The sequence below is a fragment of the Aureisphaera sp. genome (genome assembly GCF_059726885.1).
This window is the reverse complement of sequence record NZ_AP041051.1, coordinates 3091765-3207107: the sequence shown is the minus strand read 5'-3', so window position 1 is coordinate 3207107 and position 115343 is coordinate 3091765. Positions and strand designations below refer to the sequence as shown.

The window sequence follows — 115343 nt, the reverse complement described above, 5'->3', positions numbered from 1 at the left end:
AGGAGGTATACTGTTCTAGTTTAGATGAAATTAATTTCACATTTCCACCTACATGAAAGTTCGTGAAAGCGACATTCCGCGCATGACCAAATGAAAGTGCTACTTCCCCTCCACTAAAGCTACTCGTCGCATTTCCCTGTTCATCGTACCCATCGAATTTACCATAATTGACATAGGTCACCCCGCCATGCAATACCTGCGTACGTCGATCCCACAGATAGGCATAGGCTGCAGATCCATAATTAACGTCTCCGAGATAATTATTATAATTTAAGGACAATTGATTGTCCATTTCTGGGTTTATGCTCGCTGGATTAAAAAGTCCCTGGGTAGGGTCATAATCGTAATTGGTAACTGTTTTACCACCTAGTGCTGCTTGTCTGGGGGAATTAAGAAGGTTCAGGAATTGATAGGTAGCGCGACCTCCTACCTGGGCAATTACAGTAGGGGCAAGACATAGGGCAAATAAGAGAATCAGGTTTTTCTTCATTAATCTGAAAGCGCTTCCTTGACTTCTAAAACGAGTACAATGATAATTTATTTTTATAACCTATAAAATGATTAAGGCCTAATGTTTTGGTATCTATTCCTAACATCAGGCCTTAGTTCTGTCGTTACCCGTTACTTATAATTTCTTGGGATTTTTCACTTTTTGCTTGGTAATGGCCAAATCCAGCACATCACTCATTTCCTTCACATAGTGAAAGGTGAGCCCCTTAAGGTACTCTGGTTTAATTTCGGCTATATCCTTCCTGTTATCTTCACAAAGCAATATCTCCTTGATTCTAGCGCGTTTGGCAGCCAAAATCTTTTCCTTTATACCGCCAACAGGTAATACTTTCCCCCTTAGGGTGATCTCTCCTGTCATCGCCAAGCTCTTTTTCACCTTCCTCTGCGTGAATAGCGAAACAAGGGAGGTAAGCATTGTTATACCTGCGCTAGGGCCATCTTTAGGTGTGGCTCCTTCCGGTACGTGGATATGTATATTGTACTTTTCGAATACCTCAGGGTCTATACCTAATATATTGGCATTCGACTTTATATACTCGAGGGCTATAGTAGCACTCTCTTTCATTACCTTTCCAAGGTTTCCTGTCATGGTAAGTTGGCCTTTTCCTTTAGACAAAGCCGACTCAATGAACAAGATGTCTCCTCCTACCCTTGTCCAAGCCAATCCCGTAACTACTCCTGCCACATCATTATTTTCGTATTTGTCGCGTTCAAGTTTAGGTGCGCCAAGTACTTTTTCGATGATCTCATTGCTTACCGTTTTTTCATATTCCTCTTCCATCGCAATGTTCATCGCCGCATAGCGTACCATTTTGGCAATCTGCTTTTCTAAAGTACGCACCCCACTTTCCCTAGTGTATCCTTCAACAATTTTCTCTAATTGCTTCTTACCAATTTTTAGGTCTTTTGGTGTAAGCCCATGCCCCGTAAGCTGCTTTGGAAGTAAGTGTTGCTTTGCGATTTCAACTTTTTCTTCGATTGTATAACCAGATACATTAATAATCTCCATACGATCCCGCAATGCTGGCTGAATGGTCCCCAAACTGTTGGAAGTAGCAATAAACATGACTTTAGACAAGTCATAACCCAGCTCTAGGAAATTATCATAAAACTCATTGTTCTGTTCGGGATCCAATACCTCTAACATAGCCGATGATGGATCTCCTTGATGCCCTACAGAAAGCTTATCGATCTCATCTAAAACAAATACAGGGTTACTGGTTCCCGCTTTCTTAATACTCTGTACGATTCGACCAGGCATGGCACCTATATATGTTTTTCGATGCCCTCTTATTTCCGCCTCATCCCTTAAACCACCCAAGGACATACGCACATACTTTCTTCCTAATGCTTCGGCTACAGATTTACCCAAGGAGGTCTTTCCCACTCCCGGAGGTCCGTAAAGACATAAAATGGGTGATTTCATGTCATTGCGCAGTTTTAAGACCGCTAGGTATTCTATGATTCGCTTTTTAACATCTTCCAACCCATAATGATCCCTGTCAAGGATTTTACGTGCTCGTTTCAAATCGAATTTATCCTCACTGTACTCATTCCAAGGTAACTCCAGCAATAATTCCAAATAATTGCGCTGAATGCTGAATTCTGCCACTTGAGGGTTCATCCGCTGAATCTTGGCAATTTCCTTATTGAAGTGCTCCGCGATTTCCTTACTCCATTTCTTTGTCTTTGCCTTACTGCGCATTTCTTCGATCTCAGCTTCATGAGAAGTCCCACCCAACTCTTCCTGAATCGTTTTCATTTGCTGTTGAAGGAAATATTCACGTTGCTGCTTGTTGATATCGGTCTCCACCTTAGACTGTATGTCCATCTTCAATGAAAGCTTCTGAAGCTCAATATTCATGTATCGCAGAGTCTCTAATGCCCTATCTTTCAGGTCATTGATCTCCAACAGTTTCTGCTTCTCTCCTACTGAAATATTAAGATTGGAAGACACAAAATTTATAAGGAATGAATTACTTTCTATATTCTTAATTGCAAAGGCGGCATCCGAAGGAATGTTAGGGCTCTCATTAATTATTTGAAGAGCCAATTCCTTAATAGAATCGATAATAACACCGAATTCTTTATTATCGGGAGCAGGTCTTGCCTCGGACACCTCATTAATGGTAGCCGTTAAAAAAGGATCGCTGGTCACCATTTCTGAAACGGCAAACCGTTTTTTTCCTTGAATAATTACCGTCGTATTACCGTCGGGCATTTTCAATACCCTTAAGATACGGGCCACCGTTCCAATTCGATTTATATCATCTATGCCCGGATTCTCCTGCCCTTCCTCTTTTTGGGATACGACACCTATAACCTTACCGTTCTTATTGGTGTCGTTAATGAGTTTAATGGATTTATCCCTTCCGGCTGTAATGGGAATTACTACTCCTGGAAACAATACCGTATTTTTCAACGGAAGAATGGGTAAGGTCTCCGGGAGCTCTTCCCTCGCCATTGCGTCCTCATCTTCGGGGGTCATTAATGGGATTAATTCTGCATCTTCGTTCAACTCCTGAAATGACAAACTGTCTAGGGTTGTTAATTTTGATTTTGCCATACTATATCTTAGGACATTCTGTCATATATTTTCTATACCAGAATGCTATGTTTCTTAACTTATCTTACTATTTTTAAAACAAACCCTTAAATACCATGTGATTTCGAAGGATTTCTTTACTATATGGGCAATTGTTGTGCCATCCATTAGTAACGGCAATACAAAGGATTCCCAATTTTAGTCAAAAAAATGAACCTGAAGTGTAACAAATCGGAAAAAGGCATATCTATCCAATAAACCATACAATTTTTTGACGCTAACCAAACAAAATATTGAATCGTTACTCGTTCTTTGTCAAGATGGAAATAGGATGGCACAATTGGAAGTGTACAACCGTTACCAGAAAGCCATGTTTAATGCGGCACTCCGTATTGTAAAGGATACGGCCGAAGCTGAAGACATTATGCAGGAATCCTTTATAACGGCATTCAGTAAACTGGATACGTTTAAGGGAACTGCAACTTTCGGATCCTGGTTAAAGCGAATCGTTATTAACAACAGTATCGCGCAATACCGAAAATCACAACGATTTGTAACGGTTTCTGAAGAAACCATAGCCGAGGATTCGGAAATGCATTTCGACAGCGAACAAGAGGATTACAATGCCTTGCGTTCACAGGAAGTATTAAAATGTATGGATGGTTTACACGAAAATTACAAAAAGATCCTCTCCCTTCATTTTATAGAAGGCTATGATTACGAGGAGATCTGTGATATTTTACAAATTAGTTACGCCAATTGCAGGACCCTTATTTCCCGGGCCAAAGAAAGTTTACGAAACAAATTAATAGTAGCATGAAACAAAAAGACGATATAGATTTATTATTCGAAAGATTGGAAGGAAGCTTCGATCTTCAGGATACCCCAAGTGGGCACCAGAAGCGCTTCTTAGAAAGACTTGAGAATAACGATCGCACCACTGCCAAGACCTCAGAAAGAAAAGTAAGGTCATTATGGAAACCACTTTCCATAGCCGCTTCCATTCTTTTACTGGTCACTGCGGGAATCTTTTTCCAAAGGGAAGAAACCCCAGTAGATGGTTTGGCAAGTATTTCCCCAGAAATGGAAGAAACACAATCGTTCTTTGTTACTGTTATTAACGAAGAATTGGAAACCCTAAAAAGTTTTGAGAACGAGGACACCAAAACACTAATCGATGACACATTAGCCCGTTTGCAAACACTTGAGGTAGAATACGATTCTCTTAAAATCGATTTGGTGGAAAGCGGCCAGGACAAGCGAGTGATCTCCGCTATGATTGCCAATTTTCAAAATCGAATCGAACTATTACAACAGGTTATAGAGACCATAGAGGAAATTAAAACACTTAAAGCAAATCGAAATGAAACCACTATTTAAACTAGTATTCCTTGCCTTGTTACTGCCCATGGTAGTAATGGCAAATAATGACTCGAAATTTAAAGGGAAGTATACCAAAACCAAAACACTTAATAAAGAATATACTGTTAACGCAAATGCAGACCTACGTGTCGACAATAGCTATGGAAACATTGACATTGTGACTTGGGGAGAGAATAGAACCGTTATTGAAGTAGTTATTACCACCAACGGAAACAATGAAGAACGTGTTCAGGACAAGCTCGACAACATAGATGTAGATTTTAGTGGAAGTGCTTCACTGGTTACTGCAAAGACCATATTTAAAGGGCGTAAGAATAGCTCCTGGAGCTTCTGGAAAAAGAACAACAACGTTCGCATGGAAATAAACTACACCATTAAGCTTCCTGCAACCAATTCGGTAGACCTGGACAATGATTATGGTGCCATTAACATCAACAAACTGGAAGGAAGTTGCAAATTGAGTTGCGATTATGGACAAGTGAACATTGGGTCGCTCATGGCAAATGATAATTACCTAAGCTTCGACTATACCAATAACTCCACCATAGAATATATGAAAGGCGGAAAAATTAATGCAGACTATTCCGGATTTACATTGGAACGGGTCGAAGATCTAGAAATAAATGCCGATTACACTAAATCTGAAATCCTGAACGCCAAAAGTATAGACTACACCAATGACTATGGAAGAATTAGCGTGGGCGGCGTAGATAATATTACAGGTCGCGGGGATTATATCCCATTAAAGATTGAAGAGCTTCGCGGAGATCTTAATGTGAATTCGGATTACGGATCTGTTACCGTGAAGAACATTGCCGCCTCTGCGGGCGACATTACCATTCAATCTGACTACGCAGGGATTAAATTAGGCTTCGATAGTGGATATCACTTCGATTTCTTTATAGATTTATCATATGCGGGGCTTTCAGGAAAAGAGGATCTTGAAGTAATGAAATCCGCTAAAGATTACAGCAGCAAGTCGTACAGCGGCTATCACGGAAGCAAGAATTCTGGAAATACTATTACCATTAACTCCGATTATGGCGGAGTATCACTCACCAAAAACTAACACGAAAGAAAAATGAAAAAATTAATTAGACTTAGCTTGGTTGCCGGACTTCTCATAGCCGGAGCACAAGAAATGCAAGCTCAATGGGGCAAAAAGGTTGTAGGAAACGGAAACGTGACCACTCGAACCGTAACAACTGGTGATTACGATGGCGTAAAGGGCGTAGGATCCATGGACATTCATCTGGAAAAAGGTTCCGAAGGAACTATTACAGTAAAAACCGACGAGAACATTCAAGAGTTTATCATCGTTGAGGTTAAAAATGGCGCCTTGGTCATCCGTACCAAAAAGAACGTAAGTATCAGAACCAAAAAAGGGGTGCATGTATATGTTCCGTTTCAGGATATTTCTGAAGTAAGTCTTGTAGGTTCTGGAGATATTGACACTAAAGATGCTATCTCTGCCAATAATTTTGAAGTAAATGTAACTGGCTCCGGAGATGTGGTACTTGAGGTGAACAGCAAGATATTGGAAGCCTCTGTGACTGGATCTGGAGATATGGAATTGACAGGAAGTACGGAGGATCTGGAAGTACGGGTGAGCGGAAGCGGTGACTTTAAAGGATTCGATTTAAACGCTCAGAATACCGATGCCTCTGTTTCTGGATCTGGCGATGCCAAGATTGTAGCAAAAAGCAGCTTACGGGCACGTGTAAATGGTTCTGGAGATATTGTATACAAAGGAAATCCTGAAAAAAGTGATACAAAGACCTCAGGCTCTGGGGATATTTCTTCCTACTAAGAATACACATTCATCGATCAAATAAAAAAGCCGCGGTTCTTAGGAACCGCGGCTTTCTCTATAGATAAAACGCTATACTAAATTAGTTCATTGTCACTACAAAATTACCGTTGGTGATTTCATAGATTGTAGGATCGATTCCATCAATATCCTGTGCCGTAAAATTAAAGGAACCTTCAATTATACCACTGCTATACTCAATACTCGAAATAGTTAACGTACCGGGGTTGGAACGGAAAAGGATAGAATTCCCAATATCCGGATTCAATAGTCCTACTTTCTCGTCTCCTATCTCAAAAATTGGAGCCATATCGTAAGTACCTACGGTAATATCATCTGGGAACTGAATCGTAAGACTTCTGTTCTCATCTGAATTAATAGTGGTAATGGTAATCAATCTTACGTCATCACCGAAAGGTTCATCGGTTACTTCAATAGAAGTAGGTATGTACTCCAAAGCATCTATCTCAGCAGTAAACACAGTTTCAGCACCACTACTATCTGGAAGGAAGTCCACGTTGAACTCTCCATCCGTTACATTAATAACTACAGGCGATGGGTCTTGCAATGGATCGGAAGCCTCATAGCTAAAAGTGGCCGCCAGTTTACCCGTAATAGAGCTAAACTCAGTAATATTTATCGTTCCGGTGTAGGATGTTAAACTCTCTCCACCTCCACCATTATCAAAAATGGCTATTAAATCGGTACCATCAGAAATTGGCGTATTAAACTCGAACGTCCCTACTCCCAAGTCTCTTGGTATATCGATACGAATAGTACCTCCATTGGCACGAGTAGCGATTACATTCAACATATCAATACCTCCTACAATGGTCTCATTAACCACCAATTCAATATCTTCAAACTCCACACCATCTACATTAGCGAAGAAGCTGTCGGCTGGATCCGTAGGATCGTCTCCACCATCATCACCACCATCTCCTCCATCTCCGGTATCATTTATATCGAAAGGAATACTGTTAAAGGCACCATCAGAAATAGTTCTGGATTCATACAACGGATTACCAGAACTATCCAGTACAGGGTCTCCATTGGCGTCTAATTGCTGACGCACGCCTAAAAAGGCAAATGTTCCAGATACTGTTTGCAATTCCTGATCAAATGAACTGATATCCAATTGTCCTGTACCACCATTAAGTCCTTCTGTAAAATAGAAGTCACCATCTATTGGGAAGTACGTTCCGCTATTAGCTGTTGCTGCTGAGGATGTGAGGCTAAACGTACCTACATCTGGAGCTCCAATACTTAAAGTAATAACTTCACCATTGGCTTTTACACCATTAATTATTATTACATCTGAAGCCGTAAAATATGTAGCATTAACAATTTCGGCAACGAAGTTACTAACGCCTACTGTGGCAATAAATTCACCTTCTTCGGCTGAATTACCTTGTTCTTCTTGTACAAATTCCCCCTCCAGTGGTTCATTATCACACGCAGTGAAACCGAACGCTAAGAGGGCAACAAGCATCCAGTTGAGTAGTTGTATCCTTTTCATAAGTAAGTAAGTTTGCTTAGGTAATAAACGCAAACATAAAGAAAAATTGTTTAATCCGTAGGATTTCTAGGTACCTGATATAGCAAAATTACACCCATTATAAAGAAAATAATGAGAAAAAGAATGGAATAGCGCATGCTGCCCGTCAGTTCCCCGACCAAACCATACAAAAACATTCCTATAATGATCCCAATTTTCTCGGCCACATCATAAAAACTGAAATAAGAAGTGGTGTCTTCTGTTTTCGGCAAAAATTTGGAGTAAGTAGATCGAGAAAGGGCTTGTACCCCTCCCATAACCAAGCCTACAAGTGCTGCTGCAATATAGAATTGAAATGGCGTATAAATGAAAAACGCATACGCACAAAGTCCAATCCAGAATATGTTTATGTAAATAAGTGCTTTCACATTACCTATTTTGGCCGACAACCTGGACGTGAGTACAGCTCCCACAACTGCAATGAGCTGGATTAATAAAATGCTTACAATCAACCCCGTGGTTCTTTCATCATCACTGCCCCATTCCAATTCCTGTTCACCAAAATATGCGGCTGCTAGCATTACCGTTTGTACGGCCATGCTATATACAAAAAAGGCAATCAGGTATTTTTTCAGGCGTACTTGCCCGCTCAACTCTTTCCATATTTTCTTTAATTCCTGAAAACCATTGAACAATACATGCTTTGTTAATGGTCCGTCGGCCTTATTCCCTTTGGGAAGATATCTATAGGTATACTGACTAAATAATATCCACCATACACCTGTTAACACAAAAGACCACCTCATCATTTCGACTTTGCCTTCACCGGTTTCCTGACTCATTATCATTCCCAAGCAAACCACCAGTAGGATCACACTTCCAATATACCCCAAGGAAAAACCTTTTGCGCTTATACTATCGTGCTGTTCCTTATGTGCTATATCTGGTAAATAAGAGTTGTAAAAGACTAGACTGGCCCAGAAACCAACCAAAGCAAGTAAATAAAACAACAATCCTATATAGATGCGCTCTACACTGAATGTATATAATGCAATGGTGCTCAATGCTCCCAAATAGCAGAAAAACTTAAGAAACGTCTTCTTGTTTCCCACATAATCTGCTATTCCTGAAAGGATAGGTGAAATAATGGACACAATTAAGAAAGCAATTGCCGTAGTAAAGAAAATGACATTGCTTCCACCTATCATTGTTCCCAGGATTTCGATTTCCTCAATTCCTGCTATCCTAAACAACGCTCCATAAAAAAGTGGAAAAACGGCCGAAGCGATGACCAAACTGTATACCGAATTGGCCCAATCGTAGAAAGCCCATGCATTCAAAAGTTTCTTGCTTCCCTTAGGTAGTTGTGTTGCCATAATGAAATAAAAAAAGCTGCTGTACAGCAGCTTTATATTGAAAGGTTAAACTTATTTCTTGAAGGTGGTCACCCCAAATTTCCTGGCCTCGGCCTTCGCCTCAGGAGCCCACGCTGTTATATTGTTAATTCTTGTATCACTCGAAGGGTGCGTACTCAAAAACTCCGGGGGCGCCTGTCCATTCGCGTTGGCTTTCATACGTCTCCATAAGTCTGCCGCTTCAATAGGATCATATCCTGCAATAGCCATTAAAGTCAATCCAATACGATCGGCCTCGCTTTCGTGATTCCTACTAAAAGGAAGCATTACCCCTACGGTAGATCCAATGCCATACGCCTGATTAAAGATTTGCTGATTTTTAGGATCATTGCTCAAAGCAACATTTCCCGCTACCGCACCTAACGCTTGTAATTGTCCCGCACTCATTCGTTGTTGTCCGTGATTAGCCAAGGCATGTGCTACTTCGTGGCCCATAATGGCGGCAATCCCAGCTTCCCCGTCCGCTATGGGAAGAATGCCTGTGTAAAAAACAATCTTTCCACCTGGCATACACCATGCATTCACAGTTGGGTCATTTACCAAATTATACTCCCATTGGTAATCTTTTAAATAACCAGCATAGCCATTGGCCGTTAACCATCGTTCGGAAGCTACAGAAATTTTCTGGCCAATATTGGTGATCATTTGAGCTTCGGCTGTTCCTGTTACTACATTATTTTCAGCTAAGAACTGATCGTATTGCTGAAAAGCCATCGGGAATAATTGTGAATTGGGAACAAGAGCTAATGTCTTCTTACCTGTAAATGGATTGGTACTACAGCCTATCATAAAGGCAGTTACGGCTAGTAATGACACAATCTGTTTGTAATTTATCATAGTACGTTGATTTTTCTCCATAAATATAGCTATATAATTTAATTTTAAGTCTCTAAATTTTTCTAAGCAAATAGTAGGCCAATTAGTAAAATGGAACGACTTTTGATCATGTATTGCCATCTTAAAAATCACACTTATGAAAAAAATAGTATTCCTCCTCGCAATTGTTAGTACATTCGCTTTTACCGCCTGTGAAGGCGATCCAGGGCCTCCGGGGCCTCCAGGAGATCCAGGAATCAATATCTTGGGACAGGTTTTTGAAACCACCATTGATTTTACCGCTGGAAATGATTTCCGCCAACTCATTACCTATCCCGCAGGAATCGAGGTATTCGAAAGTGACGCGGTATTGGTATACTGGCTAGAAGATGTTGTTGCCGATGGAAACGGTGGATCCTTGGACGTCTGGAGTCCACTACCCCAAACCATTTATTTAGATACAGGAGGTTCATTTCAATACACCTTTAACCACACATTTTTAGATGTTTTGTTATTCCTTCAAGGTGATGTAGATTTAACAACGTTAGGAAATGGTTTTACCAACGACCAAACCTTCCGTATAGCAATCGTTCCTTCAGAATTTGGGGATGCTGGCCTTACCATGGATCAGTTAGAACGTGCTACCAATGTTGAATTTATAGGAAACTAAGAAACTCATGAAACAAATTGGCCTTCTTTTAGCATGTATGTTCTTGCTAAGTTGCAATTCGAAAGCACAGACAGAAAAACAAGATAAAGTCTTTCCGGTTACCAAAACCGAAGCCGAATGGAAAGCCCAACTCACTGAAATGCAATACTATATTTTACGTGAAGCGGGTACTGAACGCCCATTTACCAGTAATTTCAATTACTTTAAGGGTGAAGGTGTTTTTCATTGTGCAGCCTGCAACACCCCACTATTCGAAACCCAGTATAAATTCGATAGCGGAACTGGATGGCCTAGTTTTGACCGCGCCATAGAAGGCAATGTGGAGTATGACGTCGATTATAAATTGGGATACGCTCGTACAGAGGAGCATTGTGCTACCTGTGGGGGTCATTTAGGACATGTATTTAATGATGGGCCAAGAGCCACAACAGGTAAAAGGCATTGTATTAACGGAGCTGCTTTGGTCTTTGTGGGTGAAGTAGACGGAAATGAAGGCAAAAATGACTAAATATCCTATCCATAAATCAGAAGAAGAATGGTTGGCTGAACTTGGCCCTGATCGTTACCGAATTCTTCGTGAAAAAGGAACCGAACGCCCTTTTACAGGTGCTTATAACTTAAACTTCGAAAAGGGTAGTTATGCGTGTGGTGCTTGCCACACGCCCCTTTTTGAAAGCAACAGCAAATTTGAAAGTGGTTGCGGATGGCCTTCTTTTGATGAGTCGATTGAAGGCTCGGTAGAATATGTCCGCGATACTACCCATGGTATGATTCGTACCGAAATTCTTTGCGCAAATTGTGGAAGTCACTTAGGCCACGTATTTAACGATGGCCCTACTGAGACGGGGCAACGTTATTGTGTGAATTCCCTTTCCGTAGACTTCAACAAAGAATAGATTAAACCATTTTTAAATTTAGAAGTCATAAGGGTGTAACCATAAACAAGCACTCTTATGAAAAAATTGGTTTTTATACTCAGCATAGCACTTCTATCATTCTCTTCTTGTGCCACAAGGGTCGTTCAGACCACACCACGAAGCAATGTGGTAATTGTTCAAAAAGCTCCAAGAAATCATTCTGTTGTGGTGGTAAAGGGGAAACGTTATTATGAATGGAATGGCAAGCGTTACCGCAAGACACAAAGAGGATACGTTTTAATTGGCATGTAAAAGGAAAAATTCCCAAATCTTTTATGCCAGGTCTTTACATTGAGTGAACGACCTGGCATTTCTTTTTCATACTAGTTTACTCAATATATCAGAGTTCACAGGCGTTTGGTGTAAGCCTCACCTCCTGAAGCAGTTTCCAAATATCATTATCAAATCCTTTTGGTGAAAAACGGAAAACAACAATAGATTTATCTTGATTTTCGCATGGATGAACATCTGCTCGAATTTGCAAGGTGATCATTTCTTTGGTTCGAAAAGCATCGTATAACCTAACCTTTCCCAAATAATCAGCGCCATGGGAAATGCTATCCGCTTTTAAAATCAATACCGTACTAGGAGGAACCGTTAATTCCTTGTCATCATTAACCACCTTCATTAATCCATCAAAGTAATATGTGAGATTGGTCTCTAATTCCTGTTCAGAAAACTTGCCTGAATGATTGATGTTCCAAGCAAAAAGATATGACCAGAATTCAGGGCTTTCAGGTTTCCCCCAACCCTTGGGGAATTGTGCGTCTTCATACCCTTCAAAATTAATTTCAGGTGCAAAATGAATCGGGAAAGGAAAGATTTCTTTAAACCAAGTACTATCAGCCTCCAGGACCCGTGCATACTCCTTTTTTTGACCTATCATTATTGTTGAACAACAAATAACAAACAGCGTAATCATATTTTTCATGATGTTTTTATTTTTCCGTAAAGCTAAATGGGTATAAACACCGAAGTGTCAAAAATTTGCAAAAGAAGTGTCAAGGCTTGTAAAAATTCATGAAATTCCAATTTCTTTTATGTGATTATGCAGTGAGGACATTAGGAGTACTGTAGATTTCTATAGATCAAAAACACTTCTTCTGTTTTTACTATTTGCTTTTCGCAATGCCTAATTATTTCGTAAATTCGCTACTTCAAAAAACAAGTCAATACACCTACTCTTATGAGCAAATATGATATTATCGTTTTAGGAAGTGGCCCTGGTGGATATGTAGCCGCCATACGTGCCTCCCAATTAGGTTTTAAGACCGCCATAGTTGAAAAAGAAAGCCTTGGGGGCGTTTGCCTTAACTGGGGTTGTATTCCAACAAAAGCATTGTTGAAAAGTGCTCAGGTTTTCGAATATTTGAAGCATGCCGAGGACTATGGATTAACCGTTAAGGAATATGATAAGGATTTTGGTAAAGTTGTAGATCGTAGCCGTGGTGTTGCAGAAGGGATGAGCAAAGGAGTTCAGTTCTTGATGAAAAAGAACAAAATTGATGTAATTGAAGGCTTTGGTAAACTTAAACCAGGCAAAAAGATAGACGTAGATGGTACCGAATACAGTGCCGACCACATTATTATAGCAACAGGAGCACGTTCCAGACAACTACCAAGCTTGCCGCAAGACGGCAAGAAAGTAATTGGATATCGTGAAGCCATGACCCTTCCAAAGCAACCAAAAAGTATGATCGTTGTAGGAAGTGGAGCCATTGGGGTTGAATTCTCTAACTTCTATAAATCTATGGGAACGGACGTTACCATAGTAGAATACCTTCCAACCCTTGTGCCGCTGGAAGACGAAGAAGTCTCCAAGCAGTTTGAGCGCATCTTCAAAAAGTCAGGTATTAAGGTTATGACCAACTCTGAAGTATTGAGCGTGGATACCTCTGGAAAAGGAGTGAAAGCTACCGTTAAAACCAAAAAAGGAGAAGAGGTTTTGGAAGCCGATGTGCTTTTATCTGCAGTAGGAATACAAACGAATCTTGAAGGTATAGGATTAGAAGACGTTGGAATTGTACAGGATAGAGGCAAGATAATGGTGAACGACTGGTACCAAACCAATATTCCTGGCTACTATGCCATTGGTGATATTACACCGGGTCCTGCCCTAGCCCATGTTGCTTCTGCCGAGGGAATTACCTGTGTAGAGAAAATTGCGGGTATGCATGTTGAAGCCATAGACTATGGTAATATACCAGGATGTACTTACACGTCCCCAGAAATAGCAAGTGTTGGTTTGACCGAAAAACAGGCCAAGGAACAAGGATATGAGCTAAAAGTTGGAAAATTCCCTTTCTCCGCCAGTGGAAAAGCAAGTGCGGCAGGAACCAAGGACGGATTTGTAAAGGTAATTTTCGATGCTAAATACGGAGAGTGGCTTGGTTGCCATATGATTGGTGCTGGCGTAACCGATATGATCGCCGAAGCGGTGGTTGCCCGTAAATTGGAAACCACGGGCCATGAAGTTCTAAAAGCAATTCATCCACACCCTACAATGAGTGAGGCCGTAATGGAAGCTGTAGCCGATGCCTATGATGAAGTGATTCATTTATAATAAGAAATAAAAGAGGGCCAATTGGCCCTCTTTTATTTCTTGATAAGTTTCAACACTTCCGATTGGTTCTTCTTATTGGTCACTTGAACGAAATATATCCCAGCACTCAATTTGTCTACCGGTATTTGACCTGTGCCAACGTCTATATCCAATTCTATCTTCTTCCCTCCTATATCATACATGTTTATAGAAACTATTTCGGTAGGGCTTTTCAATGAAGTAATTTCCGATGCTGGGTTCGGAGATAGTACAAATGCAGGGTCATCATCCGAGGTCACATTGTTCAGGACAATGGTACCATTAAAATATTCCAGAGCCTTAGCGAAAACATCTTCACCTATTTCCTCTCCCAAGAACCGTCCCGGAATATCATCAATAGGCGGATGAATACCTCCCCATATTCTAGAAAGACTGGTCTGGTCGGAGGCATCCTTATAAGTTGCCCATTGTAGGGTGAAGTCTACAGAAGGTCCTTCCTCGAACACCAAAAACTCATTCTGTGCTACATCGAAAGTGCCCATTCCTCCTGGAAAAAATGGATCACCAGTGGCCATTTCCAATATTTCGGCAGCTGCACTCGAGAATGTAGAATGTCCAGATATATACCCAGCAAACGGTGGCGTGACAAATGTAGGCCGCTGATAGGGCCACCATCGCTCTGCGATTATCCAATCTACTCCAGCCACATCAATGTCTGGGTTATTTATATAATCCGGGCCTTTCCAGGCAAATACCTTGCATTTGCCCACAAACTCATTATTAATCCCTGCCAATGGATCGCCTATTTCTATAATCTCAATAAGGCCAGGAAGCAATGGCAAACCATGTGGGTCATAACTGTCTAAAGAATTATCAGAGCTTTGGCCCTTACTTGCCATATAACGAAGGGCCGAAATGGGCCTAATATAATCGTAGTATCCTTTAAGTCCCCATGTATTTACTGCGCTATCGTGCATAGCTGCTCCCAAAAGGATATACAGCTTAACATCCCATTCCAAATCATCCAAAATAGGACCTTCCCCTTGTAATTGCTTTACCAAATCCGGATGATCGTTCACATAATTAAGGATGGTAAACCAATGTCCGGGAGGTGTTTCCGAATCAGGTCCGTCTGCCCAAAATTCGGCAAGCACCCTTGCATAGTCCCCACGGGGGACCATTTGAGTTTCATAAGGCAGGCCTGTTGCAGGGTTCAAATCATGGCCCATACCACTGTCGCCTCCATCTTCGAAGTTGTAGAATTGCTGGTACTCAGAAAAATTCGTGGGATAACTCTGAATGTTACCTATACTAGCAGGGGAAATATCGATCATGACCCCATCTGCTGGATCTAAATGCTTGGACCAAGAAGCCACTAGTGAGAACCCCCATTTATAAGGATCATTCATAGGGTTGGTCGAATTGGATATGTAAGAAGGTGCCCCAGGATTATTGAACACATAATAATCGAATCCATCGATATTATAAATTTCCAAGGCATTATTGTCTAACGCAAAGTTGGTTACCTGCCCCCATTCAGGACTTAAAAAGTCAGGGACATCACCGGGAATGGTATTCCCAGACTGATCTATAAACACTTCAAAAGCCAAAGGTTGCCATCTATTTGGATCTATGGCACTATTATCTTCGTAGAGATCCAGAATTAATGGTTCATTTATAGGTTCGTAAAACTGATTTTCATAATCGTTCTGTTCATTGGAGTTGTCCTGAAAACCAAATGCAATCATTTGTTCGGCCAAATAGTTGCCCAAAGCGGCATAAGAGCCTCCAGAATAATCTGTACTTTCATTCGTAGGATCATAAGCATAGGAAAGAAATCTCGCCTCAAGTGCTGCCGTGGTTTCGGCGGCATTCGGTGAATTGGCAAATCTATGCGATAGTAACCGAAACAATGCATAACTAAGTACTTCATGCCTAGCAGCATCTACATCTGTTGGTTCTGCTATACCATCGAACGGAACATTGAAACCACCTAAATTTCTATCCAAGAATATTGTGTATGCGGTTTCATCGAATACGGCCCAAGCATCATACATTAAAATCGAGCTGTGAAAAAGGTTTCTTGCATGCACCGTTGGCCTTGCAAAGTCGTTTCTAATAGCCTCTAACAATTCCTCATTCCATTCCCTTGCCACAGTATGGTCCTGCGCTTTAATAGAACCCAATGAGATAAATAGTAGTAGAAATACGTAAAAGTGTCTCATACAAATCAGTATTACAATTATCCGAATAAACCTTCCTATAGAAAGCTCTGTATTGCCAATTCATAACTCTGTAATCCAAAACCGAGTATCACTCCTTTGGCTCCTGCCGAAATGTAGGAATGGTGCCGGTATTCTTCCCTGGCAAAGGTATTCGAGATATGAACTTCGACCACAGGTGCCTCTATGGCTTTTACCACATCCCCTATCCCTACCGAGGTGTGGGTATAGGCGGCGGCATTTAAAATGATCCCATCATACGAAAACCCCACCTCCTGTATTTTATTTATGAGTTCCCCTTCTACATTCGATTGAAAATAGAACAGCTCAATATTGGAATATTTATCGCTAAGCTGATTGAAAAAGGCTTCAAACGATATATTGCCATAGATATCCGTTTCCCTTTTTCCGAGAAGATTTAGGTTGGGTCCGTTGATGATTATAATTTTCATACCTCAAATATATAAATTAAAAAAGGTGGAAGTTTCCTTCCACCTTTAAATATATATTCTGTTCCTTTTTATTGATTACCCAAAATAAGTGGAAGTCCACCATCTCCAGAGCCAATAACAATAACCTTACTATTGGGAGACTCGGAAAGCTTTATAGTTGCTTCGATCCCCTTGTCTTGTAAAATCTTATCTGTTAAAGATGCACTTAAAATCCTATTAGCGTCCGCCTTACCCTGAGCTTCAATAATTACTTTCTCAGCTTCTTTAGCCGCAGTAACCAAACGGAATTCGTATTCTAACGACTCCTGCTCCTGCTTTAGTTTACGTTCAATAGCATCCTTAATGGTAGGTGGTAATGTTACATCCCTAATCAAGATTCCATTCAACTGAATGTGTTGATCTTCAACAATTTTCCTGGTTTCTTCAAAGATTTCATCCTGAATCGCATCACGCTTACTGGAATATAATTGCTCTGGGGTATAACGTCCTACTACACTACGTGCCGCACTTCGAATGGCAGGTTTTATAATCCGATCCAAATAATCGGTCCCCTTGGTATTGTGCAATTTCCCTAAATCGGAAACCACGGGTTCAAACCACGCTGTTGCATCAATTTGAATTTCCAATCCATTTGAGGAAAGCACTCGCATTTCTTCAAATAATTGTTGTTGCCTTGTTTCATAATCGATCACCCTATTCCAAGGTGCAATGATATGAAAACCTGGGCCCAAAGGTTGTTTGTCAGAATCTACACCATCTCCCAAAGTCTCGTAAAGAACTGCAGCATGTCCTGCATCGATAGTTACTGCTGATTTGGCCAGTACAATGATGGTAAGTACTACAATAATAATGATAGGTATCCCTAACTTAGGTAATTTGTCCATAATATGTTTCTTTTGGTTATTTAATTATATGAGTCCGTTGTATTTTCTAATGAACCATTCTAAGGAAAGTGTCAAAACCATGATCCCCAACAGATATTTCCAATCTATTAAAGGTACTACTTTTTGTTCGGTTTTCTGAATGGACCTAAAGCTATCGTCATTCAGAAGTTGGTCTGTCATCATTTCTAACTGATTCAAAAAGAATACATTTCCGTTTGTGTTAGTCGCCAAACGTGTAAGTTTTGTTACGTCCGCATTCAGGAATTGTTGTTCTACGTTGAAATCCAATATTGTAAAACTTCCACTACGGGCCACTCCTTCTCCCTCTACAGAAACCGTATAACTATAATCCCCAGCTTGTAAGCTGTTCAAGTCTACTTCGTAATAATTATTCTTCAGTAACATTGGGAACTGTGTGCCGTCCTCGGTATCCTGATTGGTTACCGATATAAGAAGTTGGGCTCTATTGTCGAACACAAAATTCTGATCGAAATATTGTGCGGAAATTAGCAAAGGGTTGTTATTGTAGTAAAAAGTTTCGGCTGTAACCTCCAATCGGCTTCTCCTTTTATTGGAGGCAAGATATTGTACCATCCTACCGATAAAATCATCGAAATCTTCAAAGCTTGAATTTCCCAAATAGGTTTGGGCACGCCATTTCCAGAGATCCTGTGCATCCCAGATAGCACTTCTCCTACCATTAATTTCCATTGAAGCAAATAAAGGTGAACCCGTACTAAAACCATTTATGGATTGCTGTAGAATCACCTCATTGGGCACTAAAACTGTAAGGTCTCCAAATTCGGTAGAGAGAGGTGGAAAATCCTCAAACCCTAAATCATCCAATGCAAAGGCCCCATAGTTTACATTTAACTCGCCAGACACATTTTCACTTTCCCCTGTAGTTTCCTTTTGAAAATCATTTTGAACTCGGTTCAAGAAACCCCAATCCGTTCCGGTGCCCGTAAATGTCCAAGTATTCTTTCTTAGTTTATCTATTTCGGTATACACCGAGGCAAATCTTCGATTGGGCTGAAAAAGTATGATGAGCTGATGATCGTTTAATAAAGAAACGGCTTCCGAAGGTTTGGCAAATGTAACTTTGCGCTGTTCATTACTCTCTATGGCTTTTCGCAAGGTCCCCATATCTGGGTGCAGCATATCGCTCACTATTAGCACATTTGTAGACTGATCGATCACTTCTACGGCAAAAGCCTTTCCATTATTCACCTTATTCTTTTCTTCTGCCAATGGTGCTATTTGAGCGTAATAGCGCTGTAATCCCACATTCGTAGCAGGTAGTGTTAGATTAACGGTCTGGGTATTGTTTTCTTTTGAAAATGACAGGTTCTGTGAAAATACCGAAGCTCCAGATTGCGTTATGGTAAAACGTGCACTTACAGGGTTTTCACCACTATAAACTAATACAGCTTCTACCGGAAACTGGTTCTTAAGAAAGGAATAGCGATTGGTATTTAGTTGTTCTAATTTAAGATCGACATAGGCCGTGGAATCGCCTATTACCACCGGAAATATCCTGTTTTTATAGGAATCGCCCAGAAATTCATAATCCCGCCCTAGCGTCTGGTTTCCATCAGTTATGAGTATAGTGGGAGCCAATTCATTTTTAAAAATCTCATTGCTGGATTTTAAAGCTTTTGCTATATGGGTTTTATTATCTGAAAAGGTCAGGGAATCTAATTCAGTAAGGTCTTCTCCAAATGAATAAAGTCCTAAATCAAATTTTTCTATGAGCTCTGGATTGGACCTTAAGTCCTCCACAAATTGATTGACTTCTTCTGCCTTTTCCAATTCAACCACAGAAGAGGAATTGTCGACCAAAACAGTGAGCTTGGGCTTCTGAATGGAATACGTATTATTCCTGAATTTCGGATTGATTAGAAGCAAGAACAGACTGAGAAGGGTACAAAAACGAAGTACACCAAAAAGCAATCTGAGCCTTTTGGTGTACTTGGTCCTATAACCATACATGAAAAGCACTAAAGCCAGTGCTACTATGACCGAAATCACTATGTATAGTAAGGTTTCTGCTATCAAGAGTTACACCATTGACAATGCACTGGTTAGCGTGCATCCATATTTTTAAGTTAACATTCCTCCGTCTACATTTAATACTTGACCTGTAATATAACCAGACAGGTCACTTCCTAAAAATACACAGGCATTGGCAATATCTTCTGGAGTTCCCCCTCTTTTTAAAGGAATGGCTTCTCTCCAGCCTTGTACAACATTTTCATCCAATTTCCCTGTCATTTCGGTTTCAATAAAACCAGGGGCAATGGCATTACAACGAATATCCCTTGATCCTAATTCTAATGCTACAGACTTCGTAAAGCCAAGAATTCCGGCTTTGGAAGCGGCATAATTGGTTTGTCCCGCATTTCCTTTAACACCCACTACAGAACTCATGTTTATAATGGAACCTTTACGTTGCTTTAGCATGGCCCTTTGCACCGCTTTGGTCATATTGAATACCGATTTAAGGTTTACTTCGATCACCTTGTCAAAATCCTCTTCAGAAATTCGCATTAAAAGGTTATCCTTAGTTATTCCGGCATTGTTTACAAGAATGTCTATGCTTCCAAATTCTTTCAGTACTTCGGCAGCCAATTCCTGAGATTCTTCAAAGTTGGCTGCATTGCTCTTATAAGCCTTTACGGTTACTCCATGTTTACTAGCTTCGGCTGCAATCTCTTCTGCAGCTGCTTGTGAAGAGTTGTACGTAAACGCAACGTTAGCGCCTTGCTTTGCAAAGGTCTCTACAATTCCTTTTCCAATACCCCTACTCCCTCCTGTAATTATGGCTGTTTTTCCTTCTAATAATTTCATAGTATAGGTTGATGTTAGTTTTATTGTGAATGCTTATTGTTCAAAGATAAAAAAGCCCTGTGATTATAAACAGGGCCTTGATGTTATTATTTACCTAAAGTTTATCCTAAAACCTCAGCTACTTTCTTTCCAATTTCAGCAGGTGAATCTACTACATGAATACCACATTCCCTCATAATCTTTTTCTTTGCCTGTGCAGTATCGTCGCTTCCTCCAACTATCGCTCCAGCATGCCCCATGGTTCTTCCGGCAGGTGCTGTTTCCCCTGCAATAAATCCAACCACTGGCTTATTACTACCACTGGCTTTATACCATTGTGCGGCATCAGCTTCCAGTTGTCCACCTATTTCCCCGATCATTACAACCGCTTCTGTTTCGGCATCGTTTATTAGTAACTCCACAGCTTCTTTTGTAGTGGTTCCTATAATTGGATCCCCGCCAATTCCGATGGCCGTAGTAATACCCAATCCTTGTTTTACAACTTGGTCTGCTGCTTCGTAGGTAAGGGTTCCAGATTTGGAAACAATCCCTACTTTTCCTTTTTTGAAAACAAAACCGGGCATAATACCAACTTTTGCCTCTTCAGGAGTAATTACACCTGGACAGTTAGGCCCCACCAAACGGCAGTCCCTATCTTTTATATAATCTGCAGCCTTAATCATATCGGCAACAGGAATTCCTTCAGTAATGGTAATAATCACCTTAATACCCGCATCGGCAGCCTCCATAATGGCATCGGCCGCAAATGCTGGTGGAACGAAGATAATTGTGGTATCGGCACCAACTTTTTCAACTGCTTCGGCCACTGTATTAAATACAGGCTTATCTAAGTGGGTTTGCCCACCTTTTCCTGGGGTTACCCCACCTACAACATTGGTTCCATACTCGATCATCTGTCCGGCATGAAAGGTTCCTTCACTACCTGTAAAACCCTGAACGATAATCTTCGATTCTTTATTTACTAATACACTCATTGGTGATTTTTTTAGAGTTGAAATTTAAGATGTGCAAAGGTAATTGTTTATCCTCTTTTTAAAAAGAATTTAGACCTTAACCTTATGATAGGATTCGGAGGTGTCGTCATTAATGCTCACTGGCTGACTCACAGTATGTCCTCGGTACAATTTTCCATCTTTTACCTCCCATATGGAAATAAAATGCGCAATGCCCAATTCTTCATCAGGATTTTCGATGGTCCTTATGTAATATTTATAGCGAACTGTCACGTGTGCTCCGTCTACCAAAAGATGGCTTACTTCCACCCTTAGGTCTTTGTAAGTACGTGAGATTTCACTGAAAAAATTTCGTAAATCTTCATAATGCAGTATAGACAGCCCATCCGAGCTGTTCCAAATTAGCACCACATCTTCATGAAAATAGGTTTCGAGTATATTTTTATCTGTAAGAACTTTGGATAGGAAGAAGTTTCTTACGACCTCCTTGGCTGACTTGCTCATTCTAATTTATCTAATTTTTCAATTATATCTGGGATCAATCGTATGGAAGCGATCTCCTTGTATTTTTTTCTGAATTCATCTGCAGGGGTTCCAAAATAAGACTTGCCCCCTTCTAGGGATTTACTCACTCCACTTTGTGCAGAGATTACCGCCTTGGCCCCAATTGTGATACCACTCGTAACCCCTACCTGACCCCAAATGGTGACTTGATCCTCAATGACCACACAGCCAGCAATACCTACCTGCGAGGCAATTAAACAACGCTTACCTATTCGGGTATCATGTCCAACATGTACTTGGTTATCCAACTTAGATCCTTCCCCAATAATAGTAGATCCAGTTACTCCACTATCTATAGTGCATAATGCTCCTATATCCACATTGTCTTCAATGACCACATTTCCTCCACTTTTCAGTTTATCGAAATGTTCAGGGCGGTTCTTATAATAAAATGCATCCGCGCCCAACACCGTGCCTGCATGAATGGTCACATTGTTTCCAATAATGGTATTGTCATAAATAGCTACATTGGCATGAATTACGCAATCATCACCAATTTTTACATTATTCCCTATAAAAACATTGGGTTGAATTATGGCATGAAGTCCTATCTCCGAGCTGTCCGCTATAACTGCGCGCGCTGGTTCAAAAGGATTGAAGTGATCCGTAAGTTTATTGAAATCACGAAAGGGATCGTCCGATATCAGTAAAGCCTTCCCTTTGGGGCAATCTACTTGCTTATTGATGAGAACCACCGTGGCTGCGGACTGAAGTGCCTTATCATAGTATTTCGGGTGATCTACAAATACAATGTCACCAGGTTCCACCACATGAATTTCATTCATCCCCAAAACCGGAAAGTTATCATCACCCACATAGGTACTTCCGATAATCTCGGCAATTCCTGAAAGGGTTTGTGCGGTAGAAAACTTCATTTACGATGATTAGAAACCAAATATAAAAAATCCCACCTCAAATATTCTTGGATGGGACTTTAAATTTAGTCTTATTCCTTGATGCGTTCCTGATAGGTTCCTTTTTCAGTTTCTATCTTGATCTTATCTCCTTCATTAATAAAAAGCGGAACATTTATTCGAGCTCCCGTTTCCACCGTAGCAGGTTTGGTAGCATTGGTGGCTGTATTTCCTTTAACACCCGGCTCTGTAGCTGTAACTTCCAATATTACCGATGATGGCATCTCAACCGATAATGGCATACTATCCTCTGTATTAATGACAACGGTTACGACCTCACCTTCTTTCATTAGATCTGGACGGTCCAAAGTATCTACCTGAAGTTGAATCTGTGAATAATCATCGGTATTCATGAAATGATACGTATCCCCTTCGTTGTACAAATACTGAAACTTATGTGTCTCTACCCGAACGTCTTCAATTTTGTGACCCGCTGAGAAAGTATTGTCAATTACCTTTCCTGTTGTTACACTTTTAAGCTTTGTTCTTACAAAAGCAGGTCCTTTACCTGGTTTAACATGTAAGAACTCTATAATTTTATAGATGTCGTTACTATATTTAATACAAAGTCCTTTTCTAATATCTGATGTATTCGCCATGGTCTAAATTGGTATTACTTTTTTTTCGTTTTTAATTTTGGAAGTACCCTTTCATGATTCCTCGTTTGGAATTCTTGATGAACTGAAGGATCTCATCCCTTTCGGAAGTCGCTTCCATTTCGGCTTCAATTATTTGCGCCGCCTGACTATTGTTATAGCTTTTCTGGTATAAAATTCGATAGATATTCTGAATCTCCTGAATTTTGGCTGTTTCGTACCCACGCCTTCTCAAACCGATAGAATTAATTCCTACATAAGAAAGTGGTTCACGTGCTGCTTTCACGTAGGGAGGTACATCTTTACGAACCAAAGACCCTCCAGTAACAAAGGCATGGTTACCTATCATACAAAATTGATGTACGGCAGTCATCCCAGCTAGGACAACATAATCCCCTACTGTTATATGCCCTGCTAACGTACTGTTATTGGAAAAAATACAGTTGTTCCCAACAATGCAATCATGTGCAATATGACAGTAGGCCATAATAAGGCAATTGTTCCCAATTACCGTTTTACCCCTATCAACGGTTCCCCTATTTACGGTTACATATTCTCGAATAGTGGTATTGTCACCTATTTCTGCTGTTGTTTCCTCATCCTGGAACTTTAAGTCCTGCGGAATAGCAGAAATAACGGCACCGGGAAAAATATTACAGTTTTTCCCAATACGGGCACCTTCCATGATGGTGACATTTGAACCAATCCAAGTTCCTTCACCGATGACCACATTATTATGAATGGTAGTAAAAGGTTCTATCACCACATTTTTGGCAATTTTAGCTCCTGGATGTACGTAGGCTAATGGCTGATTCATTTAGTTGTTTTTGGTTTTTACAATTTGCGCCATAAGCTCTGCTTCTGTTACCAATCTATCGTTGGCATAGGCATTCCCTTGCATGTGCACAATTCCTCTTCTAATAGGTGTTATTAATTCTAACTTAAACACCAACGTATCCCCGGGGTTTACCTGTTGCTTAAATTTCACATTATTGATCTTCATAAAGAAGGTCAGGTAGTTTTCAGGATCGGGTACCGTGCTCAAAGCAAGAATACCTCCTGTCTGTGCCATAGCCTCCACTATAAGTACTCCTGGCATTACGGGCGCTCCCGGAAAATGTCCCACAAAATAAGGTTCGTTCATGGTTACATTTTTCAAACCGACAACATGGGTATCGCTTAATTCAAGGATTTTATCGACCAATAAGAAAGGTGGTCTGTGCGGAAGCATAGCCATGATAGCATTTACATCCTTCACAGGCGTTTTCGATAAATCGTACTTAGGTACTTTGTTACGCTTCTCTATCTTAATGATTTTAGAAAGCTTCTTGGCAAACTGAGTATTAATGGAATGTCCTGGTTTATTGGCAATAACCTTACCACGAATTCTAGTACCTACCAAGGCTAAATCACCTATAACGTCAAGTAATTTATGCCTTGCGGCTTCGTTGGGATGGTGAAGGGTCAAGTTATCCAGGATTCCATTTGGTTTGACCGAAATTTTATCTTTTTTGAATGCATGGCGCAAACGCTCCATAGTTTCTTCGCCCAGTTCTTTGTCCACATACACAATGGCGTTGTTAAGATCCCCGCCTTTTATAAGCCCATGTTCCAAAAGCATTTCCAATTCATGAAGGAAACTGAAGGTTCGGGAATCGGCGATTTCCTTTTTGAAATCGGAAAGATGTTTCAATGACGCATTCTGTGTCCCTAATACCTTTGTTCCGAAATCTACCATAGTAGTTACCTGGTACTCATCGGAAGGAATAATCGTAATGTCGCTTCCGGTTTCTTCGTCAGTATATGAAATTACTTCGTTCACCACATATTCTTCCCTTGGTGCTTCCTGCTCTACAATCCCCGCCTTTTCTATAGCCTCCACAAAAAATTTGGAGGACCCATCCATAATGGGAGGTTCGGAAGCATTTAGCTCGATCATACAATTATCTACCTGCATACCCACTAGGGCAGCAAGCACATGCTCCGACGTTTGTATTTTCACTCCACGTTTTTCCAAATTGGTGCCGCGCTGAGTATTTACTACATAGTTGGCATCGGCTTCGATCACGGGATTTCCCTCTAAATCGACCCGAACAAAAGCATATCCATAATTTTCGGGTGCAGGTTTAAAGGTAATCGTTACCTCCTTACCTGTATGAAGCCCAACTCCAGTGAGCGATACTTCTTTTTGAATGGTGCGTTGCTTAGCATCGCAATTAGTCATCTCCATTATTTTTTTCTAGGTTGTTTAGTCGGCCTACTATTTTAGGCAAGTTTTTAAAGTAGACGTAACTCTTGTTGTAGTCTCCGTAGTTCAATGCTGGGGATCCTTGCAATACTTCATTGTCCTTTACATTCCTTCCAATGCCGCTTTGAGCCTGTATTCTCACATTGTTGCCAATGGTAATATGCCCAACAATTCCTACCTGACCGCCAATAAGGCAATTTTCACCGATCTTGGTGGAACCAGCAATTCCAGTTTGGGCAGCAATGGCGGTGTTCCTGCCAATTTCTACGTTATGAGCAATTTGTATTTGGTTGTCTAACTTAACACCCGTCCTTATTACCGTAGATCCAAGGGTCGCTCTATCTATCGTTGTTCCAGCACCCACATCTACGTAATCTTCAATTATCACATTACCCGTTTGAGGCACCTTTTGGAACTCCCCCTTTTCGTTAGGGGCGAATCCAAAACCATCGGCACCAATTATGGCACCGCTATGTATTACACAATTATCCCCAATAATAGTTTCTGAATAAATCTTAGAACCAGCAAATACAACCACATTATCTCCTATGGTCACATTATCTCCTATATATACATTAGGATAGATCTTTGCATTTTGCCCTATTGAAACATTTTCCCCTAGATAACTGAATGCTCCTATATATATATTCTCACCATACGAAGCAGATTCGGCAATGAACGACGGTTGTTCAACACCCGTTTTGTTCATTTTTACCTGATTGTAATATTCTAGTAATTGGGAGAATGCCTTGTAGGCGTCATCTACTCGAATAAGAGTCGTCTTAATGGGGTTTTCTACCACAAAGTCCTTGTCTACAATAGTAATGGAGGCATCTGTGGTATAGATATAAGGCTTGTATTTCGGGTTAGCCAAAAATGTAAGGCTTCCTTGGGTACCCTCTTCAATTTTAGCCAATTTCGAAACTTCCACGGTTTCATTTCCTTCTACTTCACCTTCAAGTATCCCTGCTATTTGGTTGGCTGTAAACTTCATTTTCGATTTTGAGTGTTGCAAATATAAAAAAAGCAATACTAATCCCTTTTAGGATAACAGATATAATATTTCACTACCCTCTTGGACAATGCTTCAATATTTAATTGATCACTGGCTTTGGCCACATCGGTTACCTTTCCGCTTTTCTTGATAAGGTTAATTGTGTCCTTATCCATATCGTAGGCCTGATTGCTTATGCTCCCCTGGAACACAAAATAAGATGCTTCATGTTCAGAAAGGTTGTGCAGTTGCATGATTTTATGCAGGTGTTTCTGTACTTTTTCTTCAGAAATAGGCTGATTTTTAAGCTTTATGCCAAGAAGTTTTCTCGATAACAGCATTTCGGAAATCTCAGAAAGCACAAAATCTTCATTGTTCTTCCAACTCTTCATGGCAGAAATAACGTCGTAATCATCCAATTCCGCGAAAGTTTCCAATACCGTGGTGGTAAAATCATCAAGGGAGATCTGTTTCTTGAGAAAAAAGGACAATGCTTCACTTGCAGGCACCTCATGACCCAAAAGCACCAGTTCCTTAGCTCGTTTCAGTAAATGCAACAGTAATTGCTCTGCAACCAAACTTGTTTTGTGCAAATATACTTGCCAATACATAAGACGGCGGGCAATGATAAATTTCTCCACCGAATAAATCCCCTTCTCCTCTACTACTAAACCATCGTCCTTTACATTAAGCATGGCGATAAGCCGCTGCGAATTCACATTTCCTTCGTGAACCCCTGTATAAAAACTATCCCTTCTAAGATAATCGAGACGGTCCATATCCAGCTGCCCCGATATTAATTGATGTAAAAACTTCCTTGGATATTCATTTTTGAAAATGGTAATTGCCATGTCCAGTTTCCCTCTGAATTGACGATTCAATTCCTTCATAAACAGTAAGGATATTTCCTCATGACCTACTCCGCTTACAATGCTATGCTCCATGGCATGGGAAAAAGGTCCATGCCCAATATCATGAAGAAGAATGGCTGCGTACAGCGCCTCTTCCTCCTCAAATGTAATTTCCACTTGCTTGGATCGCAGTACCTGTACCGCACGTTGCATCAGGAACATAGCCCCGAGCGCATGATGAAAGCGGGTATGTTGGGCTCCAGGATATACCAGATAGGACATCCCCATTTGGGTAATCCTGCGCAACCGCTGAAAGAAAGGATGCTCTATAAGTCCGTAAATGAGTGGAGTGGGAATGGTAATGAATCCATAAATAGGATCGTTTACAATCTTAAGCTTATTGTTGGACTTCAAACTTTAACTTTTAATTAATAATGCCTAATGACACTATAAAATACTATGGAAGTATTTTTGATGTTATAGTATTACTGCCTCTTGCAGCTTACCAATCTAAATTCAAAACAAATATACATATATGAGCGAGATAAAAGTACTTTGGGTAGACGATGAAATCGACCTATTGAAACCCCATATTCTGTTTCTTGAAAGCCGTAATTATAAAGTAACTACCGCGCAAAGTGGAACCGAGGCCCTACAGGAAATTGATAAGGATAATTTCGACATCGTTTTCCTTGACGAAAACATGCCCGGACTTACCGGTCTGGAAACACTCGCCGAAATAAAAGAAAAACAGGCCACAATCCCGGTGGTTATGATTACCAAAAGTGAGGAAGAGTACATTATGGAGGAGGCCATTGGCTCCAAAATAGCCGATTACCTTATTAAGCCGGTGAATCCCAACCAGATTTTATTGAGCTTGAAAAAAAATCTAGATCACTCGCGCCTGGTTTCAGAAAAAACCACTTCCAACTACCAACAGGAGTTTCGAAAGATTGCCATGGATATGTCCATGATCAATTCGCACGAAGAATGGGCAGAATTGTATCAGAAATTGGTATACTGGGAATTGGAGCTTGAAAATATTGAAGACACAGGAATGTTCGAAATTCTGGAATCCCAGAAAACGGAAGCCAATACTCAATTCTGTAAGTTCATAGATAAAAACTATCCCGACTGGTTTGGGAATAGTGAGGATGCACCTGTAATGTCGCATACCCTATTTAAGGATAAAGTAGTTCCTCGATTGGCCAACAGGCAAACCTTATTGGTAGTTGTCGACAATCTACGATACGACCAATGGAAAGCATTCGAGCCTTACCTTAATAATATCTACAAAAAGCAACAAGAAGAGCTGTTCTACAGTATATTACCTACTGCCACACAATATGCAAGAAATGCCATCTTTTCGGGTCTAATGCCTAGCGACATGCAGAAATTACATCCTAACTGGTGGTTGAATGATACGGATGAAGGCGGAAAGAACATGTATGAAAAGGACTTTCTGGGAGCACAGCTAAAGCGATTGGGACTTAATCTTGATTGGAGCTATCACAAGATTTCCAGTTTAAAACAAGGAAGAAGACTTTCTGAAAACTTTAAAAGCCACAAAAACGAAGATCTCACCGTTATCGTGTACAACTTTGTGGATATGTTATCACATGCCAAAACCGAAATGGAAGTGATTAAGGAATTGGCATCCAACGATAAATCCTATCGCTCGCTTACTGAAAGCTGGTTCAAGAATTCGCCTCTTATGGAAATTATACAGCAGGCATCACAGTTAGGGTTTCAATTAATTATCACAACGGATCATGGAACTATAAATGTGAAGAACCCTTCTAAAGTTATTGGGGACAAGAACACAAGCCTTAACCTTCGCTATAAGACCGGAAAGAGCTTGACTTATGAGGACAAGGATGTATTGGCAGCTAAAAACCCGAATACCATACACCTTCCCAGTATTAATATGAGTAGCTCCTTCATATTTGCGAAAGGTGACTTATTCTTTGCATACCCCAACAACTATAATCATTACGTGAGTTATTACAGGAACACCTATCAACATGGCGGAGTTTCCCTGGAAGAGATGATTATACCCTTTGCAGTATTGGCTCCAAAATAGATTATTTGTAGGATTTTACTGATTTTCATACATTTAATCGTCTATTTGGGCGGATAGTCGGAAATATTTATATATTTGTTACAGCCCTACGATCATGAGACGTACTTATACATTACATGAATTACCAGAGATTGCTGGAATGGTTTTAAGCAATGCCCCCACCAAAACCCTATTATTCTATGGGGAAATGGGAGTGGGTAAAACCACGTTGATCAAGGAGCTCGCCAAGAAATTGGGGGTTCAGGATACCATTAGTAGCCCAACCTTTTCTATAGTAAATGAATACCTCCTCGAGGAGGATAAGTTATATCACTTCGATTTTTACCGCTTGGAAGATGAAGAAGAAGCGCTAGATATTGGAATAGAAGACTATTTCGATTCTGGGCATTGGAACTTTATTGAGTGGCCAGAAAAAATTGGATCGTTGTTGCCCGATGGGTCTACGACCATAGAACTAACCAAAAACAATAACGGAAGTAGAACAGTAAACATTTTGCCGGTGAACTAGAACTGCAACGCTTACATACAAGAAAAAACGCCTACTTTATAATGTTTGTCCCCCCAAACCATACATTATTAGAGAAGGAGTATTTTGGCATAGGCCAAACTATACAAAATACGATGAACGTTTTTGATATACTTGTTTTTTTTCGTGATAGGTTTGTAATATAAACCTCACAAAAGAACTAGTATTATGAAACTCAAAAACTACCTTTTTCTCGTTGCAATTTTAGGAGCCTTCTTATTTGTATCCTGTACTCCTGAGAACGTCGAAGATGAACAAACAGAACAACAAATCGACCCAAGCACAGTATCAGTCCCAAACAGAGGGTAAGCCAAATTTATTTTTAGGAGGAATTGTTGTATTAATTATAGCCTTAACTCCTTTTTTATATTATGCATATGAAAGTTTCCCAAGCGGTCAAGTTTGGGAAACTTCATTATTTACAGTGGAAACAACATTCCCCTCTATGTATCAATATGCTTGGTTCATAGCAGGAAAAGTGGTTCCTCTTATCTTACTGCTATTATGGTTTTTTACCTGTAAACATTGGTGGCATTGGATCATAATTGTACCAATCGCCATGTATGCCTTTCAATTATGGGCCATTATCAAGCAAAGTTCAAGTGTTGATGAACTCGAATTATATTATTTGATTCCGTTAATGCTTGTAATTGTTCCTTCTGTATATTTAATTCGAGCAAAATTATTCGCTAAAATAAGAGGTAGTGATTTAAAATCTTTCGAAGAAGAATTGGGGCAGAAACGTTCCTTTTGGCAACAAATCAAGGATTTGTTCAATTAAGCCTCCTTTTTCTTTTCGAACTTTTTAATGTAATAAGAAGGATAAATGCCATACTTCTTATAAAACCCTCGCGAAAAAGACTCCGCATTCTTGAACCCACATTCTTGGGCAATGGCTTTTATAGTAAATTTGCGGTACAATTCCTGCGACAACAACTCTTTCATGGCGTATTCCAGGCGTAAGTCACTTACGTATTGTGAAAACCCCTTCCCTATTTTAAAGTTGACAACCCTTGACAAATAACTTGAGTTTGTATCCATTTTCTTTGCCAAGGTGTTTAAATTGACCTTAGCATTTAAAAAACCCTTATTTGATTCAAATTTTTTCAATCCTTTGGTAATCATATCTATTACCTCTGGAGAAATTTCAGGTGCAGGATTTACCGCCTCCAAAGGTTTCGGGGCCTTCTTGGCTTCGGTATTATTTACCAATGCTTCGAATCGCATTCTGAAAATACGCTGCCTGTTGTAATAATAAGCAACCAATCCCAAGGACAGCACCAAGAGCACACCAACTCCCCAAAATAATGCTTGATTTCTTTGCTCCCTTTTTTCGAGGGCATCTATTAAGGCCTGCTTTTCCTCTAACAATAGAGGCGTTTCAAATTCCCTAATATGTCTGGGCTGAAATGCCAAATAGTTCTTTTTTATAATGCTGTCCAAGCCAATTATTCTATCTAAATACTCAATTTGTTTTTCAGTATTCCCTTTGGCTTTATACGTTTCAAAAAGACCTTTATTTAGTAGCCTATCAGATTGTATTAAAGAAAGTACCTTCTCTCCGTGAAATAAGGAATCGGCAATTAATAAATGCGCCAAGGCCTTATCAAACTCCTTCATTTCATTGTACGCCAACCCTTTAAAAAGATTAGTGTTCTTGAGGTAATAATGGGATACATTGTATGACTTTTGATTAACTATGGAGTCCCCAAGAGCCAAAACTTTCCCATAGTTGCCAGAATAGTATTCAATTTCCATTTGGGCATCCAGACCCCAGGCGATATCCCTAAATTTATCATAGCCTTCATACTCTTTAACCTTTTCCTTGGATTTTTGGAGGTAAATACGGGCAGAATCCAGTTTTTTCAAATTCAAATAACAAAAGACAAAGCATTGAAAAGAAGTGATTTCATCCTTTAATTGGTAATTCTTAACATTGTCCCTTTTACTCTTTCTTGTGGACTTAATAACTTGGGCTAAGTGATCCTCCTGCATCAACTTATGGCGTTTCTTTTGGAGTTCAAGTGCTTTTTCGGAATCACCCCACTCTCCCTGAAGAAATACCAATCGATCCATCAAATAGGTTTGTTGTGGTACATTTCCCCTAGCCTTGGCTATTTCATACGCCGTTAAATAGTCCTTAAACGAAGAGTAAGGATCATATCGATCCCCATCCTTCAAAAAACCCCGTGTTAAATATCCTTGGGCAGGATAGGTTATATGCTCCAAATCCTTGGTTAATAGGATCACACTATCCGCCATTGCAATATTCCTTTCGGTATGAAAAATGAACGACATTCGATCATAAGCCCGTGCCATTTTAATGGTATCCCCTTCCCTTCTACCCCTTTCCAAATAGGTTCTGGCAATCGTTTCTTGTTTTAGGGTGTCGTTTTCAAAATCATCGAAAAGTGTTAGGAGTTCTTCATCCTGTAATTGATCCAAGTAAGATTGGTTAAAATCCTGACCGTAAGAATTGGAAAGGACGAATAAGAAAAATATTAGGCAAGAGTACTTCATATAAATGTGTTCTTGTAACGTTAAAACCAAGTCTTTCATATGTGGAGCTCCTTTGGAAACAAGAAATATTCAAAATATCATATAACATAATGAAAAACAAATACTTATAAATGGCAATTTCTAATTGAAATCAAGAATTGTTGTCCTAGAATTCAAGAATTCTCACTAACAATACTTGGAAAAACCAACCAACACAACGATTTTTGATATCGGCATACTGGAAAGATGTATTAGAATGATTAAAATGCCATTCCGAACGCATGCATTTACGCATTGACTTATGGAGGGAGAAGTCAAGTCCGGAATGGCATTACTAATATACGTACACGACCTTAAACATGTTTCCATTTTTTCAATTTTATTATGTAACTTGGTACGACTAATGCCAACCTTGTATGTCGCAACCTACCTCTCCCTTCACCAAAGCACAATTGCTGCCACAGGAAGAAACCCTAGAAATTGCCCATGAAAAAAGGGATCTGGTCATAGGCATCCCCAAGGAAATTCACTTTCAGGAACAACGTATTTGCCTAACACCGGATGCTGTAGCAGCCCTTGTAGCCAATGGACATCAGGTACTCATTGAGCGTGGCGCCGGTAAAGAAGCCGGGTATTCGAATAAAGACTATAGTGAAGCAGGTGCGCAAATTTCGGAAGACACTAAAAAAGTGTTGGGTTGTCCTATAATTCTTAAAGTGGAACCTCCAACCCTTTCCGAGCTGGAACACATTAACCCAAAAACGGTTTTGATCTCCGCCCTGCAATTAAAAGGACAAAAAAAGGAGTATTTCGAAGCATTGGCAAAAAAGAAAATAACAGCACTGGCATTCGAATTCATTAAAGATGAGGATGGTAGTTACCCCGCGGTAAAATCCCTTAGTGAAATTGCAGGAACAGCCTCTGTACTTATCGCTTCGGAATTAATGGTGAATGCTAAGACCGGAAATGGCTTGCTCTTCGGGAATATTAGTGGTGTACCGCCTGTAGAAGTGGTAGTGATTGGTGCTGGAACGGTAGGACAATATGCAGTGCGTTCGGCATTGGGACTGGGCGCCAATGTAAAAGTTTTTGACAACTCCATTACCAAACTACGAAGGATTCAGTCCAAGGTTGGGCAAGCTTTGTACACCTCTACCATACAACCCAAAAACCTCCTGAAGGCCCTTAGGCGTTGCGATGTAGCCATTGGCGCAGTACGCGGGAAGCACCGTTCTCCCGTTATAGTCACAGAAGCCATGGTAGAATGCATGAAAAAAGGGGCGGTTATCATAGATGTAAGTGTGGACATGGGTGGTTGCTTTGAAACTACCGAATTAACCTCGCATGACAGTCCTACTGTGACCAAACATGGTGTATTACATTATGGGGTTCCCAATATCCCTGCCCGCTATCCGAAATCTGCCTCAGTCTCCTTGAGTAATATCTTTACCCCTTACCTGCTGGAAATTGCCGAATGTGGCGGATTGGAAGAAGCCATAAGAATTGATGCGGGATTAAAAAATGGTTTGTACTTTTACCACGGAATTTTAACGAACAAAGCGGTCGCCGATTGGTTCGATTTACCGTACAGCGATCCCAACTTGCTCATTTTTTAAGAACTTATATTATCACTCTGATTTTCAATGCCTTTAATTAAAAGATTCGTCTACTACTTTGGTGGATTATTGCTAGGAATATGCTTTTTGTACTTCTTTATAGGCGGTAGCGGCGCCTCCTGTGAAATGGATTATCTACCCAATGCACGTGTACTTAAAAACATAAGGCTTAAGAAGCGTGCCTTTTCCGATAATGTATTACAAGAACTCACACGCCAACAATTGGATACCTCTGCAATCTCCAAGGTGCTGGAAGATGGAGACGTTCTCTTTTCCCAAAGTGATACCGAGCGGGATGATTGTAACCTATATGTGATTCGTGGCGAAGTATCTGAAAAATGGTTGAAAATTACCGTTGAAAATTGTGAAAACCTGGCGAAGGTAGAAGACATCACAATCACCAAAACCAAAAATTAAATATACCCTTACCCCCTACTGTTAGCAGGTCTTTAACATCCAAGCATTGCTTTGTTCTTTATCTTTAAGGTCATTTTATAACCAATCGTGAAATGACATTAAAAAAAATTGCGTGCCTCCTACTTTTCTGTACTTCCAGTTTAGTATTTACACAAGAAAAAGTAACCATAGCGTGGGATATTTCCCTTTCCATGCAAAACAGAAACATAGAAAAGGAGTTAGGATTCCTTGATAATTATTTTACCAAATACCCCAATACACGAACACGTGTAATTCTCTTCAATGGCATACAATCCAAGCACAATGATGTGGCCGTGAAGGATGGTGATTGGGGTCCCGTTAAAAAGGAATTGGAAGAAGCCATTTACGATGGTGCTACAGGATACCACACCCTAACCTCCATTTGGCAGGACGGAACGACATTCCTTTTTACGGATGGTTTGGAAAATATAGAGGAGGAACTTCCTCCTTTGGGCAAACAATTGTACGTCATCAATAGCCAAACCGATAAAAACCTAAAAAACCTTCAGTTTTTGGCACTTTCCAACAAGGGCCGGTTTGTAGATGTTACTCCCTTGGCAGTAAAAAGAGACGCAAATAAGGATCAGCTTTTTAATGGATTCATTCACGGGGTCGATGTTCCCATGGAAGCTGTAAGCATTCGGATAAAGGATACCAACAAAAAGGTTCGTCCAGATTTTGATGGCAATTTTGAAGTGCTTGCTCGGCCCGGAGATGTACTCGTGGTTGAGGTTGCTGGTATTGCCCCCATTGAAAAGGTCCTTTCTGAAAATGATGAGTTGAATATTTGGATGGAATATGATGGTATTGAATTGGATGAAGTTCTTTTAGAAAAGAAAAAGAAGGAAGAAGATACAGAAGAGGTCAACACGGGCAATGGCCGCCAGAAAAAACGAAATGTTGGCTATGGAATTACCACTTTGGAATCGGAGAACTTCAATTCGGCTTCCACAACCATAAGTGAAGCCCTACGTGGAAAACTTCCGGGTGTTAGGGGAAGCAATATTGAAACCTCCATTATTAGGGGACAAACAAGTATAGTAGGCAATAATTTTCCATTGATCATTTTGGACGGGGTCCCCTTGCCTATAGGACAGTCCACCGATTTTATTAGTCCAGGCTCTATAGATTCTGTAACGGTGTTAAAAGGTTTTGCTGCTACGGTAATTTACGGATCGCAAGCTTCTGGAGGGGCTATTCTTCTCAAAACCAAAATGATGGCCGAAAGGGAGCGTAGGGAATTACGGGAAGCAGAGGCAAGAAAAGTAGTAAATCAGTACAAGGGCAATATCCAGGACACCCCTGTATACTCTAAGACCTATTTGAAGGAGCTCGAACAACAATCTGATGTGTTTTCTGCCTACACCCTGTACCTAAAGCAACGTGTTGCCCATATGGACAATGCCACTTATTTTGTGGATCTCTTCGAGTTCTTTTCAACGAGAAACACCCGTATCGCTAAAACCATTGGCTATGGTGTATTAGAACAGCATAGTGGTGACTTTGGGGCTTTGCGCACCATGTTATTTAAATCAAGGGAGAAAAAGCTCTACGATATGGAACTGCATTTTGCCAAGGCTATGGTTGAATATTACCCAGATAGAATTCAATCTTACCTTGATCTAGCGATGGCTCAGAAAAACAACAATAAACTTCAGGTAGCCCTAGATATACTCGTAGGGATTACTAAAGGGACCATACGTCCTGACCTGGATTTTAACCCATTGCGCAAAACAGCTGATCAGGAAATAAGGAACCTCTTGGCGAACCACAAGGATGCCCTGGAAATTAGCAAAACGGAGGTTACCCATCTTAAGAAAGAACCTTTGGAAGCCAGAATTGTATTCGATTGGAGCCAGTGGGACTCTGATTTTGAACTTATTTTTATTAGCCCTGATGAAAACTACACCCGTTGGAAGCACACTTTGGATAACCCCGAGCGATTGAAAAAAGAACTAACCCTAGGATTCTCACAGGAAGAATTTGAAATTGCCGGAGGGGAAAAAGGTGTTTGGAATGTGATCGTAAAATACCTGGGAAATCGAAGTCAGAAAAAATCGCCCGAATACATTCGTTGCTTTGTACAATACAATTTTGGAAATGGAAACGAGCGGACCGAGGAATACATTATCCATCTGTTTGAAGAAGGCAGTGAACAGCTTGCTTTTAGTCTGAACACACATTCTGGGTAAAGAAGACGTCGTCATTTGTAAACCTTAGGAACCTTAACAAATCAACAACACAATTTGTTGACAATCTTTAGTACATTTAGTAGAAATACTCTAGATCATGGCTCGTAAGATATTATTTGGCTTGTTATTTTTAAGCACTTTTCTGGCCTTCGCCCAGGAAAAAGTAACCATCGCATGGGATGTATCACTATCTATGCAGGAACGCAACCTAGATAAGGAATTGGAATTCCTCGACACCTATTTCTCCAAATACCCAAACTGTACTGCAAGGGTAATTCTCTTTAATGGCATTCAAGCCAAGTCCAAGGACTTTGCAATTACGGATGGGAAATGGGAACCGGCAAAAAAACTACTTCAGAATGCGCAATACGATGGTGCCTCGGGATACCATACACTGACCAAAACCTTTACCGATGGGACCACTCTACTTTTTACTGACGGGGTTGAAAACATTGAAAAGGATGTCCCTTCTTTAGGCAACGCATTGTATGTTATAAACAGTAAATATGATCATGACTTAAAAAACCTTCAGTTTCTGGCCTTATCCAACAAAGGGAGGTTTATCGACTTGGCTCCCAAAGAGAAGCCATTCTATAATGCAACTCCAATGATCTATACCGGAAATGTATACGGTGAGGACGTAATGCCGCAAATGGTCTCCATTGCAGTGAAAAACACGGGAATCAAAATAGCACCTGCCAGCGATGGCTCCTTTCAAATAAAGGCGAAACCTGGAGATATTATTGTGGTTGAAGCCCCAGGCCTTCCCAAAGTGGAAGAAACCATGACGGAAAACAGCAATCTCAATATCTGGGTTCGTAACGCAGGGATTGAACTGTCTCAAGTATTCCTCCAAAAAGAAAGGGATAAAGAAGAAAAGCTAGTAACCACAGGGTATGGCAGGGTCGATAAAAAGTCCTTGGGTTATGCCGTTCAGAGCGTTTCAGCAGAAGATATGAATACAGGTTTTGGAACCGTATCTGGTGCGCTAAGTGGAAAAATCTCCGGGGTTGGCGATGGATCTAATTCCGATATTAGCGTTGCAACAATTAGACAGGCTAATTCTGTTTTGTGGGCACGACACCCACTTATCTTAATCGATGGCGTCCCGATACCTAAATCCATTACAAGGCCTTCTTCGGGTACAAGGGCCCAGGTTTCAAACTTTATCGATCCGAACAATATAGCCGATATTACAATATTAAAGGGGTTCGCAGCCACCAACAGATATGGATCTGAAGGCAGTGGCGGTGTAATTCTTATTAAGACCAAAGGTAAGGCCGACATGGAGGAGGCTGAGGATCGTTTAAAAAGTGAGAAAACACAGAAAAAAACGACAGGCTATAAAGGGAATGTTGCTCCTCCCCCACAATATACACAGTTGTACCTTACATCTTTATCGAAATATTCTGACACAGAGGAGGCTTATGCCAATTACTTGACACAAAGGGATTCTGAAATGGATAATCCCAATTATTTTGTGGACCTATTCGATTTCTTCACCACAAAAAATCAAGTACTCGCAAAGACAGTTGGATCCAATATCCTAGAATTACACTCAAAGGATTTTAGTGCGCTTCGCTCTTTGCTCTTTAAGGCCAAAGAGAAGAAGTATTATGATATGGAACTAGATATTGCCAAAGCTACGCTTAATGCTCACCCCAATAGAATACAAGCCTATATGGATCTAGCTAAAGCACAAAAGAATAACGGTAATTACCAAGCGGCTTTGGATTTACTGCTTTCAATTGCCAAGGGATCTGCCAATCCCAATGTGGACTTCACACCTATTCAAAAAACTGCGAACCAAGAAATAAGAAACTTGGTGGCTGAACACAAAAACAACTTGGAATTGAGTAAAATTGAAGTTTCACATCTTAAAAAAGAACCTTTGGATGCGCGTATTGTATTCGATTGGAGTGATTGGGATGCTGATTTCGAGTTAACTTTTATCAATCCCCAACGGGATTTTGTAACATGGAAACATACCGCCGAAAACCAAACAAGGTTAATGGATGAACAAATTAAGGGATACTTGCAAGAGGAATTCGAAATAGCAGGTGGAGATAAAGGGGTATGGCAGATTAACGTAAAATATTTAGGAAATAGAACGGAAGGAAACGAAAAACCAGTATTCCTTCGCTGTTTGGTGCAATATGGTTACGGTTCTTCCAATGAGCGCACAGAAGAATATGTACTCCGATTGTTTAAAAAAGGTAGCGAACAATTGGCAGTAAGGGTGGCAACACAGTAAGAAACTACAGTCCCCGACGTTGTTTTTCGCGTTTCAGCAAATCCAGCTCTCGGCTTGTTTGACCGGCTACGGAGGTATTTTCCTCTGCCCTACGAATTAAATAAGGCATTACATCTTTTACCGGACCGAAAGGAATATACTTTGCTACATTATAACCGGCAGCGGCCAAATTATAACTGATATGATCGCTCATTCCGTACAATTGCCCAAACCATACCCTGGTATCATTACGCAGTAGACCCTTGGCATTCATCACTTCCATTGCCAAATAGGTGCTTTGTTCGTTGTGAGACCCTAAGAAAAGGGAAATATCACTTAAATGGTCCAAGATATAATTCACGGTACTATTAAAATGATCGTCCGTAGCTACTTTGCTAGCACAAATGGGGGTAGGATATCCCTTTGCTTCTGCTCGGTCATTTTCCTTTTCCATATAAGCCCCTCGTACGACCTTAAAACCAAGCTTATAGCCTTTTGCCCTAGCTCTTTCGTGTATGGCCTTTAAATAATCCAACCGATCCCAACGATAGCATTGTAGCGTATTAAAGACAATTGGCTTATCCTTGTTATATTTCTCCATCATACGCTCACAGAGTTCATCTGCAGCGTCCTGCATCCAAGTTTCCTCACCATCGATCAGTAAAGCTATGTCGCAATCGTATGCAATCTGGCATATCTTTTCGTATCTCGCTACGATGCGTTCCCACTCTTCCTTTTCACTTTCTGATAAAGGCTGCTTTTCTGTAATTTTTTGCCAGATTTCAAACCTTCCAAGTCCAGTGGGTTTAAACACTGAAAATGGCATAGCTTTCTTTTCCTTTGCAAAACGGGTTAGCTCGATCACCTTTTCCATGGTAGCGTCAAACTGCGCCTCTTCCTCCTTCCCTTCCACAGAATAGTCCAGTACCGAATGAACATCGGCTTCTTTCAAGCTATCTACCACAGGCATACAATCCTCTTCGTTCACGCCCCCGCAAAAATGATCGAATACCGTAGATCGAATAAGTCCTTCTACCGGTAAGTTAATGTTAAGCGCAAATTTTGTAGCCGCGGTTCCTATGCGCACCAATGGTTCTTTAGAAATCATTTTAAACAAAAAATAGGCCCTTTCTAATTGAGAGTCATTCTTTAACTTAAACGCGATTTCCGTATTGTCGAAAAGATGTTTTGTTGTCATTTCAATACTAATATCGTCACAAATATACTTAGATTTGATATCTCAAACAGCCCAAAATTAAAGGATGCAGAAAAAAATTGTAAAGGACAGAGGATCTGTATATTTAGGACAGTATGGATGGGAAGTTGTTTCCAATACCATACAAGAGCTGAACCCTTCCAAAGTATTTGTACTTACCGATACCAATACCGCTAAACACTGCCTTCCCTATTTTGAGGCTTGTATTGATTTGGATGTTGCCTATGAACACATCAGCATTCCTGTGGGCGAGATTCATAAAAACATTAGTACATGTACCCAATTGTGGGAACAGTTGTCTGGGCTGGGTGCTGACCGAAAAAGTTTACTTATAAACCTAGGTGGTGGAGTTGTAACCGATTTGGGCGGGTTTGTGGCCTGTACGTACCAAAGGGGAATTGAGTTCATTAATATCCCTACGTCCTTATTGGCAATGGTAGATGCCGCCGTTGGAGGAAAAAATGGTGTGGATCTTGGTAGCCTTAAAAATCAAGTGGGCATCATTAAGAACCCTCACAGCGTAATTGTTGACATTCAATTTTTAGAAACCCTATCCGATGAGGAATTCAGAAGCGGCATGGCCGAAATGATCAAGCATGGATTGATCCATTCTGAAAGCTACCTAAAAAAGGTAATGAACATGACTCGGAACCAAAAAGTAGATTTAGAGGAGGTTATCTGGGAATCTGTTTTAATTAAAAACGAAGTCATTACCCAAGATCCCCTCGAGCAAGGGCTTCGCAAAACCCTGAATTATGGTCATACACTTGGTCATGCCATAGAATCCTTTTGTTTGCAATCTTCGGAAAGACAAACCTTGTTGCACGGAGAAGCCATTGCTATTGGAATGGTTTTAGCCAATTATATTTCACACAAATTGTTCCAGTTTCCCGAAGGTAAACTTCTAGAAGTTGCAGTCTTTATAAGGCAACGTTATGAAAAGGTATCGTTTTCGAGCACAGAAATCGATGAGATTATTAAATTGTTAATCTTCGATAAGAAGAACTCCCATGGAAGTATTCAATTTGTACTTTTGGAAGACATCGGGATCCATAAATTGAATTGTAAAGTTCCAAATGCCATCATTCACGAGGCATTTAAATTTTTCAACGATTTTTAATTTTTTGAAAATTCTGCTGTATATTTAAAGTACCATTTACAACCATCATATTCCCCAAAATGAAAAGAGTAATCGTTGATTATAAAAAGTTGACGCCTGAGATCCTCTCGTTACTTGTTGACAAATATCCAGATGGATATGACGATAAGCATATTATTGTTTTCAAAAATGCCAGGAATGAGACTGTTGAAGCGGTCGAAGTAGATACTGAAGACACCAAATACCTTGTTAAAGTGAGTTCACGTTTGGTAAACTCCATGGCCAACTTCGACTTGGACGACTACGACCAATCCGATTACAATGAGCCCATTAGTGAGTTACCGGATAAGAATACGGGTGACGACGATTAAAAATCTATAAATAACGCTCACTTATAATATGCGCATGATGTATTTCATGACCACTTATAATGGAAAGAGCTGCTAGTACGGATAATGGCGAACCGCTCGCTTCTCCCCTTCTTTTTAGTGTATCCCCAGAAAAGCTTTTGGTCATGGCTATGGTCGCGTTCCTTACTGCAGCATATTCGTGCAGTAACTCTTCCATAGTTCGTTTTACGGGACGTGCTGTCATAGCGAATTCGTCTTGGTCAAACCCTTTAATCACTACATTTTCTGCCCGCGCAAATTGAAGCGCCCTATACGCAAATACACGTTCAGTGTCAATGATATGCAATAATACCTCCCTAGGCGTCCATTTTCCATCGGCATATTGGTAATCGTGCTTATCTAATGGAATATCATCGAAAAAGGCTTTGGTGGCCGAAAGACCGTGTTCCAAGCTTTCCAGAATAGGTTTATTCCCAGTTAAATCGATGTATTGTTTGTAATATGTATTATAGTCAATTCCAGGTGTCATAGCCTAGGTTTTAGATACGTTTCAAATATAAAAAACCCCTCGTTGGAGAACGAGGGGTTTACTATATATTTAACACAAGCTATTTTATTTCGTGGAAAATAGAATGCATTAATCGTTTCTTGTCATTAATACTCTCTTCCAAAGAGATCATTGTCTCTGTACGGGTAACCCCTTCAATATCATCTACCTGATAAATAATTTCCTTTGCATGGCTTGTATCCTTTGCGCGTATTTTGCAGAAAATATTGAACTTCCCTGTAGTCACATGGGCTACAGTAACAAAAGGAATTTCATTGATACGCTCCAAAACAAATTGTGTTTGCGATGTCTTTTGTAAAAACACACCTACATACGCAATGAATGAATATCCTAGTTTTTTGTAATCTACTGTTAGGGAAGAACCAATAATAATTCCTGCCTCTTCCATCTTTTTAACCCTTACATGTACGGTACCTGCAGAAATTTGAAGTTTTTTAGCAATATCCGTAAATGGTGTCCTTGTATTTTCAATCAACATATCCAAGATATGATGGTCGGTTTCGTCTAGTTTAAATTTTGCCATAAGTGTTTACGTTGTCATGGCAAAAATATATCTTTTCCTAAAAAACGTCGAAGGAATCTTTGAAAAATACACGATTAGTTGCGTATTTATCAACAATCATTGACACTTTCTCATTTTCGAAAACGTTTTCGTGAATATTCATCAAAATTTCAGCTCCTTCCCCATCTATTTCCTTGTGTCCCAAATAATTCGATAAATTTCCGATTTCGTCAATTTTTGGCACCAATAAAATGCCCTTTTCTGTCAATTGTTCTTCATACTGAATGGCAACGTCTTGAATTTCATCCGAACCGTCCATACGGACATTACGCAGTAAGATATCACGGTATAATTTTTCGTTCTCCGGAATAGAACGATACGATAGCGGTTTTAATTCAATGCCATCATCGGGGTACAGGCCAAAAAGCTTCAAATAAGCATAAAATATATACTTTCTGGTAACATCCCGACTATAATCATTAGGGAAATGGCCCGCTTCAAACAAAATGGTAGGAATCCCTTTAGATTGAAAGGTATCGCCTACGCAGTTATCGTTAAATGTATCGTCATATCTTCCAATCTGCCTAGGTAGTTGCCGGTTAAGCATCGTTGCCATCCTAGCAATGCTATCCATTGCCATTTTACGGGCTTTGGTCGTGGATCTTTTAGGGTTTGCAGCAGGCGCCAAGAATGAAACCGTAGCACTTTTTCCTCCGGGTAGGCTATACAATGTCCTCTGATCGTGTAAATTGAGGCATAAATCAGGCGAAAACGCATCAAACACTTTCCTTAACACTTTGCTTTCGGGTTGGGAAAGTTCCTTGGCATCACGATTTAAATCAATACTATTTGCATTCTCCCGGGTATATAGCTCGGCTCCATCGGGATTAAGCATTGGCAAAACCTTAAAGGTGTAATTGTTAAGGAACTCCTGTATTGCGTCTTGGAAGTACTCTTTTTGGGTTAGGAATTTAAAAAAATCGAATAAAGCTTTGGTCGTGGTAGATTCGTTCCCGTGCATTTGAGACCAAGCCAGCACTTTTTTTGATCCCGAACCAATGGTAAGCGAAACAATTTTTTGACCATTTACCGATCGCCCAACTGTTTCCAAATTGAACTTTTCGGAATAGGATTCCAATATGGGGTCGAGGTGATGAAAGGCGATATAACGGCCTTTTAATTTCGATTCAAAATACGTCTGATACCAAGCTTCAATTTTCATGCAGAAAAATAACGTTTACAAAAGTAAACATCTATAAGTTTACAATTGTAACCAATTAATTTGATGAATTCTGTTAATTCCTGTAAACAATAGAGTGGTAAAGTTTACAACAATACCGCAAATTTTAACATCTATATGTAAATATAAATTTAATTTATTTATTTTCAGAATATTAGGTGTCTTAATGTAAACTAATTATTCAATGATTAATTCCTGTGTTTACAAATTTAACTTGTTCTATCCATTCACCTTGATTACATTTGTAACTAAGTTGGGTATAACTTAAAGTTACAATGGTAAACACACTAGAGTTTTCGAAAAGGCTTCAAAAAATCCTTGAATTTTATGGATTATCTGCTACTGCCTTTTCTGAAAAAGTTGCGTTTAACCGGTCCACTATTTCGCATTTACTTTCGGGTAGAAACAAGCCAAGTTTAGAATTCGTAATGAAGGTGCTGGAGGAATTCCCGGAAGTAGAATTGTATTGGTTATTAAATGGAAAAGGTTCCTTCCCTCCCACTTCAAAAATTGAAATTGCCGAGAAACCGGTTGAAGCATCCGAGGATGTTTTTGACACTTCAAAAACCATCATCGAAAAAAAGGACAGGGAAATTAAGAATGTCCCGGTTCCAACTTCTGAAGAATCCGTTACCAGTGTTTCCAATAAGGACTCTGAAATCGATCAAATTGTAATTTTTTATAAAGACGGAAGTTTTAAGGCCTTCAAATAAGGATCATCTTCGTAAATTTGTACAAAATCCCAATATGCGCCCAATTATTGCGATGGTACCCCTTTTATTGCTTTCAAGCTGCTTTTCTCCACCAAAAAGAGATTGTTCCGAATTTAAAACCGGAACATTTACATTCGAAGCCCTGATAGGAACTGAAATTGAGACGACTACATTCGTGAGAAATGATTCTCTGGAAATTGATTATTTTCGGGGAAAAGCGGATACCTCTTCCATACGATGGATTAATGACTGTGAGTATATCGTTAAGAAAGTACACCCTAAGAATATGGCTGAGAAGAAGGCTATCCATATGCGCATATTGTCTACAGACAAGAACAGCTATACCTTTGAATACGGCATTGTAGGCGAGGCGAACAAACAGAAGGGAACTGCTGTAAAAGTTAAATAGTTTAAAAGATTGCAATGAAAAAATCCTTGGAGTTATTTCAAAGAATTGTACATAATTTATTGGAAGATGAGGCGACAAATCCGGTAGCTGAATTTGTATCCTCCGAAGAACTATTCGATCAAATGGATCTGGGCCTGGAAGAAAAGCCCATTTCTGAAGACGATTTTGCTTCCATTCTACAGGATTTGGTATTTAAAACCCCGAGAACGGCTACCAATGCCTTTTTCAATCAATTATTTGGCGGACGTAATGACAAGGCGATATTAGGGGATCTATTGGCTGTAATGCTCAATAATAGCATGTACACCTATAAAGCTGCCGGCCCTATGATCGGTGTAGAAAAGGCCGTGTTGCGCAAAGTTTGTGATATCATTGGTTGGGATGGAGATTCGGATGGTACTTTTGCCTCTGGAGGATCCATGACCAACTTCATGGGAATGCTAATGGCCCGCGATTTCAAGCAACGGAAAGCTCGCTATGAAGGCGTGCAAAACAACTTAACTGTTTATACTTCATGCGAATCACATTATAGCACCCCCAAAAATGCTGCTTTTAGTGGCATAGGCAGGGATAATGTGAGATCTGTGGCAGTGGATGGAATGGGCCGTATGAAGGTGGATGCTCTAGAAACTGCTATCGTTAAGGATCTTGAAGCCGGATATGTTCCTACTTTGGTGAATGCCACAGCGGGAACCACTGTATTAGGAGCCTTTGACCCCATAGATGGTATTGCGGATATCTGTAAGAAATACGGGGTTTGGTTGCATGTGGATGGAGCGTACTGCGGGTCTGTTATTTTTAGTGGGAAATACACGCATTTGCTCAAAGGTCTTTCGAAAGTAGACTCCTTTAGCCTAAACGCCCATAAAATGATGGGTACTCCCCTTACCTGTTCTTTACTTATGGTGAAGGATAAAAAATACCTTTATGATAGCTTCTCCAACGATGCTAGTTACCTATATCAAACTGATCACGATGATTTTAACTTAGGAAAAACGTCATTGCAATGTGGTCGTCGTAATGACGCCCTAAAGTTCTGGACCTTATGGAAAAGCGTGGGGACCCAAGGATTGGAAGAAATGGTTAACAAACAATTTGAATTGGCTGACTTTGCGCGCGATTATGTTCGAAATCATCCAGACTATCAGGATTACAGTATAGATGAATCTATCTCTGTTTGTTTCAATTATAAGGGAATTCCGGCTAGGGATCTTTGCACCTTACTATATGAGCATTCTCAATTGCTCGTAGGTTATGGCACTTTCAATGAAGATGAATTTGTGCGATTGGTAACCATAAATGTGAATAATGATACAGGGGTCATAAAGGATTTCTTTACCACTTTAGAGCGTTTTGTGGAGGAAAATGCGGCAAACTTTTTATTAGAAAAGAATATTTAACTAAAAAAAGCCCCAGTCGGGGCTTTTTTTAAATTTAATTACCGTGTTTAGTTCGATCCAAAATTATATTTCTTCTCATCTAGGATGTTTCCATCTTTATCCAGGGTTCTTATTTGTCTACCAAACGAATCGTAAGTGTAGTTTATTTCTTGCTTTCTAGAGTCAATTTCTGTAACCAAGTGCCCCTCAGAATCGAAAAGGCTAATATGGGTCATTGTTTCAAGAGGTAGCCCTGAGTATAGTGGCAACAAAGCTGATTTTAGTCCGCTTTCTAAATTCTGCAGTTCTGAATAGCTGTAATCCAATTCAGCTATAACCTCACTAAACCTAGCATTGTTTACTGTGGCCACAGCATATTTATGGTCATATCCATAAAGTGTGGTTAAATACACTCCGTTGCCATCATGCACCTCTAAAATATTGCCATTGTCGTCTATGTTTGTTATTTCTGAAATTAATCTGAAATCAGAGGTGTTGGCTTTAGATAATATTTTCTTTGGGTATACTTTTCCAGAAGCCGTCGTGGCCATTTCTGTGCGCCCAATGGAAATTATTTCTCCATTTAGTCTTTCAGTAATCTCGTATGGAAGATTGAGCATATTCTTATCGTCAACAAATGAGTAGTACTGGTAAGCATAACTTATGTCTTGTCTTTCGGAAAGCCCTAAACTATTGGTTGTGGTCTGGCTCGTTTTTAGGCCTAAATTGTTATAGGTGAAGTCCGTAGTTGTTTCAATTTGTGAAGTACCTTCAAACTTTTGTCTTTCATAAGTATCCATTAATTTTACACTGAATGCGGTAGAAATATGGTACTGTCCGTTGTAGTAAGAGTTAGTGAGCACTACCGACCAATTGTTTATAGTTTCACTTTCTAAATTTCCTGATGCATCTCTAATTTCCTGCTTTTCCATAAGCCCGGCCATTCTTGCATCGGTCTCTCCCGTATTGAAGTATTGCTTTGTATATCCAATGTTACCTGAACCAATTCCACTACCATTATTCTTAATGGTAACTTCTCCATAAAAAGTATTGGTTTGAGAAGCATTCGTGTAATCTGCTGTATAAGAATAATCTATTTCCCGCGGTAAACCTGTCTGAGAGTCTAAGATGATCTTATCTACAACAACATCATAGATGTTGTCATTTGTTTGTTTATCCTCAATCAAGCGATGAAGATACACCGTAAAACCACCAGAGCTCGAGGATTGCCCTCTTAAGAACATATTGGAATTGGACATATATGCATGATCCAATACCGGTGTACTATGCAAATAAAATGGTTCAAAGAAATTGTTGGGAAAATCTTCATATTGAATTTGATTAGTCTCCTTGTTTCTACTTATAAGCTTTGTAAGTTTCTCGCTTGGGTTTTGGCCTAACTCAACCAAAATATGATCATTGTGGTTCGTTTTTACAATACTAGTGTTTTTTGTGGGATGCAGTAAACTCGCTCCACCTAATGTTCCCCCACTTGCCCAGTTTCTTGTGTATAAATGATTACCTGCCACGGCAAAGTTCCTTGTTATTGCAGCGTGATAGCTCACATGGTTGGTGAAAGGTTGAAGAAAATGATTTGACCAAGTGTTGGTGTTGGGATTGTATCGTTTGTAAAAGAAACGCTTGGGGTTGTATTCTTCCCTAGACAATATCATGTCCTCACCAATATACGTATTGTACGTTTGTCCAGAAGTAATACCATCTCCAATATTTTTAACGTTCCATGCGCTACCATTGAATCTAGAAGACTTACTCGGTTCTTTGGCCCAAAACCAAGAAATGGTATTCATATTATTAAAGGAAGAATAAATGAGGTTCCTATCATCATCATAGGCACCAATGACGTCGTCTACAGCATTGACATTATAATTGGTGTCCCAACGTAAAAAGAACTCAGGATTGTCATGTGCAATATAACCCGTCATAGTCCTTCCAGGAAAGAAATGGCTCGGAAGTTCCACTGTGGCCACACGTGCAAGCATATAATCCGTCCACGATTTGCTAACCCATTTTTTCTCACTATCTAAATAATGGATATAATAATTATCCAAACGCGCTTGACCGGTAATAAAATCATATCCTCCATCTTCATTCAGAGCAATTATAAAATTGTGCCCAGCACCATAATAATACTGTCCATTTCCCTGGCTTATAGATTTAAAGCGCCAATCATCCCCAGCCCAAAAGTAATTCTTAAGACTTCCTTGATGGTGTGTGCCAACACTAACATACTCATCCCCTGCCATAAGTTTAGGGTCTCCAGCCCCTACGTAAAGGTTTATTTGCTTATACGTATCCCAGCTTCTTCCATCCCAATTTAAATGAAAAAGGAAAAGATCTGCACTATCCGTGGAGTACCTGTGATTCAGAATTCCATAAAAATCTCCTTTAAAAACAAATTCAACTTGTTGTAATCTCTGAATAGGACTACCCCCTACCTCGAACAATTTATTATCAAAATCATAAATTTCATCTTGCACGAATTGATCACCACTCCAAACGTAGCGCATAGCTCTTAATCTATGCAAATCGGTACCATATTCTTGATTCGAAATATAGAATTTCAAGGCGTAAGACTCTCCTGCATGCACGCCGAGCAAGGTATAATCGCTTATAGCGCTTGTGTTTTTACGAGAATTAGAAAATAAGAGCTTATTTTCATAATCATAGGTTACAGTACCACCGGAGGGATATGTGATTTTTTCAATTCCTCCTTGAAAAGCTCCAACGGCAGTATGGTACTCGAATTCCTGAGATGGAAGGGATTGTGAAAGACCATCCCCTTTGGTAATAGAAGTTAGGTATCTTTTCTTGGTTGAAGCCGCTTGTGTGTCTACAACCAAATATTTTAAATCATATGTAAACTTTATATTGTTGTTCGAATTGTATATGCTGACGTTGGTAAGATATTTTTTTTCAAACCTTTCTTGGTACGCATCAGGTTCTGCAGTCTGGGTGTAAGGTTCGAAGTATTCATGACTATGTTTATTCGAATAGTTAAAAACAACTTTTCCTCCTTGCGACGATATTATTTCAGAAACATACGAAGCTTCTGTATGTTTGTTTGTGGTTTGAGAGCTATTGTTCCGTCCCTCAACAACGTCATACATGAACGTTAAATAGTTAACGTCCCACTGATCCTTAATTGTTTTTATACGCCACTCAAAGGACATCCTTCCTGTAGGTGTTTGTCTAGTACTACCAATCCAATTGCCCCAAGTAGATAAATATGAACGATCTGAATAAATAAATATTCTTCCGTTCTCATCTACAACTTTCCACTCATCTTGTGTCGTATTAAATGTAACTTCGATGGGGGCGTAGGATTGAGGTCTATATGACCAAATACCACCGCTTTGCCCAATGGGCAACAACTCTATTGTTGAACCCCCATCTACCATATAGAAGGTGTCATCTTCACGAGTCCCCGTATTTTTGTGGTCTGCTATTATTTTGGGAATAGTAAAGGACCACCCAACTCCCAATGTGCTGGTTGGAGCATACTCATTGGTTTTTCTTCCCTGTTGAAAAGCTGATTGTCCATTATAACTGAATGAAACCGGAAAAGAAACACTTTTAGCTGCTATAGTAGCGATAGGGACGTTAAAAGCGACCTTTCCATTGGCAGCATTTACCGAATTTTCAATAAGACCTTCAATAGATTTTCCTAAAGAGAAAGGTGAATCTGAAGGAACTGAAACAGGGGTTTGAGATTCTGTTAGAGAAGCATTTTTACTCTCTTGCTTTGGCAACAACATATCCTCCCCTTCCTGAGAAAACGAAATTTGACAGAGGAGTAAAGTGAATAGGGTTACTAATTTGTACTTTTTCATAATATTTGAGAATAACATTCTTTTAACTTTTAATTACTGGTCGCTTTTTTGTCTGGACTACCGGAGTCCCCATGAAGAATGAACCAAAACGATTCCTGATCCCGCAACAAATGAATCGTATCATTATGTGCTTTGGTAATAAGCCGATCTCCTTTTTGTAAAATATCATGCAGGAATTTTCTTTTGGGTTCACTATTGTCATAAGCTACATCTATTATGTACTCATTATTGATACACAAAAAGCCCTTTACTTTCTTCACATTATATACTTCAATATCATAGTCTTCGTCGTAAGATATGTCTGAGCCACCTTTGCAAAAGGTTGAGCAACTTGAAACCGTAAATAATAATAGAATCAAAAACTTTTTCATATTTATCTTATCTGTTTTTAATAAAATCAATTAATTCTTCTGTTTTAAATGTATAACCGTAGTTGCCATTTGCACTCACTAAAAATCCTGGCACACCTACGCCTACAGTTGCACTTACACCAATCACAGCATTTTCAAATGTACCGTCGTTCGGATCCGGAGAAGGGGCAAAAGTAGCTCCGACCCCTAGGTCCAATCCATACACATTTACAGCAAAGTCGAGACCAAACCGTGCTCCTAAAAAGGTATCCACTTTTATGTCGCTAGCATGTCCTGTAAAATACAGTTCTCCAAAATTCACCCCTATAGAAATATCTAGACCGAATGCAACTGCTAGATCAGTCACCGGAACTGCTGTTCCAGCTGCTGGCCCCCTAAGGATCAACAAAACACCAGTAGATACATCGGCGCCTCCAGTTGGTCCGGCAATATCTCCATTAATTCCGAGCACCACTGCATCGGGACCCATTAAATGTCTTAATCTTCCGAAATACTTACCCGGGAAAGGCCAGATTGTTGCTTGCGCTCCTCTATGCAGTCCATGGTTCAAACCACTAACAATGATTCCGGTTGTAAATCCTTTAGCGAAACTTCCGCCCTGTATTTCACTTGTAATACCACTACTTATCCCCCCAGATGCAATTTGAGCACCCAAACCTAAAGGAGCCGTAATGGATGCTATTCCAGATGAAACCGCTCCATTAAGAGCTCCTTCACCAAAACTTCCTCCACCAATAGTGGAAGAAATCGTTCCTTGGAGAAAAGCATGCGAACCTGCCTGTAAAAATGCCTGGGTTGTAGCGCTTAAGGGGACTTGGTACGATATGGTCGCCCCAAAAATCGTTGCTGTAGCTGTGGTTGTAGCGCCACTTATAGCACTACCGATTCCTGCTGTAACAACACCCGTTATTCCTCCAATTGCAGCCCCGGTCAAAATATCTCCGAAATCAGCATTTGGGTTTGCAATTGCTGTAGAGACCCCTCCAACAATGGCTCCAATGGCAAATCCTGCGAGTATAGCAAACTCACCGTCAGGATCTACACTGGAAATAGGATTGTTATAAGCATATAGATAGGGACTGGCGAATTGATTTTTGGGATCTGGGTTAAACCAACGTCCCAAAGAGGCATCGTAATTTCGAGCTCCGAAATCATACCAATCCAAATCTAATTCTTCCTGCAATTGTGTGTCTGCAAACTTCCATTGCTGAGCTATCGCATTTCCACTTGAAGAAATATCTGTATTGTATCCTTTTTGTTTTAGACCGAAGGGATAATAGTTCGACTCCTCAATAATTTCTGAAGTAGTTACATTACCATCATTGTTCAAGTCTGCATATGACAATCGTACATTATTTACATGATCTTTATATTGGAATACGTATTGGTAGTCATTACCACTCGTTTTGTTTTTACCTCCATCTAGCGTAAAATCTGCTATAGGGTCGATATAACCTTCGGGTTGAGTGATAAACTGCAGCTGGTTGTTGTAATAGAGAATATTACCAGCATAGTGCGTAAGCGACAGTATACCGGATCCATCTACAACATTCTTCGCAATTTTATTACCTAACGCATCATATGTGTAGTAAATGGCAATGGTTTTACTTGTAGACCCAGAGGTGTTAAAATGTATACTCTTGGGCAAATTAAGATGATTGTAGTTTATATTTAATATACCTTTATTAGCATCGCTTTTAAGGTTGCCATTATCATCATATGTGTAATCTGGAGATCCAGTATTTTCATCGTTAAAGCCCAAATAATTATAGGGGTTTGAGGCGTTGTCTGCTACTTGTGTTAGACGGTTGCCATCGTAGGTATATACTAGGTTATCCCACTCAAAAGGATTGTTGGAGTCGTTATAGCCGTTTCTATTCATGGTTTTTATATTACCATTCAGATCATAGGTGACATTCCATAGATTTTGATATTCCACTTGATCAAGCAAGAGTCCCTTTCTACAGTGTGCTTTCGTAATACGTGATAGCTCATCATAGACATATCCATAACCACGCTTGTTGGTATCTGTATTCTTTGAACGCCAGATACTCTGAGCGATATCACCATTATACAAGGGCACTACCCCTGCTGTTCCTACATTACCTTCAACCTTATTGTAGTTGAGTCTAAACTTGAATAAGTCACTGGACGCCCAACCATCCATTTGTTCATTTACATCATTTATATTCGTAAGCCAACCTCGGATGTTATATTGGTAATCGACTTTTTGCAATGAAGTCTCGGTGTCCTCTGTCGCATATAAATAGAAATCCTGAACAGAGGCCCCTGGAGTTTTAAATGAAAGATCGCCTATTAAGGAATTGGGAGCCGCAAAGGGAAGTGTTTCATTATAAATGACTATGCCATTTTGAATATACTTCATAACCCCATCGCTCCATTCGATCGCAAATACATCATTGGCCTCATATGTTCCAGAATGCAATACTTGTAATTCATTTGTCAAGTAATTCCTAGATTTGATTTGAAATACAGACTCCTGTCCTAAGAATGTGTAATAATTGAAAAAATAGTCTAATTCATCAGCACCTGCCGAATTGCTTTGATCGTTCAATCCAACCTGGCTCCAACTATCAGCATTAGGGGTTTTCCAAGTGATTCCTCCATTTGCCTCCAATTGCCCCACAGTTATGAGTCCAGCATCAAAATTGTTGGACGTACCACTTTTGTATATAAGCGAAGTAGTGGGATTCACTACAACATTTACCAAATCATCATAACCATCTTCAAAAGGCTGTCCTCCTACCCTTTTAGTAACTAATTGACCTAATGCATTGTATTCGTTATTGGTAATGAGTTGAAGGTTATCTGTGCCTATTCTTTGCTGGTGTACCAATAGTCTATCCATATGATCATAGGAATAATAGTCCTTTGTAATTAGTGGCGAGCCCAGGCCTTTAGAATGGCTTGATTCTGTTTCCAATGTATTTCCGAAATAGTCCAGTCTATTCTTGATGATATCTGTTGTATTCAGGTATTGATTCTTTGATGAATTATAAATTACACGACCTTCTTCATCATAACCACTTAATGTGACAATCCAATCATTTGTATCCAATACCCTTACCCTGCTCACTACCGGCAGTCCTTTTGTTTCGACATTAGTAGAGACTCCAAAAACCGTTGGTGGCAATGATAAGCCAGCATGATCCACATAATCATCATAATAGTCTACTGTATGGATTGCTGTAATGTTTAATAAGAAAGTAGTATTATAGGTGTCGTTTGTATAGTAGATTGGTGTTCCAGCAACTGTTAGGGGTAACTCTCGTCGCTTTTCAAAAGGAACCCCAGAATAAGTATCTACCAAATTCTGTAAGCTTTCTCGCCCTGGGCTATAATCCACTATTCCAGTATAAGCTTTTCTTCCAAAAGCGTCATACTTTGTGAACATCCATTGTCCATTATTCCTAAGATTCAAGTCCTGGGTAAATACCGGTTGATCTAGACTATTGTAAACTACATACTCCCATTCTTTACCCGGGCTTTTCTTCTCAATTAGACGGTTTTGCTCATCATATCTATATTGAAATCCTAGTTTATCAATCCCGTTTTGGTCATAAGAAGTTGTTAGATCAATAGAAATCTCAACCGCAAAATTATCATATAAGTCACTAGATATGCGGTCTAAAACCAAGTCCCCATTTACTATGTTTAGGTCTCCGGCATGTATTTCGTCTCCCGACGATGTAACACCATATACTTTACCTAAGTAACGGTCTTCCAAGACGGGTGTAACTCCCAAGCTTTTTACAGTTTGTAATTTTAGTCTACTAGGGACTACTTGTGGAGGAGGTATTGCCTGTAATCGATTAATGCTCAACACGTCATCCTGGATTGAAAAAATCAATAAACCATTTACATATCCAAAGGATTCTATGAAGTCATTCATAGCCCAACTAGTTGTATAATCTGCGTATCCTGGTCCCGAGATATGGGCAAATTGTTCTGGCGTTAATTTATAGATCAATCTCCCCTGATCATCATGAACAAAATATGTAGAAACCTTAACTGCGCCAAAGCCACCCCCATCTACCCAAATATTTGACAGTACGGTGCGACCACTCTTATCAATAAAGTCTTCAGTAGTATTCAATAACCCATTGGTCCAGTTTTCATTCTTAACCACATTCTTGATTAGAACATTTTCCGGATAAAATCCATCCTCCTCTAGGGAAGGCTCTCCACCAGAGTCATAGACAACACGAAATAACCTCACCTCATCCTTTCCATTAGTGTCGTATTCGCTAATAATAGTGTGGTCACCAGACGCCTTCCAATCAGATCCAGGGTGGGCTGTTTTAATTACCTTATTTAGAGGCGAATCATCAAAAATCACCTCATTAAATGGGTTGGCATTGATTTCTGAATCAAAATCTTCTCCAAACATCCCGTAATAAAAAGAATTTAGGTCGGAGGTAATAATGCTTCCTGAATAATAATCTCCATTGTTTCCAGCAACTGAAAGAGGGAGATATTCCCTGGATTTCCTACCGAATTCGTCGTATTCAATATGGGTTACGAGATCTTCCCTGTTTCCACCAGCACGTAATCCAACATTTTGTTTAGGTCTATTAAGCCCATCAAAATAAGTGACACTCTCAATCTTATAATCATCCTCAACAATCCCATCTTGAGTTGCTACTTTGTACTTTGTTGTTTTTGTATAGTTTTCTGTATCGGTCTGGCCATACATTATGAATCCAAATACAAAAAAGTTTATTAGTAAGATACCGAATCTTTTCATATAAATAATGGTTTTTGCAAATTCGAAAAGGCTTTATCAATTCATCGGTAAACTTAGAATCAATGACTGAAATATTTGATGAAGAATAGGCTCTGTGTAACCAGATTGATGAAAGGAGGTGTCTGTTTTAATGAAAGTCGATCGAAGTGTTTATTCAACCAATTCAGTGACCATTTGAACTGCCACTATTAAAACAAAAGAAGAAATTAAATTGGTGATTGATATACCAATCTTGGAAAGAAAATGAATGTATTTAATCAAAAAAGAGAAATAGGGTACGTCTAATCATCTCCTTTTTTAAGCAACGTATTTTGCTCTTCTAACAGGCGCTCTATACTGGACAGGAGCTCAATGTCCTTGGGAGTTTCGACCGTTTTGTTCTTCGGATCTTCTGCCTTGGCCTTGAAGCGGTTCATCATCTTGACGACAACGAAAATGGTAAAGGCTATGATCACAAAATCGATAAGGACCTCTATAAGTTCTCCGTAGGCAATAGCCACTTCTTCCACTCCTTCCGTTGCTTCTCGCAATACGTATTTCTTGTTTCTGAAATTGACGCTGTCCGTTAAAAGTGACAAGGGAGGAAGAGCCACTTTCTTCACTATCACGGTCACGACATTATTAAAAGCAGTACCGATAATGATCCCAATGGCCATATCGATCATATTGCCCTTTACAGCAAAATTCTTGAACTCGTTAATGAAGTTTTTCATAACTAAAACAATGTAGTCTGCCCTTCGTCATCGTTGGCAGCTGGTGTGCTATCGTCGGAATTCGGACTTTCTTTGGGTTCGGTGGTAGGTGATACATCCGGCGTAACGGCTTCCTCTTCTATCACTTCCATTTCCTCAGCGGGTACTGGCGGAGCTTCTTCAAAGGGCAATGGGTCCAATTCGTTAATTTCCAACACCTTCCCTTTTGTTAGTTGATTCCCCATGGCGGATATTCCTTTGACCGAAATGAATTCTTCCAAATTTAACTCTAGATTCTCCTTACGGTCCTTACCCCGCTCTTTAACAAACACTACTTCTGCCATTGGACGATGTACAGTAAAAATGTGCTCTAAATACGATTTAGGATGATCTGTTATTATGCTATCTTCCCTATCTGGGTTGTCTATGAGAAAGCGTTTCACATAAAACAGTTCTTTTTCCCCTTCCCAATAAATGGCCGAAAGCGGCTTGTTGGGTATCCACTTTTCCAGTACAATCATATCATCATCAAAGTGCATGGTAACTTCGGGAATAGCCGTTTTTATCGCACCATTTTGTTTCACGATCAGCAACCTATCCTCACTTCGGAATTCGCCAAGCAATTCGCCCCTTCCATCCAAATTTAGGCGCTGAACCGTATCATCGAACCAAATTTTTCGTGGTTTAAGCGTAGATAGTCCCTTCTCTTTCAGCTCAATACGCTTTACGGGGTACTTAGTAACGATATTCCCTTTAGACGCACGTCCTTTCACCATAAGGTCTGCAAAATCCAGATCCCATTTCAGTTTTTTGATACTTCCACTCTGTCTGAGCAAGACCGTTACAATCTCTGCCTCACCATTAGGGTTGGCGGTAAAGTATAAAAGCTTGCTTCCTTTATTTCCTTGGGTAAGGTCGTATTCCTTATCCCTTGTTATGGAAGTGACGTTAAAACGCTTCACATAGGTGGCACCACGCGTCCCATCTTTATAGATCATATTATAGGTCGTGCGCTTATCCTTCTTTTTGAAAACAGCCGCATGAATAATACCCTTACCAATAAAGGTCTTTGTATCCACTTTGGTCACCATCATCTTCCCTTCTTGGGTAAAGACTATGATATCGTCTATATCGCTACAGTCCGTAACATACTCATCGCGACGCATGCTTGTTCCTATGAACCCTTCTTCGCGGTTCACATAGAGTTTGGTATTGCGAATGACTACTTTGGTTTTTTGAATATCATCGAACACACGGATTTCACTCTTACGTTCTTTTCCTTCGCCATAATCCTTCTTTAATCGCTTAAAATAATCTATGGAGTATTCTATAAGATGATCTAAATGGTGTTTTACTTTAGCTATACTGTCTTCTAAGGCGTCAATTTTTTGCTGTGCCTTATCGATGTCGAATTTGGAAATACGCTTGATTCGAATTTCTGTCAAACGAACAATATCTTCTTCAGTAACTGCACGTTTCAAATGCTTGACATGTGGCTTCAGGCCTTTGTCAATGGCCGAGATAACCCCTTCCCATGTTTCCTCTTCTTCAATATCCCGATAGATTCTGTTTTCAATGAAAATTCGTTCTAAAGAGGCAAAGTGCCATTGCTCTTCGAGTTCGTTCAGTTGAATTTCCAATTCGCTTTTCAGCAATTGCACCGTACGATCGGTAGAACGCCGTAACATCTCCGTTACTCCAATAAACAGGGGTTTATTGTCTTCAATAACACAACCCAAAGGTGAAATGGAAGTTTCGCAATTCGTAAAAGCATATAGCGCATCGATGGTCTTGTCCGGAGAAATCCCACTAGGTAAGTGTACCAATATTTCTACATCGGCAGCGGTATTATCCTCAATTTTCTTGACCTTAATCTTGCCTTTGTCATTGGCCTTCAAAATAGAATCGATCAAACTGGAAGTAGTGGTTCCAAATGGTATTTCGGTAATGACCAGTGTGGATTTATCCTGCTGATTCATTCGTGCCCTACTCCTTATCTTGCCACCGCGTAAGCCATCGTTATAGTTGGTTACATCTACTATACCACCGGTAGGAAAGTCAGGAACCAACGTAAAACGCTTTCCTTGTAAATGTTTGATGGACGCATCAATTAATTCAATAAAATTATGTGGCAGCACCTTTGTTGAAAGTCCAACGGCTATTCCCTCGGCACCCTGTGCCAATAGCAATGGGAACATTACGGGCAGGTTAATGGGCTCTTTCTTACGACCATCGTATGAGGCCTGCCATTCGGTGATTTTCGGATTATAGACCACATCCAAAGCAAACTTGGAAAGGCGGGCTTCAATATAACGTGAAGCAGCAGCACGGTCACCGGTTAATATGTTCCCCCAGTTTCCCTGGGTATCGATAAGCAAGTCTTTTTGACCAATTTGAACCATGGCATCCCCAATACTGGCATCTCCGTGAGGGTGGTACTGCATGGTATGCCCTACAATGTTGGCTACTTTGTTGTAACGACCATCATCCAAATCCTTCATGGAATGCATGATACGGCGCTGTACGGGTTTGAATCCATCTTCTATAGCGGGTACCGCACGCTCCAGGATTACATAACTGGCATAGTCCAAGAACCAGTCACGGTACATGCCGGTAACACGTGTTATGGTTTCACCGGATTCACCTTCGGTCATCCCAACATCCTCTCCATTTTCAGAAGCTAATTCTTCTGGGGTCAATTCTTCTTCGTTATGTTCGTTTTCGTCGTTCATAAAAAGACCGCCTCAAGGGCAGACTATATTATTGTATAGTTTAATTTTTTATTCTTCCACTTTATCAAGTTCGACCTTCAGGTTATCGATAATGAATTCCTGACGCTCTGGAGTATTCTTGCCCATGTAGAATTTCAATAATTCTTCAATGCTCATGGCCTTATCTAACATGACAGGATCCAGTCTGATATCTTCACCAATAAAATACTGAAACTCGTCTGGCGAAATCTCACCCAATCCCTTGAATCGAGTGATCTCTGGCTTCGGTTTTAGTTTCTCTATAGCATTAATCCGTTCCTGGTCGGTATAGCAGTAAATGGTTTCTTTTTTGTTCCGAACCCTAAATAAAGGGGTTTGAAGTATATACAGGTGTCCTTCCTTTATCAATTCAGGGAAAAACTGAAGGAAAAACGTAATGAGCAGCAAACGTATGTGCATTCCATCTACATCCGCATCGGTAGCTATTACGATATTATTATATCTTAAATCTTCTAGAGAGTCTTCAATATTGAGTGCCGCCTGTAATAAATTGAACTCCTCGTTCTCGTATACAATCTTCTTACTGAGGCCATAACTGTTAAGGGGCTTTCCTTTTAAACTGAACACCGCTTGGGTATTTACATCCCTACTCTTGGTAATACTTCCACTTGCAGAATCCCCCTCCGTAATAAACAAAGTGGTTTCTAGGCTCCTTTGGTTCTTTGTATCCCCTAAATGCACACGGCAGTCGCGTAGTTTCTTATTGTGCAGATTTGCTTTTTTGGCTCGCTCACGGGCTAATTTCCTAATCCCACTAAGTTCTTTGCGCTCCTTCTCCGCCTGTACTATCTTTTTCTGGATCTTTTCTGCTATCTCTGGATTCTTATGGAGATAGTTATCCAGTTGGGTTTTAATGAAGTCGTTTATATGCGTCCGCACTGTTGGTAGATCACCTCCCATTTCGGTAGATCCCAATTTGGTTTTGGTTTGACTTTCGAATACGGGCTCCATTACCTTGATGCTTATAGCTGCCACAATGGATTTCCGAACATCACTGGCATCGTAATTCCTACCGTAAAACTCACGAATGGTTTTTACAATGCTTTCGCGGAAGGCCGCTTGGTGCGTTCCTCCTTGCGTCGTATTCTGTCCATTTACAAAACTATGGTACTCTTCACTATACTGGGTACGACTGTGGGTAAGCGCAATCTCAATATCATTTCCGCGAAGGTGAATAACGGGATATAGCATATCCTCTTGGGACATATTATCCTCTAGCAGGTCTTTCAGTCCATTTTCGCTAAAGAATTTTTCCCCATTGAAATCTATTGTAAGTCCAGGGTTTAAGTACACATAATTCTTCAGCATCTTGCCTACATATTCCATACGGAATTTGTAGTTCTTGAAAATACTTTCGTCCGGGATAAAGGTAACCTTGGTTCCTTTTCTTTTCGAGGATTCCTCAAGGGAACCATCGTTGGTAAGTTCCCCCAGCTCGAATTCGGCACATTTCAACTTTCCATCACGTACCGATTCTACCTTGAAATAAGTAGACAGGGCATTTACAGCCTTGGTACCTACCCCATTAAGCCCTACCGATTTTTTAAAAGCTCGTGTATCGTACTTTCCCCCTGTATTCATTTTGGACACCACATCTACCACCTTGCCCAAGGGGATTCCACGACCATAATCCCGAACACGGACCTCTTTGTCCTTAATTCTAATCTCGATCGTCTTCCCTGCTCCCATCACGAATTCATCGATGGAATTATCCAATACCTCTTTCAATAAAATATAGATACCATCGTCCGGAGAAGAGCCATCCCCTAACTTCCCAATGTACATTCCAGGTCGCATACGGATGTGTTCCTTCCAATCTAAGGAACGAATATTATCTTCTGTATACTGGGTTTGCGACATATTGTAGGTTGAATAGAGGCTAATATAAAATTATGATGTAAAAACTGAAACCTAAACGAGGTAAAGTAATTAACAAAAATTGCATCAAATTGTTAAGAAAATGAGGCTCTGGCAATTGCAATCTTATGAAAATTGGCTACCTTGGTTCGACAACTTCTGAACTGATAAAAAATGAAAAAAATCATCGCTCTTTCAACTGTACTTTCCTTGTTTTTATTGTTCACTTCCTGTAACATGGGCAACAAGGGAGCTGAAGATTTGGACACATCGGATTTCAAGGTGGAATCGGCGTTGGAAATGTACCAAATTTCTATTCCCAAGTACATGAAGAAGTCCAACGATCTGAATTACGATGCATCCCTTCAATTTCAGAATATTTTCAAGGAAACCTATATCGCAATAATTGATGAGCCGAAAAATGATTTCGTAGAGGCCTTTAGGGATATTGAGGAATACAATGAAGAACAATCTGTCTCTGGGAACTACCGAAGTGCCCAGATGGATTATTTCACAGAGGGAATGACCATGGTAGAAAGAGGCACTCCCAAAAAGGTGAGCATTAATGGCATGGATGCAGAACAAGTGGAATTTACTGCCAGTGTACCTGAAGTGGATTATGATATTTACTACCTACTCACCTTTGTGGAAGGACGCGAAAATATCTATATGGTCATGCAATGGACCTTGGCTGAGTATAAGGAAACCTACAAGGGTACTTTTTATCAAATGATAGATACGTTTAAAGAGATCTAATTCTTTCTGAATTCTATTTTAATAGGCTGAATTCTTTTTAAAATATATATTCCAATACTTTAAGAGCGCTTAGGGCCACGAAATAATACAGTAGGTTCCTGTAATCGTTCTTGGTAACTTCATAGCGATCTTTAATGGCTTTTCGGTTTAGAAAGAAAACAATATATCCGAATGCAGCCAATAGCACTACTAGCCAAGCGTTTAACACAGAAGGGAAATTCCAGGTCTGTGAATACACATAGATAAGATTGATAACCGCCCAAAATGTGAATAAACCTGCCGCCAAGGTTGCCAACACCCAACCCCATTTTTTGTTGAGCAACAGAAGAATCCCCGAAAAAGCGAACAACAGTATCTGTACAGTTGTAAAGCCAAAGTTTAGCACGAATTGCTTTGCCTTGTCAAAGGCGCTGCTGCCATAGAAATCATTTTCCAAAATCATATCTATACTGGAGATCACAACTATGCTCATCGCGAAGGCAATAAATACAAATACAACCGCTATAATCTTTTCTATCACAACAATCCAACGAGGGGTTTGTGGTTTTTCCGGGACTATTTGCGAAAAAGGACTTTCTTCCAATGGGTGTTGCTTTAGCTGCTAAAATACATTAATATATTTGACCCAGCGTAAGGTAGCGCAGCGCGTAAAAGAGCAGAAAAAGACCTGCAGGGAAATAGTAATCCCTTTTGGTCAATAAATAGCGTATTTGTGCTTGTTTCCTTGTCATGACTAAGACGATTAGCGCCAATAACAATAGCACCAGAACTGAAATAAGGATGTCTGATGTGCCATTTTCGATATCCAACATATTAAATCGTAAAAACGATAATCCGAGGGCGGCACCCATATGCGTTAGTATGGCCATGGTACCTATCCACCCTTCCTTGCGCTTTAGGAATAGAAAAACTCCAGAAAACAGGGAAATAACAGTCATGGTCAGGACATATCCATTATCCCGAAGGAATAGTTTTATCCCCTCGAAAAAGCCATAAGTTTCCTCATAAAAACCCCAATTTCCTCCGGAATCAGTAAACAATGCATAGAACATGGCTGAGCCCAACAAAAAGAGAAGGATCGCTACGATCTTTTCTACAATAATAAACCAGAGTTTGGTTTTGGGGGTAGACTGTTCTAACTCTGCAAAAGGGTTTTCTTCGGACACGTTCAGAAATAAATATGACTAGACGTTGAAACGGAAATGCATAACATCTCCATCCTTCACCACATATTCCTTTCCTTCCACACCTAATTTTCCAGCTTCGCGCACCTTGGCCTCGCTACCGTATTGTTCGAAATCTTGATATTTAATGACCTCGGCACGAATGAATCCTTTTTCGAAATCGGTATGAATTACACCTGCGGCCTGAGGGGCCGTGGCTCCTACGGGAATGGTCCAGGCACGGACCTCTTTCTCCCCTGCGGTGAAATAGGTTTGTAGGTTCAATAATTTATAGGCGCCCCGAATTAGCTTTGCAGACCCAGGTTCTTCCAATCCCAAGTCCTCAAGGAACATCTGTCGTTCCTCAAAAGTATCAAGTTCCGTAATGTCGGCTTCGGTGCCCACAGCAAGAATCAAAACTTCCGCATCTTCATTGGCTACCGCTTCTTTTACTTTTTCAACATAGGCATTTCCTGAAGCCGCTGCAGATTCATCAACATTGCACACGTACATTACAGGTTTATCCGTAATAAATTGCAACTGATCGATATACTCTTCCCTTTCCTTTTCGGTAAGGTCTATGGCGCGAACGGAAATTCCACTTTCCAATCCCTTTTTTACTTTTTCAAGGGCATCCAGCTCTTTCTGGGCTTCCTTATTTCCTGTTCGGGCAGCACGAAACACCTTTTCTATGCGTTTTTCAACCGTCTCCAAGTCTTTCAATTGCAGCTCTATGTCTATGGTTTCCTTATCACGCACAGGATCTACGCTTCCATCTACATGGACAATATTGTCATTGTCGAAACAACGAAGTACATGAAGAATGGCATCTGTTTCACGAATGTTTCCCAAGAATTGATTTCCCAGTCCTTCGCCCTTACTTGCTCCTTTCACCAAACCAGCGATATCAACGATTTCGACCGTTGCCGGCATTACCCGTTCTGGATTTACCAGTTCCTCCAATTTCACCAATCTATTGTCTGGTACATTTACTACTCCAATATTAGGCTCTATCGTACAAAAAGGAAAGTTGGCACTTTGTGCTTTTGCGTTCGACAAACAATTAAAAAGGGTAGATTTCCCTACGTTGGGAAGGCCTACAATTCCTGCTTTCATTCTATTTAGATTTTTAAGAGTGCAAATATACGTTTTCGACCAAAGAATCGCTCAAATTCTAAGGTCTTTGTAGGAGAATTGCCAATAATCCTTATTTTTACCCAACCCCAATTCATTAAAAGCTATTATTATGAAGAACTTTATCCTATTAGTATTTCTTTCTTTTTTGATGGTAGGTACTATAACCGCACAGGAAAACAAGACCATTACCGAAGTAAAAACGGTAAAAAGGGTCGTGAAAAAAGAAGGCAGCAATGTGACCGTTCAGGAAGTTGAAACCATTGAAGGTGAAAAAGGTGCCGTGGTGGTGGCCGGAAATGAAGAGGAGAATCAGGAGTTTTCTGAAGAATCCAAGGCTGTGAACCAGGAGAATGTACTTGTCGATGAAACGAAAGTTGACGAAAATAACGAAGCCCTTATAGCTGAGAAGAAAAGGCAACAAGAGGAGGAGCTTAAAAAGTCTAAAGAGGAGGCCAAAGCAAAAGCCGAAGCCCAACGAAAACAATTGGAACAGCAGGAAAAAGAACGCCAAGAGGCTTTAAAAGCCAATCGTAAACGCCTAGAACGTAGAGGGAAAGGTGTAGGCAAGTTGAAACGCAACAAAGGAAATTAGTTTTTCTCCATAAAAAAAGTATCTTTGAGAGAATACTAATTACAATAATTACTTAAAATATCATTTCATGAAAAAAGTACTTTTAACGGCATGCGCATTTGCTTTTGCCATTACATTACAGGCACAGGACAAGGCAGTTGAGAAAGCGGATAAGAAAGTCGATAAGGTAGAGCAGAAAGCTGAGGCTAAAGCCGAGAAAAGCAGCAAGCCTGCTTCACTAAAGGCTGCCACTTTAAAAGGTGAAAGCGCCGAAGGTAAAGCCAAAAGCACAGAGAAGAAGGTTAAAGCCGTGGATAAGAAAAGAGCCATCGAAAGAAAAGAAGCCCTAAAAAAGGCCAAAGAAAACAAGGATAACTAATCCGACAGCAATTCTTTGCGAATTGCTTCATGATAGCCCGAAAAGGCAATCAGATTATTATGGGACCCTCCCGATATGGTCACCAAGTTAGCTTGGTCCTTTGGGAGGGTTTCGTATAATTGCTCGCCACTGTGGTAGGGCACCACATTATCTTCGGTTCCATGGATTATCGTGATAGGACATGCTACCTCCTGAGCATATTTCCATGTTGGAAAATCGTAACGTAAAAAGGTGGAGACGGGCAAGAACCAATAACGTTCCTTTGCCAATTCCCTTAATCCGTAAAAAGGAGTTTCCAACACTAGTTTTTTTGGTTGGTTTACAGAGGCTATATAAGTAGCAAACGTTGTTCCCAGCGACCTGCCGTATACGATTATTTCTTCCTCATTATAAAGCTCCTTGGCTTTTTCATAAAACAAATGGGCATCCTTATACAAAGCATACTCCGATAACTCCCCAGTACTCTTTCCATACGTTCTATAATCCATTACCAATACGTCGTAATCCATCTCGGTGAAATAAGTGACAATGGTTCCCCATCTGGACAAATCTCCAGCGTTTCCATGAAAATAAAGGATTAATCCCTTGGATTGTTGCGCTTTAAAATAAAGGGCATTAAGGCGTGCGCCATCTGAGGCTTCTATAAAAAACTCTTCAAAATCCTCCTCAAAAGTATACCTGTAATTTTGGGGCAAAGTAGTTGGTAAAAAAATGAGCTTTTCCTGAAACAGTATCATAAGCGTGGCTGTTAGTAGGTATAAAACCAGTAAGGTCCCAAAAAACCGTTTCAATCGTTTCATCGAGTCTTTTTGGCGGAATGAATCACCCTATGGCTTGTGGTTTCCAGATTTATTTCTTTCTTCTCAAAATTGATGATCTCCCCAAGCATTCTATGGTATTCTTCAAAATTATTCAGGTTCTTGTGCCCTCCTCCAATAACTGGCCAAAGACGTGTCAATTCTGGTTTAATCTTCGAAAGCTTCACACTGCTTTTAAAAGGAATTAATTTATCATTGGTTCCATGGATAATATGTACGGGGCAATTCACGTATTTCAACCATTTGAACGTAGGCATAGGAAATCGTAGAATTAGTGATAGTGGCATGAATGGGATATAGCGCTTGGTTACTTTCGTCAAGCTATAATAAGGTGCATCTAAAATGAGCATCTTTGGGTTATTGGTAGAGGCCAACTTAGTGGCAAAACCGGAACCCAATGACCGACCGTATAAAATGATGTAATCCTCACTTACACGCTCTCTAATCTTATTGTAAATGTACTGTAAGTCATGCTTTATGGCTTTTTGGGTACGCCGTCCAGTACTTTTACCGAAACCCCGGTAATCCACCATTATTACATCATAGTGATGCCGTGTAAAATCGACCGCAAACTTTCCCCATCCCTTTATACTCTTCGAGTTGCCCTTAAGGTAGAGCACTACGCCCTTTGGGTTATGGGTCTTAAAATGCAGTCCGTTAATAATCGCCCCATCCCTTGTCTCCATATTGTATTCTTCTACGATCTGATTTTCATAGGCAAACTGAAATTCCTTTGGCAGTTTTTCCGGTTTAAACAGAAAATACTCCTGAAGGTAATACAGGAGAACACTAACGACAACATAGATCGCCACAATCCATAATACGGTATGTAACCAAATGGGCATGGTCTAAGGTACAAAAAATGGATTTCCATCGTTATACTAAGCACTAGCAATTCAATCACCATTCTAAATTCACTCTTATGAACCCGTTCAAATATATCTTGATCCTACTACTCTCCCCTTGCCTACTTATTGCTCAAACCAAGGAAATTAAGACACAAACGCTTCCCAATGGACATCCAGGCTCGCTTATTACAATTACCCAGGAATATGGCACCGGAACTATAGATGGCTATAATTTATACGTGCCCAATTCATGTGAGCCTAACTCTCAAAAATATCCCGTCATTGTCTTTTTGCAGGGCGGTTTAGGGGTTGGAGGCGATGTGGATAAGCTATTACGATGGGCATTACCACAAATGATTATGGAAGAAAGTTCCCTTGATACTGAACTGGACAACTATTTACGTGACACTTTTGTAGTGGTCATGCCCCATATTAGTGGCGGTGAATTTTTTAACAACGAAACCACCATGCGTCAAATTTTGAAGGAAGTCATAGCAACCTGTAATGTAGATCCCGATAGAATATACTTAACGGGTTTAAGTCGTGGTGGTTTTGGGGCTTGGGGATTGGGAAGCACTATGGAAGATATTTTTGCAGCTGTTGCCCCTATTTGTGGCGGTGACCGTGGTGTGGATAGTTATGAGGCCCTGGCAAAATTACCCATCTGGGTTTCCCACAATACTGAAGACAATGTGGTAGGATATAGAATGAGTGAGCGAGGGGTAACCAGATTGGAAACCCTTTCGAAAGTAAAGTTCCACCATTCGGGAACCATAGCCAGTGCGGATTTCGCAAACGAAAACTACATATTTACCTCTAGGATAAGTGATAGTCACAATGCCTGGACAGAAATGTACGGGGAGCCAAATTTTTATAAATGGTTGTTGCGATTTTCGAAATAAATCAACACCATCCCAATTTGAAGCTTACTTAAAGTGCATAAAAGACTGTTTCCCTAGCAAGGTCTCCTCGCTTTCCACATTGTCCTCATCGGGTACACAACAGTCCACGGGGCATACAGCAGCACATTGAGGCTCTTCATGGAAGCCTTTGCATTCCGTGCATTTATCTGGCACGATATAGTAAATTTCATCGCTTATTGGCTCCTGGGTCTCATCTGCATCAACAGATTTCCCATTGGGTAATACCAAATTGCCCTCAAGGTCGGTACCGTCGGCATAACGCCAATCATCCGCTCCTTCATAAATGGCAGTATTAGGGCATTCTGGTTCGCAAGCCCCGCAATTGATACATTCGTCTGTAATGATAATGGCCATAGCGATTTCTTTTTCTAACTTTGCCGCAAATTTAACACCGAAAAAGGGCATCTCCAAACACTGTATGCAATTACAACAAAGAATTAACGCATTTGCTCAATTGAGCAGTTTTCTTTCAGAATGGTCACAGAACTTAGATCATCCCGTGCTACAGCAAGCGAAAGCACATAATAGCTGGTTTACGGAGAGCAACTTAAAGTTTGCCCTCCAAAACTGGAGTGAGGCCCTCACCTTAACCCAGTTGGAAGCGTGGAGCAAGGACTATCATTTTCCAGAAAACAACACTCCCAAAACCATCGCAATTGTAATGGCTGGAAATATTCCCTTGGTTGGGTTTCACGATTTCATTGCAGTACTCATGAGCGGTCATAAGGTTTTGGCCAAGCTATCCTCTAATGACAAGGTGCTCTTGCCGTATCTTGCCAAAGAATTAATTGACCTAGAACCGGAATTTGCCAACTACGTTCAATTTACTGAAGAAAAACTGGAAGGATTTGATGCCGTTATTGCCACGGGAAGCAATAACACAGCGCGTTACTTCGACTATTATTTTGGCAAGTACCCACATATTATCCGTAAGAACAGGAACTCTGTGGCTGTTTTAAACGGCCAAGAATCCAAAGAGCAGATGGAAGCCCTAGCTACGGATGTATTTCAATATTTTGGATTAGGGTGTCGTAATGTTTCTAAAATATATATCCCAGAGGGGTATAACTTCGATTCCTTTTTCAATGGCATGTATTCTTGGAAGGAGATCATAAACAACAATAAGTATATAAATAACTACGACTACAACAAAGCCGTATATCTTATGAGCGATATCGCTTTATTGGACAATGAGTTTATGCTGTTAAAGGAAGACCTTCAGTTTTCCTCTCCCATTTCGGTGGTTTTTTATGAAAGGTATCAGGATTTAGCAACCTTGAAAACACGTATTTCTGAAAGCCAGGAAAACATTCAATGTGTGGTTTCTAATTGTGGTCTGGAAGGGGAAATAGCCTTCGGCGAGGCCCAAACCCCAAAACTATGGGACTATGCAGATGGTGTGGATACCCTAAAATTCTTGTTGGAATTGTAACGATAATTCCGAATTTCGCAAAATTATAGCAGAAATATTCAGAAGCTTTCAAATGCCCGCTTTTGTTGACATTGTATTGATAATTTGTTGATTTTTTAACTACTATTCTTTCCATATTTCTCATCTTTGTAGCTGCAAAATTTTTAAATAAAGTAACTCCATAAATTATCCAGTTGTGAAGAAACATAATTTTAGTGCCGGCCCATGTATATTGCCACAGGAAGTAATGGAAAAAGCCTCAAAGGCTGTTGTCGATTTGGACGGCCTAGGACTTTCCCTAATTGAAATTTCGCACCGCAGCAAGGAATTTGTAGCCATCATGGAGACAGCCCAGGATTTGGCATTAGAACACTTGGGGTTAAAGGACAAAGGATATAAGGCATTGTTTCTTCAGGGAGGAGCAAGTATGGAATTCCTAATGGTCGCTTACAATTTATTACAAAAAAAGGCGGCTTACCTCAATAGTGGTACCTGGTCTACCAAAGCCATTAAAGAAGCAAAAATGTTTGGAGAATTGGTTGAAGTAGCGTCATCTAAAGATCAAAATTTCAGTTACATACCAAAAGGATATAAAATACCTTCAGATGCAGATTATTTTCATTGCACCAGCAATAATACCATTTTTGGAACCCAATTAAAAGAGTTTCCGAAAACCCATGTTCCTTTGGTATGCGATATGAGTAGCGACATTTTTTCACGTCAATTAGATTTCTCAAAATTCGATATAATTTATGCAGGTGCCCAAAAGAATATGGGGCCGGCTGGTACTACCTTGGTTGTTATCAAGGAAGATGTGCTCGGTAAAGTAGATCGTACGATTCCCTCTATGCTAGACTATAAGGTGCATATAGGCAAAGACAGTATGTTCAACACACCTCCGGTGTTTGCCGTGTATACATCCATGCTCACGATGCAATGGTTGAAGGATCTAGGTGGCATTCCAGCTATTGAAAAAGTAAATGATGCGAAGGCCGGGCTACTGTACGACGAAATAGACAGAAACCCGCTTTTCCAAGGATTCGCAGCAAAAGAAGATAGGTCGAACATGAACGCTACGTTCAATCTTACCGAAGGGGCCAATGGCGACCTGTTTGATTCACTATGGAAAGAAGCAGGTATTAATGGAATCAATGGGCACCGCAGTGTTGGCGGTTATAGAGCCTCTATGTACAATGCGCTCCCCTTGGAAAGTGTTCAGGTATTGGTAGATACCATGCAGGAATTCGAAAGGAAATCGTAATAAGAACAAAAACTGAAAATTCAGAATTTATAATGAAAATATTAGCAAACGACGGAATCTCACAAAGTGGAGTTGATGCCTTAACGAACGGCGGTTTCGAAGTAATCACCACAAAAGTGGCCCAAGAGCAACTAATTAATTATATCAATGATCAACAAATTGATGGAATTCTAGTAAGAAGTGCCACAAAGGTTAGAAAAGATATTATAGATAGCTGTCCAAGCTTAAAACTCATTGGCCGAGGTGGTGTTGGTATGGACAATATTGACGTGGACTATGCCCGTGGGAAAGGATTGCATGTTATAAATACACCCGCTGCCTCATCTGCTTCTGTTGCCGAATTAGTGTTTGCCCACTTGTACGGTGGCGTTCGCTTTTTATACGATGCCAATAGAAATATGCCTTTAGAAGGCGACACCAAGTTTAAGGATTTGAAGAAAAGCTATGCCAGTGGAATGGAGCTACGTGGGAAGACCATGGGAATCATTGGTTTTGGGCGTATAGGTCAAGAAGTAGCGAAAATAGCCCTTGGCGTTGGAATGAAAGTCGTGTACAGCGATAGCTATGTTGAAACAGCAACCATAGATGTTAGTTTCTTCGACGGACAAAAAGTTTCCTTCTCTTTCGAACATACAGGGCTTTCTGAAGTATTGAAGCAAAGTGATTTTGTAACCCTTCACGTCCCTGCCCAAAAAGAATATGTGATCGGAAAGGCTGAATTAGAACAAATGAAGCCCGGCGCTGCACTTATCAATGCAGCACGCGGTGGTGTAATTGATGAAGTTGCCTTATTGGATGCCCTAGAGGATGGCAAGCTTTCCTTCGCTGGATTAGATGTGTTCGAAGCAGAACCCACACCAGCTATTAAGGTACTTATGAACGGAAAAGTTTCACTTAGCCCGCATATAGGTGCAGCTACCAGAGAAGCACAGGACAGAATCGGGACCGAGTTGGCTACCCAAATTATTTCCTTACTGGGCTAATTAATTAACAACTTTTCCTACCTTTAGGAAATAACCAAAAACGTATATAATGTCTGGAATACTTGATTTATTGAACAGTGACATGGGACGCCAAATTATTAGTGGCGTAAGTAATGAAACCAACCAACCCACAGATAAAACTGCATCCGTATTGCAAATGGGGCTCCCTATCTTAATGGGCGCCATGAAAAGGAATGCTTCAACACCACAAGGAGCCGATGGTTTAATGGGTGCGCTGAATGGAAAGCACGATGGAAGCATTTTAGATAATCTTGGTGGCCTTTTTGGAGGCGGAGTAGATCAGAACGTGAAAGATGATGGGATGGGAATTCTAGGACATGTACTGGGTGGATCCCAAAACAACGTGGCCAATGCACTTTCCAATAAATCTGGTATGGATTCTGGGTCCGTAATGAAAATATTACAAGTAGCTGCCCCTATCCTGTTAGGGTATTTGGGTAAGCAAAAGAGACAGCAAAATGTGAGTTCTCAATCGGGTATTGGGGATTTGCTAGGAGGTCTTATGGGCGGTGGAAATGAACAACCCAAACAACAAAGCCTAATCGAGTCCATTTTGGATGGTGACAATGATGGTAGTGTAATAGATGATGTTGCCGGAATGCTGCTCGGAGGTGGCGGAAACAAGAAAAGCGGTGGGCTTGGTGGCTTGCTAGGAGGTCTTTTCGGAGGAAAGTAGGACTTCACAACTAAAAAGTATACAATGTGCCCTGGGTTTGTGCCTTGGGCACATTTTTTGTTAAACACAGTTAAAAACCACCGTAAAAACGCCATAATTTCTTAAATTTAATAATTCAAAATGTGAGCTATGAAGTATGTTGCCATCATTCTCATTTGTATTCTCTCCTTTGCAAGTTGCGATAGTTCTAAATCTGTAGTAAAATCTGATAATGATGCTGTAGTTGCTGCGGATAATGACACCGTAAAAATTGCCAATGAGGAGCTAGAGTATGAAATCTTGATTATAGAGCCTGGTTTCAATTCTTGGTTGGTTACCCAGCAACCTAGGGGGTATTACGGACAGGATTTTTTAGAACGTAAAAACATTCAATTTGTAGCCGAATGGAACCGCAGGGTGATGAACTGGCAGTTGTTCGATATTAACCTGTACCAACAGGAAATCAATTATCAGTTTAATATCGATTATGGGTATGAAGTAAATTACCTCTTATATAATTACTTCATCTATTTCCAACAACGATATAATCAAAACTTCCCAGGTAACAGAGGCAATCTCATTAGAGGTTAACTATGGATAAACTCAAAAAGCGTTGGGGAATCACCTCCAACTGGCAACTCACCGTCATTTTTATTGTATTTGCGATAACGGGTAGTACTTCCGCTAAATTTGCGGGCCCACTAACGGAAGCAATAGGTGTAACCAAGGAATTCGGCTGGTATATTTATTGGCCCGTGAGAATACTCATCATATTCCCAATTTATCAAGTGCTCTTGGTATTTTTCGGCTGGTTATTCGGCGAATTTCAATTCTTCTGGAATTTCGAAAAGAAAATGCTCCGAGCCATGGGATTGGGCTTCTTGGTAAAAGACTAAACTATATGCATAAAAAAGGCCCCGATGTACGGGGCTTTTTTTATTCGTTTATTTCAACTTCAATAGTCTGAACGGGTTTCTCTGTTTTGGCCCAAACAAAAGTATATAACCACATAAGTGTAAAGGTTGGGATGAAATCGGAAAACGGAAGTATTTCTTCAAGAAACACAATTACCGAAGCAATTTTCCCAGTATTACCCTCATACATTTCGCTCATCTTCTTTGCCGCATAGGGCGCCCAAAGGATATCAAGAAAAGGCCCTACAAAAGGTACAAATGTAGACGCAGCTCCCACTAGGTCATACACTATTCCTCTTCTCAATAATTTGTACTTGTCTTTTTTCATCTAGTAAGTAGGTTTTAATTTAGTTATACACAAGCAATAAGCTTGCCAAGATTAGGCTAGATCGGTACTGATCAATTTCAGGAATTCATTGCGGGTCTCAATCTTTTCAAATTGCCCTCTAAAACCTGAAGTAGTTGTCACGCTGTTCTGCTTTTGAACCCCACGCATCATCATGCACATATGGGAAGCCTCGATCACAACTGCCACACCTTTAGGTTGTAACGTATTATTTATGCATTCTAGTATATCATGCGTTAATCGTTCCTGTACCTGCAATCTCCTCGCAAATACATCCACAACCCTGGGAATCTTGCTTAATCCAACAATATGCCCATCTGGAATATAAGCAATATGGGCCTTTCCAAAGAAAGGGAGTATATGATGTTCACAAAGGGAATACAACTCAATATCCTTAACGATGACCATATCGTGGTAATCTTCCGCAAACATAGCACTCTTAAGAATCTCCGCTGGGTCCTGGCAATGTCCGGAGGTGAGAAACTGAATGGCTTTGGCAGCCCGTTCGGGTGTTTTCACAATACCCTCGCGGGTAACGTCCTCTCCTACCTCTTTAAGGATTTCGGTATAGTTACTTTTGAGGTCGTCCGTTACCTCTTCATTATATTCTTCGAAAAAACGATATGATCCCATTAATTGGTTTTTAATTTTTCTGAATAGTACTTTTTTATTTTCTCGATTTTAGGTGTGATCAAAAAACTACAATATGGTTGTTCCTTATTATCATTATAATAGTTCTGATGGTCTTCTTCTGCCTCATAGAACACATCCAATGGCGAAACTTTCGTTACAATAGGATCTTTATACACCTTATTCTCCGTTAAGATAGCAATAAAAGTTTCAGAAGCCACCCGTTGCTCTTCAGTAGCGTAAAAAATCTCACTTCTATACTGCGTTCCAACGTCATTCCCCTGTCGGTTCAAGGTTGTGGGATCATGGGTTACGAAGTACACTTCCAACAAGGTGTTGATGTCTACCTTTTCGGGATCGTACGTTATAAGAATACCTTCGGCATGGCCCGTACGTCCAGAACAGACCTCTCGGTATGCCGGATTTTTGATCGTACCACCGGTATATCCTGAAATAACGGTTTCTACTCCTTCAATTATTTGAAAAACGGCTTCGGTGCACCAGAAGCACCCGCCTGCGAATACAATTTTTTCTGTTCTTTTCATTAAGATATTCCAAAGTTAATGTTAAAAAAGTACGGATTTAACATTCTCCAATGTATTTAACTTTTCGTTAATACCGCACCTTTTGGGAGTCTTTTACTTTTACTTCCGAAACACTAACAGCTTACTAACGTTACATGAAATATCTTTTCCTGCTACTACCTATCTTTTTTGTGACCACCATCAGCCACTCACAGGAAAAGAAGACACTGGAAGCCAAACGAATAACCAATCCTCCCAAAATAGATGGTGAATTAGACGACGAAATCTGGCAATCCTTAACAGCCTACAGCGATTTCAATATGTATCAACCCGGAAATGAAGGAACAGTAGACCCTGCCTACCTGACCGAGGTAAAAATGGCATACGACGATAAGAACGTATATGTAGCGGCCTATATGCACGACCCAGATCCAGGATCTATTTTACGACAGTTTTCGCAGCGTGACGAAGTGTTTGTGCAAGCGGATCATTTCGCCATTGCACTAAATACGTATAATGATGGTATTAACGAAACGCATTTTTTCGTCACTAGTGCCGGTACTATTGGTGATGCGTTATCTACCCAAAATGATTTTGACTTTAGTTACAATGTAGTATTCGAATGCAGGGTTTCCCAGGACACCAAAGGATGGTATGCCGAGTTTCGTATACCTTACAATGCGCTTCGATTTCCTGAAGTGGAAGTACAGGACTGGGGCGTAAATTTTTACCGTCGCATTAATACCAAAAACGAAACGCACACCTGGAATTTCATCGATATCTCAAAAGGAAATGAATCACAGTACAGCGGTAATGTAACAGGAGTGAGCAACATTGACCCTCCCGTACGTTTAACCCTCTTCCCTTTTGCACAGGGTTTAGTATCCAATTTCGATGGAGAAACCGAAACAGATTTCACGGCTGGAATGGACATTAAATACGGATTGAGCGATAGTTTCACATTAGATGCCACATTGATTCCGGACTTTGGCCAGGCCGCCTTCGATGAGGTAATATTGAACCTCGGACCTTTTGAGCAGACCTTCTCCGAGCAGCGGCAGTTCTTTACCGAGGGTATAGACCTTTTCAACAAAGGGCGAATTTTCTTTTCAAGACGTGTTGGAAATGCACCAAGTGGTGATGTCGGAGAACTGGATGAAAATGAGGATGTTTTGGAATATCCTTCCAAAGTCAACCTATTAAACGCTATTAAGATTTCTGGGCGAACCAAAGACAAATTGGGCGTTGGATTTTTTAATGCGATTACCGAAAAAACCTATGCCACGGTTACCGATACCGTTTCGGGAGCCACCAGGGAAGTCTTGGTCGAGCCGTTGGCAAACTATAATATATTCGTGTTGGACCAGCAGTTCAATGGCAATTCTTCTATTTCATTAATTAATACGAATGTAACCCGGGACGGACATTTTAGGGATGCCAACACTTCTGCTTTGGTGTTCGATGTAGCGGATAAGGGAAATAATTTTCGTTCTTCCGGACGTGCTATCGTTAGTAACGTTCACAGGGCCGAGGGTTGGGAAACAGGATTTCAATCTGAGTTGGATATTTTCAAGATAAAAGGAAACTTTCGTTACCGTGTAGGTCATGATTTTGCAAATACTACCTTAGACATCAATGATCTTGGGTTGAATTTTAGGAACAACTTCAACAATTTTGTTGCGGGTGCTTCCTATCAAATTTTTGAACCCACAAAACTTTTCAATAGCTATCGGTTTAATCTAACCTATCGCCATCGTCGTTTGTATAGGCCAAGTGTGGAAACCGGAAACAGTATAAACGCCAATTGGTTTTTTGTAACCAAGGAACGATTCGCTTTTGGTGGCTTCGTTGGGTATAACTCCAGAAACAAGGATTATTTCGAACCAAGGGTGGAAGGTCGTTTTGTTGAATTCCCCCGTAATCTAGGAGGCCGCTTATGGTGCTCCTCCGACTATCGAAAGAAATTCGCTTATGATCTTGGCGTTGGGCACCGAAGTGCATTCGACGGGCCGCAAATTCAATACTTTATGGATGTCTCGCCCCGTTATCGCTTTTCGGATAAATTCTTGGTGATACTCTCTACCGATCTTTCCCTTCGGAATGATATGTTTGGATGGATTGACAATGATGATGAAAATATATTCTTTGGTCAAAGGGATATTCGCAGTTTGGAGAACGAAATCACTGCGAGTTACAATTTCGATCCTTATAAAGCCATCGATTTGCGCTTCAGGAATTTTTGGACGGTTGCCGATTATAGCGATGACGTTTTTTGGACATTGAACGAAGATGGAAGCCGAACGCGTACTGAGTATGATGTCGCAGCCAATGACCCTAACCGTAATTTCAATATCTGGAATTTAGATCTAAGCTTTCGCTGGCGTTTTGCTCCGGGTAGTGAAGCTACTTTCCTATACAGGAATCAAATTTTCAAACAAGACGAACAGTCTACCCTCAATTATTCAGAGAGCCTTGGCAACTTGTTCGATGAGCCTACGCAGCATACCGTGTCGTTGCGAATTACCTATTTCATCGATTATAACAATGTTAAGTACCTCTTCAATAAGAACAATGCTACTTTGTAGATCATTTGGAAAGTAGTAATTTCACGCATTATACCCAGATATGATCTCTGCAAAGAACATTCACAAATATTATGGTGATCTACATGTACTAAAAGGTGTGGATATTGAAATTAAAAAGGGCGAGATCGTCTCAATAGTCGGCGCCTCTGGAGCTGGAAAAACCACGCTGCTACAAATATTGGGTACACTGGATACAGCCAGTGAAGGAACCTTAAGCATTAACAATACTAAAGTGGGAAGCCTGAACAGAAAGGCTTTGGCCAAATTCAGGAATGAACATTTAGGATTTATTTTTCAGTTTCATCAATTACTCCCTGAATTTACCGCATTGGAAAATGTGTGCATTCCAGCCTACATTAAAAAGACCCCTAAGGAAGAAGCGGAAATACGAGCAAAGGAATTATTGACATTCCTAGGATTGGATCACAGGATAAATCACAAACCAAATGAGCTTTCTGGTGGTGAACAACAACGCGTTGCCGTAGCAAGGGCTTTAATGAACCATCCGTCTGTAATTCTTGCAGATGAACCCAGCGGAAATTTAGATACCGAAAGTGCAGAACGCCTTCATAACCTGTTTTTTAAGTTAAGGGATGAATTTGGTCATACCTTCGTAATCGTAACCCATAATGAGGAACTGGCAGAAATGGCCGATCGTAAGTTTACCATGCAAGATGGTATAATTGTTTCGTAAGCGTGAACCAAAAAGAACTCAAGGAATTCCTCGACGAAAAGGCAGAATTGTATAACAGCCCTTCGTTTATTGAGACTGACCCCATACAGATCCCCCATCTATTCCAAAAAAAAGAAGATATAGAAATTATTGGCTTTCTTGTAGCTACCATAGCTTGGGGCAACCGGAAAAGCATAATAAACAATGGGCATAAACTCGTTGAACTTATGGGACACACCCCTTATGATTTCGTTATGAATCATACGGATAATGATTTGGAACCCCTCACCCACTTTGTACACCGCACGTTCAATGGACAGGATCTTATATATTTTGTTAAGGCCTTGAAGCATCTATATAGCAACAAAGAAGGCTTGGAAGGGGCGCTTTCTACCTACACAAAAGAACATTCACTTCAGCATGCTTTGTCCTTGTTCAAAAAAGACTTTTTCGAATTATCACATCTTGAAAGAACGGAAAAACATGTGGGCGATCCTTTAAGGAACAGTGCCGCCAAACGCTTGAATATGTACTTGCGATGGATGGTAAGGCCCAATACTACTCGTGTTGATTTTGGAATATGGACTTCCATTTTACCCTCTCAATTATCCTGTCCCCTAGATGTCCATTCTGGAAATGTAGCGCGTAAACTCGGATTACTGAAACGAAAACAAAATGATGCCAAGGCCGTTGCCGAATTAGACACGGCGCTGCGCCAATTGGATCCAGCCGATCCGGTCAAATATGATTTTGCCTTGTTTGGATTGGGCGTTTTCGAAAAATTTTAGCCTCACGCAGCATCGACTGATTTTGGGGTTACGTTAAATAATTATGTATTTCATCGATTATATCGCTCACTTTGTCGATTATTTTGATCTAATTTCTTATCTTTCACTTATTGAAACCCCAAACTAAAATCTATAACCAACGAGCCTGCTTATGTTTATTTTTACGCCCTGATTACAAGCCATGAAAGGATTAAGTTATTCCCTGAGTTCATATGACAATCAACCTTTTGATACCAGACCTACATGCGTATTGAAAGCCATGTGTTTTTCGATGGGTGACCTTAATACCTGAGCTATTAAGTAAACGACCTCAACTTGTTTTATAATGGCCAACCAAAGGCCTCGATTCATTAGGATCGGGGCTTTTTTAATTTGGTATAAGTACAAGGGAAGGATTATCCCTTTATCGATATATTTGTAAGAAACGCATCCATTTCTATGAAATACGTAATCATACTTTTCATTACAGGTTTTTGGGCATTTGGTTGTAAGCAGTCAACTAATACATTGGCACATCATGACAACCAAGTATCTGATGTACAATGTACTGAAAATGGTTGCCGTGGTACGTATAAGGGGCCCGAGTTTGTAAATGGTTCCGATATTGCACACCAGTTCTCCAATACCATGTCCGGAGCTGTTGGTGACAAACTAAAAGATCTATATAAAAATAAGGACTACCGAAAAGTAGATTTTCCAAATATTGAAATGTCAACTGTTGGAATGGGATCCGGGGAAGTAATTTACACCTTGGTCATTCCGTTCATTGAAGTTGCCAAAAAGTGTGAGGCCTATACCTCTTTCGATCATGTTGGGGGATGGAATCATACTCCAGCCCTTGAAAGAAGGAAGCGAGAACTTGCTCGTGTACTAATGCCTGGCCAAGAATTATACATAAGTGCTCTTAAGACTACCCCAGAAGGGTTACAGGAGTATTGGATACAGTGGAAAAACAAAAACACACAAGCCGATTGCCAATAGCCAACCACCAATGATAGAGATTAGGAAACTTAACGAAAAAGACATTGAATTGGCAAATGACCTATTAAAATGTTGGGGGATCGTTCAAGACAAACCTCAGGCTCCATCTAACAAACGCTCATCCCTGCCCATTAAAGAAAGACTATCCGATATCAATTTTCATGTTTTGGTAGCCATTAATAAGGGTAAGGTAGTAGGTGGTCTTACTGCCTACACACTACCAATATTTACAAAGGATGAAACCGAATTGTTCCTTTATGAAATTGAAACTTTAGAAAACCATAGAAGAGAAGGTATCGCTACCATGCTTATTGACAGACTTAAGCAACTGTGCAATGAATTGAAGGTTAGAACCATCTTTCTCTGTACAGACTTAGAAAATGAAGCGGCTCAGGCACTTTATGCCAACACAGGAGGACATAGGGAAACCGTGGCGCTGTATACCTATGAACTATCTGGGAATAGCAGGGATTAAAATTCTACCGTTACTTTAGTCTTCAAAAATGCTAATCCAATTGTTCTGGTCCTTTGGTATTATTAGTTATTACCCAACGCTCATTTTGAATGGACTTATAGACTATTTCAAAAGACATCCCATCTTCCAATAAGTCATTCAGGCTATTACGGAGCAGCAAATAATCTTTGGGAGCGTTAGTTACTTCCATAATGGTATACGAAATATTCACTGGAATCGCCATCCCCCGATCTAGGGTAGCATAAGATATCGCTTGAATACTATCTAATTTCGGAACCTTTTCCTTTAAGAATGTGAACACTTCACTGTTAAATTCGGCCAAATCATATGACTTGCCTTTATGTTTTATAGTTACACTTTCAATAATAGCCGGACCCACACCATGATTCTCCAAGGACAAATTAAATTTACTGTCTACTGGACTATTGGAGGTGGTTAGGGATAGGTATGGCAGGATGGATAAGTGATTTTGCCTACTCATTAAATTGGTTTGATAAATGAATATAATGAGCGTAATGAAACTTATTGACATCGCGGAAAGACTCAGTATTCTCTCCGAATTCCATTTAATTTTAATTCCCATAGTATGGCTAGAATAGAATTGATGAACAATTTAGTGAAAAAAGTGATAGTCAGATTCCGTTTTTATACCGAAATAAGCGCCCGCATGTTAGTAATTCGGTTAACTTACGACTATCCTGTTAAATTGGTCTACATGAAACGATTTCTGTTACTTTTCGCCCTACTCCTCTCATCTATAGTGTACGCCCAAATGGACAATGAACGATTGGGAACGCTCCTCACTGAAAAAGTGGATTCCATTGAAGGTATTCCAGGTCGTTGGCAATTGGTATATAACGAAATGCCAATGATGGTCATAACGGACGAAAGCAACGACCGTATGCGGATCATTGCCCCAATAGTTGAAGTGGATAAATTGGATAAGGAAGTACTATTGGATTGTTTGGCAGCTAATTTTCATACGGCATTAGATGTAAAATATGCCCTATCCAATGATATAATGTGGTCGGTGTTTATTCATCCATTAAGTCCCTTGTCGGATGAAGAACTTAATAGCGCAGTAGACCAGGTATATTATGCCGCTATCAATTTTGGAGGCACCTATACAAGTACCCCGCTATTATTTGGTGGTGGTAATGGCGATGAGGAGCCCGTTGAGGAGAAAAAACCTGAGATCAAACTAAAGAAGACCTAATTTATTCTTTTACGAAGATTTTAACGCTTTCCAGACGGGAAGCGTTTATTTTTATATTCCATTTTATATCTTTGACGCCAATTTAAAAAAGGAATGCAGTTTAAACACCCGGAATTACTTTACGCCCTATTACTGCTCCTTATCCCTATACTAATTCACCTTTTTCAATTACGCCGATTTCAAAAAGAGGAGTTTACCAACGTGGCTTTTCTAAAGAGGGTGACCCTACAAACCCGAAGGAGTTCTCGACTAAAAAAGTGGCTTACGCTACTTATGAGATTGTTAGCCCTGGCCTGCATCATCTTGGCCTTCGCACAACCATTTAGTGCCTCTCAAACAGCGTTAAACACAGAAAAGGAAACAGTGCTTTATTTGGACAACTCCTTTAGTATGCAAGCTAAAGGAGCCAATGGTCCCCTACTCGCGCGGGCAAAACAGCAACTGTACGAATTATTGAGCGGTCCGGAAAAACTAAGTTGGTATACCAATAGCGATACCCAAAAGGATATCTCACAAAATAATTTAAAAAGTGACATTCTATCCATTCAACCCACTTACACACAACTGGGATTGGAAGAGGTATTGCTGAAGGGAAACCAACTGTTCTCGAACGATCCCTCCTCAGATAAACGTCTCATTATCATTACAGATCTACAGCATGCCACTTCATTTCCGGATTCGAAAGAGGGAATACGAACCGATGTGGCCGTTATGAACCCTGTAACTACAAATAATGTCGCCATTGATACGGCATATATAAGTGGTGTATCTGGAACCAGTCTAGAGCTGGAAGTAAAAGTATCTGCTCAAGGGGAAGTTCCGCCAAGTATACCCATCTCGTTACTAAATAAAGGTTCATTACTGGCCAAAACCGCGGTCGATTTTTCCAATAGCGCTTCAAATACCATCTCATTTACCGTGGAGAATGTGGAGGGGCTTCAGGGTGAACTTCGTATTACCGATGCAGACCTTTTGTATGACAATAGTCTGTTTTTTAGTGTGAATACACCAAAAAAAATAAAAGTGCTTTCCATTAACAGGGAAGATTCCAACTTCCTGCAACGATTATTTGATCAACCAGGTTATGAATACCTTCAGCAAAGCCATGATGCGGTAAATTACAACGACATACCCAATCAGGATTTCATTATCCTGAATGAACTCGAATCGATCCCAATTTCATTAGTCAATAGCCTAAAAGCTTTCAGTGAGGGCGGTGGAAGTCTGTTCGTGATACCATCGGTTAGCAGTGATATTAGTTCATACAACACCTTATTGAATGGATTGGGCCTAGGTAGTTTTACTTCTGAAATTAATGCTGAAAAGAATATTTCCAAGATCAACTTTTCACATCCTTTATACGCTAGTGTATTCGAAAAACAAGTCACGAATTTTCAATTTCCAAAGGTAAATTCGTTTATGGAAACGAGAAGCAGTGCTACACCCCTACTCAGTTTTGCCGATGGGAAACCCTTTTTATTGCAACAAGGAAAGAGTTATCTGGGGACTGCTGCTGCGTCAACGGGCAACTCCAATTTTAAAAGTTCCCCGCTTATTGTTCCCACTTTAATTAATATGGCTCAACAGAGCCTTCCCCTTCCCGAGCTTTATTATGAGATTGGACAGAATAACACCTTTGCGATTCCGGTATCCCTTGCCCAAGATGAAATTATTAGTTTAAAGGATAGTGTTCAAAGCTTTATTCCTTTACAACAAACCAAAGCCCGCAGTGTTTCCATCACGACAACAGATGAACCAAATGTGTCAGGAAATTTCTCGGCGGAGAAAGGAGATATTTTCTTGGAGTATGTTTCCTATAACCATCCCAGGCGTGAAAGCCGTTTGCAATATGGGGATATAGGCGATTGGGAAGGCGTAACAGCACATAATTCTGTGTCCGAATTGTTCGAAACCATAGCTTCGGATAATAAAATAAACTCCTTTTGGAAATGGTTTGTTATTTTTGCCCTAGTTTTTCTCCTAGGGGAAATGTTGATCTTAAAATTCATGAAGAACTAGCGTATGGATATACTCTTAAAATCGGCAACCATAATTGATCCTGCAAGCAAGCATCATGGTAAGAAACGAGATGTCCTTATTAAAGATGGTGTTATTCAAAAAATTGCGGCATCTATCTCCGATACCAAGAGTACCCAACTTACCTTCTCCAATCTTCATATATCGCAAGGGTGGTTCGATCCCAGCGTAAGTTTCGGGGAACCCGGGTATGAAGAAAGGGAAACATTGGAAAATGGTCTGCAAACTGCTGCTCAAAGCGGATATACTGCTGTAGGCGTAAATGCTAATACTCAACCCGTCACTGATACCAAATCCCAAGTTAAGTTCCTTAAAACCAAGGCATATCACAGTCCAGTTACTGTCTATCCAATTGGTGCTATGACCACCAAAAGTGAAGGGGTAGATTTGGCCGAACTATATGATATGTATAATGAAGGCGCCATTTCATTCTACGACTATAAGCGACCCATTAAGAATGCTAATCTGTTGAAAATTGCACTTCAGTATGCGCAAAACTTTGGCGGACTGGTGCAATCCTTCCCATTCGAAAAGTCCGTAGCTAGGAATGGAGTGGTGAATGAAGAGGAAAACAGTACCCGATTAGGACTGAAAGGGATTCCTGCCTTATCCGAGGAATTACAAATCATTAGGGATTTGCACATATTGGAATATACAGGCGGAAAGCTACATATCCCTACCATTTCTACAGAAAAAAGCATTAAGCTTATAAAAGAAGCCAAAAAGAAAGGCTTAAAAGTTACCTGTAGTGTAGCCATACATAACCTATGCCTTACTGATGATGTGTTAGACACTTTCGATACGAGTTATAAACTACTTCCTCCCCTACGGACACAAAAGGACAGAAAGGCATTGTTAAAAGGCCTTGCCGATGGCACTATAGATGGTGTTACCAGTGATCATGACCCCATCGATGTAGAACACAAACGCACTGAGTTCGATCATGCGAAATTCGGCAGTATCGGATTGGAAAGTTGTTTTGGCGCATTACTGGGAGAAACCGATCTTGAAACTGCAATTCAAGGGCTTACGGGATTAAGAAAAGTGTTCGGTGTTGAAAGTACTGGTATTTCCGAAGGACAAAAAGCCGACCTTACCCTATTTAACCCAATGAGTGATTGGGTATTCTCGGAAGAAAGCATTCTTTCTACTTCCAAGAATGCGGCGTTGCTCGGTTTCCCCATGAAAGGAAATGTATACGGTATCATTCATCAGAATCAATTAGTGATCAATGAATGACATGTCCCCACATACCAAGGCCATTATCGCCTATTGTACGTTTATAGGATTATTGATTGCCTATTTCTTAAATAAGGACAACAAAGATGAATTTGCCTCCTGGCATATTAAAAATATGTTCGGGTTGGTGCTATTGTTATTTGCCTCGGTGGCCCTGCAATCCTATGCTGTAGGGTTTTATATTTATTGGACTTCCACCTGTCTTTGGTTATTTTGTTTTCTCATGGCCATCTTCAAACAAAAAAAGGGCATTCCCTTTTTAAGTGAGAAATTTCAGACGTGGTTTCGGTTTTTGGATTAGACTCGCTATCTTTAAGGATAACATTAATCTAACCATAAACATCTCTAACTATGACAACTACTTCTTCGGACAATGGAAAAACCATTGGAATCATTGCGTACTTAACCCTTATCGGTTGGATCATTGCACTTGTAATGAACAACAATGAAAAATCGGAATTCGGATCTTTCCACATACGCCAAATGCTTGGTATTATGCTTTTGGGTCTCGCGCTTTACGTTTTAAATATATTTCAAGCCTTTACCATTGGAAGTTCCATGTTAAGTTGGGGTATTCAAGGGGTTTCCTTTGTAATCTGGTTACTTGGCTTTATTGGTGCCGTACAAGGGGAAAAGAAGCCTCTTCCCGTGGTTGGCGAACAATTCCAGCAATGGTTTAAAGGAATTGGATAAACAACACGTAAATACTTTTTCAAATGCCGCTAGGGTTGTACCTTGCGGCATCTTTTTTTTACTATGAAGCAATCCCTTTCTCTAGAACACAACTACCGACCTAGTACCTTGGCGGAAAACGCACCCGTAATTATTATGTTGCACGGATATGGCAGTGATGAAAACGACTTATTTTCTTTTGCCACCGAACTCCCCGAAAAATATGCCGTTATCTCCTTGAAAGCACCTATTCCCATGCAACCCTATGGAAATGCTTGGTACCAAATTTACTTCGACGCCGACGATGGCAAGTTTAGTGATGATGATCAGGCGAGGGAATCCCGGGATCTTATCGCCAAAGTAATTGATGAAGTTTGTGAGCTGTATCCGGTAGATGCTTCCAACCTCACCCTTTTGGGTTTTAGTCAAGGGACCATCCTCAGTTTTTCGGTGGCATTGAGCTTTCCAGAAAAAATAAAAAATATCATAGGCCTTAGTGGATACATTAATGAAGGAATCTTAAAAGAAGGGTACGAAAGCAATGACTTTTCCCATCTAAACATTTATAGTTCGCACGGAAGTGTAGACATGGTTATTCCCGTGGATTGGGCCAGAAAAACACAGCCATTCCTCAAGGACTTAGGTATAGACTCACATTATTCGGAGTTTCCCGTTGGTCATGGGGTCGCACCACAGAACTTTTATGAGTTCAAGGAGTGGTTAGAAAATCAATAATTAATTAGGATACAGCACGGAGGATATCGGTGTGAGTTCCAATTTCATTTCATGGTCGTAGAAATACTCTATGATCATCTCGCCCCATGTACTTCCATCACTGAATTCGGCCTGAATCCATCTGTGGTTTAGAAACTTCATATGGTTGATCCTAAATTCACCATACCCTTCATAATCTATCAATGGGTTCCCTCCTTTTTCGAGGTTCATTTCCAGCAGGGTCTCCTGTATTTCATTTTCAACTTTCAATGGGTCCAGACCAATACTTTCTAAATACGTCATGGCATTATCATTCCCCTGCAGTTTAAAATAATCGGCATCCTCAAGGCTTTCCATAAGTTGGGTAATGGAATCCGTTCTCTTTTCCATCGCTGCATTCAATGAGGTTATGATCTTTTCCTGGCTTTCATAGATTGATTTCTGATTCATATACATAAACAGAACCAGTAATATGGAAAAGAAAAACAGGTACATAAATATTTTAGACTTCATAGCGTGTATTTAGACTGTTATTTTTAGGGTGTCGTAGGCCAAGTGTACGTTGTCGGGCAACTTGGCTTCCATTTCTTTGTGAAAGCCCATTAAATGGCTAATATGGGTAAAATATGCCTTTTTCGGCTGTATGATATTCACGATTTCCAGAGCTTCTTCTACATTAAGGTGGGTATAATGCGGTTCTTCCCGCAGCGCATTCAGTACCAAAACCTCTATTCCCTTCAGTTTTTGCATTTCTTCATCGGAAATGGTCTTCACGTCTGTTAAGTATGCAAATCCGTCTATCCGAAAACCGAGAACTGGAAGGTCTCCATGCATTACTTCTACAGGGATCACTTCCTTGCCCATTACCTTGAACGTTTGTTCCTTAGATATGGTATGTTCTATGATCGTTGGAGCTCCTGGATATTTGTTTTCTACTTCAAATATGTATTCGTAACGCTTGTGAAGTGCATTGAACACACGTTCCTCCGCATAAAATGGAATATTACCTTGCCTAAAATAGAACGGTCGGATATCATCTATCCCAGAAACATGATCACTATGTTCATGGGTAAGTAATACAGCTTCCAACTTCTGAACTTTTTCACGCAACATCTGCTGTCTAAAATCTGGTCCACAATCTACTACAATGGTATGATCATCCCATTGAATAAGTACAGATACCCTCATTCTATTGTCCTTTGGGTCATCACTGAGACATACGGGATGGGTGCTTCCAATAACAGGGATTCCCTGTGAGGTTCCTGTACCCAAAAAAGTGACGGTGAGCGGAGATTTCATTCACACAAAAATAACAGTAATTTTTTTGTTTGCCTATGGGTTTTGCTACCTTTGTAATAAGAGGAAAAAGAATCTATCGCTATGCCAGAAATCATTCCAGGGGATAAGGAATTTGAAAGCATTCCATCCATAAAAGACAAGGCTTTACGAATTAATCTTAATGAGAATATTTACGGGACGTTCGCCGAAATTGGGGCCGGACAGGAAACCGTACGTAATTTTTTTCGTGCAGGTGGTGCTTCGGGAACGATAGCCAAAACCATATCGGCCTATGATAAAGACTTTAGTGATGCTATTTATGGTGTTGAGAAAGATGGAAGATATGTAACGGAATCCCGCCTAAAAAAAATGATTTCGCATGAGATCGATCTCATCGAAGAGCGAATTGCCCGTGAGAACCATCCGAATAAAATGTTTTTTGCCTATGCCAATACGGTAGCGACTATAGATTTCGCCAAAAAATATAAAGGCCATGGCTGGGTGGGTATTAAATTTCAGACCAAACCAGATGAGGCCTATAGCGAGATTACCCTTCATATCCGATTTAAAGAAAATGAAGCGGTGTTGCAACAGCAGACCCTTGGTATTTTAGGGGTGAACCTGGTATATGGCGCTTTTTACAAGCATGATCAGCCCAGAAAGTTATTGCGCTATCTATACGATCACATTGATAAGGACAAAATTGAAATTGATACCATAAACTTTGCCGGGCCCAAGTTTGAAGACGTAGACAATCGCTTGATGAGTCTTCAGTTGATTAAAAACAGGATGACCGAGGCGATTATTTTTGGACCCGACGGCAATAATATCTTACCCGCTCGTATTCTTTACAAAAAGAATGTTTTGGCACTGCGTGGAAGTTTTCGCCCGGTAACCAAGGTAAATATTGATATGTTCGAAAAGTCTTTGGAAATGTTTTCCAAAGAGAATCGTGTAGATAAGGACCGTACACTTACCATTTTTGAAATTACACTGTCCAATTTGCGTGCAGAAGGTGAAATTGACGAACAGGACTTTATGGACAGGGCTAGGTTACTTTGTTCATTAGGGTACACGGTAATGATTTCCAATTTTCAGGAATATTATAAGTTGGTAGAATACTTCTCTAATTATACACGTAACCGCATGGGATTGACCATGGGTGTGAATAATTTAGTCGATATTTTTGATGAAAAGTACTACCGCCACTTAAGTGGTGGTATTTTGGAGGCCTTTGGTAAATTATTCTTTAAGGATCTTAAGGTATACCTCTACCCAATGCGTAATTCAGATGGATCCTACGTAACCAGTGATAATCTAAAGGTACATCCACGTATGAAGGAACTGTACAAGTTCTTTAAGTACAATGGCAAGGTTGTAGATATTGAAAGCTTTAACCCTGAGGTCCTAGACATATTCTCAAGGGAAGTACTTCGTATGATTGAAAATGGAGAATCCGGATGGGAAAAGATGCTACCACCCGGAGTTGCTGAAATTATAAAGGAAAAATCTTTATTTGGTTGTAAAAAAGCAGAAGAAAAAGTAACCAACTAGGCACTCAGTATCTGAGCAGCGTGCTCTTTACTTTTTACCTTATCTATTACACGATCTACAACGCCTTCCTCATTAATTACAAATGTTTTACGGTGAATACCATCGAATTCACGTCCCATGAATTTCTTTGGCCCCCAAACCCCGAAGGCATTGATAACCTCTTTCTCGGTATCGGCCAATAAAGGATATTGGAATTCGAATTTCTTGCTGAAATTGCTTTGTTTTCTTTGTGTATCTGCACTAACTCCCAAGATTTCATATCCTGCATCCTGTAGCTCTTTATAATGATCACGGATATTGCACGCCTCAACTGTGCAAGTAGGTGTGTTCGCGGCTGGGTAGAAAAAGACCACTAATTTCTTACCTGCATAGTCGGTTAGGGAATGAGTATTTCCATCTTGATCGATTGCGGTAAAATTTGGGACCTTATCCCCTTCTTTAAGTGTATTCATTGGTGTATTTTTGTTCAAGTGCCCCACGTGATTTCCCAGTGGCTAATGCACAATTAATTTTGTTTAACTAATTATTTGTAAAATTACACAAAATGACCAAGCAGGAAAAGGTAGACTTTGTTATTGATACGTTAAAAAAACTGTACCCACAGATACCGATTCCATTAGATCATAAAGATCCGTACACCCTGCTCATTGCAGTATTGTTATCTGCCCAAAGTACAGATGTAAGGGTGAATCAAATTACGCCGCTCCTTTTCGAAGTGGCAGATAATCCTTATGATATGGTAAATCTTACTGTGGAAGAAATTAGGGAAATCATAAAGCCGGTTGGACTTTCCCCAATGAAATCGAAAGGGATCCATGGTCTTTCCCATATCCTGATCGACAAGTATAATGGACAGGTACCAAAAGAAATGGAATTATTGGAAGAACTTCCAGCTGTAGGGCATAAAACGGCCAGTGTGGTGGTGAGTCAGGCATTTGGCATTCCCGCTTTTCCTGTAGACACCCACATACACCGCTTAATGTACCGTTGGGGCTTGAGCAACGGCAAGAATGTGGTTCAGACAGAAAAGGATGCCAAACGACTATTCCCAAAGCATCTATGGAATGATTTGCATTTACAGATTATTTGGTACGGCCGTCAGTATAGCCCAGCCCGTGGTTGGGATTTAGACAAAGACATCATCACCAAAACCATTGGTAGGAAAAGCGTCATTGCGGAATATGAAAAGAAGCGAAAGTAATTTCTTATCTCAAATTCCATAAATACCCAGAAAATACGGGTCTCCCTAAGTAGAATGCATATTTGTTTAGAAAAGTATCGTATAGCGAGTTGAAATTACAAGAAGACATTGGGAACAAAACCACTTCATTCGGTTGCTTTGGACTCTCACCCAATCCTAAGACGACAAATACTTTCGAATCGTACTCATCGATCGTCTTGTAATGCTTTAACTGGTTCTTATTACACCATTGGATTTTGTTGTCCTTTGCAAAGGAACCATTTCTCCATTTGGCCTCCACATAAAACTCTTGGCCGTTTTTAGTATCCCTAAATTTAAAATCAGGTCGTAGGCTTGATTGCGGCACATCATCACGATGCGTATCATGATCTTGCGACTTATGCAATAATTGAAATCGGGCCTGCGGAAATAGCACCTTTCTAACGTATTCTTCAAATTCCTCCCCCTTACTAAAAGAATCTGTTTTGGTTACCTCTTTCGTAAACACCCTGAACCCATTTTCCACTCTTCTCAGAAAGTTCATAACTCGTCGTTTTACAAATACACATCCAAATTACCCAAAAGCATCGGAATTTACTTACGGTTTTACCGCATAATATTTGCCCTAGGTGTACACACAAAAACAAGCGTTAGCCCCTAATTAACAACACTTTGACTAACAACACTATGGTATAGTGATCCAGGAAATATAAATGGCAGAAAAGCTAAAGGCAATAGGACGACAACATCAAATGCTACAATCCATGAAAGTGCAATACCCGTATTATTGAGGCTAATCCCGGGATAGTGAACTAAGCTTTTTAAATCGTACGATGCGGCGCCAGAGCCAGAGTAGAACAAAGAGCAATCCACCGGAAATAAGGTACAACCACAATCCACTATCATTATCGTTTTCATTTTCCCTGCCCTCTTGTTTACTTGGGTTCTCACCTTCAGCTTTATAGGTCTCATAGTTGAACACAATGGACTTGTTTCCTGCTCCATCCAACTTTATGATTCTGGGGCCCTTCAGTCCATTATCGGATTTATTTTCAAGTATATAAGCTGTAGTACCTACAAAGTCAACACCCGTAGGGAACCATAGACCATCCGAGGTGTAGAAAGTCTCCACTTCTTTGTCCTCGTTAATCCTCGCAATACGCTTCCCTCCTGTATCTGCAATGTATAAGTTACCCGCTGCGTCTTTAGTGATTCCTAACAGCACATCGCTATGCGGATCGAAGGGATGCTTGTCTATCAGGCCCGTGGCTAGGGTTTCTGCATTGCCCTCTGAATCAATTTTTACTAGGGATCCGTTTCCAATACCAATGTCCGGACCATAATAATTTCCATCTGCATCTACGTAGACCGTTTGATTCCATTGGAACCTATAATCGCTTACAGCTTCTTTCACTCCCACATCATTTATTCGCCAAAGCTTATTCTCTATACCAAATACAATTTCACCATTAGGAGCATAAGTACAATTGCCTCCTGAAAATTCACGATAATCCAAGGAATGGTGCAAGGTATCAATACTGCCTACATTGTTAAGACGAACCATGGTGTGACTGTTTTCACCATGTGCAGTAATAACATTACTATGAGAATCCAGACTAACATTATGGGCATGAAAATTACCAAGTAGTAGGATTAGCTCTCCTTCGGGAGTGTATTTCCAAACCGAGCCCATACCATTATGAGCAATATCGGCAAAGAAAATGTTGCCGTTTTTATCTACAACAATGCCCCAAGAAGGGTGAGCATGTAAGAAAAATGAAAAACCAAGGCAAAGAAGCCCAATAAGAATCCTTTTCATACTTTGGTAGCTTAGACAACCCAAGATAACGAATACAAATCTTCTAGTATGTGATATTTGTCAACTGCGACATTAGTTTGTCGTGAGACGCTCAATTGCATTTATAATTCTTTGCTTGTCCCCTTCCAAATCATTGGCAACACTTCTAAAAAACGACTGCCTGTCCTCAGGAAACGGGATTTCATAATCTACAGGGACCCCAACATTTTCATAGGAATTTCCTTGATTGTCCATATACACTTCATTAGAAATGGAAAATACCCAACCATTGGGCAATTCTTTTTTTAATGCGGTAGATAGGGCTCCCTGAGTAGCTGTGCCTATTCGTTTCATATGCGGGATAGGCTTTGAGCAAATGGAAAAAGCTTCAGCAGCACTTCCCGTTTGTTGCGAAGTAAGTACATATACAGGATTTGTATAAGGAGTAGGATGCGCCTCTAAGAAAAGTGATTGTTCGGGAGAATACCCTTCCTCAACTTTTAGTTTTGTCTTTACGACCCTACGCCTTTTATCATTAAATCGGTTTAATATTTCGAAGCTAACGGCATCCTGTCCACCGCCATTAAACCTTAGGTCGATAATAAGCTGATCGGTATGGCTTAGGTCCTTCATGGCATTATCCAGAATGGGTCGTATCCCTTCCACTTCCTTTTCAATATAATCCCCTTCATTCAATTGATGAAATGTGGTTACATAGGCATCTACAAAACCCATTTCATCTATCAGGGACTGTGGAATGTCCAGATCAGCATACAACCACATTGCTTTTACTACTATATACCCTGTGCTTTCATGCATGGTTCCCCATTTCAAAAGCCACGAATCTTGGGTCATCTCATTATCTATATGATGATCTACAACTAACTGGGATATTTGAAAATCCCCATACTCCTTCAATTCAGATTCCTCTTCCTCGGGTGCTTCGCTCTCCATTTGCTCCAGTACCGCATGCACTTCGCTTGTTGCTTCGAGAAAGGCATGATTGTCGTTTAAAAGTTCCAGGGTTTCTTCTATTACAATATATAATTCTGCGGCCGTGGATTCAATATTCAGTTTAGATTTTTGCTGAAGGTATAAGGTTTGCCAATCGAGCTTATTAAGTGTAAAGAATGCATAATGCTCCTTTACCGTCGTGGCGAACACCTCAAAATTATAAAGGGGATCTATGTTTTTTGCTTCGGGCACAACCGCGGCACACAATTCGGGTAATTCGCCAATTCGGGTAAATTTATAGGTCATGACCCCTTTTTTGAAGGATAGGGTATCATTACGCAATGACAATGATGGAAGAATTTCCCCGAGTTCGGATGTTCGCGAAGGTAAACATGAGATAGAAGTAATATCGTATAAGGAATATTGGGTACTGTCCTGAATTTGAAGTATCCATCCCGAACCAACGGATACCCAAACATCATTTATCGAATTTTTTGAAGGGGATTTATCTTGGCATGCTGCAAATAGGAACATTGCGAGCAAGACAATAGGTATAGTTTTCATGAGGTCTGCTTTCAAAGAAAGACCCATTATTTAAAGAAATGTTACAGCATTTTGGCATTTTTAGAGGGTAATTATACAGAACCCACCCATTGCTCACATCACCTTACTTCTTAACAAACACCATACAGTGTTGCCATGGTAGATTATTGATATTGCGCTCCAGATGTAACCCAGCAGCTTCCATCTCTTTAACGGCTTGGGCTTCAGACATTTTATGCACTCTTTTTATAGGCACTAATGGATCTTCCGCTCTATATTCAATTAGAAACAACTTGCCATTAGGCCGCAACGCCTTTGTAATGGAAGAAAGCATGGCAACTGGATCGCTGAATTCATGGTATACATCTACCATCAGGATTTTATCTACCGAATTTTCCGAAAGGTTCACGCTTTGTTCGCTTCCCTTGACGACTTCCACATTCTTAATTCCTTTCTTCTTTTTATTTTGTTGAATGGTAAGGAGCATCTCATCTTGTATGTCTACCGCATATACAAGCCCATTCGTCGCCCTAGGAGCCATTTTAAATACATGGTAACCAGATCCTGCCCCAATATCAGCAATGGTGTCATTGGGGCCAATGTCCATATTCATTAATAACATGGCGGTATTTTCCTCACGCTCCCGCTCCGGTCTTTCCAACCAATCGATACCAGTAAATCCCATGACATGGGCGATTTCACGTCCCATATACCATTTTCCGGTTCCGTATCGATCACCTTCCTTAAAAGTATAGGTTTCTTGGGATACGCAAGTAAATACGGGACATAGAACCCCCGTAAATAAGAGGATGAATAGCGCTTTCTTCATGAAATTTTCTTTTTAGGTAAATTACTGAAAAAAGGGTATCCAACTCCAAGGTTTAACGAATTGTTTAGAGGAGTCACCACAAATTTGGGCATTTCAACAACACCTCCTCACAATTGGTACCGCTCAACACTCCCATCTACTTAAGCTCCTCAAACTCCACAGTCGTTTGCCCAAGTAATAACTTGTCCCCAGAATGCAATTCGCATATCTTATCAATGGGATCTTCATTCAAATAGGTTTTATTAAGCGGTGATAGCAACTGAAAGTACACTTTGTTTCCCCGATAAAAGAAAATACCATGATCACGTGACACAAAAGGATCTTCGATAACAATATCATTGTCCAATTTACGGCCTATGGCCACTTTACATTGATACGGAATAAAATGTTTGGAAGCCGTTCTTCCCTCTTGGTCCCGGACAACAATAAGTCCTATGGCAAATTGTCTAGCCAATTGTTGGGCAGCTTGAGGGCTTTCGAATAATAATTTGGAATAATTTACGGCGAACTCCGTATTCCAGATTTTGACTTCCTGGTTTATTTTCAGTTTGGTAATAACATAAGACGATACCAAACTAATGACGGCACCTGTAAGCCCACCTATTATGGCGGCAAGAATGTTTTCTTCCATGACTCATTGATTTAAAGATTAACTGAACAAGTTAACCACTAACCAATTGAAAATCAACAGGATTTTGCCTGTATTTGAAAAATAGAAAGGCAGCGCAACGCCGAGAAAAAAAGGCAAAAAAAACCCCGGATGATCTATCCGGGGTTTCCAAAGTTTAGTTTAGAAGTGCTTCAAACTTCATTTTATTATAATCTATAACACTTAAAGCCTTCGAGTAATCCAGAAGAAATTTAATCGTTTCTTCTTTCGGAGCCAAGTTTTTGTTCACGCGCTCCCGTCGTGAAGTTTCAGAGTACAATTTTGCCATAGAACGTTATTTTGAGGTTGCTGTTTCCTAAATAACGACGTCTATTTTAGTTTATTGTATCAATTGGTCAAGATAATGTTATGTTTATCAATGACCTTACGTAAATTGATGAGCGCATATCTCATTCTTCCCAATGCCGTATTGATGCTCACCCCTGTTTGTTCACTTATTTCCTTAAAGCTCATTTCCTTATACATACGCATCATAAGGACTTCTTTTTGGTCGTCCGGTAGTTCTTGGATTAAGCGGCGAACGTCCCGTTCCACCTGCTCTTTCACCAATTGCTTTTCTGCGTTTAAGGATCCGTCAGACAATACCGAGAAGATGTTGAAATCATCATTGTTCTCGAATTTTGGCATACGGTTGTTCTTTCGGAAATGGTCTATGACCAAATTATGGGCAATACGCATTACCCAGGGTAAAAATTTTCCTTCTTCATTGTAAGCCCCTCTTTTTAGGGTCTTAATTACTTTAATGAATGTGTCCTGAAAAATATCTTCAGCAACATCACGATCAAATACTTTAGAGTAAATGAAACTGTAGATTCTTTGTTTGTGGCGGGTAATTAATTCACACAATGCAGATTCGTTACCTTTCATATACTGACTTACTAGAAGCCCGTCAGTGGTCGTGCTATTTTTCATACTATTCTTTTTAAAATAAACAACTATTTGGTTGTTTAGTCTTAATGTTTATTTAAAAAAGTAATAATATGCTATAGGCAACGTTTTTGTGTTCTTAGGGGTAAATATAACAACAATCATTTCAGAAATGCAAAAAAAAGGCAGATTTTTCCTAAAAAAATTATAATTACCTCAACAATACAATCTTAAAAAGGAAGTGGTATCTTTGCAAAATTCAAAGAAAAACCCCGTTTGCAACAGTGCAAGAAGTAGCCGTAGATACCAAGCAGGAAATCCTTATTCAAGGAGCAAAATTACACAACCTTAAGAATATTACCGTGTCTATTCCACGGAATAAACTCGTGGTGATTACCGGTCTTTCGGGAAGCGGTAAATCATCGCTGGCATTCGACACCCTATATGCCGAAGGCCAGCGTAGATATGTGGAAAGCCTTTCTTCCTATGCCCGTCAGTTCCTTGGGCGCCTTAACAAACCCAAGGTCGATTCCATTAAAGGGATTGCACCTGCCATAGCCATAGAACAAAAGGTAAATGCGACCAATCCACGTTCAACGGTTGGGACGTCGACTGAAATCTATGACTACCTAAAATTGTTGTACACCCGTATCGGAACCACCTATTCCCCAGTTTCTGGTGATGAGGTGAAAAAGGATCGCGTAACCGATGTGATCGAGTACATAAAAACCTTCCCTGAAGGTGAAAAGCTTCTCCTCCTATCCCCCATTCATTTGGAAGAAGGAAGAACCATGGATCATAAAATACAAGCATTGGCTCAACAAGGATATGCCCGTGTAAAAATGGACGATACGGTATTGCGAATCGATGACCTCAAAGGTTCCCTTCCCAAAAATTTACAATTGGTAGTGGACCGTGTGATTACAAAGGATGATGAGGATTTTTTCAATCGCCTGGCCGATGCAATAGAAATGGCCTTTTTTGAAGGAAAGGGCACCTTATACATAGAACAACTCTCAAATAACACATTAAAGGAATTCAATAATAGGTTTGAAAAGGACGGGATGACCTTTATGGAACCCAATGTACATCTGTTCAGTTTTAACAACCCTTATGGTGCCTGCCCCACTTGCGAAGGGTATGGAGATGTTATTGGTATCGATGAGGACTTGGTTATTCCCAATACTGCCCTATCCATTTATGAAAACGCTATTTTCCCTTGGCGCGGGGAAAGCATGGGTTGGTATCGCGATCAACTGGTAAATAATGCCTATAAATTCGATTTCCCAATTCACAAACCCTGGTTCGAACTTTCCGAAGATCAAAAACAATTGGTCTGGGAGGGCAATGAACATTTTGAAGGATTAAACGATTTCTTTGCTTTCTTGGAATCGAAAAGCTATAAAATTCAGAATCGTGTCATGTTATCCCGTTATCGTGGTAAAACCCGATGCAGTACATGCTACGGAAAACGATTACGGCCAGAAGCACATTATGTAAAGATTAATGGGAAATCCATTCAGGAATTGGTAGAGCGACCACTTAATGAAGTTGCGGATTTTTTCAAGAACCTTGAATTGAACGAATACCAGCAAAAGGTTTCCAAGCGTTTATTAATCGAGATAAACAACCGTCTGCGGTTCCTTATGGACGTAGGACTTAGGTACCTCACCCTAAACCGTAAGAGCAATACACTATCTGGTGGGGAATCTCAACGAATAAACTTGGCCACCTCCCTAGGAAGTAGCTTGGTTGGTTCTATGTATATCTTGGATGAACCCAGTATAGGACTACACCCTAAAGATACCGAACGCTTAATAGGGGTGCTGAAATCCCTTCGTGATCTTGGAAATACTGTTATTGTCGTTGAGCACGATGAGGAAATCATGAAAGCAGCCGATGAGATTATAGACATTGGGCCAGAAGCAGGTACCTTTGGTGGTGAAATCGTCGCGACAGGTACTTTCGATGCCATTTTAAAAAGCGATTCCCTTACAGCCCGGTACCTTAATGGGACCATGCAGATTGAGGTGCCCGCAAAAAGGCGCACATCGAAAAATATGATAGAGCTCATTGGGGCGAGGCACAACAACCTAAAAAACATTGATGTTACCTTTCCCCTGGGAACTTTTACTGCCGTCACTGGTGTTTCCGGTAGCGGAAAAAGTACCTTGGTAAAAAAGATCCTATACCCTGCGCTACTCAGACAGATAGGTGGGTATGGAGAGAAACCAGGTCAGTTCACGGAGTTAAAAGGGAGTTTCGACAGTATAAAGAGTGTAGAGTTTATAGATCAAAACCCTATTGGACGTTCCAGTCGATCCAATCCAGTGACTTATATAAAAGCATACGACGATATCCGGAATCTATTCGCATCCCAAAAAGTAAGTGATATTCGTGGATATAAAGCCAAACATTTCAGTTTCAATGTAGATGGTGGTCGTTGTGAAACCTGTAAAGGGGAGGGAGAAGTGACCATAGAAATGCAATTCATGGCCGATGTTCATTTGGAATGTGATACTTGCAAGGGCAAGCGATTTAAAAAGGAGATTTTAGAGGTAAAGTTTCATGAGAAAAACATCCACGATATCCTTTCCATGACTGTAGATGATGCGATTGGCTTCTTTCAACTCTACAACGAAAAGAGAATCACCAATAAACTTCAACCGTTGCAAGATGTTGGTTTGGGGTATGTACAATTGGGCCAAAGTTCCTCTACCCTATCCGGGGGTGAAGCACAGCGCATTAAACTGGCTTCCTTTTTGGTAAAGGGAAATACCAAGGAGAAAGCACTATTCATATTTGACGAGCCTACTACTGGGCTTCATTTCCATGATATTCAAAAGTTATTGTCTTCTTTCTATGCCCTTTTAGATAAAGGACATACGGTCATTGTTGTAGAACATAATTTAGACTTGGTAAAATGTGCCGACCATATCATCGATTTGGGAAGGGAAGGTGGAGAATTGGGTGGTGAGGTCGTCGCACAGGGAACTCCCGAAGAGGTAGCGCAAAATGATGCGTCATATACAGCAAAATATTTGGCTGAAAAGCTACAAGCGATGTAAGGCCATACCTTGAATATAGGAATCAAAAAAAGCGAGATGATTAATCCTCGCTTTTTTTGATTCTTGTTGATTGATGAAAGCCTCACTATTGCTTTTTGGCTCGTTTCAGTTCCCTTTGGGCCCGTTCTAGGTTTCGCTGCGCCCGTTCCAATTCCCTTTCGGCGCGTTCCATATCCCTTTTTGCATCATCCTTGCTATCAGATCCGGCAATGAGATCCTTTAAAGCAACTCCCATGGTAACCATATTGTCGTATAATTTACTTTCGAGTGCATTCTTGTCCATAACGATACGAAGGTGTCCTTTGGTTAGTTTGCATTCAAACACCTCATCGCCATACTTGTTCTGAACCCAGTTATAAGTACTGCCATTAATAGTCAATCCTTTTTTACCTAGATGGTCCAACAACGCATTGCGCACTTCGCTTGTTCTATTTTTATTGAAACTTGCTGTTAGTTTATAGGTGTCGTTGGTTTTTTTGATACTCACAGAGGTATTGGAATATTTGGAATCATCCTCATCCCCGTTAATACTAATAGAGTAAGAAACCCCAGTATTTGTTTTTTCGGGAGGGCTCGGTGGGGTTGGCGGCGTTTGTGCCATTGCCTGAAACATACTTAATACAATGGCTGTGATACTTACGATTACTTTTGTCATGTCTTTTGATTTTTAAATGTTACAGGACAAATGTATTGGGCAATGAGTTGATTGAAAAGGAATTAGCCATGGTTAACCTTCGGTTAACGTTAACTGGCAGATCGCACTGCCTTTATTAACTTACCATGAATTCCAAACCAATTCCACGGATACTTTCAATGCGAATAGAAGGATCCTCTTTGAAATATTTACGAAGTTTACTGATGAACACATCCATACTTCGTCCAGAGAAAAAATCATCATTGTTCCAGACGGCGTTCAGGATTTCCTCTCGGCGCAGCAATTGATTTCGATGGGCAAATAAAAATTGAACCAAAGCCCCTTCCCGTTGTGTAAGCTTTTGGGCAGTGTCCCCATGGGTAAGTACCAGTCGGCGTGCATCGAAGGCATAAGATCCAATTTTAAGGATTTCATCCAGAATGGGTGCACTGTATTCCTGTCTCTGGCTTCTCTTCAATATATTTTGAAGGCGCAACACCAATTCATCTGCTTCAAAGGGTTTAACCACATAATCATCGGCTCCAAGTTTTAGCCCCTTTATCTTATCTTCCTTCATTTTCCGTGCGGTTAGGAACAGGAATGGCATTTCGGGGTTTATTTCGATAATCTGTTCAGCCAGGGTAAATCCGTCCATTTTGGGCATCATCACATCCAGTACGCATATGCTGTATACTCCTTTTTGGAATTTCTGCAAGGCTTCTTCCCCATCTTTGGCCCAAGTAACATGAAATCCCGAAATTTCAAGGTATTGTTTCAGTATTCCTCCAAAATCGGAATCATCTTCAGCCAATAATATGTGTTTTTCACCTTCCATAGATCTACTTTTTATTTGGAATATGAACAATAAAGGTACTCCCCTCTCCCAATGTGCTATCCACATCTATGGTTCCTCCATGAGCCATCACAATTTGATGGGTATAGTATAATCCCAATCCAAGCCCCTTTACATCATGCACTTCTTTATTCCCAATCCTATAGAACTTTTCGAAAATGCTCTTTCTATCCTTTGGTGCAATGCCTTTCCCATTATCTTGAATGAATATTACAAAGTCATCACCCTTTAATTCCGTAGCAATTTTTAAACGCGTTCCTCCATATTTTACGGCATTTTCCAATAAGTTTATGGTCGCTGTGGTGATATAGAACTTATCTATTCTAATAGTTGGGGAAGGATCTACGAGTTCTTTCTCGATTATTAGTTCCTTGTCGGCTTGGGCTATTTCAAAATCGGAAACAATTTGGGATAAATAGATGGAACTCGCTACCGATTCTTTATTCAGTTGTATCTCTTTATACCCCAAGCTATTATGCAGTACTTGATCTATCAATTTTTGAAGACGTACATTTTGCCTTTCAATGGTGTTAATGGTACCCTGAATTATTTCCGGGGTTTCTAGCACCCCATCCTTCTTCATCATTTTGGTGGCCAATGATAGCGTGGCCAATGGGGTTTTTAACTCATGTGTAATATTATTGACAAAATCTGTTTTAATGTCCGCTATCTTTTTTTGCGTAATTAGGTTCTTTATGGAATAATACAAAAGCCCGAAAACAAATAGAAAAATGGAAATGGAAATAATAAGCAGTCCTTGCAACTGATTCAGAACAATTCGTTTCCAACCATCGATATTCATAATATCCTCGGTTTCGAACTGAAGGTCATAACCTCTTGATACCGTACTATCTGCTTCTTGTACTTGATATGTATGATCCGTTAACCAAAGGGAATTACTAATCCTATGTCCGTCTTCACGTTCAAAGGAATCCCCAATTAATCTAAATCCATCCTTGGATGGTTCACTATAAAACAGGGTGTCGTTTTGAAGACTGTCAAGAATGATGATGGTTTTTACCCGCTTTTGAAACTGAAGGTCATAAGCCACACCGTTCTTTTTCATTTCCGCCTTGTAAGCGGTCCGGTATTCTTCATCAAGGGAATAGGTCTGCCTTTTAAGCTGGGCTATCAAAGAATCCTTCGTTAGCAAATCTTGTTCGTATTCTGAAACCGAAATGAGAAAACGATCCTGCCATACGTCATTAATAGAATCTAGGACAGGTGAAAAATCATCAAGTCGTGAGATGCTCTTTCGGGTTTCATTCAAAAAGGCATCCTTCTTTAATTTATAGGTGTTATTGATGAGATAGGCTTGAATGGCAGAAAATGCGAGGAAACCAACTACGGAAGCAATGATCAAAATATTGATTTTTTTCACCATTTTGTAAAATTACCATTTAAAGGCAATTAGCTGGAAAAAAGGTAGTCATTAACCTATCATTAACCTTGCAGATACCGACGCTATAATGCCGTTGGCTTTTTTATATCTCAAATAAATGATCGCAACTATCTGCAAAACAAATTGTTACATTTTTGGCACGGCTCTTGGTTTATCACTAACCAAATAGCGTATGTCGCACCGCTTATTGTGTGACTAACCCTAAAATCAGTGATTATGAAAAAAGCACTATTACTTGTAGCCCTATTCCTAGGAGGAATGACTACGCAGCTAACGGCTCAACATCAAGGAAGCCACACTACGATCAAAAAAGGGAAGAAACATCGCTATCACAATTCGCAATCCGTAAGTTTTGTCGAAAATGGTGTTCTCTTCACGGTATATACCGACGGTACCTTCGATTTCGAAGAAGCCGCCATCTGTGGAACACCATACCAATATGAAAGACGAAACCGTAATGTGGTGTACTACCAAAATTCCAACTTTAGACGTGGAAGGAGAGGTTATAACAATAATCGATTGCGAGTTAAAACAGATATTTACGGAAACATCATTGGTGTTAATAATATCCGTATCGGTTACAAACGAAACGGGAAAGTAAAACAGATTGGGAGTGTTCCTATTTACCACCAAAGAGGTTTTATGGTACAAGTTGGAGGTATGTCTATAGAGTACAACCGTTTTGGTAAAATAAGAAGGACCTATGGTACCATAAACAGACAGAACAGAAATGTTTGGCACGATGATTGGTATACATATAATGACTACGACGATGACTGGAATGATTGGGACAATGAAGTATGGGAAGGTCGTAGAATCGTAAAGAAATAAGTTAAGTTAATATATAGTTTTTTGGTTGGTTAGTTTTTTTGAATAACCCTCCCGAGCTCCCCAAGAGTGAAGGAGGGTTTCTTCTTTTGGTAAAGCCCGTAAAATATGGGTTTTTAATTTTTGGCACGGTGGTTGTTATTAAAAAAGTGTACACGCCCAACCAAAATATAATGGCAAGTACAACCTTTAAAATTAAGATTATGAAAAAAGTAACAGCACTCGTATTGGGATTGTTTTTAGCAAGCTTCACAGTAAATGCTACAGAGAACGCTCCCGTTGAAACCTTCGGAAACTTTTATGATGGAAGTTCTTACATCTTCGTGGAAGGTGGCGTTGAATTCTCCGTATTTCCAGATGGTCAGTTCGACTTTGTCTATGTGGGCAACCGCGAAAGCAACGTAAACGTTAATGTTAACACGCCTGGTGTGAGCATCTCGTTCAACTCAGGATTCGATTACGACGCTTACGTGCAATATGATGACTACGGTGCTGTCATACAAATAGAAGATGTTCCTGTTTACTATGACAACTTTGGTCGTATCGTTCAAGCGGGCGATGTAGAGATTCGCTATACCAATAGACGCATTGTACGAGTTGGTGGTCTTCGGGTTTTCTATAATAGTTATGGATACTTCGATTACTGTACCGGCTTTGTAAGCCCATTCTATAGAACTTATGTATATCGCCCATGGCATGTATATTATGCAAGGCCTTTCTACAATAGATGTGTTGTATACGATTTCCCATACAGACAGTATTATGCTCCTGTACGTTATAGCTTTGCTTATCACAGGAACTACTATAGAAGCGGTCGCAGATCGTACATTAACGGAAGACGGGACTTTTACCGTCCTGGAAGCCGCATTCACTATAGAAACGGTAGAACTGCGATAAACAGGGATTACAATCCGAACAGAAGAAATACCGCAGTGGCAAGAAACGGACGTGGTAATAATAACTCACGAGGAGACATAAACCGAAGAGGCGATGGTGCAAGGAGAGGTGAAGTAGCAAGAAGGGGCGATGGTTCTCGTTCAAATACAGCAACGGGCCGCAGTGGGCGCGAGATTAAAAAAGAGAGAAAAGCTACAAGACCCGTAACAAGAGGAGATCGTGGTACGGTGACCAATAGAGGAAATTCCCAAAAAAGAAGCACCACTACACGTCCTTCTAACAGAAGGGGTGAAGTAGCGAAGAACAGTAGCCAGACAAGAACACAGCGTTCTGGAAACCGTTCGGGAAGTAATGTAAAAAGATCTTCTACTAAAAGAAATAATACCTCTGTACAACGAGGGACTCCATCTAATAAGAGAAAGTCTACCTCCGTACAAAGAAGTGCTCCTTCAAACAAGAGAAAGTCCAATGCGACAAGAGGAGGAAGCTATAAGAAAAGTACACCCAATCGTTCTAGGGGGAATGTGAACAAGAAAAGTTCTACCTCTAGATCAAGGGGATCTGCTCCAAGAAGAGGGCGCGGATTGTAAAAGTTTTTGGTTGGTTAGTGAGAAACCCTCAAGATGCTTCGGCAGATTGGGGGTTTCGATTTTTATAGCTCTTTTATAAGGGTAGCCATTTTCTCGGTTAAAGCCACCCTACTATATTGCTGGATATCCCTCGATAGCACACGTAATTTACTGTGCTTATAATTATCGAACAACTGTAGCAGTTCCTGTTTAAGTTCCTCCTCTTCACTATATCCGAAATACCTACCAGACTGGGTTTCATCCAGAATCTTTTTAATGTCGGTTCCTTGTGGCCCAAAACCCAGAATGGGGCGTTCAGCCCTGAGATATTCGAATAACTTGCCAGGAATAATGGCCTTGGTTTCTTCCTTGTCCATCTCGACCAACAAAAGCACTTGGGCATCATGTTGTAGTTGAAGTGCCTCCGAATGCGAAACATATCCAGGTAATTCGGTAAAATGCCGTAATCCATGTTCCTGTATCGATTCCTTGATCTCTACCCCAACGGTTCCAACTAATTTTATCTGTAAGGATTTCTTGAAATCTTCATGCTCCTGGACCAAATTGGATAACACTTTCCAAAGCACCTCTGGGTTTCTATTGCTTAATAAAGATCCAACGTGCACGATGCTAAATTTGTCGTCCAAATTTGAGTGAATAACTTCCTGCGCATCAAAACCATTGGTAATAACATGTATAGGATTGGAGGTGATTTTTGCAAACTCAATTTGAGTATTCCAACTGGTAACCACTACCCTATCCGCCTTTGTAAGTACTTCCTTTTCCAAGCGCTTGTGTTTTTCTGCAGATGCTTTGGACAGTTGTAAGGATTTATGGTAATGAATGGTGGTCCAAGGATCTCTAAAATCTGCAATCCATCTTACTTTCAATGCATCCTTTAAATGCATTCCGATTAAATGCAAGCTATGCGGTGGACCCGTAGTGATAATGGTGTCTATGTCTTGCTGCGTCAGGTATTGTTTTAGAAATTTAACGGAAGGCTTCACCCATCCTACTCGAGCATCTGGAATAAAAAGGTTACCCCGCACATATAGCATGAACTTTTCGAGTGCAGAAGGTTTTTTTTCGGTAATGATCCCACTGCTAATTTGTTTTGTTTTGCTTTTAGAAAACCACTTGGCAAAGCGATAGGGTTCCTTTATGGGGAATTTGATGATCTCTACATCCTCGGGAACTTCTTTTACAAAACTTTCATCCTGCAATGGATAATGTGCATTATCTGGTACGAATACTACTGGCTCAATCCCGAATTCCCTAAAATACTTGACAAATTTGAGCCAACGCTGTACGCCTGGCCCTCCAGCTGGTGGCCAATAATAGCAGATAATGAGTACGCGTTTCATTAGTCTTTACTCTTTGTGCCCTTATCCTTACGGTTTTCTATATAAAGCCCTCCAGCCAATATCAGGAAGAAAAGTATGCTACTTCCCAATGCCATCATACTACCGGTCTTCACTACCTTGGGTTCAAACCTAAATTCAATTTGATGGATTCCACTAGGTACTACCATAGTTCGTAAGGTGTAATTCGCCCTAAAATATTCTGCAGGATTACCATCTATGTAGGCGTTCCAACCATGTGGATAATACATTTCAGAAAACACTGCTAATTGATCCGACTTTGTAGCCGTTTCGTATACCATTTTGTTTGGTGCAAAGCTTGAAAGGTCTATGGTTGCTGTAGTATCACGCGGAATATTCTTGGTAGGAATTTTAGAAAGGAAATCGGTATGAATCACAGCTGTCTTTTTGGTATTCAGACTATCCAATAACATTATTTCCTCATCGGCATTATTAGCAGGTACTACGTTTTCAACAAACCAAGCAGGTCCATTCGCAAATGGATTCTGTTGAACCTGCGGCTGACCGTCATCACCTGGAACTATAATATACTTTACGTTGAGCATATTTAGCATGTTCGGGTTTATTTCGGTCAAATAGAAATCGGCAATGTCCTGCATACGCCCTGGTTTTGCTGCGTGGTATCCACCCAATGCATTATGATAATAACTCGCCTGCCCACTATTGAAGGCGTCATTGCTCGCATCGAACACCCGATAATGGCCCTCATCCTTTAGAATCTGGGTATCTGCCTGACTTGGTGGGAAAGGGCGCTCCATGACCTTCGCATTTACAAAATTATCATTGTTAATGTACCTCCAATCTACTGAAGCTAGATCGAATACAATTAATAAAGCCAATGCTCCAATAGCATACATTTCCTTTAGTTTCTTAGTATATACCAACCAAAGTACCCCAAAAGTTAAGAGTATAAGTATTAGTGAACGAAGGGCATCCGTAACCATAACGGAAGCTCTGTCTTCCCTAACTGCATCCATAAAGGGCACGCCCATTTGTTCGATGATTAAATCGTCATAAGGTCCAGTATATCCCAGTGCCGAACTGAAAACCACTAACAACAAAACAAACCCGCCTACAATACCACCCGCATATAGCAGGGCTTTCTTCTTAGCTTTTGTATCATGAAAATCGTTGAAAAACTGATGCAATCCTACTACCGCAAGTATAGGTAGCACCAACTCGAGTATTACCTGAATGGAGGACACAGCCCTAAATTTATCGTACAGTGGCACATAATCGATAAAGAATTCGGTCAGGAACGATAGGTTTCGTCCCCATGAAAGCAATAGGCTCAATAGTAGTCCAGCTACAATCCACCATTTCAATCGGCCACGGACCAAAAATAAGGCCAGTACCGCCAGGAAAATGATAATGGCACCAACATAAGCGGGTGCCGCTACAAATCGTTGATCTCCCCAATAAAAAGGTATTTGATCGTTCAAAAATTGCTGTGCCTGCTGCTTTGTGGCACCGGTCTCCTTCATTAATTGTTCGGCTGCGGCAGAATCATCAGGAAATCCATCACCAGAACCTCCTCCCACAAAACTTGGGATCAATAAATTAAGACTTTCCAGCTTTCCGTAACTATATTCGGTAATATATTCGTAGCTCAATCCGCTGCCTCCCTCTTTAGGAGATCCGTCCGAATTGATGGTAAGATTACTTTTTCCACGCGTAGATTCCGCAGCATATTCCTTGGTAGCCAGAATATTGGTGGCATTCAGTCCCAAGGCAAGAACCACGCCCAAAGTCATTATCCCAACCGCTTTAAAATAATGCGGTAGCATATTCTTTCTATACGCATCGATGAGATAAGCTACTCCCAAACAAACCACTAACAATAGTAGATAATAGGTCATTTGAAAGTGATTGGCGACCAACTCCAATCCCATGGCCACCGTGGTGAGTAAAAAGCCCCAGAGGTATTTGCCCCTAAAGGTTAGAATAATACCACTGAGCACCAGAGGCATATAGGCTATGGCATGGGCTTTTGCATTATGCCCAACTCCCAAAATAATGACGAGATAGGTAGAGAAACCAAATGCCAATGCCCCTACAAATGCAAGTTTATAATCGACCTTCAATACCAAAAACAGAATATACATCCCTATGAAATACAGGAATAGATAGTCTGCCGGCCTTGGAAGAAAGCGAAGGGTTAAATCCAGTTTCTTTATGTAATTATGTGGATACTTAGCTCCCAATTGATAGGTAGCCATACCACCAAATGCACTATTGGTCCAATAGGTCTCTTCCCCGGTTTTCTTACGGAAGTCATTTTGCTGTTTGGCCATACCCGTGTACTGCACAATATCACTTTGGTAAATGGCTTTACCCTTTAATACGGGGCTGAAATATGCCAAAGAAGCTATAATGAAAAGCACTAATACGATTACATGGGGAATAAACCGCTTAAAATTGAACTGCATACGTGTGGAATTAAGATCGAGGGAAATTATAAAAAATATGCAAGATAGCTGCTATAGGAAGCTGGTTATTGAAAGGGAAGGACACTTTACAAGGTAGTCTTAGTCAATCTCTTCAAAGTCAATATACTCCCCCACTATTTTACCATTGGATTTGGGTATATCCTTACTCGGTTCTGTCTGGGTTTGTCTGCCCTGCCCAGGGCCTTGACCATCAAAAGGGGCTTGACCAAACGCACTTTCGAAGCGCTGTGCTGCCTTCTTTGCTATAAACCTCATGGCGTAGGGTGCCAACAAGCGAAATAAAAACTTGAGGGTAAAATATACCAAGAGGATGATTAAGATCGTTTTCAAAAAGGAAATCATAGCTATTATTATGATTTTCAAAAGTACTGAAAGCCTCGCAAAAAGACGAAAACTAGCTATTAAATAAATGATAAAATCTTATATCTTTGATCCAAACCAAATTGCCATGCGCATCCTACGAAACTTATTCATTATCGCCTTGTTATGCCCTATAAGTGCGATGGCTCAGTACACAGAAATGATCAATACCAACCGTCCAGGGGTCTCCCAAGGAGCTTTTTCGGTAGGTAAAAATGTATTGCAGTTCGAAACAGGTTTTGCTTTAGGAAAAGAGAAACACGAATTATTACAGACCGAAACCAATGCCTTTGCATGGGATTACAGCATACGCTACGGTTTTTTCAAGGAGGAATTGGAAGTTAGCTTAATTGGTATGTATCAACGCAATTCGGTGACAGATAGCCGTGGGGTGGTTCCCTTCGAGTTTAGTGAAAGTAATTTCAGAAGTAATACCCTTGGTGCCAAATACCTGGTATACGATCCCTACAAGAAAAAAGTATTGGAGGGGCCAAATTTATTGAGTTGGAAGAAGAACAATAAACTTCAATGGTCCGATCTTATTCCGGCAGTTTCTATTTATGCGGGTGCCAATTTCGACTTTGCCGATAATCCCTTTACCCCAGAACAGGAAAGCAGTATTAGTCCAAAGGTGGTTCTGTCTACCCAGAACAATCTTATTGGTGGTTTTGTTTTCGTTACCAATATTGTGGCAGACCGAATTGCAACAGATTTTCCCAGTTATGGTTATATTTTGACTTTAACACATTCTACAAATGCCTACTTTTCTGTGTTTGTTGAAAACCAAGCATTTAAAAGCGATTTTTATGCCGATAATATATTACGGGGAGGTGCTGCGGCACTCATAACAAAAGATTTACACGTAGATCTCTCCGTTTCTATTAACTTTAAGGACACTCCTTCCCTATTTTATGGCCGTGCTGGAGTGGCTTATCGTTTCGATATGCACGGGAGTGATGAGTTTATTGAAGAGAAAGGAAAAGCCGGAAGGGAAGCCAAACGAGCCGAAAAGGAAAAAAATAAAGACCTGAAGAAGAAAAAGAAACAACTGAAAAAAGACAAAAAACGAAAGGACAGTTTGGAGACCGATGATGATGGCGGAGACGGAGGACTGCAATAGAAGAAGTGAATGCCTATGATTGACATAATTACAGTAACCACACCAAAACAGTTAAAGCAATTTGTTACTTTTCCCTTTTCCCTTTACAAAGACTGTAAGTATTGGGTTCCCCCACTAATAAAAGACGAAATGGAGACTTTGGATGCCTCCAAGAATCCTGTATTTAAAAATGCTGAAGCTACCTATTACTTAGCGCATAAGAATGGTAAGGTCGCTGGACGCATTGCTGTTATCATTAATCATCTGGAAATTACGGAGCAGGAAAAGAAGAAAGTGCGTTTTGGTTGGTTCGATGTTATAGACGATATCGAAGTGACCAAGGCCCTATTGGAAAAGGTATATGAAAAAGGACGTGAACATCAGTTAGAATATGCCGAAGGTCCTGTTGGTTTCTCCAATATGGAAAAAGCTGGAATCCTGACCAAAGGTTACGAAGAAATGAATACCATGATTACTTGGTACCATTATCCTTACTACGCTGAGCATTTTAAGCAATTGGGCTACGAAAAGCAGGCTACCTGGGTAGAATTTCGATTAAGTATCCCTCCTTCCATTAAGGAAAAAGTAGCCAAGTTTTCCAATATTGTGAAGAAACGTTACGGCTTATCTGTGATACGTTTTAAGAATAAAAAGGAAATTCTCCCCTATGTAGATGCTATGTTTGGGTTGTTAAACAATACCTATAACACCCTTCAGACCTTTGTGCCGATACAGCAGTACCAAATAGACTACTACAAGGAGAAATATTTTAGCTTTATCCATCCAGACTATATCACCTGCATTAAGGACAAGGAAGGGAAATTAATTGCCTTCTCTGTGGTGATGCCTTCCTTTAGCAAGGCACTTAAGAAAGCAAATGGCAAATTAATGCCTTTGGGCTGGTGGCATATACTACAAGCCCAAAAGAAAAATGACCTTGCCGCTTTCTATCTTATAGGAATCGATCCCGAATACCAAGGAAAAGGGGTTACGGCTATTATATTCGAGGAAATGCAATATCTCTTTAACTCTAAGGGAATTGATACGGTAGAAACCAACCCAGAATTAATAGAAAATACGGCAGTACAGTTGTTATGGAAGGATTACAATCCCGTCCAGCATAAGGAGCGAAGTACGTTTAGAAAGGTGTTGTAGTTTCCTTTTTTAGATGTGTTTTTTCGTTGAATAGGGATTGCTATAACGGTAATTTATTTTAATTCATTTCCAAGATGAAATAATCTCTGCCAACCTTTCCACTTGGGCTTTGTCTAGTACTCTCCAATAATCTAGTTCTCGGTTTATGGAATACATAAAATTACTTCTGCAGCCCCGAAAAAACAAAATTGAAATTAGTACCAAAACCCCAACAATGATAAGTTGTCCTTTTAAAACAACTTCATCCCCAAAGAAATAAATGGTTTTGGCTATAGACAATGCCAAACCAATAAGGCAAGAAATAAACAAATAGAAAAACATAATCCCCATGGATTTTGGAAACCTAAAGTAATTAAGCTCCGCATCGTAATACTTCTTCACAAAAAAAGATTTGGACATAAAGTCGAAAGCCTTTTTTCTTAGCCATTGGTCCTCCATATGGTCAATTTCCACTAAGCGCTTAGAATCTATACCATATTGATTCATTTTATCCATGACGATTTCCAACCAATTTTGGTCAAAGTTTTTACCATTAAACAAGGGTTTGGTTTCTATTTTGGTGAACAGCATCCTTTGCAACCGTCCCATGGTAATAGGGAATAGCAAACCAATGAATATAGCCGGCAGCAATGTACTTTCCATGCCCTCAAGTTTCTGATAGGCTATATAATACAGCATGAGACTTAAAAAAAGCCCTGGGATATAGATTCGTAGGCTTTGGTTTAGGTTTAGTTTCTCCATACGAAACCGATGTCTTTTTGGTTAGTATGAACAATATACAATTTATAAAGAAGAACCAATGAGCCTTAAACTTAGCCACCATTATATCTTCTGAAAACCTAATCCATTTCCAATGTAGGTGTTACACAGGAAATAATCTGATTGTTTACAGATGCACCCACATAACCATGCCCCCTTTGGTAGTAAAACTCAAAGGTTCCGCCTTGCAGGGTTGCCTTGATAACCATTAGGTTTTCGTAATTGCAAAAAGGGGTCTTAAACTTGCCATCGTAGGTAATCACTTCGTAGGTACCCATGCCATCGGCAGTTTTCCAAACATGGCCCACCTTAAAATTGGGGTTAAATCGTACCGTTTCTGTCTCACAACAATCTTCATATTGATAAACTACCCCATTCTCCTCCCTAAGATATAAGGCATCTGTCGCATTATTCTTCCATTTTTGTTGAAACGTTACATATATCTTTCCTTCAATTTCTTGGGTCCCTAACTTGGTTTCTGTATAGTGGGTGTCTGCCCAGAAGATTTTCTTTTCATTCAATCCCAAAGGAAAATAGCTTTTATCTTCAGAGGCAATACAAAAGCCTTGACCCTCTACAAATTGTGCATAAGATGTACAAGAAATGAATAGCAATAGTATGAGTATTGAATTTTTCATGCGTTGTTTTTTTATGGGTAATTAAAAATTCTATTGATACAGCACATATCTGGGCGGTTTCAGTCCATTTAGTCGCATATACACAAGCATTTGTGCCCGGTGATGTGTTATATGATCGGCAAGTAACAATAATATTTGCCTTTTTGTTCGGTCTAATCCAAAATAGTCCAGTCTTTCATCAAGTTTTATGAGGTCAAATTCTTTAATGAATTCCATGGTTTTATGAAATGTTCTATCGATTGTGGCAATCATTTCCTCCTTGGATTTGTGGTCCACCTTAAGTTCTGTATCTGTATTCCAATCCCTTGGTTCCCTTCCGCCCATCAAAGATTCACTATGCCAATCCATAGCCCAGCCAATATGCATGAAATGTGCTGCAAAGCTCATGGACTCAGGTGTTGCTTTAAATTCATATTTGTCTTCGGGCATGGTTTCTGCCACAAGAAGGAGGTACTTCCTTGAATTTTCCATCCTTTCCAGATATTCCCTAATAAAATCATTTTCTTGGGCAAAAAGAGGGGTGGCGCATAAAGAGCTGAGTAAGATTGAAGTTAGTATCAATAGATATTTCATCGTGCTTTTTCCGTTGTTTGCCATAATATATGCGAGTATTTGTTGTGATGAGTAATGGCCGGGCCGATCTCATGTATTTCACTAAACTAAAGTAGAATATTTCTATCGCATTTCATCTTCTTTTTGAAATTTGAAAAAAATATAGTATTATTGTGATATCAAAATAATATCACTATGACGAACGAAAAATCAATTAAGGCACGTAGCGGGTATGCAATGCTCTTTGTATTAATAGCACTGATTGCAACCCTAGTAGTAGGTTTAGTTATCACCAAGAACGCATGGTTTATAGCCATGTTTCCCCTTATCATTCTGGTTATCAAAGGCTTTTTTATTGTGAATCCAAACGGATCGAAGGTATTGGTACTCTTTGGGGCGTATAAAGGTACTGTAAGGGATAACGGCTTCTTTTGGGCCAACCCGTTTTATACCAGGCGTCGCATTTCATTGAGAGCGAGAAACTTTGATAGCGAGCGCGTAAAGGTGAATGATAAAATAGGAAATCCAATTATGATCAATGTCATTTTGGTGTGGCAGGTTAACGACACCTATAAATCTGCTTTCGATGTAGACAATTATGAAGAATTTGTTCGTGTACAGACCGATGCCGCTGTTCGCAAGCTTGCTGGTTCGTACCCCTATGATAATTTTGATGATGAAAGGGCCGAATTAACCCTTCGATCCGGAATGGATGAAGTTAACGAGGCACTGGAAAATGAGATTACAGAACGCTTGGCGATCGCTGGTATTAAAGTTATGGAAGCCCGTATTGGGTATTTGGCCTATGCGCCCGAAATAGCCAATGCCATGTTAAAGAGGCAACAGGCCGTAGCCATTGTTGCAGCCAGAAAGAAAATTGTGGAGGGTGCCGTGGGAATGGTAGAAGATGCACTGAATCAACTTTCTGAAGATGGTATTATTGATTTTGACGACGATAAAAAAGCCTCGATGGTCAGTAATTTAATGGTCGTTTTATGTGGTGACAAAGAGGCTATTCCAGTAGTGAACGCTGGAACGCTAAACGCTTAATTTGTGAGTAAAAGGAAGTCATTTGTATTAAGAATAGATCCCGAAATGTTCAAGCTAATTGAGAAGTGGGCGGATGATGAATTCCGTAGCGTTAACGGACAACTCGAATGGATCATTAATAAGAGTCTCAAAGACGCCAAACGGTTACCCAATAAAAGTAAGAAAAAGTAAAAATGATGACTATTGGGGGACTATCGGTATTGAGTTACACACTTGAATATTAGGGTTTTACATAAGAAAAAGCATTACTCCCCTTTTTTAGGTCTTAGGTCTTCAATAACCTGGGCATCTACCCAATAAATATCTTGATTACTGGTATAGAACAAGTACCTACCATCTAAGGTGACATAGGGACACAGTTCATGGTGAATTGTATTTATTGAAGGCCCCATAGATACCGAAGGCGTCCAGCTGCCATCCTGATTTTTAAAACTAATGTATAGATCACCACGCCCTAAACCTTCGGGGCGCATACTGCAAAAGATAATATAGGATTCGTCTGGGGCCACAAACACATCTGCTTCATAATGTTCCGTATTAACAGCATCACTTAACGCAACGGCTTCCTGAAATTTGCCATTTATATAAGTTGAGTAGTAAATATCCTGGTCGGACTGTCTGCGTTCTTCGGGTGCATTTTTATTTGATGCGAAGTACATGGTACCCCCATCTGTAAATGAAATATAGTATTCATTTCCTTCAGAATTAATATTAGACCCGGCATTTATGGGTTGGGACCAAGAATCGTTTTCCCTTTGCACATACCAGATATCATGGTCCTTTAACTCCCCTTCTCCATCCATAGCACGTTTCGAAATAAAGTAGAGACGCTGCTCGTCTGGCGATAGAAAGGGATCGTTATAACCGTAGCGATCATGCGACAGGAGTGTTATGGGCTGGCTCCATTGATTATTTACTCGTTGGGTAAAACGTATTTCGCTTCTTCCTCCCACATCTACCCCATAATAAAATTCGTCCCCAGCGGCATTGAACACAGAACCAAATTCATATTCTTCGGTAGAAATAAAATTGGGGGCAAACACCTGCGGGGTTTTCCCTGGGGGCGCTTGTCCAATTAGATCGCCGTATAACTTAAAGCGCCGTATACCCCTAATGCTGGCTCCATTAGACACCAACCAATCGTAAATACTATCTGCTTTTATTCGCTTTGCAATTTCTAAGGGACTGCTTCCCCTATCATTTACGCCATTAATATCCACTCCATCTGTCACCAGTTTTTGGACAAAGTCGAGATTACCATCAAGAATGGCACGTTCCATAAATTTGGCGCCGTATTTCGTTTTCCAGGAGGTATTCGTTTGCAATTGGGCCAGCGCATCGAAAAGGGTATCGCTTTTAAACCTTACCGCCATATACATGGCTGTAGCCCCCTCATTATCTTCGGTATGTATATCTATTCCTTTTTCGATCAAGTATTGAAACACTTGTGGCCTACGACAAGCCACAGCCCAATGCAATAAGGTACGACCACGGTTGTCCTGTGCATTTAATGGTTCCGATTGCAATAGGCTGTCCAGTCTAGCCATATTGCCTTGGCAGGTCGTACGATAGCGGTTCTGTGTAATCCCAGAAAAGGAAACGACAAGGCACACTAAAAATAGAAGAAGGTGTTGGTTTTTCACGAATCTCTGTATTTAGATACTGAAGGTACAACGTATTTTTATAGTATTTATGAGCGTTTGAAACCCTTAATTTTTTCTTTTATAGGAAACAAGCAATTTATTTGGTGTCGCTTGGCAAATAATCGTTCTATCCCGTTTATAAAATTAAAAGCTTTCTCCTTTTCGTTGACGAAAAGTCGCACATACCCTTTTCTCGGCCTGTTTATGAAATAAATATCTATAATGAGAACTGCCTTATATTCATTCGGCGTTCCATCCTCATCATATACTTCACTATACCTCCAGGAAGTATCTAAGAATTTATCAAAGGTCCCTAGCTCTTTGAGAGCCATAAGAAGTTCCCGGTTTTTCTTTTCATCGGATCGAAATTTCAAGCATCGTTCATTGTAAATCCCCAAGTTTTGAAGGAATCTTTCCTTAGCAAATATGCCAATTTCATAGGAAGTGTCGGGCATTGAAATTAGTATATACATAGAACCCGCAGCATTCAGCGTATTTTCGAAAGCCTTATTCTTTTTGGTCAACTCCTGCGAAAAAAGAAATTGGCATCCCAAAAAGAGGAAGAGAATGAGTAGTCTTGACATAATTAAATACTATTGTTCGC

The 115343-nt window shown here is 40.2% G+C and carries 112 protein-coding genes (1 of these 112 running past the window's edge); 51 read left to right on the top strand and 61 right to left on the bottom strand.

Translation table 11 applies throughout. The features are described from left to right. Positions 1-490, bottom strand: partial view of a type IX secretion system protein PorQ gene (gene porQ, locus AC6JAD_RS14425; protein ID WP_461303056.1) — the start only. The gene continues 530 nt to the left of window position 1, outside the view; the window shows 490 of its 1020 coding nt (coding positions 1-490); its start codon is at positions 488-490; its stop codon lies off the left edge, out of view. A 135-nt stretch (positions 491-625) separates the two neighbouring features. After that, positions 626-3076 carry an endopeptidase La gene (gene lon / locus AC6JAD_RS14420; protein ID WP_461303055.1) on the bottom strand — a complete coding sequence of 817 codons (2451 nt, stop codon included), beginning with the start codon at positions 3074-3076 and terminating at the stop codon, positions 626-628. A gap of 250 nt (positions 3077-3326) precedes the next feature. Here lon and AC6JAD_RS14415 point away from each other — a divergent pair, with 250 nt between their 5' ends. The 4 genes from AC6JAD_RS14415 to AC6JAD_RS14400 are packed head-to-tail and all read left to right on the top strand — an operon-like array spanning position 3327 to position 6248. After that, on the top strand, positions 3327-3875 hold the full coding sequence (locus tag AC6JAD_RS14415) for an RNA polymerase sigma factor (protein WP_461303054.1): 549 nt from the start codon (positions 3327-3329) through the stop codon (positions 3873-3875). Continuing rightward, complete coding sequence (locus AC6JAD_RS14410) at positions 3872-4435, top strand: hypothetical protein (protein WP_461303053.1); 564 nt, start codon at positions 3872-3874, stop codon at positions 4433-4435. Before AC6JAD_RS14415 ends, AC6JAD_RS14410 begins: the two co-directional genes overlap by 4 nt. Beyond that, on the top strand, positions 4419-5507 hold the full coding sequence (locus AC6JAD_RS14405; RefSeq protein WP_461303052.1) for a hypothetical protein: 1089 nt from the start codon (positions 4419-4421) through the stop codon (positions 5505-5507). Before AC6JAD_RS14410 ends, AC6JAD_RS14405 begins: the two co-directional genes overlap by 17 nt. Positions 5508-5519: 12 nt before the next feature. After that, on the top strand, positions 5520-6248 hold the full coding sequence (locus AC6JAD_RS14400) for a head GIN domain-containing protein (protein WP_461303051.1): 729 nt from the start codon (positions 5520-5522) through the stop codon (positions 6246-6248). 82 nt (positions 6249-6330) lie between these two features. Here the strand turns inward: AC6JAD_RS14400 and AC6JAD_RS14395 are convergent, their stop codons facing one another. The 3 genes from AC6JAD_RS14395 to AC6JAD_RS14385 are packed head-to-tail and all read right to left on the bottom strand — an operon-like array spanning position 6331 to position 9998. Continuing rightward, entirely contained in the window at positions 6331-7767 is a 1437-nt protein-coding gene (locus AC6JAD_RS14395) for a hypothetical protein (RefSeq protein WP_461303050.1), read from the bottom strand. A gap of 50 nt (positions 7768-7817) precedes the next feature. Next, complete coding sequence (locus tag AC6JAD_RS14390; protein WP_461303049.1) at positions 7818-9122, bottom strand: MFS transporter; 1305 nt, start codon at positions 9120-9122, stop codon at positions 7818-7820. A 51-nt stretch (positions 9123-9173) separates the two neighbouring features. Beyond that, positions 9174-9998 carry a M48 family metallopeptidase gene (locus AC6JAD_RS14385; RefSeq protein ID WP_461303048.1) on the bottom strand — a complete coding sequence of 275 codons (825 nt, stop codon included), beginning with the start codon at positions 9996-9998 and terminating at the stop codon, positions 9174-9176. A 136-nt stretch (positions 9999-10134) separates the two neighbouring features. Here AC6JAD_RS14385 and AC6JAD_RS14380 point away from each other — a divergent pair, with 136 nt between their 5' ends. From AC6JAD_RS14380 to AC6JAD_RS14365, 4 genes are read left to right on the top strand one after another with little or no spacing between them, the layout of a single operon-like run. Then, positions 10135-10647: a hypothetical protein gene (locus AC6JAD_RS14380; RefSeq protein ID WP_461303047.1), complete on the top strand. Its 513-nt coding sequence runs from the start codon at positions 10135-10137 to the stop codon at positions 10645-10647. A 7-nt stretch (positions 10648-10654) separates the two neighbouring features. Next, a complete protein-coding gene (msrB, locus tag AC6JAD_RS14375) occupies positions 10655-11155 on the top strand; it encodes a peptide-methionine (R)-S-oxide reductase MsrB (RefSeq protein WP_461303046.1) in 501 nt (166 codons plus the stop codon). Next, positions 11148-11543, top strand: a complete 396-nt coding sequence (msrB, locus tag AC6JAD_RS14370) for a peptide-methionine (R)-S-oxide reductase MsrB (RefSeq protein ID WP_461303045.1) — start codon at positions 11148-11150, stop codon at positions 11541-11543. The genes msrB (AC6JAD_RS14375) and msrB (AC6JAD_RS14370) overlap by 8 nt, the downstream gene beginning before the upstream one ends. Before the next feature lie 57 nt (positions 11544-11600). Further along, positions 11601-11816: a DUF6515 family protein gene (locus AC6JAD_RS14365; RefSeq protein ID WP_461303044.1), complete on the top strand. Its 216-nt coding sequence runs from the start codon at positions 11601-11603 to the stop codon at positions 11814-11816. 88 nt (positions 11817-11904) lie between these two features. Here AC6JAD_RS14365 and AC6JAD_RS14360 read toward each other — a convergent pair whose 3' ends face one another. After that, complete coding sequence (locus AC6JAD_RS14360; RefSeq protein WP_461303043.1) at positions 11905-12495, bottom strand: hypothetical protein; 591 nt, start codon at positions 12493-12495, stop codon at positions 11905-11907. Positions 12496-12750: 255 nt separating this feature from the next. Here AC6JAD_RS14360 and lpdA point away from each other — a divergent pair, with 255 nt between their 5' ends. Continuing rightward, complete coding sequence (gene lpdA, locus AC6JAD_RS14355; protein WP_461303042.1) at positions 12751-14127, top strand: dihydrolipoyl dehydrogenase; 1377 nt, start codon at positions 12751-12753, stop codon at positions 14125-14127. 32 nt (positions 14128-14159) lie between these two features. On the opposite strand, the gene AC6JAD_RS14350 is transcribed toward lpdA, so the two are convergent. From AC6JAD_RS14350 to AC6JAD_RS14290, 13 genes are all read right to left on the bottom strand, one after another. Beyond that, positions 14160-16331 carry a T9SS type A sorting domain-containing protein gene (locus AC6JAD_RS14350; RefSeq protein WP_461303041.1) on the bottom strand — a complete coding sequence of 724 codons (2172 nt, stop codon included), beginning with the start codon at positions 16329-16331 and terminating at the stop codon, positions 14160-14162. A 35-nt stretch (positions 16332-16366) separates the two neighbouring features. Beyond that, positions 16367-16780, bottom strand: coding sequence for a type II 3-dehydroquinate dehydratase (gene aroQ, locus AC6JAD_RS14345; RefSeq protein ID WP_461303040.1), 414 nt, complete (start codon positions 16778-16780; stop codon positions 16367-16369). A 68-nt stretch (positions 16781-16848) separates the two neighbouring features. Continuing rightward, positions 16849-17664: a prohibitin family protein gene (locus AC6JAD_RS14340; protein WP_461303039.1), complete on the bottom strand. Its 816-nt coding sequence runs from the start codon at positions 17662-17664 to the stop codon at positions 16849-16851. Between the two features lie 24 nt (positions 17665-17688). Beyond that, entirely contained in the window at positions 17689-19722 is a 2034-nt protein-coding gene (locus AC6JAD_RS14335; protein WP_461303038.1) for a vWA domain-containing protein, read from the bottom strand. Between the two features lie 45 nt (positions 19723-19767). Beyond that, the gene (fabG, locus tag AC6JAD_RS14330) at positions 19768-20514 is read right to left on the bottom strand and encodes a 3-oxoacyl-[acyl-carrier-protein] reductase (RefSeq protein ID WP_461303037.1); all 747 of its coding nucleotides are present in this window, start codon (positions 20512-20514) and stop codon (positions 19768-19770) included. Between the two features lie 101 nt (positions 20515-20615). Next, positions 20616-21488 carry a succinate--CoA ligase subunit alpha gene (gene sucD / locus AC6JAD_RS14325; RefSeq protein ID WP_461303036.1) on the bottom strand — a complete coding sequence of 291 codons (873 nt, stop codon included), beginning with the start codon at positions 21486-21488 and terminating at the stop codon, positions 20616-20618. A gap of 69 nt (positions 21489-21557) precedes the next feature. Then, positions 21558-21971 carry a nuclear transport factor 2 family protein gene (locus AC6JAD_RS14320; RefSeq protein ID WP_461303035.1) on the bottom strand — a complete coding sequence of 138 codons (414 nt, stop codon included), beginning with the start codon at positions 21969-21971 and terminating at the stop codon, positions 21558-21560. Then, complete coding sequence (locus AC6JAD_RS14315) at positions 21968-22906, bottom strand: UDP-3-O-(3-hydroxymyristoyl)glucosamine N-acyltransferase (protein ID WP_461303034.1); 939 nt, start codon at positions 22904-22906, stop codon at positions 21968-21970. The genes AC6JAD_RS14320 and AC6JAD_RS14315 overlap by 4 nt, the downstream gene beginning before the upstream one ends. 71 nt (positions 22907-22977) lie before the next feature. Beyond that, entirely contained in the window at positions 22978-23544 is a 567-nt protein-coding gene (gene efp / locus AC6JAD_RS14310) for an elongation factor P (RefSeq protein ID WP_461303033.1), read from the bottom strand. Between the two features lie 31 nt (positions 23545-23575). Beyond that, positions 23576-24358, bottom strand: a complete 783-nt coding sequence (lpxA, locus tag AC6JAD_RS14305; RefSeq protein WP_461303032.1) for an acyl-ACP--UDP-N-acetylglucosamine O-acyltransferase — start codon at positions 24356-24358, stop codon at positions 23576-23578. Next, positions 24359-25765, bottom strand: a complete 1407-nt coding sequence (locus AC6JAD_RS14300; RefSeq protein WP_461303031.1) for a bifunctional UDP-3-O-[3-hydroxymyristoyl] N-acetylglucosamine deacetylase/3-hydroxyacyl-ACP dehydratase — start codon at positions 25763-25765, stop codon at positions 24359-24361. Then, positions 25758-26783, bottom strand: coding sequence for a UDP-3-O-(3-hydroxymyristoyl)glucosamine N-acyltransferase (gene lpxD, locus AC6JAD_RS14295; RefSeq protein WP_461303030.1), 1026 nt, complete (start codon positions 26781-26783; stop codon positions 25758-25760). The genes AC6JAD_RS14300 and lpxD overlap by 8 nt, the downstream gene beginning before the upstream one ends. 38 nt (positions 26784-26821) lie before the next feature. Then, positions 26822-28048: an HD domain-containing protein gene (locus AC6JAD_RS14290; RefSeq protein WP_461303029.1), complete on the bottom strand. Its 1227-nt coding sequence runs from the start codon at positions 28046-28048 to the stop codon at positions 26822-26824. 121 nt (positions 28049-28169) lie between these two features. Between AC6JAD_RS14290 and porX the strand changes: the two genes are divergently transcribed. The 3 genes from porX (at position 28170) to AC6JAD_RS14275 (ending at position 31024) form a co-directional block, all read left to right on the top strand. Continuing rightward, complete coding sequence (porX, locus tag AC6JAD_RS14285; protein WP_461303028.1) at positions 28170-29717, top strand: T9SS response regulator signal transducer PorX; 1548 nt, start codon at positions 28170-28172, stop codon at positions 29715-29717. Positions 29718-29811: 94 nt separating this feature from the next. Then, positions 29812-30225 (top strand): tRNA (adenosine(37)-N6)-threonylcarbamoyltransferase complex ATPase subunit type 1 TsaE, encoded by a 414-nt coding sequence (gene tsaE, locus AC6JAD_RS14280; RefSeq protein ID WP_461303027.1) that lies wholly within the window; start codon positions 29812-29814, stop codon positions 30223-30225. Between the two features lie 268 nt (positions 30226-30493). Then, positions 30494-31024, top strand: coding sequence for a hypothetical protein (locus AC6JAD_RS14275; RefSeq protein ID WP_461303026.1), 531 nt, complete (start codon positions 30494-30496; stop codon positions 31022-31024). On the opposite strand, the gene AC6JAD_RS14270 is transcribed toward AC6JAD_RS14275, so the two are convergent. Further along, complete coding sequence (locus tag AC6JAD_RS14270; protein ID WP_461303025.1) at positions 31021-32763, bottom strand: helix-turn-helix domain-containing protein; 1743 nt, start codon at positions 32761-32763, stop codon at positions 31021-31023. The genes AC6JAD_RS14275 and AC6JAD_RS14270 overlap by 4 nt on opposite strands. A gap of 395 nt (positions 32764-33158) precedes the next feature. Here AC6JAD_RS14270 and AC6JAD_RS14265 point away from each other — a divergent pair, with 395 nt between their 5' ends. The 4 genes from AC6JAD_RS14265 (at position 33159) to AC6JAD_RS14250 (ending at position 39242) form a co-directional block, all read left to right on the top strand. Further along, positions 33159-34358, top strand: coding sequence for an alanine dehydrogenase (locus AC6JAD_RS14265; RefSeq protein WP_461303024.1), 1200 nt, complete (start codon positions 33159-33161; stop codon positions 34356-34358). A 27-nt stretch (positions 34359-34385) separates the two neighbouring features. Then, complete coding sequence (locus AC6JAD_RS14260; protein ID WP_461303023.1) at positions 34386-34775, top strand: hypothetical protein; 390 nt, start codon at positions 34386-34388, stop codon at positions 34773-34775. Between the two features lie 92 nt (positions 34776-34867). Next, entirely contained in the window at positions 34868-36988 is a 2121-nt protein-coding gene (locus tag AC6JAD_RS14255; RefSeq protein WP_461303022.1) for a DUF2135 domain-containing protein, read from the top strand. Positions 36989-37085: 97 nt separating this feature from the next. Further along, positions 37086-39242 carry a DUF2135 domain-containing protein gene (locus AC6JAD_RS14250; RefSeq protein ID WP_461303021.1) on the top strand — a complete coding sequence of 719 codons (2157 nt, stop codon included), beginning with the start codon at positions 37086-37088 and terminating at the stop codon, positions 39240-39242. 4 nt (positions 39243-39246) lie between these two features. Here the strand turns inward: AC6JAD_RS14250 and AC6JAD_RS14245 are convergent, their stop codons facing one another. After that, on the bottom strand, positions 39247-40419 hold the full coding sequence (locus tag AC6JAD_RS14245) for a proline dehydrogenase family protein (RefSeq protein ID WP_461303020.1): 1173 nt from the start codon (positions 40417-40419) through the stop codon (positions 39247-39249). A gap of 64 nt (positions 40420-40483) precedes the next feature. Between AC6JAD_RS14245 and aroB the strand changes: the two genes are divergently transcribed. Then, a complete protein-coding gene (aroB, locus tag AC6JAD_RS14240) occupies positions 40484-41557 on the top strand; it encodes a 3-dehydroquinate synthase (protein WP_461303019.1) in 1074 nt (357 codons plus the stop codon). 59 nt (positions 41558-41616) lie between these two features. Continuing rightward, positions 41617-41907, top strand: a complete 291-nt coding sequence (locus AC6JAD_RS14235; RefSeq protein WP_461303018.1) for a hypothetical protein — start codon at positions 41617-41619, stop codon at positions 41905-41907. 4 nt (positions 41908-41911) lie between these two features. Here AC6JAD_RS14235 and AC6JAD_RS14230 read toward each other — a convergent pair whose 3' ends face one another. The 3 genes from AC6JAD_RS14230 to AC6JAD_RS14220 all read right to left on the bottom strand — a co-directional run bounded on the left by AC6JAD_RS14230 (position 41912) and on the right by AC6JAD_RS14220 (position 44178). Next, positions 41912-42415, bottom strand: a complete 504-nt coding sequence (locus AC6JAD_RS14230; protein ID WP_461303017.1) for a DinB family protein — start codon at positions 42413-42415, stop codon at positions 41912-41914. Positions 42416-42494: 79 nt separating this feature from the next. Then, entirely contained in the window at positions 42495-42977 is a 483-nt protein-coding gene (locus AC6JAD_RS14225) for an Lrp/AsnC family transcriptional regulator (protein WP_272862256.1), read from the bottom strand. Between the two features lie 37 nt (positions 42978-43014). Further along, entirely contained in the window at positions 43015-44178 is a 1164-nt protein-coding gene (locus tag AC6JAD_RS14220) for a M14 family metallopeptidase (protein ID WP_461303016.1), read from the bottom strand. Positions 44179-44471: 293 nt separating this feature from the next. On the opposite strand from AC6JAD_RS14220, the gene AC6JAD_RS14215 reads away from it, so the two are divergent. The 3 genes from AC6JAD_RS14215 to AC6JAD_RS14205 are packed head-to-tail and all read left to right on the top strand — an operon-like array spanning position 44472 to position 46718. Beyond that, the gene (locus tag AC6JAD_RS14215) at positions 44472-44909 is read left to right on the top strand and encodes a helix-turn-helix domain-containing protein (protein WP_461303015.1); all 438 of its coding nucleotides are present in this window, start codon (positions 44472-44474) and stop codon (positions 44907-44909) included. Positions 44910-44943: 34 nt separating this feature from the next. Beyond that, positions 44944-45318, top strand: coding sequence for a DNA topoisomerase IV (locus AC6JAD_RS14210; RefSeq protein WP_461303014.1), 375 nt, complete (start codon positions 44944-44946; stop codon positions 45316-45318). A gap of 14 nt (positions 45319-45332) precedes the next feature. Beyond that, positions 45333-46718: a pyridoxal phosphate-dependent decarboxylase family protein gene (locus AC6JAD_RS14205; RefSeq protein ID WP_461303013.1), complete on the top strand. Its 1386-nt coding sequence runs from the start codon at positions 45333-45335 to the stop codon at positions 46716-46718. Positions 46719-46765: 47 nt separating this feature from the next. On the opposite strand, the gene AC6JAD_RS14200 is transcribed toward AC6JAD_RS14205, so the two are convergent. The 6 genes from AC6JAD_RS14200 to AC6JAD_RS14175 all read right to left on the bottom strand — a co-directional run bounded on the left by AC6JAD_RS14200 (position 46766) and on the right by AC6JAD_RS14175 (position 61010). Then, positions 46766-50548, bottom strand: a complete 3783-nt coding sequence (locus AC6JAD_RS14200) for a hypothetical protein (RefSeq protein WP_461303012.1) — start codon at positions 50546-50548, stop codon at positions 46766-46768. A gap of 29 nt (positions 50549-50577) precedes the next feature. Next, complete coding sequence (locus tag AC6JAD_RS14195) at positions 50578-50919, bottom strand: hypothetical protein (protein ID WP_461303011.1); 342 nt, start codon at positions 50917-50919, stop codon at positions 50578-50580. Between the two features lie 7 nt (positions 50920-50926). After that, the gene (locus AC6JAD_RS14190; RefSeq protein WP_461303010.1) at positions 50927-55687 is read right to left on the bottom strand and encodes a DUF6443 domain-containing protein; all 4761 of its coding nucleotides are present in this window, start codon (positions 55685-55687) and stop codon (positions 50927-50929) included. 281 nt (positions 55688-55968) lie between these two features. Beyond that, on the bottom strand, positions 55969-56400 hold the full coding sequence (gene mscL / locus AC6JAD_RS14185; RefSeq protein WP_461303009.1) for a large-conductance mechanosensitive channel protein MscL: 432 nt from the start codon (positions 56398-56400) through the stop codon (positions 55969-55971). A 2-nt stretch (positions 56401-56402) separates the two neighbouring features. After that, the gene (locus AC6JAD_RS14180; RefSeq protein WP_461303008.1) at positions 56403-59111 is read right to left on the bottom strand and encodes a DNA gyrase/topoisomerase IV subunit A; all 2709 of its coding nucleotides are present in this window, start codon (positions 59109-59111) and stop codon (positions 56403-56405) included. 48 nt (positions 59112-59159) lie between these two features. Further along, positions 59160-61010, bottom strand: coding sequence for a DNA topoisomerase IV subunit B (locus AC6JAD_RS14175; protein WP_461303007.1), 1851 nt, complete (start codon positions 61008-61010; stop codon positions 59160-59162). Between the two features lie 171 nt (positions 61011-61181). Between AC6JAD_RS14175 and AC6JAD_RS14170 the strand changes: the two genes are divergently transcribed. After that, positions 61182-61763, top strand: coding sequence for a hypothetical protein (locus tag AC6JAD_RS14170; protein WP_461303006.1), 582 nt, complete (start codon positions 61182-61184; stop codon positions 61761-61763). 37 nt (positions 61764-61800) lie between these two features. Here AC6JAD_RS14170 and AC6JAD_RS14165 read toward each other — a convergent pair whose 3' ends face one another. The 3 genes from AC6JAD_RS14165 to ychF are packed head-to-tail and all read right to left on the bottom strand — an operon-like array spanning position 61801 to position 64042. Continuing rightward, positions 61801-62346: a hypothetical protein gene (locus AC6JAD_RS14165; protein WP_497865624.1), complete on the bottom strand. Its 546-nt coding sequence runs from the start codon at positions 62344-62346 to the stop codon at positions 61801-61803. 28 nt (positions 62347-62374) lie between these two features. Beyond that, on the bottom strand, positions 62375-62929 hold the full coding sequence (locus tag AC6JAD_RS14160) for a hypothetical protein (protein ID WP_461303004.1): 555 nt from the start codon (positions 62927-62929) through the stop codon (positions 62375-62377). An 18-nt stretch (positions 62930-62947) separates the two neighbouring features. Beyond that, positions 62948-64042, bottom strand: a complete 1095-nt coding sequence (gene ychF, locus AC6JAD_RS14155) for a redox-regulated ATPase YchF (protein WP_461303003.1) — start codon at positions 64040-64042, stop codon at positions 62948-62950. Between the two features lie 130 nt (positions 64043-64172). Between ychF and AC6JAD_RS14150 the strand changes: the two genes are divergently transcribed. Beyond that, positions 64173-64655, top strand: a complete 483-nt coding sequence (locus AC6JAD_RS14150; protein ID WP_461303002.1) for a hypothetical protein — start codon at positions 64173-64175, stop codon at positions 64653-64655. A gap of 67 nt (positions 64656-64722) precedes the next feature. Further along, a complete protein-coding gene (locus AC6JAD_RS14145) occupies positions 64723-65013 on the top strand; it encodes a hypothetical protein (RefSeq protein WP_461303001.1) in 291 nt (96 codons plus the stop codon). On the opposite strand, the gene AC6JAD_RS14140 is transcribed toward AC6JAD_RS14145, so the two are convergent. Further along, positions 65010-65813 carry an alpha/beta hydrolase gene (locus tag AC6JAD_RS14140; RefSeq protein WP_461303000.1) on the bottom strand — a complete coding sequence of 268 codons (804 nt, stop codon included), beginning with the start codon at positions 65811-65813 and terminating at the stop codon, positions 65010-65012. The genes AC6JAD_RS14145 and AC6JAD_RS14140 overlap by 4 nt on opposite strands. After that, positions 65810-66676, bottom strand: coding sequence for an alpha/beta hydrolase (locus AC6JAD_RS14135; protein WP_461302999.1), 867 nt, complete (start codon positions 66674-66676; stop codon positions 65810-65812). Before AC6JAD_RS14135 ends, AC6JAD_RS14140 begins: the two co-directional genes overlap by 4 nt. A gap of 77 nt (positions 66677-66753) precedes the next feature. On the opposite strand from AC6JAD_RS14135, the gene AC6JAD_RS14130 reads away from it, so the two are divergent. Then, positions 66754-67581: a carboxylesterase family protein gene (locus AC6JAD_RS14130; protein ID WP_461302998.1), complete on the top strand. Its 828-nt coding sequence runs from the start codon at positions 66754-66756 to the stop codon at positions 67579-67581. A gap of 24 nt (positions 67582-67605) precedes the next feature. Here AC6JAD_RS14130 and AC6JAD_RS14125 read toward each other — a convergent pair whose 3' ends face one another. Beyond that, complete coding sequence (locus tag AC6JAD_RS14125) at positions 67606-67956, bottom strand: 4Fe-4S dicluster domain-containing protein (RefSeq protein ID WP_461302997.1); 351 nt, start codon at positions 67954-67956, stop codon at positions 67606-67608. A gap of 64 nt (positions 67957-68020) precedes the next feature. Between AC6JAD_RS14125 and AC6JAD_RS14120 the strand changes: the two genes are divergently transcribed. The 6 genes from AC6JAD_RS14120 (at position 68021) to AC6JAD_RS14095 (ending at position 72829) form a co-directional block, all read left to right on the top strand. Then, positions 68021-69034: an acyl-CoA reductase gene (locus tag AC6JAD_RS14120; protein ID WP_461302996.1), complete on the top strand. Its 1014-nt coding sequence runs from the start codon at positions 68021-68023 to the stop codon at positions 69032-69034. Between the two features lie 175 nt (positions 69035-69209). After that, positions 69210-70274, top strand: a complete 1065-nt coding sequence (gene serC / locus AC6JAD_RS14115) for a 3-phosphoserine/phosphohydroxythreonine transaminase (protein ID WP_461302995.1) — start codon at positions 69210-69212, stop codon at positions 70272-70274. A 32-nt stretch (positions 70275-70306) separates the two neighbouring features. After that, positions 70307-71257 (top strand): D-2-hydroxyacid dehydrogenase, encoded by a 951-nt coding sequence (locus tag AC6JAD_RS14110; RefSeq protein WP_461302994.1) that lies wholly within the window; start codon positions 70307-70309, stop codon positions 71255-71257. Positions 71258-71306: 49 nt separating this feature from the next. Then, positions 71307-71954 carry a DUF937 domain-containing protein gene (locus AC6JAD_RS14105; RefSeq protein ID WP_461302993.1) on the top strand — a complete coding sequence of 216 codons (648 nt, stop codon included), beginning with the start codon at positions 71307-71309 and terminating at the stop codon, positions 71952-71954. A gap of 129 nt (positions 71955-72083) precedes the next feature. Further along, the gene (locus tag AC6JAD_RS14100; protein WP_461302992.1) at positions 72084-72524 is read left to right on the top strand and encodes a DUF6146 family protein; all 441 of its coding nucleotides are present in this window, start codon (positions 72084-72086) and stop codon (positions 72522-72524) included. 2 nt (positions 72525-72526) lie between these two features. Next, positions 72527-72829 (top strand): DUF6787 family protein, encoded by a 303-nt coding sequence (locus tag AC6JAD_RS14095; RefSeq protein ID WP_461302991.1) that lies wholly within the window; start codon positions 72527-72529, stop codon positions 72827-72829. A 40-nt stretch (positions 72830-72869) separates the two neighbouring features. Here the strand turns inward: AC6JAD_RS14095 and AC6JAD_RS14090 are convergent, their stop codons facing one another. Genes AC6JAD_RS14090 through msrA form a run of 3 tightly spaced genes read right to left on the bottom strand, consistent with a single transcriptional unit; the run spans position 72870 to position 74368 of the window. Then, a complete protein-coding gene (locus AC6JAD_RS14090; RefSeq protein ID WP_461302990.1) occupies positions 72870-73175 on the bottom strand; it encodes a hypothetical protein in 306 nt (101 codons plus the stop codon). Between the two features lie 51 nt (positions 73176-73226). Then, the gene (gene folE / locus AC6JAD_RS14085; protein ID WP_461302989.1) at positions 73227-73826 is read right to left on the bottom strand and encodes a GTP cyclohydrolase I FolE; all 600 of its coding nucleotides are present in this window, start codon (positions 73824-73826) and stop codon (positions 73227-73229) included. Further along, entirely contained in the window at positions 73826-74368 is a 543-nt protein-coding gene (gene msrA, locus AC6JAD_RS14080; RefSeq protein ID WP_461302988.1) for a peptide-methionine (S)-S-oxide reductase MsrA, read from the bottom strand. The genes folE and msrA overlap by 1 nt, the downstream gene beginning before the upstream one ends. Positions 74369-74502: 134 nt before the next feature. Here msrA and AC6JAD_RS14075 point away from each other — a divergent pair, with 134 nt between their 5' ends. The 5 genes from AC6JAD_RS14075 to AC6JAD_RS14055 all read left to right on the top strand — a co-directional run bounded on the left by AC6JAD_RS14075 (position 74503) and on the right by AC6JAD_RS14055 (position 79849). Continuing rightward, positions 74503-76932 (top strand): DUF5916 domain-containing protein, encoded by a 2430-nt coding sequence (locus AC6JAD_RS14075; RefSeq protein ID WP_461302987.1) that lies wholly within the window; start codon positions 74503-74505, stop codon positions 76930-76932. Between the two features lie 40 nt (positions 76933-76972). Then, a complete protein-coding gene (locus tag AC6JAD_RS14070; protein ID WP_461302986.1) occupies positions 76973-77626 on the top strand; it encodes an ABC transporter ATP-binding protein in 654 nt (217 codons plus the stop codon). A 2-nt stretch (positions 77627-77628) separates the two neighbouring features. Then, positions 77629-78393 carry a TIGR02757 family protein gene (locus tag AC6JAD_RS14065; protein WP_461302985.1) on the top strand — a complete coding sequence of 255 codons (765 nt, stop codon included), beginning with the start codon at positions 77629-77631 and terminating at the stop codon, positions 78391-78393. A 438-nt stretch (positions 78394-78831) separates the two neighbouring features. Next, positions 78832-79374 (top strand): hypothetical protein, encoded by a 543-nt coding sequence (locus AC6JAD_RS14060; protein WP_461302984.1) that lies wholly within the window; start codon positions 78832-78834, stop codon positions 79372-79374. Between the two features lie 10 nt (positions 79375-79384). Continuing rightward, positions 79385-79849, top strand: coding sequence for a GNAT family N-acetyltransferase (locus tag AC6JAD_RS14055; protein ID WP_461302983.1), 465 nt, complete (start codon positions 79385-79387; stop codon positions 79847-79849). Positions 79850-79880: 31 nt separating this feature from the next. On the opposite strand, the gene AC6JAD_RS14050 is transcribed toward AC6JAD_RS14055, so the two are convergent. Further along, the gene (locus AC6JAD_RS14050; RefSeq protein WP_497866301.1) at positions 79881-80381 is read right to left on the bottom strand and encodes a hypothetical protein; all 501 of its coding nucleotides are present in this window, start codon (positions 80379-80381) and stop codon (positions 79881-79883) included. A 183-nt stretch (positions 80382-80564) separates the two neighbouring features. Here AC6JAD_RS14050 and AC6JAD_RS14045 point away from each other — a divergent pair, with 183 nt between their 5' ends. The 6 genes from AC6JAD_RS14045 (at position 80565) to AC6JAD_RS14020 (ending at position 85748) form a co-directional block, all read left to right on the top strand. Continuing rightward, positions 80565-81065, top strand: coding sequence for a type III secretion system chaperone family protein (locus AC6JAD_RS14045; RefSeq protein ID WP_461302981.1), 501 nt, complete (start codon positions 80565-80567; stop codon positions 81063-81065). 93 nt (positions 81066-81158) lie between these two features. Beyond that, positions 81159-83084, top strand: a complete 1926-nt coding sequence (locus AC6JAD_RS14040; RefSeq protein ID WP_461302980.1) for a BatA domain-containing protein — start codon at positions 81159-81161, stop codon at positions 83082-83084. 3 nt (positions 83085-83087) lie between these two features. Further along, positions 83088-84341 (top strand): dihydroorotase, encoded by a 1254-nt coding sequence (locus AC6JAD_RS14035; protein ID WP_461302979.1) that lies wholly within the window; start codon positions 83088-83090, stop codon positions 84339-84341. Beyond that, positions 84334-84642 carry a hypothetical protein gene (locus tag AC6JAD_RS14030; RefSeq protein WP_461302978.1) on the top strand — a complete coding sequence of 103 codons (309 nt, stop codon included), beginning with the start codon at positions 84334-84336 and terminating at the stop codon, positions 84640-84642. The genes AC6JAD_RS14035 and AC6JAD_RS14030 overlap by 8 nt, the downstream gene beginning before the upstream one ends. Before the next feature lie 50 nt (positions 84643-84692). Then, positions 84693-85034: a DUF4870 domain-containing protein gene (locus AC6JAD_RS14025; protein ID WP_461302977.1), complete on the top strand. Its 342-nt coding sequence runs from the start codon at positions 84693-84695 to the stop codon at positions 85032-85034. Between the two features lie 63 nt (positions 85035-85097). Further along, positions 85098-85748 (top strand): alpha/beta hydrolase, encoded by a 651-nt coding sequence (locus AC6JAD_RS14020; protein WP_461302976.1) that lies wholly within the window; start codon positions 85098-85100, stop codon positions 85746-85748. On the opposite strand, the gene AC6JAD_RS14015 is transcribed toward AC6JAD_RS14020, so the two are convergent. After that, positions 85749-86240 carry a hydrolase gene (locus AC6JAD_RS14015; protein ID WP_461302975.1) on the bottom strand — a complete coding sequence of 164 codons (492 nt, stop codon included), beginning with the start codon at positions 86238-86240 and terminating at the stop codon, positions 85749-85751. Positions 86241-86249: 9 nt separating this feature from the next. Beyond that, positions 86250-87026, bottom strand: a complete 777-nt coding sequence (locus AC6JAD_RS14010; protein WP_461302974.1) for an MBL fold metallo-hydrolase — start codon at positions 87024-87026, stop codon at positions 86250-86252. An 81-nt stretch (positions 87027-87107) separates the two neighbouring features. Between AC6JAD_RS14010 and AC6JAD_RS14005 the strand changes: the two genes are divergently transcribed. Beyond that, positions 87108-88559, top strand: a complete 1452-nt coding sequence (locus tag AC6JAD_RS14005) for a nucleotidyl transferase family protein (RefSeq protein ID WP_461302973.1) — start codon at positions 87108-87110, stop codon at positions 88557-88559. On the opposite strand, the gene bcp is transcribed toward AC6JAD_RS14005, so the two are convergent. Continuing rightward, on the bottom strand, positions 88556-89011 hold the full coding sequence (bcp, locus tag AC6JAD_RS14000) for a thioredoxin-dependent thiol peroxidase (RefSeq protein WP_461302972.1): 456 nt from the start codon (positions 89009-89011) through the stop codon (positions 88556-88558). The two genes, AC6JAD_RS14005 and bcp, sit on opposite strands and share 4 nt — an antisense overlap. A 92-nt stretch (positions 89012-89103) precedes the next feature. Between bcp and AC6JAD_RS13995 the strand changes: the two genes are divergently transcribed. Further along, positions 89104-89760 (top strand): endonuclease III domain-containing protein, encoded by a 657-nt coding sequence (locus tag AC6JAD_RS13995; RefSeq protein ID WP_461302971.1) that lies wholly within the window; start codon positions 89104-89106, stop codon positions 89758-89760. A 4-nt stretch (positions 89761-89764) separates the two neighbouring features. Here the strand turns inward: AC6JAD_RS13995 and AC6JAD_RS13990 are convergent, their stop codons facing one another. The 7 genes from AC6JAD_RS13990 to AC6JAD_RS13960 form a co-directional block, all read right to left on the bottom strand. Beyond that, positions 89765-90283 (bottom strand): hypothetical protein, encoded by a 519-nt coding sequence (locus tag AC6JAD_RS13990; protein WP_461302970.1) that lies wholly within the window; start codon positions 90281-90283, stop codon positions 89765-89767. 249 nt (positions 90284-90532) lie between these two features. After that, on the bottom strand, positions 90533-91558 hold the full coding sequence (locus AC6JAD_RS13985; protein WP_461302969.1) for an NHL repeat-containing protein: 1026 nt from the start codon (positions 91556-91558) through the stop codon (positions 90533-90535). 72 nt (positions 91559-91630) lie between these two features. Then, positions 91631-93055: a S41 family peptidase gene (locus tag AC6JAD_RS13980; protein WP_461302968.1), complete on the bottom strand. Its 1425-nt coding sequence runs from the start codon at positions 93053-93055 to the stop codon at positions 91631-91633. Between the two features lie 103 nt (positions 93056-93158). Further along, positions 93159-93863 carry a class I SAM-dependent methyltransferase gene (locus tag AC6JAD_RS13975; RefSeq protein ID WP_461302967.1) on the bottom strand — a complete coding sequence of 235 codons (705 nt, stop codon included), beginning with the start codon at positions 93861-93863 and terminating at the stop codon, positions 93159-93161. Between the two features lie 136 nt (positions 93864-93999). Beyond that, positions 94000-94494, bottom strand: a complete 495-nt coding sequence (locus tag AC6JAD_RS13970) for an FHA domain-containing protein (RefSeq protein WP_461302966.1) — start codon at positions 94492-94494, stop codon at positions 94000-94002. A 154-nt stretch (positions 94495-94648) separates the two neighbouring features. Continuing rightward, positions 94649-94801 (bottom strand): hypothetical protein, encoded by a 153-nt coding sequence (locus tag AC6JAD_RS13965; RefSeq protein WP_461302965.1) that lies wholly within the window; start codon positions 94799-94801, stop codon positions 94649-94651. A 59-nt stretch (positions 94802-94860) separates the two neighbouring features. After that, positions 94861-95445, bottom strand: a complete 585-nt coding sequence (locus AC6JAD_RS13960; protein ID WP_461302964.1) for an RNA polymerase sigma factor — start codon at positions 95443-95445, stop codon at positions 94861-94863. 239 nt (positions 95446-95684) lie between these two features. Between AC6JAD_RS13960 and uvrA the strand changes: the two genes are divergently transcribed. Continuing rightward, positions 95685-98468 carry an excinuclease ABC subunit UvrA gene (gene uvrA, locus AC6JAD_RS13955; protein WP_461302963.1) on the top strand — a complete coding sequence of 928 codons (2784 nt, stop codon included), beginning with the start codon at positions 95685-95687 and terminating at the stop codon, positions 98466-98468. Positions 98469-98553: 85 nt separating this feature from the next. Here uvrA and AC6JAD_RS13950 read toward each other — a convergent pair whose 3' ends face one another. The 3 genes from AC6JAD_RS13950 to AC6JAD_RS13940 form a co-directional block, all read right to left on the bottom strand. Beyond that, positions 98554-99123: a hypothetical protein gene (locus tag AC6JAD_RS13950; RefSeq protein WP_461302962.1), complete on the bottom strand. Its 570-nt coding sequence runs from the start codon at positions 99121-99123 to the stop codon at positions 98554-98556. A gap of 115 nt (positions 99124-99238) precedes the next feature. After that, positions 99239-99937 (bottom strand): response regulator transcription factor, encoded by a 699-nt coding sequence (locus AC6JAD_RS13945; RefSeq protein ID WP_461302961.1) that lies wholly within the window; start codon positions 99935-99937, stop codon positions 99239-99241. Positions 99938-99941: 4 nt separating this feature from the next. After that, positions 99942-101339: a sensor histidine kinase gene (locus AC6JAD_RS13940; protein ID WP_461302960.1), complete on the bottom strand. Its 1398-nt coding sequence runs from the start codon at positions 101337-101339 to the stop codon at positions 99942-99944. A gap of 234 nt (positions 101340-101573) precedes the next feature. On the opposite strand from AC6JAD_RS13940, the gene AC6JAD_RS13935 reads away from it, so the two are divergent. Both AC6JAD_RS13935 and AC6JAD_RS13930 read left to right on the top strand, forming a co-directional pair. Further along, complete coding sequence (locus AC6JAD_RS13935) at positions 101574-102188, top strand: hypothetical protein (protein ID WP_461302959.1); 615 nt, start codon at positions 101574-101576, stop codon at positions 102186-102188. A 200-nt stretch (positions 102189-102388) separates the two neighbouring features. Continuing rightward, the gene (locus AC6JAD_RS13930; protein WP_461302958.1) at positions 102389-103672 is read left to right on the top strand and encodes a hypothetical protein; all 1284 of its coding nucleotides are present in this window, start codon (positions 102389-102391) and stop codon (positions 103670-103672) included. Positions 103673-103734: 62 nt separating this feature from the next. Here the strand turns inward: AC6JAD_RS13930 and AC6JAD_RS13925 are convergent, their stop codons facing one another. From AC6JAD_RS13925 to AC6JAD_RS13915, 3 genes are all read right to left on the bottom strand, one after another. After that, the gene (locus AC6JAD_RS13925) at positions 103735-105015 is read right to left on the bottom strand and encodes a glycosyltransferase family 4 protein (RefSeq protein ID WP_461302957.1); all 1281 of its coding nucleotides are present in this window, start codon (positions 105013-105015) and stop codon (positions 103735-103737) included. Next, the gene (locus AC6JAD_RS13920; protein WP_461302956.1) at positions 105015-107462 is read right to left on the bottom strand and encodes a hypothetical protein; all 2448 of its coding nucleotides are present in this window, start codon (positions 107460-107462) and stop codon (positions 105015-105017) included. The genes AC6JAD_RS13925 and AC6JAD_RS13920 overlap by 1 nt, the downstream gene beginning before the upstream one ends. Positions 107463-107561: 99 nt before the next feature. Further along, the gene (locus tag AC6JAD_RS13915; protein ID WP_461302955.1) at positions 107562-107825 is read right to left on the bottom strand and encodes a DUF4834 family protein; all 264 of its coding nucleotides are present in this window, start codon (positions 107823-107825) and stop codon (positions 107562-107564) included. Between the two features lie 67 nt (positions 107826-107892). Between AC6JAD_RS13915 and AC6JAD_RS13910 the strand changes: the two genes are divergently transcribed. Together AC6JAD_RS13910 and AC6JAD_RS13905 are read left to right on the top strand one after the other, a co-directional pair. Next, the gene (locus tag AC6JAD_RS13910) at positions 107893-108963 is read left to right on the top strand and encodes a transporter (protein WP_461302954.1); all 1071 of its coding nucleotides are present in this window, start codon (positions 107893-107895) and stop codon (positions 108961-108963) included. A gap of 15 nt (positions 108964-108978) precedes the next feature. Beyond that, on the top strand, positions 108979-110097 hold the full coding sequence (locus AC6JAD_RS13905; protein WP_461302953.1) for a GTP cyclohydrolase: 1119 nt from the start codon (positions 108979-108981) through the stop codon (positions 110095-110097). Between the two features lie 63 nt (positions 110098-110160). On the opposite strand, the gene AC6JAD_RS13900 is transcribed toward AC6JAD_RS13905, so the two are convergent. From AC6JAD_RS13900 to AC6JAD_RS13890, 3 genes are all read right to left on the bottom strand, one after another. Beyond that, positions 110161-110838 carry a hypothetical protein gene (locus tag AC6JAD_RS13900; RefSeq protein ID WP_461302952.1) on the bottom strand — a complete coding sequence of 226 codons (678 nt, stop codon included), beginning with the start codon at positions 110836-110838 and terminating at the stop codon, positions 110161-110163. Between the two features lie 98 nt (positions 110839-110936). Next, entirely contained in the window at positions 110937-111494 is a 558-nt protein-coding gene (locus tag AC6JAD_RS13895) for a hypothetical protein (RefSeq protein WP_461302951.1), read from the bottom strand. A 30-nt stretch (positions 111495-111524) separates the two neighbouring features. Then, entirely contained in the window at positions 111525-112067 is a 543-nt protein-coding gene (locus AC6JAD_RS13890; RefSeq protein WP_461302950.1) for a DinB family protein, read from the bottom strand. A 174-nt stretch (positions 112068-112241) separates the two neighbouring features. Between AC6JAD_RS13890 and AC6JAD_RS13885 the strand changes: the two genes are divergently transcribed. Both AC6JAD_RS13885 and AC6JAD_RS13880 read left to right on the top strand, forming a co-directional pair. Then, the gene (locus tag AC6JAD_RS13885) at positions 112242-113096 is read left to right on the top strand and encodes an SPFH domain-containing protein (RefSeq protein WP_461302949.1); all 855 of its coding nucleotides are present in this window, start codon (positions 112242-112244) and stop codon (positions 113094-113096) included. Between the two features lie 3 nt (positions 113097-113099). Beyond that, positions 113100-113267, top strand: coding sequence for a type II toxin-antitoxin system antitoxin (locus AC6JAD_RS13880; RefSeq protein WP_461302948.1), 168 nt, complete (start codon positions 113100-113102; stop codon positions 113265-113267). Positions 113268-113341: 74 nt separating this feature from the next. On the opposite strand, the gene AC6JAD_RS13875 is transcribed toward AC6JAD_RS13880, so the two are convergent. Together AC6JAD_RS13875 and AC6JAD_RS13870 are read right to left on the bottom strand one after the other, a co-directional pair. Continuing rightward, positions 113342-114739 (bottom strand): ankyrin repeat domain-containing protein, encoded by a 1398-nt coding sequence (locus AC6JAD_RS13875; protein WP_461302947.1) that lies wholly within the window; start codon positions 114737-114739, stop codon positions 113342-113344. Positions 114740-114786: 47 nt separating this feature from the next. Then, positions 114787-115323 (bottom strand): hypothetical protein, encoded by a 537-nt coding sequence (locus AC6JAD_RS13870; RefSeq protein ID WP_461302946.1) that lies wholly within the window; start codon positions 115321-115323, stop codon positions 114787-114789. Positions 115324-115343: the final 20 nt, after the last annotated feature.

Excerpts from the sequence above, each read along its gene's own strand:
- folE (WP_461302989.1), bottom strand. The coding sequence starts at position 73,826 with ATGGGATCATATCGTTTTTTCGAAGAATATAATGAAGAGGTAACGGAC.
- AC6JAD_RS13890 (WP_461302950.1), bottom strand. The coding sequence starts at position 112,067 with ATGAAATATCTATTGATACTAACTTCAATCTTACTCAGCTCTTTATGC.
- AC6JAD_RS14120 (WP_461302996.1), top strand. The coding sequence starts at position 68,021 with ATGCAATTACAACAAAGAATTAACGCATTTGCTCAATTGAGCAGTTTT.
- AC6JAD_RS13870 (WP_461302946.1), bottom strand. The coding sequence starts at position 115,323 with ATGTCAAGACTACTCATTCTCTTCCTCTTTTTGGGATGCCAATTTCTT.
- AC6JAD_RS14380 (WP_461303047.1), top strand. The coding sequence starts at position 10,135 with ATGAAAAAAATAGTATTCCTCCTCGCAATTGTTAGTACATTCGCTTTT.
- AC6JAD_RS14265 (WP_461303024.1), top strand. The coding sequence starts at position 33,159 with ATGTCGCAACCTACCTCTCCCTTCACCAAAGCACAATTGCTGCCACAG.
- AC6JAD_RS14020 (WP_461302976.1), top strand. The coding sequence starts at position 85,098 with ATGAAGCAATCCCTTTCTCTAGAACACAACTACCGACCTAGTACCTTG.
- AC6JAD_RS14070 (WP_461302986.1), top strand. The coding sequence starts at position 76,973 with ATGATCTCTGCAAAGAACATTCACAAATATTATGGTGATCTACATGTA.
- AC6JAD_RS14150 (WP_461303002.1), top strand. The coding sequence starts at position 64,173 with ATGAAGAACTTTATCCTATTAGTATTTCTTTCTTTTTTGATGGTAGGT.
- aroB (WP_461303019.1), top strand. The coding sequence starts at position 40,484 with ATGCAGAAAAAAATTGTAAAGGACAGAGGATCTGTATATTTAGGACAG.
- AC6JAD_RS14390 (WP_461303049.1), bottom strand. The coding sequence starts at position 9,122 with ATGGCAACACAACTACCTAAGGGAAGCAAGAAACTTTTGAATGCATGG.
- mscL (WP_461303009.1), bottom strand. The coding sequence starts at position 56,400 with ATGAAAAACTTCATTAACGAGTTCAAGAATTTTGCTGTAAAGGGCAAT.
- AC6JAD_RS13900 (WP_461302952.1), bottom strand. The coding sequence starts at position 110,838 with ATGGAGAAACTAAACCTAAACCAAAGCCTACGAATCTATATCCCAGGG.
- AC6JAD_RS13990 (WP_461302970.1), bottom strand. The coding sequence starts at position 90,283 with ATGAACTTTCTGAGAAGAGTGGAAAATGGGTTCAGGGTGTTTACGAAA.
- AC6JAD_RS13895 (WP_461302951.1), bottom strand. The coding sequence starts at position 111,494 with ATGAAAAATTCAATACTCATACTATTGCTATTCATTTCTTGTACATCT.
- AC6JAD_RS14245 (WP_461303020.1), bottom strand. The coding sequence starts at position 40,419 with ATGACAACAAAACATCTTTTCGACAATACGGAAATCGCGTTTAAGTTA.
- lpxD (WP_461303030.1), bottom strand. The coding sequence starts at position 26,783 with ATGAAGTTTACAGCCAACCAAATAGCAGGGATACTTGAAGGTGAAGTA.
- AC6JAD_RS14010 (WP_461302974.1), bottom strand. The coding sequence starts at position 87,026 with ATGAAATCTCCGCTCACCGTCACTTTTTTGGGTACAGGAACCTCACAG.
- AC6JAD_RS14030 (WP_461302978.1), top strand. The coding sequence starts at position 84,334 with ATGAATGACATGTCCCCACATACCAAGGCCATTATCGCCTATTGTACG.
- AC6JAD_RS14400 (WP_461303051.1), top strand. The coding sequence starts at position 5,520 with ATGAAAAAATTAATTAGACTTAGCTTGGTTGCCGGACTTCTCATAGCC.
- AC6JAD_RS14025 (WP_461302977.1), top strand. The coding sequence starts at position 84,693 with ATGACAACTACTTCTTCGGACAATGGAAAAACCATTGGAATCATTGCG.
- AC6JAD_RS14045 (WP_461302981.1), top strand. The coding sequence starts at position 80,565 with ATGAAACGATTTCTGTTACTTTTCGCCCTACTCCTCTCATCTATAGTG.
- AC6JAD_RS14055 (WP_461302983.1), top strand. The coding sequence starts at position 79,385 with ATGATAGAGATTAGGAAACTTAACGAAAAAGACATTGAATTGGCAAAT.
- AC6JAD_RS13885 (WP_461302949.1), top strand. The coding sequence starts at position 112,242 with ATGACGAACGAAAAATCAATTAAGGCACGTAGCGGGTATGCAATGCTC.
- AC6JAD_RS13910 (WP_461302954.1), top strand. The coding sequence starts at position 107,893 with ATGATAAAATCTTATATCTTTGATCCAAACCAAATTGCCATGCGCATC.
- AC6JAD_RS14100 (WP_461302992.1), top strand. The coding sequence starts at position 72,084 with ATGAAGTATGTTGCCATCATTCTCATTTGTATTCTCTCCTTTGCAAGT.
- AC6JAD_RS14270 (WP_461303025.1), bottom strand. The coding sequence starts at position 32,763 with ATGAAGTACTCTTGCCTAATATTTTTCTTATTCGTCCTTTCCAATTCT.
- sucD (WP_461303036.1), bottom strand. The coding sequence starts at position 21,488 with ATGAGTGTATTAGTAAATAAAGAATCGAAGATTATCGTTCAGGGTTTT.
- AC6JAD_RS14230 (WP_461303017.1), bottom strand. The coding sequence starts at position 42,415 with ATGACACCTGGAATTGACTATAATACATATTACAAACAATACATCGAT.
- AC6JAD_RS13905 (WP_461302953.1), top strand. The coding sequence starts at position 108,979 with ATGATTGACATAATTACAGTAACCACACCAAAACAGTTAAAGCAATTT.
- AC6JAD_RS14140 (WP_461303000.1), bottom strand. The coding sequence starts at position 65,813 with ATGAAACGATTGAAACGGTTTTTTGGGACCTTACTGGTTTTATACCTA.
- fabG (WP_461303037.1), bottom strand. The coding sequence starts at position 20,514 with ATGAAATTATTAGAAGGAAAAACAGCCATAATTACAGGAGGGAGTAGG.
- AC6JAD_RS14145 (WP_461303001.1), top strand. The coding sequence starts at position 64,723 with ATGAAAAAAGTACTTTTAACGGCATGCGCATTTGCTTTTGCCATTACA.
- AC6JAD_RS14105 (WP_461302993.1), top strand. The coding sequence starts at position 71,307 with ATGTCTGGAATACTTGATTTATTGAACAGTGACATGGGACGCCAAATT.
- AC6JAD_RS14090 (WP_461302990.1), bottom strand. The coding sequence starts at position 73,175 with ATGAAAAAAGACAAGTACAAATTATTGAGAAGAGGAATAGTGTATGAC.
- AC6JAD_RS13925 (WP_461302957.1), bottom strand. The coding sequence starts at position 105,015 with ATGAAACGCGTACTCATTATCTGCTATTATTGGCCACCAGCTGGAGGG.
- AC6JAD_RS13920 (WP_461302956.1), bottom strand. The coding sequence starts at position 107,462 with ATGCAGTTCAATTTTAAGCGGTTTATTCCCCATGTAATCGTATTAGTG.
- msrB (WP_461303045.1), top strand. The coding sequence starts at position 11,148 with ATGACTAAATATCCTATCCATAAATCAGAAGAAGAATGGTTGGCTGAA.
- AC6JAD_RS13930 (WP_461302958.1), top strand. The coding sequence starts at position 102,389 with ATGAAAAAAGTAACAGCACTCGTATTGGGATTGTTTTTAGCAAGCTTC.
- AC6JAD_RS14200 (WP_461303012.1), bottom strand. The coding sequence starts at position 50,548 with ATGAAAAAGTACAAATTAGTAACCCTATTCACTTTACTCCTCTGTCAA.
- AC6JAD_RS14210 (WP_461303014.1), top strand. The coding sequence starts at position 44,944 with ATGCGCCCAATTATTGCGATGGTACCCCTTTTATTGCTTTCAAGCTGC.
- AC6JAD_RS13975 (WP_461302967.1), bottom strand. The coding sequence starts at position 93,863 with ATGAAGAAAGCGCTATTCATCCTCTTATTTACGGGGGTTCTATGTCCC.
- AC6JAD_RS14040 (WP_461302980.1), top strand. The coding sequence starts at position 81,159 with ATGCAGTTTAAACACCCGGAATTACTTTACGCCCTATTACTGCTCCTT.
- AC6JAD_RS14060 (WP_461302984.1), top strand. The coding sequence starts at position 78,832 with ATGAAATACGTAATCATACTTTTCATTACAGGTTTTTGGGCATTTGGT.
- msrB (WP_461303046.1), top strand. The coding sequence starts at position 10,655 with ATGAAACAAATTGGCCTTCTTTTAGCATGTATGTTCTTGCTAAGTTGC.
- AC6JAD_RS14075 (WP_461302987.1), top strand. The coding sequence starts at position 74,503 with ATGAAATATCTTTTCCTGCTACTACCTATCTTTTTTGTGACCACCATC.
- AC6JAD_RS13950 (WP_461302962.1), bottom strand. The coding sequence starts at position 99,123 with ATGACAAAAGTAATCGTAAGTATCACAGCCATTGTATTAAGTATGTTT.
- AC6JAD_RS14095 (WP_461302991.1), top strand. The coding sequence starts at position 72,527 with ATGGATAAACTCAAAAAGCGTTGGGGAATCACCTCCAACTGGCAACTC.
- AC6JAD_RS14125 (WP_461302997.1), bottom strand. The coding sequence starts at position 67,956 with ATGGCCATTATCATTACAGACGAATGTATCAATTGCGGGGCTTGCGAA.
- aroQ (WP_461303040.1), bottom strand. The coding sequence starts at position 16,780 with ATGAAAATTATAATCATCAACGGACCCAACCTAAATCTTCTCGGAAAA.
- AC6JAD_RS14225 (WP_272862256.1), bottom strand. The coding sequence starts at position 42,977 with ATGGCAAAATTTAAACTAGACGAAACCGACCATCATATCTTGGATATG.
- AC6JAD_RS13985 (WP_461302969.1), bottom strand. The coding sequence starts at position 91,558 with ATGAAAAGGATTCTTATTGGGCTTCTTTGCCTTGGTTTTTCATTTTTC.
- AC6JAD_RS13945 (WP_461302961.1), bottom strand. The coding sequence starts at position 99,937 with ATGGAAGGTGAAAAACACATATTATTGGCTGAAGATGATTCCGATTTT.
- AC6JAD_RS14250 (WP_461303021.1), top strand. The coding sequence starts at position 37,086 with ATGGCTCGTAAGATATTATTTGGCTTGTTATTTTTAAGCACTTTTCTG.
- ychF (WP_461303003.1), bottom strand. The coding sequence starts at position 64,042 with ATGAAAGCAGGAATTGTAGGCCTTCCCAACGTAGGGAAATCTACCCTT.
- msrA (WP_461302988.1), bottom strand. The coding sequence starts at position 74,368 with ATGAAAAGAACAGAAAAAATTGTATTCGCAGGCGGGTGCTTCTGGTGC.
- AC6JAD_RS14205 (WP_461303013.1), top strand. The coding sequence starts at position 45,333 with ATGAAAAAATCCTTGGAGTTATTTCAAAGAATTGTACATAATTTATTG.
- AC6JAD_RS14215 (WP_461303015.1), top strand. The coding sequence starts at position 44,472 with ATGGTAAACACACTAGAGTTTTCGAAAAGGCTTCAAAAAATCCTTGAA.
- porX (WP_461303028.1), top strand. The coding sequence starts at position 28,170 with ATGAGCGAGATAAAAGTACTTTGGGTAGACGATGAAATCGACCTATTG.
- AC6JAD_RS14035 (WP_461302979.1), top strand. The coding sequence starts at position 83,088 with ATGGATATACTCTTAAAATCGGCAACCATAATTGATCCTGCAAGCAAG.
- AC6JAD_RS13995 (WP_461302971.1), top strand. The coding sequence starts at position 89,104 with ATGACCAAGCAGGAAAAGGTAGACTTTGTTATTGATACGTTAAAAAAA.
- lpxA (WP_461303032.1), bottom strand. The coding sequence starts at position 24,358 with ATGAATCAGCCATTAGCCTACGTACATCCAGGAGCTAAAATTGCCAAA.
- AC6JAD_RS14220 (WP_461303016.1), bottom strand. The coding sequence starts at position 44,178 with ATGAAAATTGAAGCTTGGTATCAGACGTATTTTGAATCGAAATTAAAA.
- AC6JAD_RS14275 (WP_461303026.1), top strand. The coding sequence starts at position 30,494 with ATGAACAAACAGAACAACAAATCGACCCAAGCACAGTATCAGTCCCAA.
- AC6JAD_RS13965 (WP_461302965.1), bottom strand. The coding sequence starts at position 94,801 with ATGGCAAAATTGTACTCTGAAACTTCACGACGGGAGCGCGTGAACAAA.
- AC6JAD_RS14110 (WP_461302994.1), top strand. The coding sequence starts at position 70,307 with ATGAAAATATTAGCAAACGACGGAATCTCACAAAGTGGAGTTGATGCC.
- AC6JAD_RS14180 (WP_461303008.1), bottom strand. The coding sequence starts at position 59,111 with ATGAACGACGAAAACGAACATAACGAAGAAGAATTGACCCCAGAAGAA.
- AC6JAD_RS14260 (WP_461303023.1), top strand. The coding sequence starts at position 34,386 with ATGCCTTTAATTAAAAGATTCGTCTACTACTTTGGTGGATTATTGCTA.
- AC6JAD_RS13915 (WP_461302955.1), bottom strand. The coding sequence starts at position 107,825 with ATGATTTCCTTTTTGAAAACGATCTTAATCATCCTCTTGGTATATTTT.
- AC6JAD_RS14050 (WP_497866301.1), bottom strand. The coding sequence starts at position 80,381 with ATGTCAATAAGTTTCATTACGCTCATTATATTCATTTATCAAACCAAT.
- AC6JAD_RS14195 (WP_461303011.1), bottom strand. The coding sequence starts at position 50,919 with ATGAAAAAGTTTTTGATTCTATTATTATTTACGGTTTCAAGTTGCTCA.
- bcp (WP_461302972.1), bottom strand. The coding sequence starts at position 89,011 with ATGAATACACTTAAAGAAGGGGATAAGGTCCCAAATTTTACCGCAATC.
- AC6JAD_RS14130 (WP_461302998.1), top strand. The coding sequence starts at position 66,754 with ATGAACCCGTTCAAATATATCTTGATCCTACTACTCTCCCCTTGCCTA.
- AC6JAD_RS14255 (WP_461303022.1), top strand. The coding sequence starts at position 34,868 with ATGACATTAAAAAAAATTGCGTGCCTCCTACTTTTCTGTACTTCCAGT.
- AC6JAD_RS13980 (WP_461302968.1), bottom strand. The coding sequence starts at position 93,055 with ATGAAAACTATACCTATTGTCTTGCTCGCAATGTTCCTATTTGCAGCA.
- tsaE (WP_461303027.1), top strand. The coding sequence starts at position 29,812 with ATGAGACGTACTTATACATTACATGAATTACCAGAGATTGCTGGAATG.
- AC6JAD_RS14410 (WP_461303053.1), top strand. The coding sequence starts at position 3,872 with ATGAAACAAAAAGACGATATAGATTTATTATTCGAAAGATTGGAAGGA.
- AC6JAD_RS14135 (WP_461302999.1), bottom strand. The coding sequence starts at position 66,676 with ATGCCCATTTGGTTACATACCGTATTATGGATTGTGGCGATCTATGTT.
- AC6JAD_RS14320 (WP_461303035.1), bottom strand. The coding sequence starts at position 21,971 with ATGAGCAAGTCAGCCAAGGAGGTCGTAAGAAACTTCTTCCTATCCAAA.
- AC6JAD_RS14360 (WP_461303043.1), bottom strand. The coding sequence starts at position 12,495 with ATGAAAAATATGATTACGCTGTTTGTTATTTGTTGTTCAACAATAATG.
- lpdA (WP_461303042.1), top strand. The coding sequence starts at position 12,751 with ATGAGCAAATATGATATTATCGTTTTAGGAAGTGGCCCTGGTGGATAT.
- AC6JAD_RS14235 (WP_461303018.1), top strand. The coding sequence starts at position 41,617 with ATGAAAAGAGTAATCGTTGATTATAAAAAGTTGACGCCTGAGATCCTC.
- AC6JAD_RS14385 (WP_461303048.1), bottom strand. The coding sequence starts at position 9,998 with ATGATAAATTACAAACAGATTGTGTCATTACTAGCCGTAACTGCCTTT.
- AC6JAD_RS14395 (WP_461303050.1), bottom strand. The coding sequence starts at position 7,767 with ATGAAAAGGATACAACTACTCAACTGGATGCTTGTTGCCCTCTTAGCG.
- AC6JAD_RS14170 (WP_461303006.1), top strand. The coding sequence starts at position 61,182 with ATGAAAAAAATCATCGCTCTTTCAACTGTACTTTCCTTGTTTTTATTG.
- AC6JAD_RS14350 (WP_461303041.1), bottom strand. The coding sequence starts at position 16,331 with ATGAGACACTTTTACGTATTTCTACTACTATTTATCTCATTGGGTTCT.
- AC6JAD_RS13960 (WP_461302964.1), bottom strand. The coding sequence starts at position 95,445 with ATGAAAAATAGCACGACCACTGACGGGCTTCTAGTAAGTCAGTATATG.
- AC6JAD_RS14005 (WP_461302973.1), top strand. The coding sequence starts at position 87,108 with ATGCCAGAAATCATTCCAGGGGATAAGGAATTTGAAAGCATTCCATCC.
- AC6JAD_RS13940 (WP_461302960.1), bottom strand. The coding sequence starts at position 101,339 with ATGGTGAAAAAAATCAATATTTTGATCATTGCTTCCGTAGTTGGTTTC.
- AC6JAD_RS14015 (WP_461302975.1), bottom strand. The coding sequence starts at position 86,240 with ATGAAGTCTAAAATATTTATGTACCTGTTTTTCTTTTCCATATTACTG.
- AC6JAD_RS13970 (WP_461302966.1), bottom strand. The coding sequence starts at position 94,494 with ATGGAAGAAAACATTCTTGCCGCCATAATAGGTGGGCTTACAGGTGCC.
- AC6JAD_RS14300 (WP_461303031.1), bottom strand. The coding sequence starts at position 25,765 with ATGACTAATTGCGATGCTAAGCAACGCACCATTCAAAAAGAAGTATCG.
- AC6JAD_RS14175 (WP_461303007.1), bottom strand. The coding sequence starts at position 61,010 with ATGTCGCAAACCCAGTATACAGAAGATAATATTCGTTCCTTAGATTGG.
- AC6JAD_RS14405 (WP_461303052.1), top strand. The coding sequence starts at position 4,419 with ATGAAACCACTATTTAAACTAGTATTCCTTGCCTTGTTACTGCCCATG.
- AC6JAD_RS14340 (WP_461303039.1), bottom strand. The coding sequence starts at position 17,664 with ATGGACAAATTACCTAAGTTAGGGATACCTATCATTATTATTGTAGTA.
- lon (WP_461303055.1), bottom strand. The coding sequence starts at position 3,076 with ATGGCAAAATCAAAATTAACAACCCTAGACAGTTTGTCATTTCAGGAG.
- AC6JAD_RS13935 (WP_461302959.1), top strand. The coding sequence starts at position 101,574 with ATGAAAAAAGCACTATTACTTGTAGCCCTATTCCTAGGAGGAATGACT.
- AC6JAD_RS14365 (WP_461303044.1), top strand. The coding sequence starts at position 11,601 with ATGAAAAAATTGGTTTTTATACTCAGCATAGCACTTCTATCATTCTCT.
- AC6JAD_RS14315 (WP_461303034.1), bottom strand. The coding sequence starts at position 22,906 with ATGAAGTTTTCTACCGCACAAACCCTTTCAGGAATTGCCGAGATTATC.
- AC6JAD_RS14190 (WP_461303010.1), bottom strand. The coding sequence starts at position 55,687 with ATGAAAAGATTCGGTATCTTACTAATAAACTTTTTTGTATTTGGATTC.
- efp (WP_461303033.1), bottom strand. The coding sequence starts at position 23,544 with ATGGCGAATACATCAGATATTAGAAAAGGACTTTGTATTAAATATAGT.